Annotated in this window: 100 protein-coding genes, 2 tRNA genes and 2 pseudogenes (1 of these 104 running past the window's edge); 48 read left to right on the forward strand and 56 right to left on the reverse strand. The window is 55.3% G+C overall.

The window, feature by feature from the left end; genetic code table 11:
* From B142_RS14245 to B142_RS11380, 3 genes and pseudogenes are all read right to left on the reverse strand, one after another.
* Positions 1-1,148 (reverse strand): annotated as a pseudogene (locus B142_RS14245) (IS1249 family transposase); the annotation flags it as partial.
* 185 nt (positions 1,149-1,333) lie between these two features.
* The gene (locus tag B142_RS0100020; RefSeq protein ID WP_018119483.1) at positions 1,334-2,464 is read right to left on the reverse strand and encodes an aminotransferase class I/II-fold pyridoxal phosphate-dependent enzyme; all 1,131 of its coding nucleotides are present in this window, start codon (positions 2,462-2,464) and stop codon (positions 1,334-1,336) included.
* A gap of 80 nt (positions 2,465-2,544) precedes the next feature.
* The gene (locus tag B142_RS11380) at positions 2,545-3,048 is read right to left on the reverse strand and encodes a thermonuclease family protein (protein ID WP_018119484.1); all 504 of its coding nucleotides are present in this window, start codon (positions 3,046-3,048) and stop codon (positions 2,545-2,547) included.
* A 395-nt stretch (positions 3,049-3,443) separates the two neighbouring features.
* Here B142_RS11380 and B142_RS0100030 point away from each other — a divergent pair, with 395 nt between their 5' ends.
* The 16 genes from B142_RS0100030 to der all read left to right on the forward strand — a co-directional run bounded on the left by B142_RS0100030 (position 3,444) and on the right by der (position 19,834).
* Positions 3,444-4,277 (forward strand): tetratricopeptide repeat protein, encoded by an 834-nt coding sequence (locus B142_RS0100030; RefSeq protein WP_018119485.1) that lies wholly within the window; start codon positions 3,444-3,446, stop codon positions 4,275-4,277.
* Complete coding sequence (locus B142_RS0100035; RefSeq protein WP_018119486.1) at positions 4,274-5,326, forward strand: HAD-IIA family hydrolase; 1,053 nt, start codon at positions 4,274-4,276, stop codon at positions 5,324-5,326. The genes B142_RS0100030 and B142_RS0100035 overlap by 4 nt, the downstream gene beginning before the upstream one ends.
* A gap of 3 nt (positions 5,327-5,329) precedes the next feature.
* The gene (locus B142_RS13790; protein WP_018119487.1) at positions 5,330-5,497 is read left to right on the forward strand and encodes a hypothetical protein; all 168 of its coding nucleotides are present in this window, start codon (positions 5,330-5,332) and stop codon (positions 5,495-5,497) included.
* Positions 5,498-5,555: 58 nt separating this feature from the next.
* Positions 5,556-6,392: a TlyA family RNA methyltransferase gene (locus B142_RS0100045; protein WP_018119488.1), complete on the forward strand. Its 837-nt coding sequence runs from the start codon at positions 5,556-5,558 to the stop codon at positions 6,390-6,392.
* The gene (locus B142_RS0100050; RefSeq protein ID WP_018119489.1) at positions 6,389-7,411 is read left to right on the forward strand and encodes an NAD kinase; all 1,023 of its coding nucleotides are present in this window, start codon (positions 6,389-6,391) and stop codon (positions 7,409-7,411) included. Before B142_RS0100045 ends, B142_RS0100050 begins: the two co-directional genes overlap by 4 nt.
* 8 nt (positions 7,412-7,419) lie before the next feature.
* Positions 7,420-9,150 (forward strand): DNA repair protein RecN, encoded by a 1,731-nt coding sequence (gene recN / locus B142_RS0100055; RefSeq protein ID WP_018119490.1) that lies wholly within the window; start codon positions 7,420-7,422, stop codon positions 9,148-9,150.
* Between the two features lie 57 nt (positions 9,151-9,207).
* Complete coding sequence (gene steA, locus B142_RS0100060) at positions 9,208-10,392, forward strand: putative cytokinetic ring protein SteA (RefSeq protein ID WP_018119491.1); 1,185 nt, start codon at positions 9,208-9,210, stop codon at positions 10,390-10,392.
* Positions 10,392-11,408, forward strand: a complete 1,017-nt coding sequence (locus B142_RS0100065; RefSeq protein ID WP_018119492.1) for a copper transporter — start codon at positions 10,392-10,394, stop codon at positions 11,406-11,408. Before steA ends, B142_RS0100065 begins: the two co-directional genes overlap by 1 nt.
* Positions 11,401-12,165 (forward strand): NUDIX domain-containing protein, encoded by a 765-nt coding sequence (locus B142_RS11385; RefSeq protein ID WP_018119493.1) that lies wholly within the window; start codon positions 11,401-11,403, stop codon positions 12,163-12,165. Before B142_RS0100065 ends, B142_RS11385 begins: the two co-directional genes overlap by 8 nt.
* Complete coding sequence (xerD, locus tag B142_RS0100075) at positions 12,165-13,094, forward strand: site-specific tyrosine recombinase XerD (protein ID WP_018119494.1); 930 nt, start codon at positions 12,165-12,167, stop codon at positions 13,092-13,094. The genes B142_RS11385 and xerD overlap by 1 nt, the downstream gene beginning before the upstream one ends.
* Positions 13,095-13,608: 514 nt before the next feature.
* Positions 13,609-14,052, forward strand: coding sequence for a hypothetical protein (locus B142_RS0100085; RefSeq protein ID WP_144736379.1), 444 nt, complete (start codon positions 13,609-13,611; stop codon positions 14,050-14,052).
* Positions 14,053-14,260: 208 nt separating this feature from the next.
* Complete coding sequence (locus tag B142_RS0100090; protein ID WP_018119497.1) at positions 14,261-15,136, forward strand: ParA family protein; 876 nt, start codon at positions 14,261-14,263, stop codon at positions 15,134-15,136.
* On the forward strand, positions 15,133-15,987 hold the full coding sequence (locus B142_RS0100095; protein ID WP_018119498.1) for a segregation and condensation protein A: 855 nt from the start codon (positions 15,133-15,135) through the stop codon (positions 15,985-15,987). Before B142_RS0100090 ends, B142_RS0100095 begins: the two co-directional genes overlap by 4 nt.
* Positions 15,988-16,060: 73 nt before the next feature.
* A complete protein-coding gene (gene scpB, locus B142_RS0100100) occupies positions 16,061-16,660 on the forward strand; it encodes an SMC-Scp complex subunit ScpB (protein ID WP_018119499.1) in 600 nt (199 codons plus the stop codon).
* 29 nt (positions 16,661-16,689) lie between these two features.
* Positions 16,690-17,553: a pseudouridine synthase gene (locus B142_RS0100105; protein ID WP_018119500.1), complete on the forward strand. Its 864-nt coding sequence runs from the start codon at positions 16,690-16,692 to the stop codon at positions 17,551-17,553.
* A 70-nt stretch (positions 17,554-17,623) separates the two neighbouring features.
* The gene (gene der, locus B142_RS0100110) at positions 17,624-19,834 is read left to right on the forward strand and encodes a bifunctional cytidylate kinase/GTPase Der (RefSeq protein ID WP_018119501.1); all 2,211 of its coding nucleotides are present in this window, start codon (positions 17,624-17,626) and stop codon (positions 19,832-19,834) included.
* A gap of 32 nt (positions 19,835-19,866) precedes the next feature.
* Here the strand turns inward: der and B142_RS0100115 are convergent, their stop codons facing one another.
* Positions 19,867-20,649: a class I SAM-dependent methyltransferase gene (locus tag B142_RS0100115; RefSeq protein ID WP_026167684.1), complete on the reverse strand. Its 783-nt coding sequence runs from the start codon at positions 20,647-20,649 to the stop codon at positions 19,867-19,869.
* Here B142_RS0100115 and B142_RS0100120 point away from each other — a divergent pair.
* The 6 genes from B142_RS0100120 (at position 20,627) to ftsR (ending at position 28,894) form a co-directional block, all read left to right on the forward strand.
* Positions 20,627-22,228 carry an ABC transporter ATP-binding protein gene (locus tag B142_RS0100120; RefSeq protein ID WP_328706744.1) on the forward strand — a complete coding sequence of 534 codons (1,602 nt, stop codon included), beginning with the start codon at positions 20,627-20,629 and terminating at the stop codon, positions 22,226-22,228. The genes B142_RS0100115 and B142_RS0100120 overlap by 23 nt on opposite strands.
* Complete coding sequence (locus B142_RS0100125; protein ID WP_018119504.1) at positions 22,225-24,075, forward strand: ABC transporter ATP-binding protein; 1,851 nt, start codon at positions 22,225-22,227, stop codon at positions 24,073-24,075. Before B142_RS0100120 ends, B142_RS0100125 begins: the two co-directional genes overlap by 4 nt.
* 59 nt (positions 24,076-24,134) lie before the next feature.
* Positions 24,135-25,217 carry a CE1 family esterase gene (locus tag B142_RS0100130; protein WP_236658168.1) on the forward strand — a complete coding sequence of 361 codons (1,083 nt, stop codon included), beginning with the start codon at positions 24,135-24,137 and terminating at the stop codon, positions 25,215-25,217.
* A gap of 51 nt (positions 25,218-25,268) precedes the next feature.
* Positions 25,269-27,569, forward strand: coding sequence for an accessory Sec system translocase SecA2 (gene secA2, locus B142_RS0100135; RefSeq protein ID WP_018119506.1), 2,301 nt, complete (start codon positions 25,269-25,271; stop codon positions 27,567-27,569).
* A 134-nt stretch (positions 27,570-27,703) separates the two neighbouring features.
* Positions 27,704-28,135: an oxoglutarate dehydrogenase inhibitor Odhl gene (gene odhI, locus B142_RS0100140; protein ID WP_018119507.1), complete on the forward strand. Its 432-nt coding sequence runs from the start codon at positions 27,704-27,706 to the stop codon at positions 28,133-28,135.
* Positions 28,136-28,144: 9 nt separating this feature from the next.
* Positions 28,145-28,894, forward strand: coding sequence for a transcriptional regulator FtsR (gene ftsR / locus B142_RS0100145; RefSeq protein WP_026167687.1), 750 nt, complete (start codon positions 28,145-28,147; stop codon positions 28,892-28,894).
* Here the strand turns inward: ftsR and B142_RS14145 are convergent.
* Complete coding sequence (locus B142_RS14145) at positions 28,891-29,016, reverse strand: hypothetical protein (protein ID WP_268908753.1); 126 nt, start codon at positions 29,014-29,016, stop codon at positions 28,891-28,893. The genes ftsR and B142_RS14145 overlap by 4 nt on opposite strands.
* A 181-nt stretch (positions 29,017-29,197) precedes the next feature.
* Here B142_RS14145 and B142_RS0100150 point away from each other — a divergent pair, with 181 nt between their 5' ends.
* A complete protein-coding gene (locus tag B142_RS0100150; protein WP_018119509.1) occupies positions 29,198-29,788 on the forward strand; it encodes a MerR family transcriptional regulator in 591 nt (196 codons plus the stop codon).
* A gap of 29 nt (positions 29,789-29,817) precedes the next feature.
* On the opposite strand, the gene B142_RS0100155 is transcribed toward B142_RS0100150, so the two are convergent.
* The 3 genes and pseudogenes from B142_RS0100155 to B142_RS0100165 all read right to left on the reverse strand — a co-directional run bounded on the left by B142_RS0100155 (position 29,818) and on the right by B142_RS0100165 (position 33,627).
* On the reverse strand, positions 29,818-31,335 hold the full coding sequence (locus B142_RS0100155; protein ID WP_018119510.1) for a vWA domain-containing protein: 1,518 nt from the start codon (positions 31,333-31,335) through the stop codon (positions 29,818-29,820).
* Positions 31,313-32,184 (reverse strand): annotated as a pseudogene (locus tag B142_RS11390) (hypothetical protein). The gene B142_RS0100155 and the pseudogene B142_RS11390 overlap by 23 nt, the downstream one beginning before the upstream one ends.
* Positions 32,185-32,196: 12 nt before the next feature.
* A complete protein-coding gene (locus B142_RS0100165) occupies positions 32,197-33,627 on the reverse strand; it encodes a DEAD/DEAH box helicase (RefSeq protein ID WP_018119512.1) in 1,431 nt (476 codons plus the stop codon).
* A 186-nt stretch (positions 33,628-33,813) separates the two neighbouring features.
* Here B142_RS0100165 and B142_RS0100170 point away from each other — a divergent pair, with 186 nt between their 5' ends.
* A complete protein-coding gene (locus tag B142_RS0100170; RefSeq protein WP_081604880.1) occupies positions 33,814-35,373 on the forward strand; it encodes a DASS family sodium-coupled anion symporter in 1,560 nt (519 codons plus the stop codon).
* 61 nt (positions 35,374-35,434) lie between these two features.
* On the opposite strand, the gene gndA is transcribed toward B142_RS0100170, so the two are convergent.
* A complete protein-coding gene (gndA, locus tag B142_RS0100175; RefSeq protein ID WP_018119514.1) occupies positions 35,435-36,901 on the reverse strand; it encodes an NADP-dependent phosphogluconate dehydrogenase in 1,467 nt (488 codons plus the stop codon).
* A gap of 144 nt (positions 36,902-37,045) precedes the next feature.
* Between gndA and B142_RS0100180 the strand changes: the two genes are divergently transcribed.
* Positions 37,046-37,528 (forward strand): PaaI family thioesterase, encoded by a 483-nt coding sequence (locus tag B142_RS0100180; protein ID WP_018119515.1) that lies wholly within the window; start codon positions 37,046-37,048, stop codon positions 37,526-37,528.
* 43 nt (positions 37,529-37,571) lie between these two features.
* Here B142_RS0100180 and B142_RS0100185 read toward each other — a convergent pair whose 3' ends face one another.
* Both B142_RS0100185 and B142_RS0100190 read right to left on the reverse strand, forming a co-directional pair.
* Positions 37,572-39,152: a bifunctional hydroxymethylpyrimidine kinase/phosphomethylpyrimidine kinase gene (locus B142_RS0100185; RefSeq protein WP_018119516.1), complete on the reverse strand. Its 1,581-nt coding sequence runs from the start codon at positions 39,150-39,152 to the stop codon at positions 37,572-37,574.
* Positions 39,153-39,177: 25 nt separating this feature from the next.
* Positions 39,178-40,578, reverse strand: coding sequence for an NAD(P)/FAD-dependent oxidoreductase (locus B142_RS0100190; RefSeq protein WP_018119517.1), 1,401 nt, complete (start codon positions 40,576-40,578; stop codon positions 39,178-39,180).
* Between the two features lie 150 nt (positions 40,579-40,728).
* On the opposite strand from B142_RS0100190, the gene B142_RS0100195 reads away from it, so the two are divergent.
* Positions 40,729-42,042, forward strand: a complete 1,314-nt coding sequence (locus B142_RS0100195) for a class I SAM-dependent methyltransferase (protein WP_026167691.1) — start codon at positions 40,729-40,731, stop codon at positions 42,040-42,042.
* Between the two features lie 8 nt (positions 42,043-42,050).
* Here B142_RS0100195 and B142_RS0100200 read toward each other — a convergent pair whose 3' ends face one another.
* The 3 genes from B142_RS0100200 to B142_RS0100210 all read right to left on the reverse strand — a co-directional run bounded on the left by B142_RS0100200 (position 42,051) and on the right by B142_RS0100210 (position 45,281).
* Complete coding sequence (locus B142_RS0100200; RefSeq protein ID WP_018119519.1) at positions 42,051-43,703, reverse strand: DUF1266 domain-containing protein; 1,653 nt, start codon at positions 43,701-43,703, stop codon at positions 42,051-42,053.
* A gap of 58 nt (positions 43,704-43,761) precedes the next feature.
* Complete coding sequence (locus tag B142_RS0100205) at positions 43,762-44,475, reverse strand: LysE family translocator (protein WP_018119520.1); 714 nt, start codon at positions 44,473-44,475, stop codon at positions 43,762-43,764.
* 89 nt (positions 44,476-44,564) lie between these two features.
* Entirely contained in the window at positions 44,565-45,281 is a 717-nt protein-coding gene (locus B142_RS0100210) for a YceI family protein (RefSeq protein ID WP_018119521.1), read from the reverse strand.
* Between the two features lie 565 nt (positions 45,282-45,846).
* Here B142_RS0100210 and B142_RS0100220 point away from each other — a divergent pair.
* A complete protein-coding gene (locus B142_RS0100220) occupies positions 45,847-46,233 on the forward strand; it encodes an RNA polymerase-binding protein RbpA (protein WP_018119523.1) in 387 nt (128 codons plus the stop codon).
* 271 nt (positions 46,234-46,504) lie between these two features.
* Here the strand turns inward: B142_RS0100220 and B142_RS0100225 are convergent, their stop codons facing one another.
* The 14 genes from B142_RS0100225 to B142_RS0100290 all read right to left on the reverse strand — a co-directional run bounded on the left by B142_RS0100225 (position 46,505) and on the right by B142_RS0100290 (position 63,605).
* A complete protein-coding gene (locus B142_RS0100225; RefSeq protein ID WP_018119524.1) occupies positions 46,505-47,395 on the reverse strand; it encodes a polyprenol monophosphomannose synthase in 891 nt (296 codons plus the stop codon).
* A gap of 6 nt (positions 47,396-47,401) precedes the next feature.
* Complete coding sequence (gene lnt, locus B142_RS0100230) at positions 47,402-49,030, reverse strand: apolipoprotein N-acyltransferase (protein WP_018119525.1); 1,629 nt, start codon at positions 49,028-49,030, stop codon at positions 47,402-47,404.
* A 6-nt stretch (positions 49,031-49,036) separates the two neighbouring features.
* A complete protein-coding gene (locus B142_RS11395; protein ID WP_018119526.1) occupies positions 49,037-49,774 on the reverse strand; it encodes an FxsA family protein in 738 nt (245 codons plus the stop codon).
* 24 nt (positions 49,775-49,798) lie between these two features.
* Positions 49,799-52,609, reverse strand: a complete 2,811-nt coding sequence (locus B142_RS0100240) for a DEAD/DEAH box helicase (RefSeq protein ID WP_018119527.1) — start codon at positions 52,607-52,609, stop codon at positions 49,799-49,801.
* 11 nt (positions 52,610-52,620) lie between these two features.
* Positions 52,621-53,661 (reverse strand): twin-arginine translocase subunit TatC, encoded by a 1,041-nt coding sequence (tatC, locus tag B142_RS11400; RefSeq protein WP_018119528.1) that lies wholly within the window; start codon positions 53,659-53,661, stop codon positions 52,621-52,623.
* Positions 53,662-53,895: 234 nt separating this feature from the next.
* Positions 53,896-54,216, reverse strand: coding sequence for a Sec-independent protein translocase subunit TatA (tatA, locus tag B142_RS11405; RefSeq protein ID WP_018119529.1), 321 nt, complete (start codon positions 54,214-54,216; stop codon positions 53,896-53,898).
* Positions 54,217-54,279: 63 nt separating this feature from the next.
* Complete coding sequence (locus B142_RS0100255; RefSeq protein ID WP_018119530.1) at positions 54,280-55,278, reverse strand: helix-turn-helix transcriptional regulator; 999 nt, start codon at positions 55,276-55,278, stop codon at positions 54,280-54,282.
* The gene (locus B142_RS0100260; RefSeq protein WP_018119531.1) at positions 55,275-56,321 is read right to left on the reverse strand and encodes a helix-turn-helix transcriptional regulator; all 1,047 of its coding nucleotides are present in this window, start codon (positions 56,319-56,321) and stop codon (positions 55,275-55,277) included. The genes B142_RS0100255 and B142_RS0100260 overlap by 4 nt, the downstream gene beginning before the upstream one ends.
* A gap of 5 nt (positions 56,322-56,326) precedes the next feature.
* Positions 56,327-57,763 carry a Pup--protein ligase gene (pafA, locus tag B142_RS0100265; RefSeq protein ID WP_018119532.1) on the reverse strand — a complete coding sequence of 479 codons (1,437 nt, stop codon included), beginning with the start codon at positions 57,761-57,763 and terminating at the stop codon, positions 56,327-56,329.
* Positions 57,760-57,972 (reverse strand): ubiquitin-like protein Pup, encoded by a 213-nt coding sequence (locus tag B142_RS0100270; RefSeq protein WP_018119533.1) that lies wholly within the window; start codon positions 57,970-57,972, stop codon positions 57,760-57,762. Before B142_RS0100270 ends, pafA begins: the two co-directional genes overlap by 4 nt.
* Before the next feature lie 82 nt (positions 57,973-58,054).
* Positions 58,055-59,617 carry a depupylase/deamidase Dop gene (gene dop / locus B142_RS0100275; RefSeq protein ID WP_039733492.1) on the reverse strand — a complete coding sequence of 521 codons (1,563 nt, stop codon included), beginning with the start codon at positions 59,615-59,617 and terminating at the stop codon, positions 58,055-58,057.
* 94 nt (positions 59,618-59,711) lie between these two features.
* On the reverse strand, positions 59,712-61,244 hold the full coding sequence (arc, locus tag B142_RS0100280) for a proteasome ATPase (protein ID WP_018119535.1): 1,533 nt from the start codon (positions 61,242-61,244) through the stop codon (positions 59,712-59,714).
* Positions 61,245-61,451: 207 nt separating this feature from the next.
* Positions 61,452-62,288 carry a tRNA (adenine-N1)-methyltransferase gene (locus B142_RS0100285; RefSeq protein WP_018119536.1) on the reverse strand — a complete coding sequence of 279 codons (837 nt, stop codon included), beginning with the start codon at positions 62,286-62,288 and terminating at the stop codon, positions 61,452-61,454.
* Between the two features lie 30 nt (positions 62,289-62,318).
* A complete protein-coding gene (locus B142_RS0100290; RefSeq protein ID WP_018119537.1) occupies positions 62,319-63,605 on the reverse strand; it encodes a M18 family aminopeptidase in 1,287 nt (428 codons plus the stop codon).
* 94 nt (positions 63,606-63,699) lie between these two features.
* Here B142_RS0100290 and B142_RS0100295 point away from each other — a divergent pair, with 94 nt between their 5' ends.
* The gene (locus tag B142_RS0100295; protein ID WP_018119538.1) at positions 63,700-64,548 is read left to right on the forward strand and encodes a RecB family exonuclease; all 849 of its coding nucleotides are present in this window, start codon (positions 63,700-63,702) and stop codon (positions 64,546-64,548) included.
* 55 nt (positions 64,549-64,603) lie between these two features.
* Here B142_RS0100295 and B142_RS0100300 read toward each other — a convergent pair whose 3' ends face one another.
* The 6 genes from B142_RS0100300 to B142_RS0100325 form a co-directional block, all read right to left on the reverse strand.
* The gene (locus B142_RS0100300; RefSeq protein WP_026167694.1) at positions 64,604-66,268 is read right to left on the reverse strand and encodes a formate--tetrahydrofolate ligase; all 1,665 of its coding nucleotides are present in this window, start codon (positions 66,266-66,268) and stop codon (positions 64,604-64,606) included.
* A gap of 80 nt (positions 66,269-66,348) precedes the next feature.
* Positions 66,349-67,890, reverse strand: coding sequence for an aspartate ammonia-lyase (aspA, locus tag B142_RS0100305; RefSeq protein ID WP_018119540.1), 1,542 nt, complete (start codon positions 67,888-67,890; stop codon positions 66,349-66,351).
* Between the two features lie 115 nt (positions 67,891-68,005).
* A complete protein-coding gene (hisG, locus tag B142_RS0100310; protein WP_018119541.1) occupies positions 68,006-68,851 on the reverse strand; it encodes an ATP phosphoribosyltransferase in 846 nt (281 codons plus the stop codon).
* A gap of 37 nt (positions 68,852-68,888) precedes the next feature.
* Positions 68,889-69,161, reverse strand: a complete 273-nt coding sequence (locus B142_RS0100315; protein WP_018119542.1) for a phosphoribosyl-ATP diphosphatase — start codon at positions 69,159-69,161, stop codon at positions 68,889-68,891.
* A gap of 18 nt (positions 69,162-69,179) precedes the next feature.
* Positions 69,180-70,436, reverse strand: a complete 1,257-nt coding sequence (gene mshC / locus B142_RS0100320) for a cysteine--1-D-myo-inosityl 2-amino-2-deoxy-alpha-D-glucopyranoside ligase (RefSeq protein WP_018119543.1) — start codon at positions 70,434-70,436, stop codon at positions 69,180-69,182.
* Positions 70,437-70,457: 21 nt separating this feature from the next.
* Positions 70,458-71,285, reverse strand: a complete 828-nt coding sequence (locus B142_RS0100325) for an undecaprenyl-diphosphate phosphatase (protein ID WP_026167696.1) — start codon at positions 71,283-71,285, stop codon at positions 70,458-70,460.
* A 161-nt stretch (positions 71,286-71,446) separates the two neighbouring features.
* On the opposite strand from B142_RS0100325, the gene B142_RS11410 reads away from it, so the two are divergent.
* Positions 71,447-72,544 (forward strand): NHL repeat-containing protein, encoded by a 1,098-nt coding sequence (locus B142_RS11410; RefSeq protein WP_026167697.1) that lies wholly within the window; start codon positions 71,447-71,449, stop codon positions 72,542-72,544.
* Positions 72,544-73,719, forward strand: coding sequence for a quinone-dependent dihydroorotate dehydrogenase (locus B142_RS0100335; protein WP_018119546.1), 1,176 nt, complete (start codon positions 72,544-72,546; stop codon positions 73,717-73,719). The genes B142_RS11410 and B142_RS0100335 overlap by 1 nt, the downstream gene beginning before the upstream one ends.
* Here the strand turns inward: B142_RS0100335 and B142_RS0100340 are convergent.
* Both B142_RS0100340 and B142_RS0100345 read right to left on the reverse strand, forming a co-directional pair.
* A complete protein-coding gene (locus B142_RS0100340) occupies positions 73,716-74,132 on the reverse strand; it encodes a hypothetical protein (protein WP_018119547.1) in 417 nt (138 codons plus the stop codon). The two genes, B142_RS0100335 and B142_RS0100340, sit on opposite strands and share 4 nt — an antisense overlap.
* A 23-nt stretch (positions 74,133-74,155) precedes the next feature.
* The gene (locus tag B142_RS0100345; protein ID WP_018119548.1) at positions 74,156-74,695 is read right to left on the reverse strand and encodes a YbhB/YbcL family Raf kinase inhibitor-like protein; all 540 of its coding nucleotides are present in this window, start codon (positions 74,693-74,695) and stop codon (positions 74,156-74,158) included.
* Positions 74,696-74,924: 229 nt separating this feature from the next.
* Here B142_RS0100345 and B142_RS0100350 point away from each other — a divergent pair.
* Positions 74,925-75,010: transfer RNA gene (locus tag B142_RS0100350), tRNA-Leu, on the forward strand.
* 119 nt (positions 75,011-75,129) lie between these two features.
* Here the strand turns inward: B142_RS0100350 and B142_RS0100355 are convergent.
* The 3 genes from B142_RS0100355 to B142_RS0100365 are packed head-to-tail and all read right to left on the reverse strand — an operon-like array spanning position 75,130 to position 78,238.
* Entirely contained in the window at positions 75,130-75,942 is an 813-nt protein-coding gene (locus tag B142_RS0100355) for an ABC transporter ATP-binding protein (protein ID WP_018119549.1), read from the reverse strand.
* Positions 75,933-77,033: a FecCD family ABC transporter permease gene (locus B142_RS0100360; protein ID WP_144736413.1), complete on the reverse strand. Its 1,101-nt coding sequence runs from the start codon at positions 77,031-77,033 to the stop codon at positions 75,933-75,935. Before B142_RS0100360 ends, B142_RS0100355 begins: the two co-directional genes overlap by 10 nt.
* Positions 77,034-77,035: 2 nt before the next feature.
* Complete coding sequence (locus B142_RS0100365; protein ID WP_018119551.1) at positions 77,036-78,238, reverse strand: ABC transporter substrate-binding protein; 1,203 nt, start codon at positions 78,236-78,238, stop codon at positions 77,036-77,038.
* Positions 78,239-78,512: 274 nt separating this feature from the next.
* Here B142_RS0100365 and B142_RS11415 point away from each other — a divergent pair, with 274 nt between their 5' ends.
* Complete coding sequence (locus B142_RS11415) at positions 78,513-79,220, forward strand: TVP38/TMEM64 family protein (protein ID WP_018119552.1); 708 nt, start codon at positions 78,513-78,515, stop codon at positions 79,218-79,220.
* Between the two features lie 37 nt (positions 79,221-79,257).
* Positions 79,258-79,830, forward strand: coding sequence for a hypothetical protein (locus B142_RS0100375; RefSeq protein WP_018119553.1), 573 nt, complete (start codon positions 79,258-79,260; stop codon positions 79,828-79,830).
* Here B142_RS0100375 and B142_RS0100380 read toward each other — a convergent pair.
* Positions 79,796-80,644: a DUF3097 domain-containing protein gene (locus B142_RS0100380; protein WP_018119554.1), complete on the reverse strand. Its 849-nt coding sequence runs from the start codon at positions 80,642-80,644 to the stop codon at positions 79,796-79,798. The two genes, B142_RS0100375 and B142_RS0100380, sit on opposite strands and share 35 nt — an antisense overlap.
* A gap of 33 nt (positions 80,645-80,677) precedes the next feature.
* On the opposite strand from B142_RS0100380, the gene B142_RS0100385 reads away from it, so the two are divergent.
* Entirely contained in the window at positions 80,678-81,442 is a 765-nt protein-coding gene (locus B142_RS0100385; RefSeq protein ID WP_018119555.1) for a hypothetical protein, read from the forward strand.
* A gap of 1 nt (position 81,443) precedes the next feature.
* On the opposite strand, the gene B142_RS0100390 is transcribed toward B142_RS0100385, so the two are convergent.
* The 3 genes from B142_RS0100390 to B142_RS11420 all read right to left on the reverse strand — a co-directional run bounded on the left by B142_RS0100390 (position 81,444) and on the right by B142_RS11420 (position 85,317).
* The gene (locus B142_RS0100390; protein WP_018119556.1) at positions 81,444-82,514 is read right to left on the reverse strand and encodes a ferrochelatase; all 1,071 of its coding nucleotides are present in this window, start codon (positions 82,512-82,514) and stop codon (positions 81,444-81,446) included.
* Between the two features lie 47 nt (positions 82,515-82,561).
* Positions 82,562-84,340 (reverse strand): DIP1281 family NlpC/P60 protein, encoded by a 1,779-nt coding sequence (locus B142_RS0100395; RefSeq protein ID WP_018119557.1) that lies wholly within the window; start codon positions 84,338-84,340, stop codon positions 82,562-82,564.
* 476 nt (positions 84,341-84,816) lie between these two features.
* Complete coding sequence (locus B142_RS11420) at positions 84,817-85,317, reverse strand: Rv1476 family membrane protein (RefSeq protein ID WP_018119558.1); 501 nt, start codon at positions 85,315-85,317, stop codon at positions 84,817-84,819.
* Between the two features lie 246 nt (positions 85,318-85,563).
* Here B142_RS11420 and can point away from each other — a divergent pair, with 246 nt between their 5' ends.
* The 3 genes from can (at position 85,564) to B142_RS0100415 (ending at position 89,845) form a co-directional block, all read left to right on the forward strand.
* The gene (gene can / locus B142_RS0100405; protein WP_018119559.1) at positions 85,564-88,383 is read left to right on the forward strand and encodes an aconitate hydratase; all 2,820 of its coding nucleotides are present in this window, start codon (positions 85,564-85,566) and stop codon (positions 88,381-88,383) included.
* A gap of 123 nt (positions 88,384-88,506) precedes the next feature.
* On the forward strand, positions 88,507-89,076 hold the full coding sequence (locus B142_RS0100410) for a TetR/AcrR family transcriptional regulator (RefSeq protein WP_018119560.1): 570 nt from the start codon (positions 88,507-88,509) through the stop codon (positions 89,074-89,076).
* A 25-nt stretch (positions 89,077-89,101) separates the two neighbouring features.
* A complete protein-coding gene (locus tag B142_RS0100415) occupies positions 89,102-89,845 on the forward strand; it encodes a glutamine amidotransferase-related protein (RefSeq protein WP_018119561.1) in 744 nt (247 codons plus the stop codon).
* On the opposite strand, the gene B142_RS0100420 is transcribed toward B142_RS0100415, so the two are convergent.
* Positions 89,842-90,546, reverse strand: coding sequence for an NAD(P)-dependent oxidoreductase (locus B142_RS0100420; protein WP_018119562.1), 705 nt, complete (start codon positions 90,544-90,546; stop codon positions 89,842-89,844). The genes B142_RS0100415 and B142_RS0100420 overlap by 4 nt on opposite strands.
* A gap of 78 nt (positions 90,547-90,624) precedes the next feature.
* Between B142_RS0100420 and B142_RS0100425 the strand changes: the two genes are divergently transcribed.
* Entirely contained in the window at positions 90,625-90,894 is a 270-nt protein-coding gene (locus B142_RS0100425; RefSeq protein WP_018119563.1) for an ACT domain-containing protein, read from the forward strand.
* Positions 90,895-90,922: 28 nt separating this feature from the next.
* Positions 90,923-92,287 (forward strand): PFL family protein, encoded by a 1,365-nt coding sequence (locus tag B142_RS0100430; RefSeq protein WP_018119564.1) that lies wholly within the window; start codon positions 90,923-90,925, stop codon positions 92,285-92,287.
* 60 nt (positions 92,288-92,347) lie between these two features.
* Here B142_RS0100430 and B142_RS0100435 read toward each other — a convergent pair whose 3' ends face one another.
* A complete protein-coding gene (locus B142_RS0100435; RefSeq protein WP_018119565.1) occupies positions 92,348-93,082 on the reverse strand; it encodes a DUF7168 domain-containing protein in 735 nt (244 codons plus the stop codon).
* Positions 93,083-93,183: 101 nt separating this feature from the next.
* Positions 93,184-94,815, reverse strand: a complete 1,632-nt coding sequence (locus B142_RS0100440) for an ABC-F family ATP-binding cassette domain-containing protein (RefSeq protein ID WP_018119566.1) — start codon at positions 94,813-94,815, stop codon at positions 93,184-93,186.
* A 130-nt stretch (positions 94,816-94,945) separates the two neighbouring features.
* On the opposite strand from B142_RS0100440, the gene B142_RS0100445 reads away from it, so the two are divergent.
* Together B142_RS0100445 and B142_RS0100450 are read left to right on the forward strand one after the other, a co-directional pair.
* Positions 94,946-95,019 (forward strand) — tRNA-Pro (locus tag B142_RS0100445).
* Between the two features lie 184 nt (positions 95,020-95,203).
* Positions 95,204-96,343: a tyrosine-type recombinase/integrase gene (locus B142_RS0100450; RefSeq protein WP_162138193.1), complete on the forward strand. Its 1,140-nt coding sequence runs from the start codon at positions 95,204-95,206 to the stop codon at positions 96,341-96,343.
* A 900-nt stretch (positions 96,344-97,243) separates the two neighbouring features.
* Here B142_RS0100450 and B142_RS0100455 read toward each other — a convergent pair.
* Both B142_RS0100455 and B142_RS11425 read right to left on the reverse strand, forming a co-directional pair.
* The gene (locus B142_RS0100455) at positions 97,244-98,311 is read right to left on the reverse strand and encodes an AAA family ATPase (RefSeq protein ID WP_018119568.1); all 1,068 of its coding nucleotides are present in this window, start codon (positions 98,309-98,311) and stop codon (positions 97,244-97,246) included.
* Positions 98,312-98,447: 136 nt separating this feature from the next.
* A complete protein-coding gene (locus tag B142_RS11425; protein ID WP_018119569.1) occupies positions 98,448-99,104 on the reverse strand; it encodes an HNH endonuclease signature motif containing protein in 657 nt (218 codons plus the stop codon).
* A 951-nt stretch (positions 99,105-100,055) separates the two neighbouring features.
* Here B142_RS11425 and B142_RS0100465 point away from each other — a divergent pair.
* Positions 100,056-100,607: a recombinase family protein gene (locus B142_RS0100465; protein ID WP_018119570.1), complete on the forward strand. Its 552-nt coding sequence runs from the start codon at positions 100,056-100,058 to the stop codon at positions 100,605-100,607.
* 744 nt (positions 100,608-101,351) lie between these two features.
* Here B142_RS0100465 and B142_RS12775 read toward each other — a convergent pair.
* Entirely contained in the window at positions 101,352-101,750 is a 399-nt protein-coding gene (locus tag B142_RS12775) for an antA/AntB antirepressor family protein (RefSeq protein ID WP_236658169.1), read from the reverse strand.
* A gap of 1,148 nt (positions 101,751-102,898) precedes the next feature.
* On the opposite strand from B142_RS12775, the gene B142_RS0100485 reads away from it, so the two are divergent.
* From B142_RS0100485 to B142_RS0100500, 4 genes are read left to right on the forward strand one after another with little or no spacing between them, the layout of a single operon-like run.
* On the forward strand, positions 102,899-103,816 hold the full coding sequence (locus tag B142_RS0100485; protein WP_026167702.1) for an ABC transporter ATP-binding protein: 918 nt from the start codon (positions 102,899-102,901) through the stop codon (positions 103,814-103,816).
* Between the two features lie 4 nt (positions 103,817-103,820).
* Complete coding sequence (locus B142_RS0100490) at positions 103,821-104,582, forward strand: hypothetical protein (protein ID WP_018119575.1); 762 nt, start codon at positions 103,821-103,823, stop codon at positions 104,580-104,582.
* Positions 104,583-105,710 (forward strand): sensor histidine kinase, encoded by a 1,128-nt coding sequence (locus tag B142_RS0100495; RefSeq protein WP_018119576.1) that lies wholly within the window; start codon positions 104,583-104,585, stop codon positions 105,708-105,710. It abuts the gene before it with no gap.
* The gene (locus B142_RS0100500; protein WP_018119577.1) at positions 105,707-106,315 is read left to right on the forward strand and encodes a response regulator transcription factor; all 609 of its coding nucleotides are present in this window, start codon (positions 105,707-105,709) and stop codon (positions 106,313-106,315) included. The genes B142_RS0100495 and B142_RS0100500 overlap by 4 nt, the downstream gene beginning before the upstream one ends.
* 120 nt (positions 106,316-106,435) lie before the next feature.
* Here the strand turns inward: B142_RS0100500 and B142_RS0100505 are convergent, their stop codons facing one another.
* The 7 genes from B142_RS0100505 to B142_RS0100535 form a co-directional block, all read right to left on the reverse strand.
* Positions 106,436-106,870, reverse strand: coding sequence for a metal-sulfur cluster assembly factor (locus B142_RS0100505; RefSeq protein ID WP_018119578.1), 435 nt, complete (start codon positions 106,868-106,870; stop codon positions 106,436-106,438).
* Entirely contained in the window at positions 106,870-107,322 is a 453-nt protein-coding gene (gene sufU / locus B142_RS0100510; RefSeq protein ID WP_018119579.1) for a Fe-S cluster assembly sulfur transfer protein SufU, read from the reverse strand. The genes B142_RS0100505 and sufU overlap by 1 nt, the downstream gene beginning before the upstream one ends.
* 5 nt (positions 107,323-107,327) lie before the next feature.
* Positions 107,328-108,569 carry a cysteine desulfurase gene (locus tag B142_RS0100515; RefSeq protein ID WP_018119580.1) on the reverse strand — a complete coding sequence of 414 codons (1,242 nt, stop codon included), beginning with the start codon at positions 108,567-108,569 and terminating at the stop codon, positions 107,328-107,330.
* A 71-nt stretch (positions 108,570-108,640) separates the two neighbouring features.
* Positions 108,641-109,396, reverse strand: a complete 756-nt coding sequence (sufC, locus tag B142_RS0100520) for a Fe-S cluster assembly ATPase SufC (protein WP_018119581.1) — start codon at positions 109,394-109,396, stop codon at positions 108,641-108,643.
* 77 nt (positions 109,397-109,473) lie between these two features.
* A complete protein-coding gene (gene sufD / locus B142_RS0100525; RefSeq protein ID WP_018119582.1) occupies positions 109,474-110,640 on the reverse strand; it encodes a Fe-S cluster assembly protein SufD in 1,167 nt (388 codons plus the stop codon).
* A 1-nt stretch (position 110,641) separates the two neighbouring features.
* The gene (gene sufB, locus B142_RS0100530) at positions 110,642-112,084 is read right to left on the reverse strand and encodes a Fe-S cluster assembly protein SufB (RefSeq protein WP_018119583.1); all 1,443 of its coding nucleotides are present in this window, start codon (positions 112,082-112,084) and stop codon (positions 110,642-110,644) included.
* Positions 112,065-112,850, reverse strand: coding sequence for a helix-turn-helix transcriptional regulator (locus B142_RS0100535; RefSeq protein WP_081604885.1), 786 nt, complete (start codon positions 112,848-112,850; stop codon positions 112,065-112,067). The genes sufB and B142_RS0100535 overlap by 20 nt, the downstream gene beginning before the upstream one ends.
* A 193-nt stretch (positions 112,851-113,043) precedes the next feature.
* Here B142_RS0100535 and mptB point away from each other — a divergent pair, with 193 nt between their 5' ends.
* Together mptB and B142_RS0100545 are read left to right on the forward strand one after the other, a co-directional pair.
* A complete protein-coding gene (gene mptB / locus B142_RS0100540; RefSeq protein WP_018119585.1) occupies positions 113,044-114,705 on the forward strand; it encodes a polyprenol phosphomannose-dependent alpha 1,6 mannosyltransferase MptB in 1,662 nt (553 codons plus the stop codon).
* Positions 114,702-115,343, forward strand: the 5' portion of a protein-coding gene (locus B142_RS0100545) for an ABC transporter ATP-binding protein (RefSeq protein WP_018119586.1). The gene runs 321 nt beyond the window's last position; the window shows 642 of its 963 coding nt (coding positions 1-642); it begins with the start codon at positions 114,702-114,704; its stop codon lies beyond the right edge, outside the window. The genes mptB and B142_RS0100545 overlap by 4 nt, the downstream gene beginning before the upstream one ends.

A 115,343-nucleotide genomic window follows, 5' to 3' on the forward strand; every position in this document is an offset into this window, starting at 1 on the left:
TGGCGCTGTCGTAGGTTGCTGGTCGGCCGTCCTCATGGCCGCTGGTAGCTTGTGTTTCCTGGCTGGCTAAGGTTTGTGCTTTGGTGAGTGCGTTCTGGCCCCAGTTTTGCTGCCTGGCGATCTCTACAGGGTCGTCAGGCAGCTGCGTGTGTAGGTACAGCCACCAGTCGCAGGCGATGCGTTGGTGCTCGTCGCGCAGTCCGCGGTGGGCGTGCATTAATTGCTTGATCTGCGAGTTCACCCCGCCTTCCAGGCTGTTGGTTGTGCGTTCTAAACGTTGGCCTTCTTTAGCTTGGGTGAGGTAGGCAAAGAGGTGTCCTTGTTAGCTCATTTTCTTTAGTTGTAGGTAGATTCCGCGGTGAACATCGTGGGTGTACCACCATTTTTTGTTGCCGCGTTTGGATTTCGGAATCTGCTCGAAGGGCACGTCTTTGACGTAAGTCCTGGCTTTGAGCTGGGAGCTAAATACGGTGCCGAATTGGTGTAGCTTGACTGTCCATTTAGCTGCTTTATCCAGATTGTCAGCGGCGAGCAGTTCAAAGGAAAGCCGTTGTAGTGCTTTGCCCATCGGCAAGGTGGGGTGAAGGCCTGTGGCGCGTTGGATATTGCGTTTTACGTGGACAATGCAACGTTGAACCGGGGTATTAGGCCATAAGCGGTGTAGTGCTTTAAGCCCTCCGGAATCCCCATCACAGGTCACCAGTTGTGGTGGGGCTAGTTCGTCCAGCAGGCGCATGTAGGACCAGGAAGATTCCTTCGTGCACCAGAACCAATTGATGACATGGCTGGAGTCAGCAGCCACGACAAGGCACTTGGTGTTGAAATAGGTGCCGTCGATGAAGATTTGATCGTAGATTCGCTGCTTATCAACATTTCGGGGAGGTTGGATAAACCAGAACGTTTTAAAGCGGCGTTGCAGAGTTCGTGGTGAAACTCCACAACTTTTAGCTGTCTGTGCCAGGCTGCGGCCAGAGATAAGCCACAAGATGAAAAAGGCGAAACCATTTAGCTTGTACTGCGTCGTCATTAGCGCGGGTGAAGGTGGCCTTGCAGGTGCGGCATCGCCATCGTTGGCGACCGGTACTCGTTGTTCCGTATTTGGTACACGCCCCGCTACAGACGGGACATCGAGGATGATTCTTACTCATCCTCCCATCGTGAATCTAGGCAACTAGCACACCAGCACGCCCCTGGCGGTATTTCCGGCCCGAGGCCGGTTTATCCCTCCAGATAAGTGAAATAATCCTAATAACAACCCGCCAGAGCGGTTAACCATACAACCTCACCAACACATCCTGTCGTTTAGGCCCATTCTGTGTGGGGCGCTCGTGACCTATTTTTCGCTAGTTAACCTTCGCACGGCTTCACGAATAATTTGTGGTTGTTTACAAAAAGCGAAGCGTACTTTATATTTCCAGGGCTCCGGGTTATCGGTAAACGCTGACAACGGAATAGCGGCAACGCCCTTGTCGATAGGCAAACGCTTACAGAATTCTTCTCCGTTCATTCCAGATGAAGCAATATCCGCTACTACGTAATACGTCCCCCGTGTGCCATGGACCGTAAAACCTGCTGCCTTCAACCCATCTACGAGAATTTCTCGACACTCATTGAGTACATCGACCATGCCGTCCAGCCAAGCATCTTCGTGCAAGAGTGCATGCGCTACCGCTGGTTGAAATGGTGTCGTCGAGACGAAGGTCGTAAACTGCTTCGCCTTAATTACTCCATCCAATCGGTGTGGTTGCGCGATTGCCCACCCCGTTTTCCAACCAGTGCAGTTATAAGACTTAGCCGCAGACGAGACCGTCACTGTGCGTTCTGCCATTCCGGGCAAGGATGCAATAGACACGTGTTCTGCGTCGTCATATACCAGATTTTCATAAACTTCATCAGCCAAAACCAGCAGGTCGTTCTTCGTGCATAATTCAGCGATGCCGACTAATGCTTCCCTGCTAAATACAGCGCCGGTCGGGTTGTGCGGGGTATTAAGCACAATCATCGCGGTCTTGTCGGTGATCGCTTCGGCCACCGCGTCTATATCAATATCCCATGTGTTTTCTGAGGCCTTGAGCGGGACCGCCACCCGGGTGGCGTCGGCAAGAGCAATTGCGGCAACATAAGCGTCGTAATACGGCTCCAGGACAATGACTTCTTGCCCCGGTTCCACTAATCCCAGCACGGTGGCACTGATTGCCTCGGTCGCACCCGCTGTGACCACGACGTGGTCGGTAGGAACGTCATATTTCGTTGCGATGGCGTCGACAAGGACAGGTAGTCCACGCAGCGGTGCGTACTGATTATTCCCAGCTGCGATATTTTGCTGGGCTATTTCTAGCATTCGCTGTGGTCCGTCAGAATCTGGAAATCCCTGCCCAAGATTGATCGCATCGTGCTCATTCGCCAGCTGCGTCATGGTGGCGAAGATCGTCTCGCCGAATTGCTGGAGCCGTCGTACAGTCATCGTTTCCTCCAATATGGCCGTGGGGTGGTGGCTGCGGGTCGTTTTGTCTTCTACTTTTTCATGGATCGTTGGTTAATTCGCTAGTTTCTGGTCTTATAATCGGCAAAACTGCAACCGCTATCCGGTGCGTACACTCCGCGCTGCTCTCGTTTCGCAGAAGCAACCGCTTCCTGGATTTCGCGATAAAAGCGGTCATTCGGTTCCACAACGATGGGTACGGCAAGGCCTGCTGCGGCGACCTCTTTATTCACTAACGTGTCGTCGACATAGACACCGGCTAATTCGCGGCCATAATGGTCGGTTGGTTCTTGGTCATACTCGAGCCGTACCCGCGTGCCCTCAGGGATGAGTTCTTCAAGGAAGTGCTGTGCCTGTTCGGCATAGCACTCTTTTCCTATTTCCGGGGTATCGATATTCAAAAGGCGAACACGGGTGGTTTCTTGTTCGCCTGGTTTCGAAACCCGAATGGTATCGCCATCGATGACATGATCGACGGTTGCCATTTGGGTATCATCGCTGGTGTGGTTTGCGTCTTGGGCGTCATCGTCCAACAGTTGGTAGCCGCCGTAAACGAGACTCGCCACAATAATGAGGCCGATGCTCGATGTAGATTTCCTGCGAGCGGATTTTCCGAGTGACACTATTTGCTTTCGTGTGTTCGTTAATGCTGACAGTTCGAAGCCTCCGACTTACGTCGTCTCAGCGCTATGCCAATGGTTTTTGCGCACGTCGCAACCAGGCGGGGCAACGATCCGCAGTATGTGGGCTTGGTCTAATCTTCCTGTTCTAGAGTATATGCAGTTATCTTCGCTGGGTTTCGTTCGCTAAACTGGCGTCAAACGGGCACAATTTTCGCATAGTGAAACGGCGTACAGAAGAAAGCCGTACAGATGTCAGCGCAGAATATTCGGTGCGGTGAAACGTTCGCAGACACTAACGCCGCAGGACTAGCGCAGAATAATTAGAAAGAGGATCGTGTATGAATCAACCCCCGCGCGGGCAACGGCGAACAGGCAACAAAGGCAAAAAGCGCACTCACAATCAGAACCGCGGCGACAAGAATTTTGGCTCTCAGCGCTCGTCGAAACCGAATCGGGGTCCGAACAAGCCTGGTTTCCGTGAAGACCGTCTGAATAAGCGCTCTGTCGATCCTGATTTGCCGGACGATATTGATCCAAACGACTTAGATCCGACCGTCTTGCAGGACTTGAAAGTCTTGTCGAAAGACAACGCCGATGCCGTCGCCAAGCATATGATCATGTCGGCGACGTTGATGGAAGAAGATCCTCAGCTGGCACTCCGGCACGCGCGGGCGGCGAAAGATCGCGCTGGCCGGGTGTCCGTGGCACGCGAGGTCAACGGCATTGCGGCCTATCATGCTGGTGAATGGAAAGAAGCTTTGTCCGAATTGCGCGCTTCTCGCCGCATGCACGGAGGGCCGGGACTATTAGCCGTGATGGCCGATTGCGAACGCGGATTGGGACGCCCAGAAAAAGCCATCGAGCTTTCTCGTTCACCGGAAGCCCGGCAACTTCCCGCCGACGAAGTCATCGAGCTTGCCATCGTGGCTGCTGGCGCGCGCTTAGACCAAAACCAGGCGGACAGCGCGGTGATCACTCTGCAGCGTGCGAACCCAGACAAAACAGACCGCGGTATGGCAGCAGTGCGTTTGAGCTATGCCTACGCCAATGCGTTGCTCGAAGCAGGGCGTCGCGACGAAGCACTCGAATGGTTCCAGCACGCCGCTGCCATCGACGAAGAGGAATGGACCGACGCGGAAATTCGCCTGGAGGAGTTGCAGAAAAACTCATGAGCTTACTAGATAATCATGACGGCCTACTAGTTGATCTCGATGGCACGGTCTGGAACGGTGATACTGCTATTGAGGCCGCGATTTCGGTGCTCAACGACGTTGACGTGCCGGTGGCGTTTGTGACGAATAATGCCTCGAAACCGCACTCTGCTGTCGTGGAAAAATTGCAGAAATTAGGCATCGCGGACGAGAAGCCCACGGTGTTTAACTCTGTGGATGCGGTGCTCGAGGTGCTGGCGGAGGAAGCTAGTCCTGGCTCGACCGTGCTGGTCGTGGGGGCAGAGTGGTTGCACGAAGTCGTGCGCAATGCAGGCTATGAAGTCGTGACTTCAGCCGGGCAGGACCCATCGAATTCCGGTATCGCAGCTGTTGTGCAAGGCCACAACCCAGAGAACGGCTGGGCGCAGCTTTCAGAGATAGCGCTTGCCGTGCGGGCCGGGGCACGCTACTTGGTTACGAATGCGGATACTTCTTTGCCCACAGAACGCGGTTTTTGCCTGGGAAATGGCGCGCTTGCTGCTGCGGTCACGGCGTCGACGGATGTTTATCCGCGTGCAGCAGGAAAACCTGAGCCAGAGTTGTTTAAGTTGGCTGCGCAGAAAATCGGTGCGAAAAACCCGTTGTGTATTGGCGATCGTCTGAACACCGATATCGCTGGTGCGAATAGTGCTGGTTTCGACTCTTTGCATGTTTTGACTGGGGTTTCTGGCGCCATCGAATTACTTGAAGCCCCGCCTGAGCACCGCCCAACCTATATCGGTGCTGATATTTCCGACGTCTTGTCCCCGGCGCAACAGCTGGTTCCCGGGCCGCAGGGTGATTTTACTGCCCGCGGTGACGGCCACGATGTGTTGCTGGAGCGCGGAATTGAGCACGTGGATAACACTCAGGCCAATACCAGTCAGCACAATACGGCTGCCGCGTCCCTGGCTGTATCCCTGGCCGCGCTGCGTACTGTGCTGGAAGTTGCGTGGGCTATGCCGAAGCCCCCGCGTTATATTCACCCACGTTCGGTCGCTGCTGAACACGCAGTTGCAGACTGGAGATAGTCCATGCCAGTCCCCAAACCGCGCGATCCGAATGCACCGGCCATGACACCGGCAGAGCTTGCCGACGAGCTAGCCGAGGTTTTCGCACACCCGGCGACGGACCTCGAAGGCGAGGCTGAGCAGTTAGAACGTGCGCACCAGGTATTGCAACGTGGGCTGCAGGAACAATAGCGGGGGACTAACCCAGCCAGGTAATCGTCTGTAACCGTCTGAGGAGAAACGAGTAACGATGCAGCATGTCCACAACCCACCCCGGAAGCGTCTGGACGCGTTTCTGGTGGGGAAGATGCTTGCTCGGTCTCGGGAGCACGCGGTCACACTGATTAAAGACGGTGTGGTTACTGTTGATGGTTCGGTGGCACGCAAGCCATCGTTGCCGGTCACCGACGACGCACACGTGCTCGTGAATGCTAGCAGCGAACGGGAATGGGCTTCACGTGGCGCGTATAAATTGCTGGGCGCGCTTGAGCAATTCGAACCAGAAGGGATGAACCTTGCTGGAAAGAGGGTCCTCGATGCTGGAGCGTCCACCGGCGGTTTTACTGATGTGTGCCTGCACCGTGGCGCCAGTGAAGTCGTTGCTGTCGACGTCGGGCGCCAGCAGTTGATTCCACGGCTGCGGCACCACTCTCAGGTACTGGTGCGCGAGCGGACCAATCTGCGCCATGTCACCACTGAGGACACGAATGGTTATTGTGATGCAATGGTGGGCGATTTGTCGTTTATTTCCTGGCGCTTGGTGTTACCGGCTATCAACGGTGTACTGGCCGACGGCGCCGACCTGCTACCAATGGTCAAACCACAATTTGAGGTGGGGAAACAACGCCTAGGTAACCGCGGGGTGGTGCGTAGTGCTGCGTTGCGGGAAGAAGTGACCCGCGAGATCGCGGAGTTTGCTGCGCAATTGGGCTTGTCGACGCTCGGTGCGGGGGCCTCGCGCCTGCCTGGTCCAAGTGGAAACGTAGAATACTTTTTATGGCTGAAGAAAGACGGTGGCGCACAGATGCCGTCTTCGCACACGCTGCACGAGCTTATCCACAAAGCGGTTGAGGAAGGACCACAGTGACGAGGTTGAATACGGTTGCTGGTAGCAACCAACGCGTCAGCGATGAACGCGTCGTCTTGTTGGTTCCGCATACCGGCAGTATGGGTAATGTTGCTACCACCGAACGTGTCGTGCGTTTGTTGGCAGCAGCAGGGATTTCTGTGCGCATCGTGGTGGATGATCGCACCGATGGTATTACCGAGCACGACTATCTTTCTCAGTACCCCCTGGTCGAGGCCGAGCCCGAGGCTGCACGGGGCTGCGAGCTAGTACTCGTGCTTGGTGGGGATGGTACATTTTTGCGCGCTGCTGATCTCGCCCATGCGGTGGATGTCCCGGTACTCGGCGTGAATATGGGGCATGTCGGGTTCCTTGCTGAGTGGGAAGAAGAATCGCTGGAAACCGCGATCGAGCGCGTCGTCAAGCGTGATTACCGCATTGAAGACCGCATGACCATCGATACGGTCGTGGTAGACGCCACGGGGATGGAAGTAGGCCGCTCCTGGGCACTGAATGAAGTCAGTATGCATAGCCAAAACCGGCGAGGTGTGCTTGATGCCATCCTGGAAGTTGATGGGCGCCCGGTGAGTTCCTTTGGTTGCGATGGGGTGCTGATTTCCACCCCGACTGGTTCGACGGCTTATTCGTTCTCTGCTGGTGGTCCCGTGTTATGGCCGGAACTTGATGCAATTTTGGTTGTGCCGAATAACGCACATGCCTTGTTCGCCAAACCGTTGGTGGTCTCGCCCGCGTCGACGGTGGCAGTCGAATCAGCCTCGCAAACTGAGGAAGCAATCGTGATCATGGATGGCCACCGTCAGATCACTATGCCTCCGGGGTCGAGGGTAGAAGTTGTCCGCGGCGCGCATCCGATCCGTTGGGTACGCTTGGATGATAAACCGTTTACTGATCGTCTGGTGAACAAGTTTTGGTTGCCGGTGGAAGGATGGCGGGGCCCGCGCGGTTTGCGCCAGAGGCACAGCGGGAACAGTGCTAATAATGGCAGCGACAAAGAACAAGCACGAGGGGGAGGCGAGTAGCCAAGGTTATGCTCGCGGATATCACCATTGAAGATTTGGGCGTGATTCATCATGCCTCTGCGGAATTATCGTCTGGGTTGACTGTGCTCACCGGTGAAACTGGTGCCGGTAAAACCATGGTGGTTACCGGTCTTCGCTTGCTCGCAGGTAGCCGCGCTGATGCGTCGCGCGTGCGTACGGGGGCGAAAAAGGCCGTCGTGGAAGGCAGTTTTCTTGCCGACGAACTGAGCACTGTCGCACAAGACGCCATCGCTGAAATCGTCGAAGCGGGAGGGGGATCCGCAGATGAAAACGGCGAATATATCGTCGCGCGCACCGTTAGCGCCCAGGGCCGGTCGAAAGCTCATTTGGGCGGGCGTTCCGTACCCGCGGCGAAGCTTGCTGAATTTTCTTCCTATGTGCTGGCTATTCATGGCCAAAATGACCAGCTACGCCTGTTGGCTCCCGATGAGCAACGCGCGGCGCTGGACCGGTTTGCACCCGAGAACGCTGCATTGCTGCGCGATTATCAACTGCTTTATCGGGAATGGAAAAAACTCCAGCGTGATCTGAAAATCCGTACGGAATCACGTCGTGAGCTGGCCCAAGAAGTAGACCGTCTGCAGTTCGCCATCGACGAGATTGATGAGGTATCTCCGGAAGCGGGTGAAGATGAACAATTAATCACTCGTATTCGTCGGTTACAAGACGTGGATTCATTGCGTGAGCAAGCTATGGCGGCGCTTTCTGCCATTGATGGTCCGGAAGCAGCAGGCGGAGATGGCGGCTTTAGCGAAACTGATCCGGCCTCGACTTTGCTGGGACAGGCGGAATCTGCCGTGCGCGGTTCTGATGACCCACAACTGGCTGCTTTAGCCGACAAACTCGGTGATATCACGACCCAGCTTGGCGAAATTTCTGCAGAGCTTGGCGGTTTTTTGGGGGAGCTACCTGCAGATCCCGATCAACTCGAAGCTGCGCTGCAGCGCCAGCATGCATTGAAGTCTTTGACTCGCAAGTATGCTCCGACGATCAGTGAGGTTGTCACCTGGCGCAATGAGGCTGAGCAGCGGCTAGCGAGCATCGATACCTCTGCGCAAGCGTTGGATGAGTTACAGAAAAAAGTTCGAGCTGCAGAAAAATCTATGCTCGCGGCAGCGAAGAAACTGTCCACGGCTAGGCGGAAAGCCGCTGGTGAATTGCAGGAAGCAGTGACTGCCGAAATCCGCGGTTTGGCGATGCCCAAAGCCCGTTTGGAGGTTGCAGTCCGAGACATCGCGCCTGGCGAATACGGTGCTGATGAAATTGAGCTGCTGCTTGCACCTAATGATGCGGCACAGGCACAACCGCTATCGACGGCCGCCTCTGGTGGTGAATTATCCCGCGTCATGCTGGCGCTGGAGGTTATCATTTCTGCAGAAACTACAGGTGCGACGATGGTCTTCGACGAGGTTGACGCCGGGGTTGGTGGCCGTGCGGCGGTAGAAATTGGCCGTCGCCTGGCCAGGCTTGCGGTGCATAACCAGGTCATCGTCGTCACGCACTTACCGCAAGTGGCTGCCTATGCAGATACGCATTTGCACGTCGCGAAGGAAGTCACCGATGACAGTGTCACCTCCGGCGTTGTGACGCTCGACCACGAGCAGCGGGTCGAAGAACTCGCGCGCATGCTCGCTGGGCTTGATGACACGGAGACCGGGCGCGCCCATGCTGCAGAACTCTTGGAAAAAGCCAGTAAAGACAAAAGGAAGAAAGCCTGAGTGCTCTAAGGCGCGCCTTGGCCACTACCGGCCTGAACGCGTGTTAAATATCCTGGCATGGGGTTGTTTAACAAAGATGCCGATCTGCCTGGAATCCAGGCCACTGTGCGCGATTGCACTCCTGGTGGAAAGGGAATGCGTAAATTCCACCGTGGCGATATCGCGGTGATCAACGCTGCCGATATCACCCGGCGGGAGGCGCAAACCCTCGTGGACGCTGGCCCGTCGGTAGTCATTAACGTTGCTCGGTTTACCGAAGGCGGCGTGCCGAATTACGGCCCACACATGTTGCTTGACGACGACGTCGTGCTGCTAGAAAACGCTGGGGAAGGCTTCGCTTCTGCGATGCGCGAAGGCAAGAAGGCGCGTGTGACCGAAGACGGCGAGATTTACCTCGGCGAACGCTTCATCGGCAAAGGCGAGTTGGTCAACCGGGAGGCTGCAGAAAAATCTTTTGCGGAAGCCCAGCAGTCCCTGATTGATCACATGGAAGCCTATTTTGGCAACACCATTCAGTTCATTCATTCCGAAGGCCCGCTGCTGATCGATGGTTTGGGCATTCCGGATATTCCGGCAGGGCTGGCTGGTCGGAAGGTGCTCGTCGTCAGCCCCGGCGTGCAGCATCGTGCGCAGATCAAAAATCTGCGAAATTTTATTCGCGAATACCGTCCGGCAATCATCGGCGTGGAACAAGCCGCCGATACTTTGCTGGAGATGGGGTATACCCCGGAGATTATCGTTGGCAACCCCACCGCGGTAGAAGCCGACACGCTGCGCTGCGGTGCACAGGTTGTTTTGCCTGCCGACCCGGACGGTCATGCCCCGGGGCTGGAGCGGATTCAGGACCTTGGCGTGGGGGCTATGACCTTCCCGGCAGCGATCGAGAATGCCACGGATTTGGCGCTCTTGTTGGCGGATTATCATGGTGCTAGTTCTATCGTGAACGTCGGCAGCACGCTGGATCTGCACGATATTTTCCAGCAGGAAGAACATGCTAGCCCGGCAGCGTTGTTAACCCGCACCAAGGTTGGTTCCAAACTGGTGGATGCTGACACGGTTATTAGTCTGTATCAGACGAGCCGGGGAGTTGCTGCTGGGTGGTTGTGGGCAGCGCTGGGAATCCTGGTGGCTCTCGCGGCATTGGTGGTAATCGTCGGTGTTGCTGGAAACGGTAATTTTGCCGAAAATATCACCGATACCTGGGACAATATTTTCTCGACGGTGCAAGGTTGGTTTAGCTAATGGCTGGTGCCTCACGGACAGGAGTTGGAATCGCGGGAGCCGGAATCGGTCTCGCTTTAGGTGCGGGCCTGGGAGTGTTCTTGTTGAGCCCGAATATTCCGGGTGCCACCAGTGCCGATACGTCCGCAGCTACCGTGGCTAGTTCTGAACACGAAGCGTTGGAAGCCAAAGAGCAACGCGCGCAGCGTAAGGCCGCAGCAGCAGACGAGGTGGTGGCAGCGAGTGGCCAAGACATCATCGACGGCGTGCTCGATGAGCAACCAGTCCTCGTGCTCGCAACTGCCGACGCTGACGAGGACGACGTGGAAAAACTTCGCGCATCTTTGCAGCGTGCTGGAGCGATCGACTCTGGTGTGATCAACTTGGCGGAGAAGTTTTTCTCGCAAGATGGTGCGGATGAGTTGAAGACGATCGTCGCAAATACCTTGCCTGCTGGCACAGAGCTTTCGGCTGAGAATCGGGATCCGGGCACACATGCAGGACAGGCCCTTGGTGCGGCCCTGACTTTTGCTGCGGGTACGGATTCGCCGAATTCCACCACGGAGGATCGCGGCTTGTTGCTTGAGACTCTCGCGGATGCCGAGTACCTCGATTATGAATCTGGCACTATTTTGCCAGGTCAAGCCGTTGTCCTGGTGACAGGTGCTGGTGCTAACGGCGGGGCTGCCGACAGTTCGGCTGAATTCGTCGCGAAAAACCAGGCAGCCTTTGCCCAGGCCTTGGACGAGGCCGGCGGAGCTACCGTGGCTGCCGGACGTGCGGGAGATGCCGATGCCACCAACGCGGTGGAGCAATTGCGTGCCAACGATGCCGCCACGGCAGCCGTCAGCACTATCGATGCCGTCGATCAAACCTGGGGGCGTTTGGCGACCGTACTAGCAGTTGCCGAACAACTGCAGGGTGCTAGCGGCGCCTATGGATTTGGTGACAGCGCCGATGCGGTCTTGCCTGACCATGATGGCGACGAATCCGCTGCTGAATCACAAAATTCACACGGGCGTTCCGAGAATGAATAACCGGCAGGCACTAGAACCTCAACAGTCGCGTCAGCGAGGTCAGCACGTTTTTTCCACGCTGAATTCTGAACTGCTCGCGCAAGGGCCCATCGTTGGGCTGCGCCGGGATACTGTTTCGATGCCGGGCGGGGGCGAGGCCACGCGGGAAATCCTGGAACATTTTGGTTCTGCAGCAATAGTGGCATTGGATGCTGACAACCGTATTGCGCTGCTACACCAGTATCGCCATGCTTTTGGCCAGCGGCTGTGGGAGATTCCCGCTGGCTTGCTGGATCATGCGGGTGAGACGGCATTCGAATGCGCCCAGCGTGAGTTGTTGGAAGAAACCGGGGCTCAGGCAGCACGGTGGGCAGTTCTCGGCGATATTGCTCCTAGCCCGGGGATATCGGATGAGGCCACCCGGATTTTTCTCGCCCGAGATATCAGCACAGCAGACCAGGATCCGGCTACGGCGGGTGCAACTGGTTTAGCCGACCAGGTCGGTGATTCTGGGGATGAAGAAGCCGATATGGAGTTGGCCTGGATAACTCTTGCCGACGCCGTCGCCAAAGTCTGTGCCGGTGAGATCACTAACGCTTCGGCCGTGGCGGGCATCTTGTTTGCGCACCACCATGTGGTAGCAGGCACGCAGCTGCGCAGTGTGGAAGCTCCATTTGCATTGCGTCCCACCGCGTTGGCACAGCGTCGGCAAGCATCCGGAACGGTGCAACCGGGTGCAGCGTTGACCCAGGTAACCGAGACAGACAACCACGAATAATGGCTGCTGCAGCGCAAGAGATTGCCGATACCTGGCTCGACCACCTAGCGGTGGAAAAGGGGCATTCCGATAACACGTTGCAGAGTTATCGACGTGATATCCGGCGCTACCTTACCTGGTTAGAACAACTTGGATATTCGCACCTAGACCAGGTAACCGCGGCGGATCTGGAAGGATATTTGCGCGATCTGCAGACTGGATTTGCAGGCTATAAACCGTTGGTAGTGGCGTCGACGAGCCGGGCGTTCATAGTGGTGCGGGGATTACACAAGTTTGCGTTGAGTGAAGGAGAATTGGCAGAAGATGTGGCCGCGGGGATTGCTCCGCCGAGTGCTGCACAAAATTTGCCGGATGCCTTGTCCATTGCCGACGTTGAACGCTTGTTAGACGCAATCCCGAATGGTGAAGCGGCAACCCCGGTGAATATCCGGGACCGGGCTTTATTGGAATTGTTGTATTCCACGGGCACTCGTATTTCGGAGGCTTTGAATCTGAGCCTGGACGAATTTCGTCATGCTGCCGACGGCGAACGGATCCTTCGCGTGACCGGTAAAGGCTCGAAACAACGTATCGTTCCTATCGGTCAAGCTGCGATCGATGCGTGTAACGAGTACGTTGTACGGGCCCGGCCGATGCTGGCGAAAGGAATTAGCCACGCTTTGTTTTTGAATACACGTGGTGCACAGTTGAAGCGACAGTCAGCGTGGAAGGTGCTACAAGAAGCTGCGCAACAGGCGGGGATTAGCACCAAGATTTCACCGCACACGCTGCGGCATTCCTTCGCCACGCATTTGCTTTCCGGCGGAGCCGATGTGCGTACCGTACAGGAATTATTAGGTCATTCTTCAGTAACTACTACGCAAATTTATACTCACGTGAGTGCGGACGATATGCGGGAAGTTTGGGCGCAGTCGCACCCCCGGGCGTAGGGCCGAAGGGATGTAAGTATGTAATGTTAGTGACTAACATCATAGCAGTGGTGTACTATGGTGACTATCATTAAAAATGATGTTCGCAATTTTTACGTTGATGGATCACTGCCGCACAACAAGAGGTAGTGGGTCAAGAATCTACTAGTCGAGCCCCGTAAGAATGTGAGATCGAATCAAGAGAAACATTCGAATACGTCCGGGGCACCGATTGATGGAGTCATCCTATGCTAAATAGTTTCAGGTTTTATTGGAGACAAGCCCCGATACGAGTGATCTTCACTGTCCTTGTGGCGCTAGTGCTGCTTGTTGGAGCGGCATTCGCTGCCTCAACAAGGCAAGACTCGCATGGAGTCGACACTACGACAGACGTAGCGTCTATAGACTCCGGAAAAATTTTGCGTTCGTATCGCTCTGAGGATGAATGTAATACAAAGGCCAATTATTACAACGACCAAGGGTGGTACCACATGAAAGTCTATTGTTTATACAACTACGAAAAGGATAATGGCATATGGTTTCTGATGGAGCAATGACCTTGCAAGAAGAGCTAACTCAGCCTAACCCGTTACAGGAAGCGCTGCAGTATAGCCAGAAAACCATTACCGAACGCGCATTTGCACTGGAAGACGAGTGGAAACGCACGCCACCTGTGGAGGGCTTTTCCGAAGACAATTTCTATTCGCGTGCAAATCTATTACTCGTGCGCGATGCTGGAATTTCTGAGCATGATCTTTTTCTCTATATCGCAGCGGGTGGATTCCGCGCGCACAGTGATGCCTTCTGGTATTTCGTGCCTCATTTGGAAAAAGACCATCGTGTTGTAGTCGATTCTTTGCTGTGTTCACCGAGCCTAGAATCGATGCTTAATGTCCACGTCGCCGTAAGATACTTGGACAAAGAGTTTATGCTGAATTTCATCGAGGCTATGTGGAACGGCGAACACTTCGGTATGTAGAATTTTCGGCTCCACGTCGCCGCCGGGGCGAGCGGTTATTGGTTCAAGGCTATAGCCTTTCCTATTGCGTGCGTTTGTCAAGCAGGTGGACTTTTTTAATAACAGCGTTGTAAGTTTGGTGTATCGACGCAGAGGTGTTGTGCTGACCGGCGCCGGTTGGTGCAGACGAGCATCTCTAGATTTAGTCTTGATGCAGGAAGGCGAGGACATGAGTGACGACGGGCTTTTTGAGGCGGAAACAACCGGCCTCACCGGCCGTGCAAAACGTGAATTCTCGCAACCGAAGCCACTAGACAAACACGGCCCGGCCACGATTATCTCCATGTGCAACCAAAAAGGTGGCGTCGGCAAGACCACCACGACCATCAATTTGGGTGCCTGTATCGCAGAGCATGGCCGTAAAGTCCTGTTGGTTGACTTGGATCCGCAGGGTGCATTGTCTGCGGGCTTGGGCATTTCGCATGACCGTTTAGAAGACACCATCTACGACGTCATGCTGGATAACCACACCAGCATTCATTCCGCAATTTTGCATACCGATACCGCAAACCTCGATGTCGTTCCTGCGAATATTGACCTTTCTGCTGCTGAAATCCAGATGGTCAACGAAGTTGGTCGTGAGCACACTCTGGCTCGTGCGCTGCGTCCGGTAATGCGGGATTACGACTTCATCATCATCGACTGCCAGCCGTCCTTGGGCTTGCTGACGGTAAACGCGCTTGCCTGCTCACACGGTGTGATCATTCCGATGGAATGCGAATATTTCTCCTTGCGTGGGCTGGCGCTGTTGACCGATACCGTCGAAAAAGTCTCTGAGCGCATCAACTTTGACCTGGAAGTTCTGGGCATTTTGGTCACGATGTTTGACCGACGCACCAAACACGCCAGGGAAGTGATGGATCGTGTCGTCGAGGTTTTTGACGAGAAAGTCTTCGATACTGTGATTACACGCACCGTCCGCTTCCCGGAGACCTCCGTGGCTGGAGAGCCCATAACTAGCTGGGCACCAAGTTCACAAGCCACCCAGCAATATCGAACCTTGGCGCTTGAGGTTATGGAGCGCACTGCTAACGCCCAGGCATGACGCATAGTCACACTGTACAGAAAAAGCAGAAAGAGCAGAGCCAGACCGAAACCCCAGAACAACCAGAGATCACTGGTTTTCGCCTGGCCTTGGCGAATTTCGAGGGGCCCTTTGACCTGCTTCTGCAGCTCATCCATTCCAAAAAGATGGATATTACAGACATCGCTCTGCACGAGGTCACCGACGAGTTTTTGGCCTATACCCGTTTTCTTGACGCCAGCGCCGGCTTGGACGAACGCACAGAATTCCTTGTTGTTGCAGCAACCTTGCTGGACCTGAAAGCAGCACGTTTGCTCCCTCGTGGAGAAGTCGATGATGAAGAAGATCTCGCGCTGCTGGAATCGCGGGACCTTTTATTTGCGCGGTTGCTGCAATACCGCGCATACAAACAAGTTGCCGAGTTATTCGCAGATTGGCAGCGCAACGCACAGCAACGATACCCGCGGGCCGTGGCCATCGAAGAACGCTTTGCTGAGCTACTACCGCCGCTGCACTTGGGGCATAGCCCGGAATCGTTCGCAGAATTAGCCGCGGGCGTATTTCGCCCGAAACCTCCCGAGGAAGTCGGCACCGATCACGTACACCGGGTGGCTGTTTCAGTGCCCGAACAAGCAGGTGTGATGCTGAACTCGCTGAAACTGCTCGGGGCCAGTGAATGGACGACTTTCGCAACCCTGACCCGTGATTGCCCAGATACCATGCACATCGTGGGCCGATTTTTGGCGCTGTTGGAGCTGTACAAGGCGCGTGCGGTGGATACAGAACAACCCGAGGCCCTGGAAAAACTATCTGTCGCATGGACTGGCTTGGACGTGGACCCGGCCGTCGTTGGTGCGGCAAATTGGGAATAAAGCGGGAATAGCTACAGTAACTGTCAGCGATAACGGCTGTGAGCGCGAATGGGCGAAAAGGAACACGATGAGAATGGACGATAACTCGGCACAATCTACGGATCTGCCACTGATTTCGCAGCGGCGCAGCCAGCTGGAATCCATCTTGCTCGTCATCGATGCTCCGGCGAGTGCTGCTCATCTGGCTCGGGCACTCGGCGTCGAAAAGTACGAGGCCGTTGCGCTGTTGGAAGAAATTCGTGATGAATTCGACAGTCGTGGCTCGGGGATGCAGCTGCGGGAGAACGCAGAAGGCTGGCGTTTGTATACCCGCACTGCAAACGCTGCACCTGTCGAAGAATTCCTGCTTGATGGAAGCCAGACCAAACTCTCGCGTGCCGCCCTAGAAACCCTGGCAGTTATCGCATATCGGCAGCCGGTTACCAGGGCTCAAGTTTCCGCTGTCCGTGGGGTCAACGTCGATGGTGTTATGCGCACGCTGGCAATTCGCGGTATGATTCGCGAGGTTGAGGCAAGTCAGCATCCTGAGCTCACGGAGGAGACGTCCAGCACAGCCCGTTTCTATGTCACCACCGAGCTGTTTTTGGAACAATTGGGCATAGATTCTCTCGCTGCACTGCCTGATCTTGCGCCATTGCTGCCGGAACTCGACAGCATTGACGACGAATTTTAACCCGGCAGACGACTACAGCTTAAAGGACCGTGATCACCGTGACCGAAAACCACAGTAAAGCAACCGCAGAATCTATCGCGCAAGAGTTAGGCGCGGATTGGATTTTTGCCGATGAGCCGACCAACGACCGCGACCACGACCACGACAACGATGCAGACTACGAAACCGTGCGGCTACAGAAAGTATTGTCCCAGGCAGGCGTTGCCTCACGTCGACACTCGGAAATTTTGATTCGTGACGGGCGTGTGCAAGTCAACGGCAAGACCATTACGAAACAAGGCGTGAAGGTTGACCCATCGCGCGATATCATCCACGTCGACGGTGCCCGAATCAACGTGGATGAGGATAAAGCCTATTACGTGCTGAACAAGCCACGCGGCGTGCAATCGACCATGTCGGACGAGATGGGTCGGCGTTGCGTCGGCGATCTGGTCGTCGGCAAGCTTGATGCTGGCGAAAGGCTGTTCCATGTCGGACGCTTGGATGCAGACACCGAAGGTTTGCTGATTCTGACTAACGACGGCGAGTTGGCGAATCGCCTGATGCACCCGAAATACGAGGTATCCAAGACTTACCTGGCGGAAGTACTCGGTGAGGCCGGTCCGAAACTGATTTCTACACTGCGCGAAGGCGTGGAGCTCGAAGACGGCATGGCGAAAGCGGACTTCGTGCGCGTCATTGACAAGAACCAAGGTTATTCGCTGGTGCAGGTGGAACTCCACGAAGGCCGCAAGCACATCGTGCGCCGCATGCTAAAAGAAGCTGGCTACCCGGTCCAGCGCCTGGTGCGTACCAAGGTGCACACCGTGCAGCTCGGTGAACAAAAACCCGGCGTCCTGCGGGCGTTGAATTCCTCTGAGCTGACTTCGCTGTACAAAGCAGTGGGCATGTAGAAAACGCCAGCAGTTAATGCACAGTTAATACACACAGAACAGAACAGATAGAAACGATAGAAACGAATTTATGATTACGAATATGCCTGACGACGGCCTACTTGTTGCCGTCGACGGACCTTCCGGAACCGGAAAATCGTCCACCTGCCGCGCGCTCGCGAAACGACTGGACGCTAAATACCTGGATACCGGCGCGATGTATCGAGTAGCCACGCTCGCCGTGCTGCGCGCTCAGGTAGATCCGCTCGATAGCTATGCCGTCATTGAGGCGACACGAGATCTGCCGATTGAGATTAGCGATGACCCGGAATCCAGCGCGGTGCTTCTCGACGGTGAGGACGTCTCGGAACCGATCCGTGGACAAGCCGTGACGACGCATGTCTCGTCCGTCTCGGCTATTCCGGAGGTTCGGGAAAACTTGGTGCAATTGCAGCGTGAGCTCGCTTTTGCCGCCCATCGCGTGATTGTCGAAGGCCGTGATATTGGCACCGTCGTGCTGGGGGATGCGCCGACGAAGATTTTTCTCACTGCTTCTGCGGAAATCCGCGCGCAGCGTCGGCACGACCAGAACCTGGCGGCAGGCCGGGAATCGTCGTTTTCTGCGGTGCTTGCCGACGTCCAACGCCGCGATGCGGCCGATTCCGCGCGTGCTGCCTCGCCACTGCGTCCAGCTGATGATGCGGTGCTGGTTGATACCTCGGAACTGTCGCTGGAGGAGGTCCAACAGCGGATTATTGATATTATCCAGGGACTAGACTTGACAGATTCCGGTGATCCGGAGGACCCGAATGACTTTGCGACGCAATACCGCGAATACACCGGTGTGGATTTTGACGATGCGGAATTTTCCGAAGCCGTGTCCGATGCGCAGGAAACCAGCGCTTCGAGTGCTGCCGGCGAGCCGGACTGGGGCGCATTGGAAGAAGAATTCCTGTCTGCGCTAGGCGGCACCCAAGTAGAAGAAGCCCTGTGTACCGTAGCGATCGTGGGGCGACCCAACGTCGGCAAGTCTTCGCTGACGAACCGCTTCTTGGGCCGTCGTGAAGCGGTTGTGGAAGACGTGCCAGGTGTCACCCGCGACCGAAACTCGTACTTAGCCGAGTGGGCAAACCAGCGTTTTTGGGTACAAGATACTGGCGGTTGGGATTCCAACGTGAAAGGCCTCAACGCGCATATCGCACGCCAGGCCGAAGTCGCGATGGACACCGCAGACGTCATCATTTTTGTTGTCGATACTCGCGTCGGTGCCACCGAGACCGATGTGATGATGGCGCGCAAGCTGCAGCGCTCGAAAGTGCCGGTGCTGCTGGTGGCTAATAAATTTGACTCGCCGCAGCAATACGCTGATCTCTCGCTGTTCTACAGCCTAGGTTTGGGCGATCCTTGGCCTGTCTCGGCCCTGCACGGCAACGGTTCCGCTGACGTTCTTGATGAGATGCTCAAACTGTTCCCAGAAACCCCACGCCAGACCTCAATTACCTCAGGTCCACGTAAAGTTGCTTTGGTGGGAAAGCCGAACGTCGGCAAGTCCTCATTGCTCAACAAGTTTGCGAACGAAGAGCGCTCCGTGGTCGATAACGTTGCCGGCACCACAGTGGACCCGGTGGACTCCCTCGTGCAGCTCGACGAGCAAATGTGGCGTTTTATCGACACCGCAGGTCTGCGTAAAAAGGTGAAAAATGCGCAAGGCCATGAGTACTACGCGTCCCTGCGTACCCGCGGAGTGATCGATGCCGCGGAAGTATGCGTGCTGTTGGTTGACGCTTCCGAACCAATCAGTGAGCAAGACCAGCGCGTGCTGGCGATGATCCTAGAATCCGGAAAAGCACTGGTACTTGCGCTGAACAAGTGGGACCTGATGGAAGAAGAACGCCGCTTCCTACTGGAGCGCGAGCTCGACGAGCAACTGCGGCACATTCCATGGGCCACGCGAGTGAATATCTCCGCCAAGACCGGCCGCGCGTTAAATAGGCTAGAACCAGCGATGATCGCAGCGCTGGAAAGCTGGGATAAGCGCGTGACTACCGGCCAGTTGAACAACTGGATCCGCGAAGCCATCGCAGCGAACCCGCCGCCGATGAAAAACAACCGCTTGCCCAAGGTGCTGTTTGCCACTCAGGCTGGCACGCAACCACCGACAATCGTGCTGTTTACTACCGGATTCTTGGATGCCGGTTACCGGCGCTATCTAGAGCGGAAATTCCGCGAGCGCTTCGGATTCCACGGCACACCAGTGCGCATCGCCGTTCGCGTGCGTGAGCGTAAAACGAAGCGGAAGTAACGAGCCCACTTTCAGAGGTTGCGTTCGTAGGTTTAGGAGCGCTCGTAGACAAAGGCGTCGGTGCGATACGGCAGCGTGATGGTATCTGTACGTGATTTTTCCCAAAAATCCAGCAGGTACCAATTCAGGTTTCCGGTCAGCCGGTTACGCATACGTTGGTTAGCGCGCTGCCAATAACTGCGCGAATGCATCAGCTCGTGCACGCCGTCGACGGTAAGTTTTTGCACCATCGTGGTCCGCAGCGTATCGGCAAGCTGCCAGGGCGCACCCACAGTAGGGAAGAAACCAGCTGGCTGGATATCCCCGGAATGCATAATCCGGGCCAATCGTAAGATTTCTGGTCGCGAGACATCCAAAGTATTCCACACCAATAACAGCCTGCCACCCGGCGCGAGTACGCGATCAGCTTCTCTGCTGGCAGCAGCGATATCGAACCAATGCCAGGCTTGTGCGTAGCTGAGACAATCCACGGATTGATCGGCCAACCCCGTCGCTTCTGCACTGGCTTGCCACGTCGGCACGCCTAATTTTTGGTGCAGAAATTGGGCCATGCCTGCCGACGGATCAAAGGCGTAAACTTGGTGGCCAGCAGCAGCCAGCACAGCGCTGAGCTGGCCGGTTCCCGCACCGCCGTCGGCCACTGTGGCCGGTGCGTGCTCGCGCGTCACTAAGCTGGCGATGTCAGTCGGGTATCCAGGCCGGATTGCATCGTAGTCAGCAGCAGAAAACGCTGCACCAGCTTCCCGTCGCAGTTGCGGGTTCGCAAACGAGGGGCTGGTTTTGGCAGATGCCTTGAAAAACACAGGAGAAGTCATCGGTACACAAAGTAATACACACCATGACGGTGTGCAGCAGCCAGCGCCCGTAGAGGTCACCCCGGCCGCCGAATTGCCGGGCAGTCTCGAGCCGCCGCTGGCCCAACCTGATGATCGTTTCTGGTTGCTGAAGACTATCTTTTTGTATCACCGGCTGACGGTTCCTGCTGCTGTGACGACGGTGATTATGTTTCTCTGTACTGGGCTTACCCCAGTCATTGTTGGCTATGCGATTGATGATGCCATTGCCAGTGGCGATTTTTCTGCGCTGGTTCGCTGGCTGATAATCATGGCAGTGGTCTTCGTGGTGCATGCCACTTGCGGATGGTTTGGTCGGAAATATTTAATGCTGGCGACGCTACGTACCGGGCATTCTTTGCGCATGGCGGTGACGGATCGTATTTCGCATCCTCGTGGGCTCGGCGGTCAGCGCCGGACTGCGGGGGAATTGCTCTCGATTGCTTCGAGCGATACGCAGCGGATTGCTGATGCTGTCATGATGGCGGTGTTTCCGTTCGCTGAGTTTGCCTCCATTCTTTACGTCGGCGTGATGGTCACCATGATTAACGTGCCGCTTGGTATCGCTGTGTTAGTCGGTGGCCCCGTGATGGTATGGATTTCCCTGTCAGCCTCGGGGCCGCTGCGGCGTCGTTCCGGCAAACGCCAGTACTGGCTTGCGGAGGCCGCCGCGACGGCGACAGATGTGGTGCATGGTTTGCGCATCCTGAAAGGCATCGGCGCGGTCGATACTGTGTATGAGCGCTATCAGAAAGTTTCTGACGACGCCTATGGCGCGACCGTGCGTGCGCATGGTGCCCGCTCCGTATTGGACGCCATCACAGAAACTGTGGGGTCGGTTTACATCATCATTGTCGGCATCGCAGCCGGCGGCTTGGCGCTCGCCGATACCATCAGCGTTGGTGAACTCATCACCGTCATTGGGCTTACACAATTCATCATCACTCCCATGACAATGCTGGGGAAAAATATTTCTTCGAAGTGGGCGACTGCGCAAGGTTCTGCCGATCGGATTCGTTCGGTGCTTGCCGCACCGTATGCGTTGCCGGAGGCTGATTCCGTGGTCAACTGGGAGGTGTTTCCGGAACACGCCCGCCCGGAGCCGGGGCAGCTGACGGTGATTGCCGATGACATTCCCGAGGGCCTGGAGTTACTACCGCGTGAGCGCGTGCTCGTCGCCCCGCATGATGCGCAATTGTTTAGCGGCACCATTGCGGACAATATTGTGCATGAGCACACTGACTCCGAGATCGTTGACGCAGCACTTACCGCCGCAGCAGCCGATGATATTCCCGGTGGTGCCAGCCGTCGCGTTGGTGAGGCGGATGGCGATCTTTCCGGAGGACAACGCCAACGCGTGGCACTGGCGCGCGCATTGGCGCGCGACGCGGAGGTGCTTGTATTGGATAACCCCACGACAGCGGTGGATTCGGTGACAGAACACACCATCGCTCGTCGCGTCGCCGATGCCCGGCGCGGGAAGACGACGGTGGTATATAGTTCTTCGCCAGCCTGGCGCGAGGTGGCCGATCACGTGAAGGCAGGTGCATCACAGCGATGAGTTCAGCGAGCGAGTCAAATGTTTCTGCGTCTTTATCCGCATCGCCATCCGGGCAGTCTTCTCCAGCCTCCGCAACGCGGCCGAACCCCGCAGCGCTTCCCACCGCAGCGTTTCCTACCGCATCGTTTGCAACGGTGCGCCGCGTCGTCACCCAACAAATCCGGCGCATCCCGGGTGCGCGCCGCCAATTCTGGTGGGCAATCTTCTTACTCAGCACTGGCGCGTTGGCCAACGTGTTGGTCCCACGGCAACTGGGCAAGATCGTCGATGAGGTGGTGGCTGATGACGGCAGTATTACGGTGATTGCGATCTGGTTGGTGGCGCTTGCGCTGGCATCTGCTGTGCTTTCGGCAGGTGGCTTGTATGTCATTGGAAAACTGATTGAGCGGGTCATTTCCAATTTGCGCGAGACCATGGTGGGCACTGCGCTACGCCTGCCAGCCCACGAGGTGGAAGAAGCCGGGTCGGGTGATTTGGTCTCGCGGGCAACAGACGATGTCGCCGAGCTTTCTGCTGCCGTGACTGAGACCGTGCCGGTGTTGTCGAAATCGGTGTTCATGGTGGTGGCCACCGCGATTGCGTTGCTGGCCATCGATTGGCAATTCATTGCTGTTATCGCCATCGTGGTCCCGATTTATTGGTTGTCCGTGCGGCATTACCTGCGGGTAGCGCCGCCTCGTTATATCGCCCAGCGCGAGGCCATGGCGCAGCGTGCCCGGCGCGTTTTGGAGACCATCCACGGTGGATCGACGGTGCGTGCCTATGGCTGGGAGCGTGCGATGCATAACCGGGTGCAGGAATCCTCGCTGGATGTGGTTAGTTATGGTTTTGCTGCTCGGCGCACGATGATGACGCTTGGTTTGTGGGTCTGGCTCGCGGAGTTTTTGCTGCTTTTCGTTGGCTTGCTGGTCGGCTTTTTCGTTGTCGATAACGGATATTTGACCGTCGGCGCGGTCACTGCGGCTCTGTTGATGCTGATTCGTTTGCGTGGCCCGATCATGGCGTTGATGCGCGTGCTGGATACGTTGCAGGCTGGCTATGCCTCGTTGAGCCGGATCGCCGGGGTGATCGCGCGGCCACCACAGCCGGTTCCTGATTCAGGTGCTGGGCAACCGCGGGGCGAGCTCGTCGTCAAGAATGTCAGTTTTGCTTATTCCTCGGATTCGCCTGGCGCTGTCGATGGCGTCAGTCTGGAGGTTCCAGCAGGTTCCACGGTGGCGATTGTTGGTGCATCTGGGGCAGGTAAAACGACCTTGGCGGCGTTGGCGGCGGGTTTGCGGGTTCCGGATTCCGGCGAGATTCTTGTCGACGCCACCGAGGTCGCACGGCTTTCTGATCGCGAACGTGCGGGACGTTTGGCGATGATCTCACAGGATGTGTACGTGTTTTCTGGCACCTTGCGAGACGACCTTACCTTGGCGCGCCCGGACGCCAGCGACGAAGAACTGCTGGCTGCGTTGCGCACCGTCCAGGCGGATTGGATGGATTCGCTTGCCGACGGCTTGGATACGGTGGTGGGCGCTCGTGGTCAGCAATTGGACCCGGTGCAAGCCCAGCAATTGGCGTTGGCGCGGGTGTTGTTGGCAGATCCTGCCTTGGTGATCATGGATGAGGCCACTGCAGAAGCTGGTTCGGTCGGTGCAGAGCAGTTGGAAGCTGGTGCTGCTGCGGTTACGGCTGGCCGTACTGCGGTGATTGTGGCGCACAGGTTGGATCAGGCTGTCTCCGCGGAGCAAGTGGTGGTGATGGACCAGGGGCGGGTCATTGAGCAGGGCACCCACGCTGAGTTGGTGGCTCGGGATGGTCGCTATACTGAGCTGTGGAACGCATGGAGTTCAGGTCGCTAAGGCACCATTTAGTTTAGGTGGTAAAATTATCTACGGTCGAAGTTCGAAGGTCGAAGTGGGTGACATTGATACGGGTTGGGCAGCTCATGGGGTATTTCAGGCAACGTGGCAACAGGCCGCAGGATAGGCCGGACAGCGGCACTACGGCCACCCCTCGTATCCGGGCAACCCAGGCAACCGGGGTGTTGTGCGCACTCGCGGTGTGTCTCGGCAGCTGCAGCGTCGTAGATAACCGCGCCGCAGACGATGGGTATGATCCTCAAGCCTCGGAGTATGCCCAGGCATTAGACCGTGAGATGTCTGCTTTCCCACACCCAACCGGAGCGCCTGTGGAAGGGGCATTCCCCGGAGAAACCACGCGCATTAATCTGCCGAGTGGTCGTAGCTACCTCGTGCATTTACCTGCCGATTACGACCCAGCCGAACAGTGGCCGCTGATTCTGACTTTCCACGGGTGGGGACAAGACGCCGAGATCATGGCGCGCTCTACACACTTTGATGCTGCACGGGCTATTTCCATTTACCCGGATGGTGCTCCCAGCAAGCCCCCGCACGAGGGCTCGAAAGCGTGGGCACCGGCTCCGTATGCTGCGGCAAGTGGGCATGACGACCTGGAATTTATCGATGAAATCATCAATTCAGCACGCCGCACGTGGTCGATTGCTGATGATCAACTATTTGCCGTGGGTTTTTCGAACGGCGGTGGATTCGCGCAATATTTGGCATGCCAGCGACCAGAACAATTTCACGCAATTGCCACAGTCTCAGCAGCGTATTACACCGCAGTGGTAGAAAACTGTGCGCCAGGTACCGTCGGCCATCTGGATATTCACGGTACAGCGGACCAAATCGTCAGTTATGACGGTGGAACCCGACACAACACTAAATTTCTCTCTGTGCCAGAGATCATGGACGTTGCCGCACGCAGAAACCACTGCGACGACAATGCAGAAGCACAGGAACTTGTCGGCGATGCACAGCGCACCAGTTTCACCCACTGTGCTGCGCCTGTTGATCACATTCGTATCGACGGTGGTAAGCACTGGTGGCCTGGCTATAGCGGCAATCGCAATGATGCGATGCCGGAGAATTTTGCGACAGATAAGATTTTGGATTTCTTCCGCATTCCCGGGCGCCCCTAAGCAGTAGACTGGGGAGCTGTCATTTCACGACCGAAAGGATGTTGAGCGAGCGTGGGAAAATTCGACTGGTTCTGGAACGCCATGGGAGCCAAATCGGCGAAGCATGAAAAGCAATCGCGCAAAATCGTCGACCAAGCTCAGCGCCAGGCCGCGGATTTTGCCTCGCTGAGTGATGCCGAACTTCGGGAACGCGCCAGCGCAGCGATCACCTCAGGTGCCGAGATCACCGATAAATCGACGTTTTTGGCCGCGCTGGCAACGGCCAGTTCTCGCAAGCTTGGGCTAGCTCCATTTGATGTTCAGGCGCAGGCTGTACTCAGGCTTATCAGCGGCGACGTGATCCACATGGCTACTGGTGAAGGCAAAACTCTCGTGGGGGCCATGGCAGCTACCGGCTTAGCGTTGAGTGGAAAACGCGTGCACGTCGTCACGGTCAACGATTACCTGGCGCGCCGTGATGCCGATTGGATGCGCCCGCTCGTAGAAAGTTTCGGCCTGCAGGTGGCTGCGGTCACCGAATCCATGGATACTCAGCAACGTCGGCAGGCATACGAGGCCGACGTGGTGTATGCGCCGGTGAAAGAGCTGGGATTTGATGTGCTGCGGGATAATCAGATTACTGAGCGGGCCCAGGCCGTATTCCGGCAAGCAGAGGTTGCGTTGGTCGACGAAGCTGATTCGGTGCTTGTCGACGAAGCCTTGGTGCCGCTGGTACTGGCAGGTTCCCGACCAGATCAGGCTGCCGACGCTCGAGTGACCTCCGTGGTCGCGACGTTGCGAGAAGAGCGCCACTACACGATTGATTCTGATGGGCGCAACGTCTTTCTCACTGACGATGGCGCTGCGTCGGTGGAAAAACAATTAGGAATCGATTCTCTCTATAGCGACGAGCATATTGGCACCACCTTGGTTCGGGTTAACTTGGCGCTGCATGCCAAAGCGTTGTTGATTCGCGATATCCACTATGTCATCGTCGATGGCGAACTGAAGTTAATTGATACGTCGAAAGGCCGCATCGCGGATTTGCAGCGCTGGCCTGATGGCTTGCAGGCGGCAGTAGAAGAAAAAGAAGGCCTGAAAGTTACCGAGGGTGGGCGCATCCTGGACACACTGACCATCCAAGAATTGATGCGTCGTTATCCTCAGCTGTGCGGCATGACTGGTACCGCGGTGGAAGCTACCGATCAACTGCGCGAGTTCTATGGCCTGTACGTCTCTGAGATTGCACCGAATAAACCGGTACAGCGTTTCGACGAAGCCGACCGCGTCTACGCCACGATTACGGAGAAAAACCACGCCTTGGTTGAGGAAATCGTGTTACTGCATACACAGGGCCAGCCAGTTTTGATTGGTACCCAGGATGTTGCCGAATCGGAACAGTTGGCAGAGACTCTCGCTAGCCGTGGGATTAGCGCGCAGGTGTTAAACGCGAAAAACGATGCGGAAGAAGCTGCTATCGTCGCCGAAGCTGGATTGCCCGGCCGAGTGACGGTTTCGACTCAAATGGCTGGCCGTGGTACCGACATCAAATTGGGTGGCACCGATGGCGCGCACTATGAGGACGTTAAAGAAGCTGGCGGCTTAGCAGTGTTGGGAACCACGCGGCACCGAAGTTCCCGTCTGGACAATCAGCTGCGCGGACGGGCCGGGCGCCAAGGTGATCCCGGTTTGAGCCTGTTTTTTGTGTCCTTGGAAGATGACGTGGTGGTCTCCGGCGGGGCAGGAGAATCAGTGGAGGCGCAACCTGATGAGCACGGGCGGATTGATTCCGGACGCATCGTCGATTTCATTGCGCATTGCCAGCGGGTGACCGAAGCGCAGCTGCTAGAAATCCATAGCCAGACGTGGAAGTACAACAAGTTGCTGGCAGATCAGCGAGAGATTATCGATGAGCGGCGCGCAAGCTTGCTTGACACAGACAAAGCGTGGGCGGAGTTATCCGAGTATGAACCGCAGCGCGCCGACGAGTTGCATGCAGCAGGATTTTCTGAAGATATTTTGGTGGCAGCGAGCCGGGAAATCATGCTTTACCACCTGGATTTGGCGTGGGCTGATCACCTCGAGCACATGGACGATGTTCGGGAATCGATTCACCTGCGTGCTATTGCCCGGGAAACTCCGATCGATGAATATCACCGGATTGCCGTGCGGGAGTTTAAAGAAATCGTGCGCCGTGGGGTAGAAGCTGCCCGGAAGAGTTTCCGAGAGGTCACTATTGATGCTTCTGGTGCTCATCTTGCCGACGAGGGCCTGGCGCGACCATCTGCAACGTGGACATATATGGTTTCCGATAATCCGCTGGCTGGTTCGGGGAATTCTGCCCTGTCAGGTATCGGTAATCTGTTCCGTTAATCGTGAGTAATTACATTCATGGGATTTACCGTGTTTTTCGGGGCACAGAAAATAACTATGGCTCTCGCGGCAGGCGTTTAGGCGCTATGATGGATTACTAACGACAATATTTCCGACAATGCGGAGGATAGATCATGAGCGAAAACACCGGTACGCCGGAGCAACAAGCGGAGACTACCTCGGTCTTCCGTGCGGATCTCATTAAAGAAATGGAATCCGGCGCTGGTGCAACCACCGCAGCCGAAAGCACGGAAAATCTCGCAGAGGGCGTAGCGCTGTTAGTGGTTAAGCGTGGCCCGAACGCCGGCGCGCGTTTCTTGTTGGATCAAGAAACCACCACCGCAGGTCGGCACCCAGAGGCTGATATTTTCTTGGACGATGTCACCGTGTCCCGTCGTCACGCAGAATTCCGCGTGAATAATGGTGAATTCGAAGTTGTGGACGTCGGATCGCTCAACGGCACTTATGTCAACCGGGAACCACGCAATGCGCAGGTGCTTTCCGTTGGCGATGAGATCCAAATTGGTAAGTTCCGGTTGGTCTTTTTGGCTGATACCAAGAAATAATAGGTAGTTGTGAGTCCAGCATCTCAAGCAGCATCCCAGTCGGCGTCACAAGCAAGTAGCGCGAGCAAGACCCGCAAGGCGAAGTCCATTGGCGTGGTCTTGGAATCTTTGCGCGCCGAATTCCCGGATATCACGGTCTCGAAGATCCGCTTTTTGGAATCCGAGGGCTTGATTTCGCCGCAGAGGACCAAATCTGGGTACCGACGGTTTACTGAGGAAGATATCGCGCGCTTGCGGTATATCCTGGTCACCCAACGGGATCATTATTTACCGTTGAAGGTAATCCGCGAGCAACTAGAGGCGATGGATTCCGGTCAGGTTACCGCATTGCTGGGGGCTAATACCGCCCAGCAGTTGGTGTCCGCGGATTCCTTCCGCGCCAGTGGGCCGCGCAGCTTTACTGACACAGATATTGCTCACCAGGCCGGTGTGGAATTGCAATTCGTGACTGAGCTGGTTGGTGCGGGGCTGATCCGCCCGGATGTTGCTGGATTTTTCGCTGCAGATGATATCAGTGTGGTGACAACCGCCCATTCCTTGCAGCAGCTCGGATTCGATATTCGCTTGCTGAAATCCTTGCGTAACGGTGCGCGTCGCCAAGCTGATCTGATTACCCAAGTAGCAGGCCCTTTAGCGCACGGAAAATCAGACAACGCGCAGCAGCAGGCTGAGGAATTATCTCAACAAATTTCTGCACTGGTGGTCTCGCTGCACACCAGTCTGTTGAAAAACACGTTGCGCGACGAGTTTGACGCTTAATCATCAGCCACGCCTTGCAGTACCGGTACCGCACACGCGGTGCCGGTCTTTGTGCGTTTATCGCGCACGCTGGGTATCCGTTGGGTATCACCGCAGCGGGTGAGGGAAGTGCTAATAATCATCGTACGTGGCTGTTGTGGTTACTGGTGTGTGGCTAGTGTGAATATCTGGGGTATGAGAGATAGAAAAACCCTAAAGTCTTAAGTGAGACTTTAGGGCGTGTCGCACCGATTCTTCTTGACGGACCAATAGGATTGACCTTAAATAACTTTCAGGATTCCAAACTTCCATCGGAGTAATTACGTGACTATCAACTCATCTCGTTCCCACCGCACCGAGTATTCGGACGCACCGTACGTCCAGGAGTCCCTGTTTGACCTCGGCCCCGATGAGCAACTTGGCTACCGTGTGCCAATCGCATGCCAGGTCGCTGGTATCACCTACCGGCAGCTTGACTACTGGGCGCGTACCAACTTGGTCAAGCCATCGATCCGCAACGCCCGTGGTTCCGGTTCGCAGCGTCTGTATTCTTTCAAAGACGTGCTTGTGTTGAAGATCGTCAAACGGCTGCTGGATACCGGGATTTCCCTGCAGAATATCCGCTTGGCCGTGGACTCTTTGCGGGAACGTGGCATCAATGACATCGCAGAAATCACGTTGGTTTCCGATGGCATGAGCGTGTACGAATGCCACAGTAATGAACAAGTCATTGACCTGCTTTCTGGTGGCCAGGGCGTTTTTGGCGTTGCGATTCCAGGAATCATGAAAGAACTCAGCGGAACCATCAGTTCGTTCCCGGCAGAGCGCGTCGATCCAGAACTCAACAAGTCTGAGACTGTCGCCGGTATCGATGAGCTGGCAGCCCGCCGCGAACGCAAATCCAATTCAGCTTAAGGCCCACTAATTAAGGCCCATGAGGGCCTTTATAGCCCGACTACCCGCCGTAGCGAATCCTCGAGTTCTGCGGCGGTTTTTATTATCTGCATGTGCTGCGCGACCTCACGCAAAGCCGCATCAGGCTCATCCGCTCCAATGAACAACACAGCCAGTTCTACGCCAGTGCCAGCCGCGTCACGGAATTGCTGTGCAAACTCCGGGTAACTATCCGCAGTACCGGAGGTAATCAACACGATGCGGGCAGGCTTGCTACCAGACTGCTCACTTGCGGAATACTCCCGCACGGCATGCGCGGCGGCAAGCAGAGCTTCATTAGTTTGTGGCACACCACCGGTGCCTAATAGCTGCACAGAATGTGCAGTTTCTACGCCATCGGAAAATCCAATATTACGGCGAAAGCCCTGCTGCACACCAGGGTTCAATGGTGACGAATAATTCCACAACGCCACCGAATGTCCAGCTGCGCTAATATCCGGTGCGCTGGCAGCAATAGCATCCGCGGCTGCGCGGTAGCGGCTAGGGCCGTGAGGCCCTTGGTCAGTATCAGCAAAACCAGCAGCCATGGCATCTGACGTATCCAGCAAGAATAGGGTATCGGTGCTTGCCAATAATTGCTCGTCAGTATCGGGGTGAGTGCCAGCGGTTCCCGCGGCGCTGAAATCACGCGTGGTGCGTGCCAAATAGGCATCCCAGACTGCGGTCGCATCCAGCCGAGCGGTATCCGTTTCGGCTTCTACCTGCCCTTCGGCCTCTGGGCTCGATTCAAAACCGTGGTATTGCTCTGCCAAATCATCCACAAAGACTTGAGCCGCGCGGGTTTGTTCTTCGTCAATGTCATCGGATTGGTTCAGTACCACCGCTGCGTATTCCACGTATGCGCCCTCGAGGGCACGGAAAGCTCCTGCACCCTGCGCACTCATGGCCTGGACTGCAGCAGCGGGCCCGTCGGCGTCGGCAAGCACCGTATCTTCATCACGGAGAAGAAGCTCCGCCCCAGCTTCCGGATCGTCGGTAAGCGCTGTCGCGACCACCGCAGACGCCGCTGAATCACCGGGGTAGGCGACGGCGTCGGCAGGCAAGTCAATACTTACCTCAGCATCGGTGGCAGCATTCGGATCATAAATTCCAGCAGCCTGACCTGCGACTTTTGGGGCCTTGCCGGTAGCTGCGGGCTTGCGGTCTGCGGCGGTAATGGCGTGATGCAGCCGCGGTGAATCAGCGTCAATATAGACCGCGGCCTGCGCGATGTCGTCAGCAACCACGGCTTGGACACAATGATCACGAACCACCGGATTACTTGCATTCCATGAGGCCAACAGCGACTCCGTGAGCGTTGCATCACCGCTGGCGACCGGCAGCTGCAGATCACCCTCAATGCATTCCTGCCCGTTATCGCCCGAAGCAGTGGAATTGGTGTCCTCGGAACCGCTCCTGAGCACCAACCACGCAAGCAACGCGATAATCGCAACCAAAACCGCGATGACGGTGGCGATGAATCCGCCGGAAAACTGTGTCTTTTGCTCAGGTGTGTAGTGACGCCCCATAGCCACCTAGTCTAGCCCGCTGCGCATTATCGACAATGTTTATGAGCTTGTGTCGGATTGGCTCTGCACGGGCGGCAAGTTCGCGTTGGCGTGCGACATATTCATTTTTCCCGGCGGTGGTTTCTATAGCGACCACTCCCAGACCCCAGGCGCGGCAATCATAGGGTGAGGCCTCCATATCCAATTCCCGTGCTGCAATTGCCAGGTCAAAGCATTCGTGTAAGAGTTCACCGGGCACTAACGGCCCAAGTTTCCACGCCCATTTGTACAGATCCATGGTCACATGCACGCAACCGCCCTGATCACATTCTGGCTGATCTTCTCGGCCCAGCACCGTGATATTCAGCGGACGAGCCGGGGGAGTGAAAAACCGGAACGCATCATAGTGTGTACAGCGCAGATCGTGCTTGTCGACGAGGTCGTTCGTGCCTTCCGCGCCAAGCCGCAGCGGTAAATCATGGCGTGGGTTTTTCGTGCGATAAACCATCGCCCATTCGTGCAGACCAAAACAATCAAAACGAGCCGGTCGGGCAGCGGTTCGCGTTAAAAGGTCTCCTATATAGTCGATCGCACAACCGCGGCGCTGCCAGAACGCTTCCAGGTCCAGCTCGACTCCGCGTTCGCTTCGGCGGTAATCCCGCCAGTCTGCGTGCGGCGGGTTGCCTTCTAACACAGTGCCAAACCCCGGGTGCCACGTCCTCAAATGCGTTGGGCGGACCGGATAATACTCAAACAAGAAATCATAAATCGGGTGCTTTTCCCAGGATTACGGTAGCGTGCTAACCGGTCTTCGGCGCGCTGGCGATGCTTGGCGGCGTGGCTAGTCCATTCTTGTTCGGTATAAATCATGGTGCTTGTAGCCTAACGACCGCGTCGTACCTCGGGACTACCGCCCCACGCCCGTGATTTCTTAGCGCTAGCGCCACCGCGGCCGCGTCGGCCGGATTTCTGGGCTCCCGAATTGCGCGTGCCGTGCTTTTTACCGCCCTGTTTCGGCTCGCCTGGCTTCTTGGAGCCGGACTTGGGCGAGCCCGATTTTTTCGTCCCAGCTTTCCCCGCGCGCTGATTATTCGCCGCTTGTGGTTTCTGTTCCAGCGCATTGCCGGATGGCTCGCGTGCACCGGTTAGCTCCCACAATTCTTGTGGCATTGTCGGCCCTGGTGCGGCGACGGTACGGGCGGTCACACCAGCCTTTTTCACCAAGGCTGTGACGGCTTTTTCCTGATCTGCAAGAACCAGCGTGAGTACCGTACCGCTGGCACCGGCGCGCGCGGTACGCCCGGCGCGGTGTAGATATGCCTTGTGTTCCGCGGGAGGATCAATGTGTACCACCAGGCTGACATCCGAAATGTCAATCCCGCGGGCGGCGATATCTGTGGCTACGAGGACCGGCAAACTACCATCGGCAAAACCAGTGATGGCTAGCGTGCGCGCACCCTGTGATTTATCGCCATGCAAACCCAGTGCGTTGATACCGACGCGGCGTAGTTTCTTCACCTGCCGGTCAACACCATGTTTGGTGCGCATGAACATGATGGTTTTTCCGCTGCGCGCTGCGACTTTTTCCACCATCTCGTTGCGGTTTTCCCGCGAACCAACGTGCGCGATGACATGGTCCATCGTGTCCACAGAACTGTGCGCTGGGGCCGTTTCATGCGTGCGCGGCTCATGCAAAAACTTGTCGACGACCGCCTGGACTTGTTTGTCCAAGGTCGCCGAAAACAACAGGTGCTGGCAGCGCGAAGGCAGCTTGTTCCACAATTTCGTCACCTGCGGCAAAAATCCCATATCTGCCATCTGATCGGCTTCATCCAGCGTGGCTATCAGCACCTGATCTAGTTGCAGCTTTTTCTGATCCAGCAGATCTTGCAGCCGACCCGGGGTTGCCACCAAGAGATCAACCGGTGCGGCAAGACGCCGGATTTGTGGGTTGATGTTGACCCCGCCGACCACACTGAAAACACGAAGACCGAGTGAGGCAGCCGGTGCTTCCAAACGCTCAGAGATTTGTGCTGCCAGTTCGCGGGTAGGCGCCAGAATGAGCGCTCGTGGATGGCCAGGGCGTGAGACCCCAGACGTCGACAAGCGATGCAACATGGGCAAGCCGAAGCTGAAGGTCTTTCCAGAGCCCGTGGGGCCTTTGCCCAATACGTCGTGGCCCGATAGAACGTCGGGAATGGTCAGAGCTTGGATAGGAAACGGGGTGGTGATTCCTTCGCGGCGCAAAAAGTGCACGATAGGCCTGGCCAAACCCAGGTCTGCGAAGGTGGTTTCTGTTTGTTGAATTGTCATTAGTGGTTAGTCTATCGCGTCGGCATGCATTGTCCTGTCACCGAGCCACGCCTAGATGCGTATAGATAAAAGCGCATGTGAACCGCATGGAATGTGCCAGAACTTACAGCGAATTCCGCTTCCATGCCGCCGGGGGAGTTGTAGCGTAACAGGTGTAGGGCAGTTGATTCCCACAATGCGCAAAGGATGTTTACTGTGGCCGAGCATTTTCTCCCCAGAACGAAGGTCAAAACCCCGGAAGGCGATATAGTTCCTGATGTCGCCACGCCCGAGCAGTCCCAGAAAAAGCGCGATGTGCGCTTCGTGTTACAGCCAGTGTGGTTTTTGCTCGCGGTGGCTGCGCTGGTGGGCGTATTGCTGTTGCCAATCGACACGCTGGCATGGGAAGGCCAGGTGGCGTTGGCGATTTTGGCTTTCGCCATCGTGCTATGGGTAACAGAGGCAGTCTCGTACCCGGTCAGTGCATTTTTGATCATCAGTATGATTGCCCTGTTGTTGGGCTTATCGACGGATCCCGACACCGGCGAACTTGTCGGAACCTCAGCAGCATTGGGCACGGCATTGCAAGGCTTTTCCACCTCAGCGCTCGCATTGGTGGCTGCCGCGCTGCTGTTAGCTGGTGCGATGCAGGCTACCGGTTTGCACGAGCGATTGGCGCTCTGGGTGATGAAACTCGCCGGAGATAAAACGTCGAATATTCTCATCGGTGCGATTGCCATCGCGACACTGCTGGCGTTTTTCGTCCCATCGGCAACCGCCCGCGCTGGCGCCGTCGTACCGATCCTTTTGGGTATGGTGGCGGCCTTTGGCTTGTCGACGAACTCGAAGATGGCTTCCCTGCTGGTCATCACTGCCGTGCAGGCGGTGTCCATTTGGAATGTTGGCATTCAAACCGCCGCTGCGCAGAACTTCGTGGCACTCAACTTCATTCAAGATGAGTTCGGTGAAACCATCTCCTGGGGCCAGTGGTTCATCTGGGCCGCCCCATGGTCGGTACTGATGTCGATTGCCCTGTTTTTCATTATGCGCGCGACCATCAAACCGGAGGCCGATTCCATTTCCGGTGGCCGGGAATTGATCGAGCAGAAGCTCGCGGAACTCGGTCCGATGTCCAGCCACGAAAAACGCCTGGTGGCAGTAGCTGTCTTGTTGCTGTTTGTCTGGGCCACCGGCGATATCCTGCACCCGGTCTCCGCGCCCGTGGCCACCGTCGTCGCGGTCAGCTATATGCTGTTGCCCAAGGTCGGTGTATTCGACTGGAAGACCGCCCAGGACTTGGTGTCGTGGGGCACGCTCATTGTCTTTGCCGTGGGAATTTCGCTGGGTACATTTTTGCTGAACACCGGCGCGGCCAGCTGGCTATCCGAGCAGACTTTTGGCGCCATGGGGCTGGATTCTATGCCTCTATTAGCCACCATCGCGTTGGTGTCATTGTTTAATATCCTGATCCACTTAGGTTTTGCCTCGGCAACATCGCTGGCATCGGCATTGATTCCGGTCTTTATCGCCTTGTCGACGACCGTGGCTTCCGGCGATGCCAGCATCGGATTTGTGGTTATCCAACAGTTCGTTATTTGCTTCGGCTTCCTGCTGCCGGTTTCTGCACCACAGAATATGTTGGCATATGGCACCGGGGCGTTTACCCGTGGCGATTTCCTGAAAACGGGTATTCCGCTCACCATTGTTGCCTATTTGTTGGTATTGCTGTTTTCCGCCACCTACTGGAACTGGATGGGGCTGGTATAAGCAACTGGTGCGCTGGCTGCTTATACCCCTGCCAGACTGGAATCCGGCGTCGCCTTGCCCACTAACGGCGCTGTTGTTGTGACTTGTCGCCGGTCCAATCCAAATGGAACACGCCTTCGGTATCAACTCTGTGGTAGGTATGCGCTCCGAAATAGTCACGCTGCGCTTGCACCATGGCCGCCGGAAGCCGCTGCGAACACAGCGAATCGTAGTAGGAAAGCGATGAACTAAATACCGGAGCGGCTAGGCCCAACTGGATCGCAGAGGCTGCAACGGTGCGCCAGGAATCAAGCAACCCGGAAAGCTCTTCGGTGAAATAGGAATCCAACAGTAGTGATGGCAGTTCCGGAAGCTTTTCGTAGGCATTATCAATGCGATCCAAAAATGCTGCTTGGATGATGCAACCACCGCGCCAGACAGCCGCGAGATCACGAGGATTGATCTTCCAGTCGTATTCCGCAGAACCAGCAGCGATAAGATCAAAGCCCTGCGCATAAGCAATCAGCTTCGATGCATAAAGCGCGCGCCGAACGTGCTCGATGAATTCTTCGACGCTGATGCCCAGGGATGCGAAATCAGCAAGGTATCCGGTAGGGAAGTGTGTGAGCGCTGCCGCACGAAGTTCCGTCGACGACGACAATGCGCGCGCAAAGACAGCTTCCCCGATCGCGGTAGCCGGGATGCCCAGATCCAGTGCTTCTTTAGCGGTCCAACGGCCAGTGCCTTTTTGGCCGGCTGCATCCTGGATAACGTCTATCATCGGTGCGCCGGTATCGGGGTCGGCGGTCTCCAGAATATCCGCGGTAATGCCGATGAGATAAGAATCTAAGTCACCAGCGTTCCATTCGCGGAAGATTTCAGCGATGCGTCCCGGCTCCAGGCCAGCGCCATGGCGCAGCAGGTGGTAGGCTTCGCCGATTAGCTGCATATCAGCGTATTCGATGCCGTTGTGCACCATCTTCACGAAGTGCCCGGCGCCATTCGCGCCGATGTAGCGCACGCACGGGGTGCCATCGACCTTGGCGGCGATCGATTCCAGCAACGGGCGGATGAATTCCCATGATTCTCGGGGGCCACCAGGCATGATGGATGGACCGTGCAATGCGCCTTCTTCTCCGCCGGAAATTCCAGCGCCCACAAACAAGCGTCCAGTGACGGCGACGGCGCGCTCACGCCGCACCGTATCGGTATACAACGAGTTGCCGCCGTCGATAAGAATATCGCCCTCATCGAAAGCCTCCACGAGATCATCGATGGCGGCGTCGGTAGCCGTACCAGCTGGCACCATGAGTAAGGCGCGACGTGGGGTGGACAGATTAGCGGCAAGTTCGTCTAAATTCCGGGTGGGGACGAATTCTCCCTCGTCGCCATGCTCGGAAATCAGAGTATCCACATTTTCTGGGCGCTGATCATACAGCGCGACGCGGTAGCCATGGCGTGCGAAATTCCGGGCCAAGTTCGAGCCCATCACGCCGACGCCGACCACCGCGATATCTGCTAACTGCTGGGAAGACTGCTGCTCATTCATGACTGCTTAGTCTACCTTCTGCCAGTGCGGGTGCCCGGCGGGTGCTCGGCGTAGTCTGCCGGTATTTGATGATACTTCTGCGACCAGCCGGTGGAATGTGTCGGGTTTAACACTGATTGTGTGAAGTTCGGATAGAGTAAATCCATGGGTTATTTAGAAGCAGTCACGACAGCCAAGACCAGGCAATTGCGCCCGGAAGAACTCGATGAGCTCAACAAATCAGAGCTTGGGCTCGACAGCCACCTTGGAGTGGTGTATTCCCAAGCCGGTCCCACCGAAGTGCGCGCGTATCTTGACGTCAACAGCACGCACCTGCAATATGCGGGCAGTGTGAATGGTGGAGTTTTCTGTTCGCTTGCGGAATCTCTGGCCTCAGTAGCATCCATGATTAGCGCGCAAAGCCCGTGCGTTGGAGTGAATAACAGCACAGATTTTATTCGGGGAGTCAAAGATGGCCGCATCGAAGCGATCGCAACCCCAATTCAGACTGGCAAACGCACCCAGCTATGGAACGTGGAAATGTATAACCACGAAGCATTAGTAGCCCGCACCACCTTGCGCACCATGGTAGTGGGGCCGTCGCTGAAGGAGCTGCGCGAACAATTCGCGGCCCAGACAAACAACTAGGGACAGCGCAATCTGGGGTAACCCGAAATCTGCGGATCGTACTTTAGCGTTGCCTGCGTGCAGCCTGGTCGAAAAACTCTCGTTCGTGCGCCGAAGCCATCAGATATGCGCGGGTTGCGCGTTTGCGGGTGGATTCGCTGGCATTGGCAAAAGCCTGCTCGACGACGCGAATCGCTGTGCGTGCATCCTCGGCGAAATCCGGGTCACTATAGGTCTCCAACCAAGAATGATAGGGATGCTGCGCGTGATTGTGCTGGGCAATCGCCTCGCCAATCTCTGCATACAACCAGAAGCACGGCAGCACTGCGGCTACACCGACGGCGTAATCATCGGTAAACGTGCGGGCGACCAAAAAATCGGTGTAGGCTGCGGTAATCGGGGAGGGGTCTACCTTCGGGACATCGAACGAGCGGTGCAACTCAGCTTCGACGGTCAGGCATTCCTGCGCCGCCTTCGCCCACCAGACTTGCTCGTCTGCGGTCGGCGCGATCGTCGACAAGCGAGCTAACGCGCGGGAATACAATTCCAAGTACAACGCGTCTTGTGCCAGGTAGAACAAGAAATCGTCTTCAGAAAGCTCGCCGCTGGTCAACGCACTAATGAATGGCAACTCCATGATCTGGCGCCAGAGTGTGCCGGTCTGTTCCCACAGCTGGCTGGTGTGTGGGCCTTGTGCAGCAATGGCTGGAGCCGGTGCATCGTCGTTGACCGGGAAAGTCCACGGCGTGGTATCCGCGTAAGCGGCGAAACGACGTAGCTGATGGAAATGGTCCACCGGACCGTTTCCCTTGCCGACGCCGAGCGCATCGGCAGTGGCAATGGCCTCGTGCAACCAGTGGGTGGACCATTCGAGTGCGCTGTGTAGAGTCTCTCCACCACCTAAGCGGGTAGCCAGGGCAGAAGATAAGGAACATCCGGTGCCATGCGTGTTTTTGGTGTCGACCCGGACTGCAGGAACGCGATGTACCGAGCCATCGGCGCTGACGGCCGCGTTATCAGCGATCGAGCCATCCAGATGGCCGCCTTTCACAATGACGTTGACATCATGGGTTTTCGCGAACCTCTGGGCTTGTTCCACAGCAGCGTCGAAATCGGTAGCTTCGTCGTCTTCGACGAGCACGGCGAGTTCTTTCAGATTCGGCGTGATGACATCAACATGTTTGCAGAGCTCGCGCACTTTGGCTTCGGCTTCCGACTGCAACAACCGGTCACCGGAACTAGCAACCATGACCGGGTCTAAGACCACTGTGGTGTTACTCCGGCCGCGTAACCATTCAGAGACAGTATCGACGGTAGCGCTGTCGCCGAGCATGCCGATTTTCACGGCATCAAGCTCGACATCATCAGCCACGCTGGCGAGTTGTTCGCGCAGAAAATTCTGCGGTGGGGTGTGAATACTGCGTACACCCTGGGTATTTTGTGCTACCAGCGCGGTAACTACAGACATGCCGAAGCCACCGGCGGCGGCGATAGATTTGAGATCAGCTTGAACGCCGGCACCACCTGTGGGATCGGTGCCGGCGATGGACAAGATACGAGCATTCGTCTTCATGTCCTCTAGGCTAGCGAAATTCGCGGCGAATACTAGCCCGAAATCGTAGACCGATTTTCGGTCCACGATCACTAGCTCGAGTTGCTAACAGAAATGACTAGCCTTGCACGCGCTTGGTGTCTTTGACCTCGACTGGCTGTTCGTCATCGTCGGCGGTGGCCTTGCCCAGTTTCAGCAAAGCGTTACGGCCGTGGCGCTGCTGTTCGGTGATCTCCAAGTTGCCGCGGTTGCGGGAGACGACGTTACTGGTCCAGTTCAACACCGTGAACAAGCGGTTGCGCACACCGGTCAAGAACTGGGCGTGGACAACCAGCCACATGAGCCAGCCGATGAATCCGGTGATCTCGCTATTTTCCATCTTCACCACGGCGTTGCCGCGGTTGATGATAGCCATCGAACCTTTGTCGAAGTAGTCGAAGGCTTCCTTCGGATCCTGCTCAGAGTTCTCACTGGTCTTAGCATCGATGAGCTTGGCGACGTGCTTGCCGGTCTGGATCGCAACCTGGGCGACGCCTGGCAGTCGGTTCAACGACATCATGTCACCGATGAGGTAAACATTGTCGTAGTCACCAACGGTGAGATCTTCGTTGACGGATACGCGGCCACCGCGGTCGAATTCGACGTCAGCCTGCTGTGCAACCATCTTGCCCAGTGGGGAAGCCTCGACACCGGCGGACCAGACCTTGGTTGGCGATTCAATGGTGTGCACGGAATCGTCAGTCATGTTTTTGTAGACAACCTTGTCGTCATCTACCTCGGACACCATGGCGTTTAGGCGCACCTCGATGCCCTGCTTTTCCAAGGTGCGCTGCGCCTTTTTGCCCAGCTTCTTGCCGAATGGCGGCAACACCTGCGGCGCGCCGTCGAGAAGAATGATCTTCGCGGATTCTGGCGAAATATTCTTGAAGGTGCCTTTCAGGCCACGCTTCGACAATTCTGCCAACTGACCAGCCAATTCAACACCGGTTGGGCCGGCGCCGATGATGACGAAAGTCAGTAAACGAGCACGCTCTTCTGGATCATCGGTCAACTCAGCGCGCTCGAATGCGCCCAACAGGCGCGAACGAATCTCGAGGGCATCGTCAATGCTCTTCATTCCCGGTGCGTACTGCGCAAAGTGGTTGTTGCCAAAGTAGCCTTGGTTGGAACCGGCGGCGACCACCAGGGAATCGTAAGCAAAATCCTTTACGATATCGCCCTGAGAGGCAGTCACGGTCTGCTTCTCGATATCGATGGCAGTGACCTCGCCCCGCACCACATCAACGTTGTTCTGCTTGCGCAGCAGCTGACGGGTGGAAGGAGCGATCTCACCGGCAGAGACCAGGCCAGTCGCTACCTGGTAGAGCATTGGCTGGAATAGGTGGCTGTTGGTGCGGTCGATCAGGGTGATATCGACATCGGAATGAGCCAACCCCTGGACCGTGTTCAGGCCACCGAAGCCGGAGCCAATGACGACGACATGGTGACGATCACCTGCGGGACGGTGCGCTTGCGACATAGATACCTCTTCGTAGAAGTTGAGCAGTGTATTTGAATAAGTACACAGTTAAATATACGCCTACACAGTCTAGTGGCCAGAAACACTTTGCTAAAATCAATGGGACTTATTAATTCCGCCGTCGCCCGGAAGCGTTTGCAAGGAGAGTGTGTGCACGAGCAACAACTGGCTCATCTTGCAGCGATCGATGCGAAAGCATGGCCGTCCATTGCCACAGTGCCGGGCGGATCACTTCAGCCATTGCGTGCGCGAATCGCGGAGGCACATTTTGCGAAAGCGTGCCGCAACGCTGGGCTGGAATTGGACCCGGGCGCTCAACCCGACTTGATCATTGATCAGGAATCCCTGTTTGCACGCATCGCGCAAGCGGGCTGGCTTGGATTCGTCGAATCATATTTGGCAGGAGAGTGGCGCACACCGGATTCTGCAGCACTAGTCAAAGTACTGACTCGGTTGCTTGCAACCGGCTATGCGCCACGCGGTAAGGTGCAGGTGCCGGTTGCACCGTATGACGGCGGACAGATCCCCGCGGACTTGGTGCGACTGTATTCCGATGAAAAAACCAGTAGTTTTGCCGGAATCTTTTCGACGGGCGTGGCGACGACGGTGAGGGATTCGATGACGAGTTATGTCCCAGGGCAGCACGGTAATCACGAACCCAAACACCATTTCATCGATGTCACAACGATCTCGGAACCACAAGATGTCGAACGCGATGATTTTCATGATTCCCAAGCACGCGCCGCACAATTTTTGCTCGATGACCTCGGAGTAACAGCGTCAAGCCACCTGTTAGAGTTTCCCGCCAACGGCTCGGTGCTCGCGGAAGTTGCTGGTCGACGTCGCGCGGTCGTCGATACGCTCAGTAATGATGCAGAGCATCTGGCAGCACTTCGCGACGATCTCGTGCTCGCCGGGGTAGAAGATTTCGTGCACACCCAGCACATTTCGAACCCGTTGCCAACACCGAGTGACTGGCAGGGCCGCTACGACGCCATCGCGTGCATGGAGGCATTTGAATACCTGTCGCGGACGGACCGCGTGTATTTCTTGCGGCACGCGGGGCGATTACTTGCACCAGGTGGCAAACTGGGACTGCAAACCCTGGTTGCTACTGACGGCATGACAGCGTCTGCGCGCAATGCATTATTAGCATTACGCGCGTATATCTGGCCTGGCTTGGATTATCTTGATACCACCAGCCACCACAAGTTATTCGACCAAAAATCGGGATTGCGGATTATTAAACAGACCCATTTTGGTTCGCATTACCGCAAATCGCTGCAGCTGCAGCGCAGTTTTTTCGAAGGCCACATGCGGGAAGCGGCGGCGAGCGGCTTCGATGCGGTCTACCGGCGACTATGGGTCTTCCAGCTGGCACTCCGCGAGACCCTGTTGGATCTGGGAATGCTCGATGCCGTGCAATTTACGGCGACCCACCGGCACCGCCGCGGCCGCCGTTAACCAGCAGGTTAGCGCAGCGCTAATTCACTCCACGGAGACTGCTTGGAGGCGAGGGCGCCGGCAGTCGATGCCATCATCCGTTGCTGCAGACCATCGACCTGCCCACTTTCACATAGACGGCCGACGAGGAAACCATCACCGAAATCACGCCAATCGGTGTGGTTGCTTTTCGCTTTGTCAGCGCCAACCGCCGCGAATTCATTGGCCTCGTCCTCAGTCAATAGCTTGGTGGCAAAGCCCATGGCTGCCAGACGTACTCCTTGCGCGATGCGCCAACCCGCTAATGAGCTGGGCAAAGTTTTCGGCAAAAACAGGTCAATGTCTTCCACCAACAGCAATTTCGCTAATTGCGCAGCGGTAGATGACACTGCTTTGTCGATATCTTCGCTGGTGTGCTCGGGCGCAGCTGCCTTGGCATATTTGCTTCGTAGGGCAGTGGTGATTTTCTCGAGTCCATCAGTCCTGCGCTTTTCCACATCCCAATTGCGGACCTCTTGCAGCTCATCGCGGATCACCCGGTAGGCTTCGTGATCAGGTTCGTCGAGGTATTTCCCGATTGCAGTGCGCAAACTAGCCGCATCAGAAACCTGGTGCTGGTTTTCCAAGTGCTGCCAAATTTCTTGCACACGCTGCTCGTCGTAGGTAGCCGGTGCATCTAGTGGGATCTTGCTGCCTACCAGATACGGCGCCTGCAGCGACCATCCGAGGCGCAGATCGTCGGCAAGCTTACCCGTTACCGCGACGGGAAGCTGCTGTGCATTGGCTTGCATCGACGAGAAGATCTCTTCGTAGCTATTGGACTTAATCGGCGGGAAAGTCTCGGTGCGCAAGGGAAGTTCCACCCACGGTGAGTCAGTGGCAGTGAGCAGGGCAGCAGCATTATGGAAGATAAACCGGAAATGGTCACCAATCTTGCTGGCCAGCATGGCTTCGCCGTAGATCAGCGCCGCGACGTATTCTTCCCAGGTGTCGTACGCGCGCGCAATACCGAGCACACATTTGACGATGATCGGGCGGACTTCGCTAGGTTTAATGAACCCGGCACCTGCACCCAAGTTGAGCTGGCGCACCGCAGCAGCAAAATAGAATCCTGCCAGGCTGTCAGGCAGTCGTTGCGGGATCAACAGTTCCGCATCCGGGTTGAGTAGTGGTTTCAATAACCGCTGCGCCTCTTTTTCCAAGGTGGCGAAAGGGACTTCCGGCAGTGCGCCCGATAATTCATTAACCAGCACGCTGGTGTGCCCAGCGCGTTGGTCTAGCGGTAATTCGCGGATCTCCTGCAAGATCTCCCGACCAGCCTCATAGGCTTTGTCATGGGTGCGTTGCGAGGCCTGCTGCGCAGATTTCAGCAGGTCTTCACGGCTGTTGATGTTCCAGGCCCTGGACAAAAATTGCGCGAGCTGCGGATTTGCGGTGGCTTTGACGATCTTGCCTTCGTCGTCACGCTCGATTTTTGGCATGGCTGGCAGCGGTCCATCCGGAGCGATATTCGGACGCAAAAAATACGGTGCGACGACCGACCAGCCGCGGCGCAGCATTTCATCTTGCACACCGGATTTCTTGAGCTCGAAATCGAAACCGCGCGCCTGGGCTTTCGCGAGGTAATCCTCGTAGCTGGAGGCTTCGGACAGGGCGAGTGCGTCAATCTTTCGTTCAGCCATGCCTGTCATCATACCTGCGGTAATGGCATCCGTTTGAGATTCCGTTTGAGGTATTGCCTTAGCTTATGGTTTCAATCAAGTAGTAGGTACCGATAATGAGGAAGACCACTCCGGGCAGAAATTTCAGAGCAGGATGGTGCGCAGCTGGGACATGAGAAGCTGCTTTCATAACTACGGACATAGCTGAAAAGATCATGAGGCTGACCAGGAGCAAGATCCCCAGCATACTTGCCTTGCCGCTCACGCCGGAGTAGTGGTTCATCAGTGGCGTGAAAAAAGAGCTGAAAAACACCAAGGCTTTTGGGTTCGAGAGATTCGTGATCAAACCCAAGCGGAACGCACGGAACCAGACCGGGGCTTGCTGGGCTGCTGTGGTTGATTGTGTCGTTGGTGTTGCGGGTGCAACAGGTGTGGAGCCTGCTGAAACAGGCAAGTCGGCAACACTAGATCCCGGCGAAGAACTGTTGACCGTGGTGGCTCGTGTAGCTGCACGCTGGGCAGAAAGAGCACCTTTGATTGCGAGTAGTCCGAGCACGATCAGGACAGAGGATCCGAGCACAGGCAAAATGACCGATAACGCGGGAACGGCCGTCAACAACGCCGTGATGCCAGCCAGCGACAATATCGACCAGGTAGCAACGCCAACGGTGGCGCCTGTAGCAGTAGCAAAACCGGCTCGATGGCCGTGCCGGGAAACCTGTGTACCGATCGCGACGATATCAGGGCCGGGAAGTGCCATGACCGCAGCCCAGCTGAGAATATCTGTGAGCAAGGAAGACCGCCAATCCTTAAAGTGACATAATGTCAATTATCGGACAATTATAGAAGTGGCGGCACAGTGGTTAATGACCGATGCGCCGATTATTGCTTGTCCGTTTTGGCAAAGCTCAGCCGGATATCCACCGTTCCGGTTTCAGCAATCTTGGCGGCAATCAGATCCGGCGAATGCACTCCGAAGTCTTCGCGGTTGATCTCCACTTCACCGGAAACGATCAGCAGATCGCCATCACGCAGTGCCTGGAACTTCGCCTCGACAGGCTCCGTGTGCTCCTTGATCGTGAGCTCGCCAGCCACAGTGACCTCTCCCGCGGTGCCATCTTCCGGCACCTTAGAGACATCCACCGGCTCGGTCAGTGTGAACGTGGACGTCGGGAACTTCCTGGTTTCAAACAGCTTGTCTTTCATGTTGACGTCCCGGACGTCCCGATCGGTTGTCAACTGGTCCATATCAACGTCCACGGTGGCTGATTCCAGCGTGGAGTTGCTAATTTTTGCGTGCCCAGTGACATAACCTGTGGAGCCAGAAGTCACCCGTTCATCGCCCGGCAGGATCTCCGAGAAGGTAAATCCCACCGAGGTAATATTCGGGTTCTTTCCTTCAACGATTTCCCAGTTGCCATCCACCGGTGTCGATGCGGCTGCTGCACCCGAATCACTTAAGGGTTCGGTCTTGACCCCGGGGCCGGTGATGAGCCGGTACATCAGCGGGACCACGCTGAGAAGCGCCAAAAGGACAATGAGTACGACGAAAATCACGATGATAGATTTACGGCGTTTCACAGGAGACTTTTTCATCATTACCTCAACTTCTCAATCGAACGCGCCAAATCAATTAACTCCGTGCATAGCTGCCCGAGCTCGTCTGCAGAAGCATCCTCTGTCGCAGCCCACGCTATATCTTCGGCCGCACAGCGCAATTGAAACAGCGAATCATGCAGCATATCAGCTTTAGCTTTGCTCAATATTACGGCATCGGGAGCAATTTCCGTGCCGGATAAATTTTGCCGTTGCTCGTAGGCCCGCTGTTTGCAAGAACTACTACAGTACTTACGCGGACGCCCACGGCCTTGTGATGCAACCTCTCCGCCGCACCACTGGCACGGTTTAGGGCGAGTTTGTTGGTAGGCAGACACCCTGTCGATTTTAGTCTATTGACGAAAAGAGACGAAAAGAACCGCCAAAAACCGAAAAGCTCAGAAAAATACAGAAAGAATTGGCAGCCAAGCAGTTTCCACAGAGTGGGAACAAAACAGGGCGTTTGTGCGTTATAGTGGTAGATCGTTATCCTGACGAATCTTTGGCACTGTGTGGTGCCACAAGTTTTGTTGATGCCCCCGGAATAATATAAGGATGTGTCCCACATATGGCAGATCGCGTATTGCGCGGCAGCCGCATGGGTGCCGTCAGCTACGAAACTGACCGCGACCATGACCTGGCACCACGCCAAATGGTGAAATACCGCACCGAAGACGGCGAAATTTACGAGGTACCTTTTGCCGACGATGCGGAAATCCCCGAAGAGTGGCTGTGCAAAAACGGTAAATGGGGAACGCTAGTAGAAGGCGAAGGTGTCGAATCCAAGCCGGTAAAACCACCTCGTACCCACTGGGACATGCTGTGTGAACGCCGCAGCATCGAAGAACTCGACAAATTGCTCGAAGAACGCATCGAGCACCTGCGTAAGCGTCGCCGTACCGCAGCGAAATTGCTGAAAGAGCAAAAAGAACAGCAGGAAGCCGAAGGAAAGTAACCGTCTGCCTGTAAGAGCTTATCGTTGAGAGCTTGCTACACAGCAAAGGCGCCAGCCACCCACCTATCAGTTCGTGGGGCTGGCGCCTTTGTACGCTCTTGTGCAATCTGGTGCGTTTTTTGCAAATAGTCCACCGTATTTAAGCTATTTCACGGCACTATTTGTAAAAAGAACACAGTAAAAGGCAAAAGGCGCGCAGTAAATTGCGCACAACCTCGGGTGAGCGCAATTTCGGTGAGGTTAGCGATCGGTGAAATTAACGCAGTACCCTCTAACGCAGTTGCTGTTTTAACTGCGCAGAAAAGTCCTTGAACACCGCGGAAAATTTTCGTGCCGACGACGACACACGTGCCGGTGCCTGCGCCAACGAAGATTCATGCAACTCGTGTGTAGCCAACGAAGCCATCGCGGAGCCCAGTTCCCGCACTTGTTTACTACGGTGCGCAACTCCCCACTTGGTCACCTCTGCTAGCGAATCCGTCACAAACGAACCGTCAAGCTTGGATTCGCCATATTCCCGCTCGGTGAACGTGATAGGAACTTCGGTAATGACGTACCCCGCCTGAATGGCGCGGCGAGCCAGATCCACTTGGAAAATATATCCGGCATTCGACAGCTCCTCGAGATCCAGTGCCTCGAGTACTTCCCTACGATATGCCCGGTATCCGGCAGTCATATCGGACAGTCCAGCACCGAGAGCCAGGGAAATATACATATTGCCGCCGCGCGAGAGCCACTCACGATTTTTCGGCCAGTTGACTACTTCCCCGCCAGGCACATAGCGGGAACCGATCACGGCGTCTTCCCCATTATCGATAGCATCGAGTAGCAGGTAGAGCTGTTCTGGTGCATGCGAGCCATCGGCATCCATTTCACACAAGACCTGATAGCCGCGCTCCAGACCCCAGCGAAAACCAGCGACATAAGCACCACATAATCCGCCTTTACCAGCGCGGTGTAGCACATACACGTGGTCGCCGGTGTTGGCGAGTTCGTCGGCAAGCTCACCCGTGCCATCCGGCGAATTATCGTCGACGATCAACACATCAACCTCAGGCTGTGCCGTGCGCAGGCGACCTACAATACGAGGTAAGTTTTCTTTTTCGTTATAGGTCGGAATGATCACGAGAGTTTTCGCAGACGGTGCAGCGGACTCAGCCATGTCGGGTTACTCCTTCATGCGACGACGTATCACAGCAAGACTACCCAATACTACTCCAACTAAAACGAATGCCAGCTCAAGGACCTGGCCAAATCGCACGGCTGGGGTAATTCCGGAGCGCAGCGGCAAAGTATCGACGAGATGATTCGCCTCGAAAATCTCGGTATCAGCCAGGACTTTTCCTGCTGGATCAATCAGGGCAGATACTCCACTGGTGGCGGGCACGACCATTGCACGGTCGGTCTCAATGGCGCGCATCCGCGACATCGCCAGTTGCTGATAGGTCATGTCCGTAAAACCGAAGGTCGCGTTGTTGGTCGGGGAAGTTAGAATACTCGCGCCATTGTCAATCGAGCGCCGGAATGCCTCATCGAACGCGACCTCATAGCAGGTGGCCACACCCACGGCGATGTCACGCTGACCTGCGGTCAGATCGACGGGTTCATCCGAGTTCCGCGAATTGGCCATATCAGCAGCGTGACGGGTGGGAATGTGCAGCACACCGTTGCCATTACCGGGTACGAAATTACCGGCCATCTCCGCATATTCAGAAAGTTTTTCGAAGAAACTACGCATCGGTAAAGTCTCGCCAAATGGTTGCAGGTAGACCTTGTCGTGGAACTCCCCCGGCGTCATCGTCGGTTGGCCACTCTGGGCATCTCTGTCAGGCAAAAACGTCTGCATGGTGTTATACGGATCGCCATCCCGGCGGGTGATTGTGCCGACGACAACAGGAGTATCAACAGCATCGACCGCACTGGCGATGGCATCGTAGGCGTCGCGATCACTAAACGGATTCACATCAGAGGAATTTTCCGGCCAAATTACTAGGTCGACGTCTTGCCCTTTGGCAGCAAGTTTCTTGGTTTCGCGAACGTGATTATGCAGTACCGCACTGCGTTGCGCGGCAAAATCCAGGCCCAGACGTGGAACATTGCCCTGAATTGCCGCCACGGTGATCGTGTCGAAGGTGTTGTCCGGCCGATTAAGCTGAAAAGTCGCGACTGCCCCGCCGAGCAGCGGCAGAAGGACGACCACGACGCTTGTTACCCGCACACTGACCAACCGAGCGTTGGCACGAGCACTCGTTAATATCTGTGTGGCGCACAATTGTGCAATACCAACCCCAATCAGCACCGCTGCAACCGTGACCAGGGCCGGACCACCCCACTGTGCAAGACCCGCGAGCGGCCCATCAACCTGGCCCCATGCCAGACGAACCCACGCGAAGCCACCAAACGGAAACGAGCTGCGTGCAAACTCGATCGCCAAATACCAGAACGGGAACGCCAGAAAGCCCCATGGGGAGCGTGCCACGGCGATGCCACCCAGACCAGTCAGGATCGCATAGAGCGAACATGCCACGGCCAAAGCAATATAGGGTGGATTGCCGACGAACTCACCGATCCAGGGAAGCAATAGCAAGTAGCACGCCATGCCATGGACGAATCCCAGCAATGCCCCCTGTGCCATGGTGGGACGCGTCTTAGTCGCCTGCGGCCATGGAAGCAGAGCAAAATAGAATAAACCAGCTGCGAAAATGCCAGCTGGCCACCAGCCGAGTGGTTCATAAGAAGTAAAAGCTGCAGCGCCCGAGAGTGCAGCCAGAATTAAGCGAAGGATGAAAGCAAGCATCTCGTTCTAGTCATCCGAGTTCTTGTTGCCAGACTCGTCGCTGGCCCCGGTGTTCTTATCGTGTTCGTGGTGCTTGTTGTTGTCATCGCTGCCTGAGTTGTTGCTGCCGGTAGCAAAATCTTCTGGACTCATTGACTCTGCCCATTGACGCAATTCTTCTTCGTCGAGCACGTCATCGCTTGCCGACGCCGTCTTGTCTGAGGAGTTGCCAGAGGTCTTACCAAAGTCAGCACTATTCGACGAACCGTGAGTACGGCCGTCGGCGAAACCAAAGCTGCCATAACTAGCATGCTTGCGCCCGGTCGGGGAAGCTTCGAAGAAACGAACACCAAACTTTTCGACGCTGCGCTGCATCCGGCCCAGCAAAAAGCCCCGAATAATCGGTCGGGTTAGCGGGAATACCAGCAACAGGCCAACGGACGCAGTGGCAAAACCTGGCACCGCGAGCAAGAAAGCACCAGCTAAGGTTAAACCAATATCACCAGCGGATTTCCCTACTTGGCGTAAATTCGGGGCAGCGTGTGAGTCGTCGGCAAGCGAACCATTGCGCTGCGCCCGCAAACGTTGCAGCAACGACGCCTGGGTCGCTGCAATGCGGCGAACCTCGATACGCGTGATTAAGATTCCCAACACTACTGTGGCCAACAACGCCAACATCGCCCAACCGAAACCAATGAGGCTAGCGACCGCCCAAAAAGCCAAGATTTCGGAGAGCATGTAGAAAAAGAACATCACGACAGGCATGTGCACTACCTTACCGGGAAGCCCCTAGCTGCCAATAGCCACCACGCCGCGGTTAATGGCACCAATTGCCTGTCCGGCCATGCGCTTAATATCACCGCTATAGCCAGTCTTTGCCACCTGCTGCAACAGGTCGATGACTTGGCGGCACCAGCGCACAAAGTCACCGGGAGTCAGCTCAGCGCCGGATTCAGCGGCTGCGGCCAGACAATACCCGAGCGGAGCACCAGCACACCATTGGTGGATCGCGATGCTAAAACCAGGCTCTGGTTCCCGAGTATTCGGGAGCCCGTGTCGGGCCTCGTCGGCAATGAGCTCCTCCCACAAACGCATGGTGTGCTCCATCGCCGTGGTCATCTCATCAGTTACGCCTTCAAATACCTGCCCACCAGTGGCACGACGGTTTTCAAAGGTGCACATCGAGACCACCCCGGCGAGTTCTGCCGGATCGAGATTCTGCCAAATCCCGCGCTTTAGACACTGCGCGACTAACAAATCCGAAGCATTATGCACTTGCGCAAGCTTCTCACCCTCCGCACTCACGGTGGGTTCACCATCGATAACGTCCACGTAGTCAAGTTCAGTGAGCAGATCGACGATGCGCCGCAGCATATCACCGAGGGTTTCTGTGGCTTTATCAACGGTGTCCTGCAGCCGCGCAAGTTCCCCTTTCCGGCGCACATATTTTTGCGCCAGCTGGGTGAGTTGTTCGCGCTCCAGAGCCGGCCAAGCATGTGCCGGGTGTTCTTTCATCGCTGTGCGAATCTTTGTGATGCGTTGCGTATCGCGCACCCGCGCCCGTAGTTTCATCTTCTTGGGCCGGGGGTATTTTTCTTTCGCGAACTTGTCGACGACAACGTGGTTGTGTCGCCGGGGATTTTTCACAGCTTTTGGCGGTAACTTCATGCGGCCAATGATCGCTGGCGGATTCTCAAAGCCACTGGAATCAATGCGCGCCGACCAGCCTTTTTCGGTGGTGATCCACGGACGTGGGTCAGCAGTCTGATTAGCAGGCGTATTGACAACTGCCAGGACCGGCCGTTTCTTGCTTGGTAACGCAATCACGTCACCGATCTGCAGCTTCGCCAAAATAGCGCGGGTTTCGTCATTGCGTTCTTCCTTGGCCCGGGTTTTCGCAGACTTCTCTTCCACGCTGAGGCGTTTCCGCAGTTCGACGTATTCGGATAGCAATTGCGCGGGATCTTCGTCGTCAGTTGAAGGCGGTGCGAAGGCCGCGATCGCGTCGTTGAGCTGTTCTCGTAGCTTGTCGACGCGATGGACTGCGCGTTCGATCTCGCGTGTTTCTTCCACCACCGAACCGTCAGCTTGATACTGGGCAAACGACTTTTCCAACAGGCGTAATGCATCATCCATGCCCAAGTTATTGAGCAGGTTGATCGCCATGTTGTAGCCGGGCTCAAACGTGGAAATCAGCGGATAGGTGCGGGTTGAGGCAAGCCCCGCGACGCGTTGCGGATCCATCGCTGGTGCCCATTGCACGATCGCATTACCAATCGTGTCGATACCGCGTCGCCCCGCACGGCCAGTGAGCTGAGTGTACTGTCCGGGGGTGAGATCTACGTGAGCTTCACCGTTAAATTTCACGAGTTTTTCTAGTACGACACTGCGAGCCGGCATATTGATGCCGAGTGCCAGCGTTTCAGTAGCAAAGACCGCACGTACTAGACCGCGGACGAACAATTCTTCCACGATATGCCGGAAGGCAGGAAGCATACCCGCGTGGTGAGCAGCGAAACCCCGAATCAGCGCTTTGCGCCACTGTGAGAACCGAAGAATCTCCAGATCTTCTTGTGGGATTCCTTCCACGCCGGCATCGATGATTTCCGCTATAGTGCGCTGTTCATCGTTGTCGGTAAGCACCATTTTTGAGCGCAAGCACTGGTGCAGCGCACCGTCACAGCCCGCCCGGGAGAAGATGAAAATAATTGCTGGCAACATGTTTTGCCCCTGCAAAATACGCAGGACCTCTGGCCGGCCTAGCGGACGGTACTTATCCTGTGGGCGGACAACACCGCTGCGAGACGAATTCGTGCCTTTTACCGAGCGGGAACGAAATCCTTGTCCAGCCTGGAAATCGGCCCTGCCATCATCGGCATCTCCTGCTTCCAAACGTGCAACACGGCGCTGCAACTCTGGATTGACCTTTGTAGCGCGCTCTGCAACATCATCGCCTGCAATGTCCGTTCCAGGTGCAAACAGTGGGTAGACCTTCTGCCCGAGCAACATCCATTGTTCAAGAGGCACAGGCCGGGTATCTGAAACGATTACTTCGGTATCTCCGCGGACAGCAGAAAGCCAGCGGCCAAATTCCTCTGAATTCGATACCGTGGCCGATAGACCAATGATCGAGATATGCTCTTCGAGGTTCAGGATGACTTCTTCCCATACCGCGCCGCGGGCTTGATCAGCCAGGAAGTGGATCTCATCCATCACGACGTGTGTGAGTCGATCAAGAGCTGGAGACTTCGCATAAATCATGTTGCGCAAGACTTCGGTGGTCATCACGACGATCTCAGCATCGGGCCGAATCGATACGTCACCAGTGAGTAGCCCTACAGCATCTGGACCGTGGACGTCGATGAGATCATGGAATTTCTGGTTGCTAAGTGCCTTGATTGGCGTCGTGTAGAAGCACTTTGTCCCGCGGGATAGCGCCAACGACACCGCAAATTCACCAACAACGGTTTTTCCTGCCCCAGTTGGAGCACAAACGAGAACGCCCTGGCCGTTTTCGACGGCCACGCACCCTTGAATCTGGAAAGGATCGAGCTCGTAATCCAATTGACTGCGGAAGGTCTCAAAATGGGTGCTCATCATAGTTCCCCAGGCTACAAAATATCGTCGAAGCTAGAACCGTGACCCCGGGATTTGTGCGTGCTGTGTTGCCGCTGGTGCGCATATTGCTGTGTTGGGCGGCTTTGCCCTGAAGCCTGTGCGGGCGTGTGCCCTGGACCATGCTGCGTGGAATGCGGTGAATACACTTGAGCCGAAGTTCTGCTGTCGGAAGAGACAGATTTTGGCTGCGCAACAGGGCCTGACACGCTAGCCCGTTCGGGATGATAGTCCAGCGGAGAAGCTTCCTCATCGGACAGTCCGGACCAGTCTGGTTCGTTTTTTGCACGGCGTTTGTCGTTGATGCGACAGAACTGGAAGGCCAACTCAACCAGCAAAATAATTGCTATGGCCAAAATCGTTAGCGAATAGGGGTCTTGTGCTGGAGTGATAAGCGCAGAAAAAATGAAGATTATGACGATGGTGTGCCGACGCTTCGTGCGCACTGACTCATAGCGCAATACCCCCACTAGATTGAGCATGACGATGACCAGCGGGATTTCAAAGCTGACGCCGAAAATGATCATGATCGCGACCACAAAGCTGAAATATTCTTGCCCGGTCAGCGCTGCGGTTTGGAAATCGGAACCGATTGTCAGCAGGTAGTTCAGCCCGATCGACAGCGAGAAGTATGCCAACACGGTTCCAGATAGAAACAGCACCACCGCGATGGTGACAAAACTGATAGTCCAACGGCGCTCATTACGCAATAACCCGGGGGTGATGAACTTCCAGATTTGGTACAGCCACACCGGAGCCGCCAAAACTGCGCCTGCTAGCGCGCCGATTTTCAGGCGCAGCATAAACATTTCCATCGCACTCGTCGCCAATAGACGACACTCCCCCGACGAAGTGAAATCCGCCCGAAGCTCCGGGTCGACGCCACAGTAGGGGCCACGCAAAATTTCGCCCAACGGCGGGATCGGGCCCGGGGCATTTTGATACCAAATAAACCCTACGACTGCACCAGCGATCACGGCCAACGTGGAAATGATGACCCTGCGGCGAAGCTCTTTCAGATGTTCCACCAACGACATATCGCCGGTTGGGGATTTTTTCTTCCTTTTGGAGCTATTCCGCAGGGAACGCAGCCGTGATACTAGTGTGGTATCGCCGCGTACGGCACGCACAGAACGCCCGGTCTGGGGCGCATCCGTGCGTGATGATCCGGCAGCAGCCGGTTGTGAATGGGAATGCGGTGACGTCATAAGCTAAACCAGTTGAACGAAGCGCGGTATCAGTGCAACCATAAGGCAGCTACCGGGGCCTAGTTAGTTTTGCGACCGTGGCTGGTTTTCTGGTTTATTCCAGAAATCTTCAGCATCCATCTGCGGCTGTTGTTGCTGCTGCGATGGCTGCTGAGGTTGGGAGCCCTGTTGGCTGATCGCCTGCTGTGCCTGTTGTGGCTGCTGAGTCTGCTGATTCCGACCATTCTGGTACTCGGCATCGTCGTTGCTCATTTCGCGCATTTCCGATTTCAAAATACGCGTAGAACGGCCTACCGAACGCGCCAAATCTGGTAGCTTTTTAGCGCCGAATAGCAACAGGATGATGACCAAGATCAACAAAATTTGGGTGGGGCTGATACTCATCAATCGCGCCTTTCTCAACGTCACAGCCATCGCGTTTATTGATTGCAATAGCCGGGCGAGTCATTAAGATTTATCGGTATCAACCATACTATAACGCTGCAACGCCGCCTGGGCTTGTGCACGCACCGCGTCGGCAAGATCATCTGGGGCTAGCACACGAAGATGATCAGCGTGGCTCAACGCGAAACGCGCAAACCATCCAGTACTGCCTACCGGCATGGTGGCGCGTACCCAATCGTTGGTATCACCGTCTACTTCGTCATCTCGTCGCATGTCATATTCGTCCAGCATCCATAATGCATCAGGGGCGATGGCAACTGTAGCCCTGGTGGAATCACGGAATCCGAACGGATCATCGCTCGAAAAATCCAATTGTGTTGCGCGTGGCCGCGCCGTTTCTGCCAAAATTTCCACGTTGCGCATGCGATCAACCCGGAAATTGCGGTGCTCGCCATAATCTTCCACATAAGCGGTTAAATAGGCGGCATCACCGCGGATAAAAATCCGAGCCGGATCAACCGTGCGGGAACTCGTGCTGTTCGACGAGGCTGACCAATAGTCAAAACGCACGCGCTTTTTCGTGCTCAACGCCTGCGATAGCTGAGATTGGGCGTCTTCGGTAGCAGAAGAATGCTCGACAATGCTGTCGTAGATGGCACGCGAACGATCATCCATGATCGAGCGTAGCTTTTCAGCTGCTGACACTACCGCGGAACGATCCACCAGCCCTGGCATTGTTTCCAGCACTTCGACTGTGAGCAGCAGTGCCCCGGCTTCGGTCGGTGTCAACCGCAGTGAGGAATCCATTCCTTGATCATCGTGAATAACGACGCCGGTGGTCAGTTCGTAGCTCAAATCGATGAGATCCTGCGTCTGCGAGCTGATTCCGCTGCAGTGCAAACGTCCCAGTGCCCGAACCAATTCATCCGGAGTCAATCCTAAGTCTTTAGCTGCCTCAAAGATGCTGCGGTCTGGGTGGGCCTTAAAATAAGGCACTAAATTCAACGATTGCACTAATGCCGCGAGTTTTTCCGGTGAATCTGTGTGCTTCGTCTTTTTCATCCCTGACTCGCTTTCTGCAATAACTGGTAGACCTGCTCGCGAAGATCCACAGGGGTTTCCACGACCGCTTCTGCGGCATACGCAGCACACGTGCGCAACAACCAGTCCCGATCTGCTCCGGTGATGGTCAAAACTACATCCCCATCGTTGTCTGCAGCGTTGTGTTCTGCAGCATGGTGTTCTGCAGCATTGTGCACCGAGGATGCCGCTTGTTCTAGCGGCGGAGCAGCGTGGCGACGGGTGCGAATCGTCGCATTCACGGTATCTCGTGCAGCAAGTGTTTTCTCTACGATATCGCGCAGCGAACCGCTGGGTTCGGTGTGTGTAGCAGCCTGGCGAGAACGGCGAATATCACTAATGCGGGTGGACCGAAACGAACGTTCTGCTTGTCGGTCCACGTCCCATCCAACGACATAAAGACGGTTCCGACGCGGCACCAGGCCCCACAAATCCATGGTGCGGCGCTGTGGCTGCGCACCAGAATGATGCTGATAATAAAAAGTTACCCGTAATTTATGCGCCACCCCGGTTAAAATCGCCCGTAGTACTTCCGGGTCCAAACGCGTGATGTCGTTGTCAGCGATGAAGCCTGCACCCGGCCTAATATCGCGGTGTGCACCTGATGCCGCGAGCTTCGTCCAACCAGCGGTGCTGAGCGCCCCCAAGCCGCCCTCGCGTCCGACCTCGCTCGCAATTCCCAGCACGGTGGCCTCTTGGGGGCTAAAAGATACCTCCGGTAACCGGTAAGACTCCGGATTCAGCCGGTATGTTGGACCATCCGCGCCGTCACCGGCAGAACTATCGATGTAGACCCCGGCGCGTGCCAGTGTTGCAACATCGCGCTGCAATTGCACACGGAAGCTATGCTTATTTTCGTGGTAGCCGGCGACGTTGGCGTGAATCCAGTCTGCACTACGGTCTGGGTTGCCACCGGATTGTGCGGCACCCTGCAGCGCAAAAGTAAGGTTCGTCAGCCGCTCTACAGCCGCATCGTAGCGCGGACCGGTCTCTTTGCGCGGGGCGGGCGTTGCAGCTGCTGCCATGGTGATTACTCCGTATCGTTGGCGCCCCTGTTCATCAAAGCAAGCAATTCCTCGAGTTCGGGGCTGTCAGTAGCGAATGGATCACCAAAAGTATATTCCAGCCGGGCCGGTTCTGTGATCTTCATCCGAGACCAATCCACAGCAAACTCCGTCTCGGTTTCCCGTGCCCGGGCCAAAAATTTCCCACGCTGGTGCGCGCGAGTGGTGTCCGGCGGGGTATCCATGGCCGCAGTAATCGCCTCATCCGTTGTCCATCGCTCTACCCTGCCTTTATCCTGCAAGACCTGGAAAATTCCCCGACCAGGGCGGATATCGTGCATGGCGAGGTCAATTTGCGCGAGTTTCGGATGCGACCAATCATCACCGAGCCGGGCCCGGTAGTGGTCAAATAATTCTTTCTTGATTACCCAGTCGAGCTCACGATTGACTTGAGAGAAATCTTGCGACTCCAGGGCGTCAAGTGCCCGGCGCCATAGATCAACGACGCGGCGCATTTCACTGGTCGTTGAGCCGCCATGTCCAGCATCGTCGAGATAATCGTCGCGGACTTCCAACCAGTCAGCCGCGTGGCCGCACAACGCTTGTTGGATTTCCAGAGCGGTTACAGTCCCGCCGTTTTTTAAGCGGAGTTGCGTGCGACCACTCAGGTCACGGGAAATCTCGCGGATTTGCCCGATCGGATCTGCAAGCTCGAAGTCCGGAAGCTCGCGTTCAGCTTCGATCATTTCCAGCACTAGCAGCGCGGAGCCTACTTTTAGGGCAAACGTCGGTTCGGAGAGGTTGGTATCGCCGCCAATAACGTGCAAACGCCGGTAGCGTTGCGAGTCCGCATGAGCCTCGTCCCGGGAATTAATCATTGGACGCGCCCGGGTGGTCGCCGACGATACGCCTTCCCACACTTGATCCGCGCGTTGTGAAAGTACGAAGCGTGCTGGGTGTTCGTCGGTTTCTGGCTCAATCAGACCAGCCCCACAGATCAATTGCCTGGTCACCATCAACGGCTCCAGTGCTCGGCCGATCGCGCGGAGCACCATGGAACGAGAGATCAGATAATTCTCGTGGCATCCGTAGGAGTTTCCGTGAGAGTCCAGGTTATTTTTGAACAAATAGACATGCTTGCCGACGCCGTCGCGCACCAGTTTCTGCTCTGCACGCTGAGCAAGCTCATCGAGAATGCGGTCGCCGGCGCGCTCATAGTTCAATAACTGGGTAATGCTGTCGCATTCTGCAGTGGCGATTTCCGGGTGGGCGCCCATGTCCAAATACAACCGAGAACCATTCGCGCTGAAGATGTTCGAACTGCCGTGCTCATCCACGATGGGTTCAAAAAGGTAACGCGCAACCTCAGCTGCCCCCAGCGTATGGGTGCCATTGGCTGCAGTCGCGGTAATCCCGTATTCGGTTTCCACCCCCATGATGCGACGGGTAAATACGGAACTCACTGTCCACCCTTTTGCACGTAGGAACGGACGAATTCTTCTGCGTTTGATTCCAGCAAGCCATCGATTTCATCGAGAAGATCATCGGTGCCTGAGGTAGAAATTTGTGCTTGGCCGCCGACGAAATCATCGTTGTCGGTACTATCATCGCCTGCGGAATAAGCAGTGTGTGAAGTTTGTGCACTGGAATTGTGTTGTGGGTTCGTGGCCATAATAATCCTCTTTCGTCGTTGTGGTTGTGGCGATTGCCGCAGATTTGCGCCGGTGCTTGCAGCTCGGTGTTTCCAACAATCGTTAGCCAGTTTTTTGCACGTGGTTGAGCCTTCGCGCTGCTTCTGGCGCATTCGCTGAACTGCTGATGATGTCTTCGGCTGCTGCCTTATTCAATCCGGTGAGATCCGTCAGGTCCACAAAGATCTCACCACCGGGGCTTTCTGCATCAGCGAAATGCAGTTCCTGCCAGTTTGCGGCAACCAACTCATCGGCGAAGCGTTCGATCATGCGTCCGCGGGTCCAGGCTCGTGACTCTGCAGGCGGCATTGCCATCGCAGCATTGATGTCGTCTTCGCTGGCTAACGTTCGCATCCGGCCTTTTCGCACCAGAGCGTGGTAGAGAGACTTCGCGGGGTCGACATCGGTGTACTGCAAGTCAATGAGCGCGATTTTCGGATCGTTTACCGCGACACCACGGTCGAGGTAGCCCTTGATCAACGCGTATTTCGCAGTCCAATCCAGCAGGTGGGAAGTTGACAGCGGGTCGTCGGCAAGCAAGTCTAGGACTTCTTCCCACAACTCCAGCACTTTCGTTTCGACCGCGGACGGACCGGTAGCGCTGTCCTTTGTGGCGATGTCCCGCACACGCTTGAGGTATTCACGCTGGATCTCAATTGCTGTGGCCTGGGAACCGTCGGCTAGCGTGATTTTATGGGTCAGACTCACATCATGGCTTACCGCAGAAATCTCAGCTACCGGATCCGCTGGACGCAAATCAGTAAAGCTCACGCCCGCGTCAATAGCATCCAAGACCAAGGCTGTGGTCCCTAGTTTCAGAAGCGTTGCGGTCTGCGACATATTCGCATCTCCGGTGATCACATGCAGGCGGCCGTGAGTCTCGGCATCGGTATGCGGCTCGTCGCGAGTATTGATCAAACCGCGGTTCAGCGTGGTCTCTAAAGAGATTTCCTGCTCGATATAATCCGCGCGCTGCGAAATCTGGAATCCCGGGGTTTCGCCACGCTGCCCCAGCCCAACGCGGCCGGCACCGATCATGATGATGCGGGTGACAAAAAACGGGATGAGACCGTCTGCAATGGCGGCAAAATCCGTGGTGCGCGGGTACAAGTAGTTTTCGTGTGAACCATACGACGCGCCCTTGCCATCCACATTATTCTTGTAGATTTTCAACGGCGGACACGCGCCGTGATTGGCTAGGGCCGACGTGCCGCTTTCGGCAAAAGTTGCCACGTCATTGATGGCTTGCAACGCGATGCGGTCGCCAGCTTGGTCGTAGATCATGGCCTGCCAAGCATCACTGCATTCTGGCGACGAGTACTCAGGGTGGGCATGATCGACGTAAAAGCGCGCACCGCTGTGCGTCACGACGTTCGCCACGCCTAAGGTCTCTGGATCCACCATGGAGCCGGTACGGTACCGCTGCCGATCACCACCGCGGGTATCACGGGTGGGATGCTCCGCGGCGAAGTCCCAGCGAGAACGGGTGCCAATATTCCGGAGAGCGTAGCTCACCACAGCATGCGTAGAGGTCACAATCGGGCTGAGCGTTGGCTGTGTTGGCGTGGAAATACCGTATTCGGTTTCGGTACCCATGAACCGATGAAAATTCTGGTTGCTGTTCATTTTCCTTATTCCGGCCTATCAGTTTCTGACATAACAGTGGCTCCAACGAGTACTCCGCGTGCAGCGCCCCGATCGGATCGATCGGCTCGATCGGCTATGCCAGGCTCCGCGCGGAGACCACGGATTGTGATAGCTTCACGATGCGGTTCCATTCTTCCGGGTTCGCCGTATTCGGCAGATCCTCGCTCTCATCTTGTTCTGTGCGCACCGCTGCTTGAATATGCCGTAAAGAAATACCGTGCTCTCCAGTGGATCCGGAAGCGATATAATCCTTGATCGCGAGTTTTTTCGCGCGATCGACCACGTTGGCAATCAAGGCACCGGAGACGAAATCACCGTAGTGCAATACCGCGGTGCTGCCGTCGCGAAGAGTAAGTTCCACGAACGGGCGTGGAGCGTACAACGCATCCACTGCCCCGTCGATAAGCACACTGAGCGGATCGGTGTGCGGGACGCCTTCATGCAGGTAGCGGCTGATAATATCCGGCGCTTCTTGCTTGCTAGGGCGCGAGATGCGCACCTTGATGTCCAAACGGCCTGGCCGCAGCAACGCGGGGTCGATAAGCTCTTCCCGGTTGGTAGCACCGACCACGATGACGTTATCGAGGCCTTCGACCCCGTCGATTTCGGTAAGCAGCTGCGGCACCGCTGTGGTTTCAATATCCGAAGACACGCCAGTACCACGGGTACGGAAAATCGATTCCATTTCGTCGAAGAAGACAATCACCGGCGCCCCGTCAGAGGCCAACTCGCGGGCACGTTCAAAAATTAATCGGATAACACGTTCGGTTTCTCCGACGTATTTGTTGAGAAGCTCCGGGCCCTTGACATTTAAGAAATACGATGCCGAGCCATCCCCGACGCGTGATGCCAGCGAATGCGCCACTGCCTTAGCGATCAAGGTTTTACCGCAGCCCGGCGGGCCATACAGCAGCACGCCTTTTGGCGGGTGCAATTGATAATCGCGGTAGAGCTCCGGATGATCAAATGGCATCTCGACGGCATCACGGACCTGCTCAATCTGCGCATCCAAACCACCGATATCGTCGTAGGTGACATCTGGGATTTCTTCTAGAGCAAGTTGGGTTACTTCGGCCTGAGAAATGCGTTCAAAAGCAAACCCAGACTTGACATCGGCCAGCACATTGTCGCCGACACGAACGTTTCCAACCAACGGCGTTGCCAAATGAATCACGTGTGTATCGCCCTGCGGCGTCGACGCTAAAACGCGGACGTCTCCATCGGCATCGCCCCCGCCGTCGACGAACTCACTAATACGCATCACAACGCCATCGGAAGTAAAACCGCAATCTTCAACGATGACACTTGCCTCACCCAGCCGGACTTGCGCGCCGGCGGGGATTTCGTGTTCCAGCAATGGCGAGACGTTGACGCGCAAACGACGCGTTGAGGTAAACACGTCAGCTTCCCGACGGTTACCCGGGGCGTAGCGCAAAAACACCCCATACGTGGACACCGGTTCTTGCAAAGCGTTGAGCTCAGTGGTCAGCTGGGCCAATTTATCGCGTGAAGACTTCAGCAGAGTCGCTAGTTTTTCGTTGCGCTTGCGCAACTCGCGCACATCGCGGCGAAGCTGTAGCTGTGGGTCCGGGGTTGTCTTCGTCATACGACTGACCGAACCTCCCTTCTGCAGATATGGTGCATAAAGTTGTGCACGTAACGGGTGTGTCGCGCTAATCCGATTCCTGACCACTGTGAATTTCTAGAAGTAAGTTTCTAGGAATTTTTGGGCCGCAACCATGCGTTTCTTTAAGCAAAGCCTAACAAACCGGGCTAGGAATGGCTACGTTAAGGCGAGCTAGTACCCGAATAGTTAGCGTCGCGCCTTGCGTTTGGGCCGTGGCGGCACGACGCCGTCGGCAAGCCGCCTGGTCATGATCAAAAACGCAGTGTGCGCATTCATACGATGTTCTGGCCGTGTCGCTAGCCCTTCGACCTTCCAGTCACGCACCAGTGATTCCCATGCGCGTGGTTCGGTGAAGCATTGTTGCTCGCGAATGCCTTCCATGACCTTCATCAACTGCGGGACTGTGGCGACATACGTAATGAATACTCCGCCCGGTACCAGCATGTTTTTTACTGTGGTGAGCATCTCCCAAGGCTCCAACATATCCAGCACGATGCGATCTACTGGGCCGTCGGTATCTTCTGGCGTCAGCTCTTGGAAGTCGCCTAACCGTGGGCTCCACCATTGTGGCTGTTCACCGAAATATTCCTTGACGTTGTCAATGGCATAGCCAATATGATCTTCGCGCAACTCATAGGAGTACACGTGGCCTTCCGGGCCCACCGCACGGAGTAACGCCATCGAGAGCGCACCAGAGCCTGCACCGGCTTCCAAAACCTTTGCCCCACGGAAAATATCGCCCTCGATGAGAATCTGAGCAGCATCTTTCGGGTAAATTACCTGGGCGCCGCGCGGCATCGACAGCACATGGTCCACCATCAAATGACGGAACATCAAAAACTGGCCACCCATCGTCGAGGTGATCACCGAGCCTTCATCCATGCCGACGATATCGTCGTGCTCGACGATGCCTTGGTGCGAGTGAAACTTATTGCCCTCTTTGAGATACAGGGTGAAGTGTCGACGTTTCGCATCGGTGAGCTGCACGCGATCACCGTATTTAAACGGACCAGAATATGCCATTAAGCAGCCTTTCTTTTAGATTGTTCAGCGCTAGTTAATCAGGTAGGCCTCGAGTGCTTGTGACAGCCACAATTGATCTTGCACGCCAATCATCTCCCGCGCCGAGTGCATCGACAACATGGGCACCCCCACATCGACGGTATCGATACCCAACGCAGTCGCCGTAGCTGGGCCAATCGTAGAACCACACGGTACGGCGTTGTTGCTGACATAATTTTGGATCGGGACCATCGCAGCCCGGCACGCATTTTCCCACAATGCAATCGTGCGAGCGTTTGAAGCATAGCGCTGCTTCGAGTTGATTTTGGTGACCGGACCGCCACCTATAATCGGTGGATTATGTGGATCATGCTTGTCGGCATAATTCGGGTGGATCGAATGCGCTGCATCTGCAGACACGCACGACGAACGACGTAGCATTTGTAAATAGCTTTCACGGTCTGCTCCCAATGCCGTCGCGGTGCGCTCTAGGACCTCCGACAAAATGGGGCCTTGTGCACCCGTCGTCGAGGCAGAACCGACTTCTTCATGGTCGAAAGCTGCCAAGACTGCAATATCCGAGCCGAAATCACCAGAAGCAACGGCACGTTGCAGCGCAGTCAAGCTAGCAAACACGCTGGAAAGATTATCCATGCGGGAAGAAGCCAGCAGATCCGCCTGCGCCCCAAATAATCCGGCCGGCTGCGATGGGGCTGTGATCAGGCTCCAGGACGCAATATCTGATTCGGCAATCCCCAATTGATCCGCCAACACTTCCGCGATACCAGTGCGGCCGGCTTGGTCCTGGATAGCGCCACTGGCGGCGTCGGCAAGCCCCATAATGGGGTGCAGGTGTTTTTGCTTGTCGACACTAAACTCCTTCGAGCCATCGAGGTGAATCGCCAAATGCGGAATCCGCAACAGCGGTCCGGTATTCACCAACCGCTCGGAACCGTCGGTCAGAATTACCTGGCCTGCCAGGGTGAGCTCCCGGTCAAACCAGGAAGAAATAATCGGCCCACCGTAGACTTCTACACCCAGCTGGTGCCAGCCATGCTGCGTACTATCAGGCTGTGGTTTCAGGGTGAATCCTGGAGAATCAGTATGCGAACCGATAATTCGGAAACCGGAGTTCGTTCCCGCATCCTCCGGTACATACCAGGCCATGACCGCGCCATCACGCACGATTACATGCCCTCCCGGGCTAGCATCCCACGGCTGATCTTCCTCATGTTTGTGGAATCCAGATGCTACTAGCTGCTCAGCCACCCGATGTGCCGCATGAAACGAACTCGGCGCAGCATCCAGAAACTCCATGAACTGGTTAATCTCATTCATTATTACTCACACACTTTCGGTTCAAACGCGCTCATCTTTCCGTCTCACCCAGCTTAGTGGTAACCCAGGTGCACCGTTTAAGCTGGATTACATTATGAGCACCACGAGCACACCGAAAAATTCCCAGAGTTCTCGAAAACCGAAACCACTAGCGTTGTCACCATCGCGGGCTGGCGACTATCAACAGTGCCCGTTGTTGTACCGTTTGCGCGCGATTGATAGATTGCCGGAACCCAAAACTTTGGCCCAGGTCAAAGGTACTTTGGTGCACGCAGTTTTAGAGGATATGCACAAGCTGCCCGCTCATGAGCGCACTTACCCCTCCGCGGTGAAAATGCTCAAACCGAATTGGGACAAGATGTGTTCTGCCGACGATGAGCTTATAGATTTAGTACCAGACGCAGAAACCTATGATTTCTTGGTGGAATGCCGCAGCCTGGTAAAAGGCTATTTTCAGATGGAAAACCCGCAAGGTTTCGATGCGGAATCGGTGGAGATGTATGTCGATACCGTGCTGCCTAATGGTGTTCCGGTGCGTGGGTTCATTGACCGCGTGGATAAAGCGCCAACGGGTGAAGTTCGCGTGGTCGACTACAAAACCGGCAAGAAGCCAATCCCCCGGTTTTCCCACAACGCGCGATTTCAAATGCTGTTTTACGCGCTGGTGTACTGGCGCCTGCGAGAGACCATCCCGCACCAATTACGGCTGATGTATATCAAGGTTATCGACGATATGGTGCTTGCGCCTTCCCAAGAAGAACTCGAATTTTTCGAGCGGGACTTGGGAGAATTATGGGCCAAGATTGAAAGAGATGGCCGTAGCGGACACTTCCGCACCAAGACCTCAAAGCTATGCGGATGGTGCCCGCACCAAAAACTTTGCCCGGAGTTCGGGGGAACTCCTCCCCCGTATCCCGGCTGGCCTGGATCAACCGCCGATTAATCCACGGGCTGCTGACTTACCCCCGGCGCATCCGCAGGCCGTGAATTTGTTGAGGTTACGACAAACCGCTGATGACGCCGTCGTCACTGATATCGATGGCTTCTGCCGCCGGGCGCTTCGGCAGTCCAGGCATGGTCATCACCTCACCAGTCAGAGCCAGGACAAATCCGGCACCGGTACGCGGCAATAACTTGCGCACGTGCAGCGTATGCCCTTTCGGTGCACCAAGCTGGGAAGGATCATCGCTGAAGGAATACTGCGTTTTCGAGATACAGACCGGCAATTGATCCCAGCCGCATTCACGCAAATAGTTTAAGTCTTTGCGCGCATTAACTGAATACTCGACGTTGCTTGCTCCGTAGACTTGTTGTGCGATGGTTGCGATTGATTCCTCCACACCCTTCGCAGGGTCATACAGCGTAGTGCTCTGACCAGTGAGGTTTGCCAACACCTTTTCTGCAAGGTCCTTCGCACCGGCACCGCCATGAGCGAATACGGTGGATTCAGCCAGATCCACATCGAACTTCTGCGCCCAGTCATGCATAAACGCAATTTCTTCAGCGGAGTCCGAACCAAAGATATTCAGCGCCACTACCGGGCTTACGCCGAATTGACGCACGTTATTGACATGTTGTTCTAGGTTGGCCACGCCTTTTGCCAGAGCGTCCACATTAGACTCTTCGAGGTCAGCTTTCGCTACGCCACCGTTGAATTTCAGTGAGCGAATCGTAGCGACGACAACGGCAGCATCGACATTCAAATCAGCGTGGCGGGCCTTGATATCGAAGAATTTTTCGGCGCCCAAGTCAGATCCGAACCCGGCCTCTGTCAGCACGATGTCGGCTTGGTTCAGCGCGACTTTTGTCGCGAGAACGCTATTACAGCCGTGGGCAATATTACCGAACGGGCCGGTGTGCACCAGTGCTGGGACTCCTCCGAGCGTCTGTACCAAGTTAGGTTGCAGTGCGTCTTTCAGCAGCACCGTCAGTGCACCATCTGCGCCGAGTTCCCGCGCAGTCACCGGTTTTTTGTCATAGCTGTAGCCGACGGTGATATCGCCGAGACGCTTACGCAAATCGGCCAAGTCAGTGGACAGACCAACGATGGCCATGATCTCTGAGGCCGCGGTAATGGTGAATCCAGATTCCCGCGGGGATCCATTGCCTGGGCCACCCAGCCCGGTGACGACGGAACGCAGCGAGCGGTCATTGACGTCTTCACAGCGCTGCCACGTGACGCGGCGTGGATCAATGCCTAGCTCATTTCCTTGGTGAATATGGTTATCGATCAAGGCAGCCAGCGTGTTGTTGGCGGAGGTGATCGCGTGAAAGTCACCGTTGAAGTGCAGGTTGATCTCGTCCATGGGCACGATCTGGGAATAACCACCCCCGGCAGCCCCGCCTTTAATACCCATGACAGGCCCCAGCGACGGTTCGCGGATGGCTACCATGGCATTCTTACCGGCTTGGGACAGCGCGTCGGTGAGACCGATCAGCGTGGTCGATTTCCCTTCGCCGGCTGGTGTAGGCGAGACACCGGTGACCAGCACAAGCTTGCCGTTTTCCCGGCTCCAATCGAGCTTGCTGGTATCGATCTTGGCTTTCTTTTCGCCATACGGAACTAGGGCCTCAGCAGGAATGCCTGCCTTGTGTGCAATGTCCGTGATTGGCTCTAACTGATGATTATTCGCGATTTCAACATCGGTTGGGATAGAACTCATGCCCACCACTGTAGCCGCTGTGGGCCTCAGTGATGGGCATTCTATTCGTGGTACGACTCGCTGGTCTCAGCCTGGTGTTTTTAGTCGTCCAAATAGAGTTTGCCGCGGAATTCTGGGTGCATCAGATTTTCCTTGGACAAAACGCGGTCGACGGTTTCTTCGTCCAACAGCCCTTTCTCCAGCACCAATTCGCGGACGGACTTGCCGGTCTTCGCTGCTTCTTTACCGATGAGATCACCCTGGTGGTGGCCGATCAGCGGGTTCAGGTACGTGACGATACCGATGGAGTTTTCTACGTACTCACGGCACACATCCGCATTTGCGGTGATACCCTCGACACATTTTTCGCGCAAAGCATCCACGGCGTTGCCCAAGATACGTACGGACTGGAACAGTGCCTCACCCATGACTGGTTCCATGACGTTGAGCTGCAACTGACCTGCTTCAGAAGCCATCGATACAGTGAGATCGTTACCGAATACCTTGAAGACGGTTTGGTTGACAACTTCCGGAATCACCGGGTTGACCTTCGCAGGCATAATTGATGAACCAGCCTGACGTTCCGGCAAATTGATCTCATTCAAGCCAGTACGAGGACCCGAGGACAGCAAGCGCAAGTCATTACTAATCTTTCCCAGCTTGGAGGCCGCACGCTTGACTGCTGAATGCGCCAGCACGTAGGCGCCGGTGTCCGAGGTTGCTTCGATGAGGTCACGGGCCGTCTTCAATTCCAGGCCAGAAACCTCCGACAGTGCGGCGGTGACTTGGTGCCGGTATCCCGCAGGAGTGTTGACCCCAGTTCCGATTGCCGTGGCGCCCAAGTTGATTTCCAACAGGCGCTCCTGAGCCTCGCGTAATACCGATTGCTCTTCTGCCAAGTTGGCACCGAAAGCGCGGAACTCGTCGCCAAGGGTCATAGGAACGGCATCCTGCAGCTGGGTACGGCCCATCTTCAGAATGTCAGAAAATTCATGCGCCTTCTTGGTAAACGACTGTTCCAATTTACCAATCTGGTCGATCAAGCGATCCAGAACCGCAATCAGGCCCAAACGGAAACCGGTTGGGTATGCGTCGTTAGTGGACTGTGACATGTTGACGTCGTCGTTGGGGTTGATGACATCGTAGGCACCTTTGTCTTCGCCCAGGTACTCCAGAGCCAAGTTGGTAACAACCTCGTTGGTGTTCATATTGAGCGAGGTTCCGGCGCCGCCTTGGAAAACATCGAGCGGGAATTGGTCCATACACCGGCCTTCTTCCAAGATCTGGTCACAGGCCCAGATGATGGCTTCTGCTTTTTTCTTCGGCAGCGTATGCAGACGACGGTTGGCCATAGCCGCGGCTTTTTTCACCATGACCATGCCGCGAATGAACTCGGGAACATTGTTGATGGTTACCCATGAGATCTGGAAGTTATCGATTGCGCGCATTGTGTGCACGCCATAATAAACATCGTTGGGAACTTCCATCTCGCCTAGCAGATCGTGTTCAATACGAGTTTTCTTCTTCGAGGTCGCTGATTGTGAACCCGACGAACTAGTTGATTTCGTATCCGCTTTGTTAGCTGCGTTAGCGTCGTTTTTCGTCTTGCTGCTTTCTGTGCTTTCGTCCGACTTCTTCGCCATCTGAGAGTCACTCCTTTTGCGCGTGTTTACGCCATAATTCGTGCTGTAATTAGTGAGGACAACAATTACTAAGGGCGGCTTTGTGCCCGTTGCCTCCCCCAGAGTACCTGCGGAACTACATACGCGCGATGCGTAAATCGGAAGCCAGAATAGCTTCGGCGCCCACCGCAGAAATTTGATCCATAAGGTTATTTGCTTGCTTGCGTGGAACCAGCGCGCGCACCGCTACCCAGTTCTCGCGTGCCAGCGGAGATACCGTTGGGCCAGTCAAACCCGGGGTATATTTCGCAGCTTCGTCCAGGTTGTCACGCGAGATGTTGTAATCAATCATCACGTAATTCTGTGCATGCAAAATTCCCTGAATCCGGGAGAGCAAAATCTGCTGTTCGGCGGTTATCTCTGCCCCGCGGCGTGCAATGACCACTGCCTCGGATTCGATAATCGGCTCCCCGAATGCCTGCAGGCCCTGCTGGCGCAAGGTATTACCCGTCGAAACCACATCGGCGATGGCATCGGCAACGCCCAATTTAATCGAAATTTCTACCGCACCATCCAAGCGGATAACTTCCGCGTCGATACCGCGCTGCGCCAGGTAATCGCGCACCAAGTTCGGATAAGACGTCGCAATGCGCTTTCCAGCGAGCTGCTCAACCTTCCAGTCTTCGTTATTTGGCGCAGCGAAGAAAAAACGAGAATCACCGAACCCCAGCGGCAATACCTCGTCGACTGCTGCCCGTGAATCCGCAGCTAGGTCACGTCCGGTAATTCCTAGATCCAGCTGGCCGTTAGCGACATAGATGGCGATGTCTTTCGGGCGCAGAAAGAAAAATTCGATGTCGTGCTCGGTATCGGCGACCGCCAATGCCTTGCTATAACCGCGGGTTTTGTACCCTGCTTCTTTCAAAATGGATTGTGCAGCGTCGGAAAGCGATCCTTTATTGGGAACAGCGATTTTGATCATGAGAGTTTATTAGCCTCGGAGTTGTGCAAAATGTTGACTAGAGATAGCGGTAAATATCGTTTGGATTAAGACCGCGGGCGACCATCATGACCTGTGTCCAGTAGAGCAACTGGGAAATTTCTTCCGACAGTTCCTCATCTGATTGGTATTCCGCGGCAATCCAGACTTCGCCGGCTTCTTCAATGACTTTTTTGCCGATGTGATGCACGCCAGCATCAAGGGCTTGGACAGTCCCCGATCCTTCGGGGCGCTGCTGTGCTTTCTGGGCAAGTTCTGCATGCAACTCGTCAAAATTCTTCACGACGGCCATTCTAGGGCATAACCTGTGTTACCGGAGTGAAATACCAAACAGTGCATCGAGCGCGGAGACAACAAGTTCGGCGGCCTGCGGATCATTGTCACCGCCGCGGGTATTTTCTGCCCAGGCGTCAACAGCCCGCAATGCGCCAGGTGAATCGAGATCATCCGCGATGCGCTCACGAATTGTGCGCACCAGGCCTTCTGCGTGCTTCAAATCGCCAGGCTGTTGCACAGCGTCCCGCCAAGAAGCAAGACGCTGCTCGCTTTCTGCCAACACCTCATCGGACCAATCCCGGTCACTCCGGTAATGCTGGGAATACACGCCCACGCGGATCGCAGATGGCTCGTGTCCATTGGCAGTGAGTTTGTGAATAAAGACTAAGTTGCCCAACGACTTCGACATCTTGGTGCCATCCAACCCGATCATTCCGGCGTGGACATAATGGCCTGCCATACGATCGACGTCGTATGCTGCTTCGATGTGGGCTGCGGAAAATTCATGGTGTGGGAAAACCAGGTCCGAACCGCCTCCCTGGATATCGAAGCGCGCCCCCAAACGGTTCGCAGCGATAGCCGCACATTCGATATGCCAACCCGGGCGGCCGCGACCAAATGGCGCCTCCCAGGACGGTTCGCCCTCCCGCTCGGCCTTCCAAATCAGGGCATCGAGTTCATCACGTTTACCGGGGCGTTCCGGATCCCCACCGCGCTCTGCAAAGACTTCCATCATGTCCTCGCGGTTAAAGTTCGATTCATAGCCGAATTGCTCAGTAGCGGTGATCGGAGCATAAATATCCGGGTATTCACCATCGATGACATAAGCCTTGCCCTGGTCAAGCAGGCGTCCGACGATATCGATAATCTCATTGACGGTTTCCGAGACTGACATGAAATCGTGCGGTGGGATAATTCCTAGCTGTTCCATGTCCGAGCGGAACAAATTAGTTTGCTCTTCGCCCAGTTCGCGCCAGTCCTGGTTGTCACGTTCGGCACGCTCGAAGAGAGGATCGTCGACATCCGTGACGTTTTGTACAAAATGTACTGAACGCCCGTTGTCTAATAGCGCGCGATACACCAGGTCGAAAGTCAGATAGGTTGCTGCGTGCCCTAAATGCGTTGAATCATAAGGGGTAATACCGCAGACATACATTCCGGCAGGCCCCTCGGGGTTGTGGAAGCTGACCTCGCGGATGCGTTGATCCGCGGTGTCATAAAGCTTGAGCGGCACAGGGTTGCCGTGACGTGCTGGAATGGTCGGGACAGTCGGAAAAGGCCAAGATTTCATAAGCCTCTACTGTAATGCTGTTTAGACTGGTTGCAGAACTCCCAACCCCAATAACAGCATGACCAGCAATCCCAGTGGAATACGATAGGCGGCAAACCATGCAAACGAGTGGTTGGCGACGAACTTCAGCAGCCAAGCAATCGCGGCATAACCAACCAAGCCAGCCACTAATGTGCCGACGGCTAGCTGCACGCCACTCGCGGCTTGCCCGGAGGACGGGCCGAAGGCGTCGGGAAGCGAAAATAGCCCGGATGCCATGACAGCGGGAATCGCCAGCAGGAAGCTAAAGCGAGTGGCTACTTCCCGGTCCAGGTTCAAAAACAGACCGGCGGAAATCGTGCCGCCGGAACGCGAAACCCCGGGGATCAGCGCGAGACATTGCGCCACACCCATGATGATGGCATCACGGAAGTTTAGCTCACCACTGCCACGAGTCTTTTTACCCCAACGCTCCGCCGCGATAAACACAAACGAGAACAGAATCAGCACGGCTGCGGTAATCCACAAGTTGCGCAGGGAATCGCGAATGAAATCTTTCGCAAGGTAGCCGATGACGCCAATCGGAATGGAGCCGACGATGATCATCCACCCCATTTTCCAGTCCGCAGCACGGGAGCTCTTGTCGACGAGCCCGCGCAACCAACCGCGCACAATCTGGACAATTTCGCGCCAGAAAAAGATCACGACGGCGATCTCCGTGCCCAATTGAATGACGGCAGTAAAAGACGCACCTGCGTCGGCGCCCCAGAAGAACTCGGAGAAGATCCGCAGATGGCCGGACGATGATACGGGGAGAAATTCAGTTAAGCCTTGGACGATGGCTAAGACAATGACCTGGATCCACGTCATATCTACCGCGTCGGCTGCTGCTGTGGCCTCAGCCGCGTGGCTGGCAGTACCGGTGGCTAAATCGCTCGTAATCACGGCTACCAGACTATACCCGTCGGCAACCCCTCCCCTCGTGCCGTAGCGTTCGGTGGCACTAGCCTGCGCTGATAGACTAAGCAGCTGTGAATATTCGATTTCGGTCGGCGCATTTTCGTCCCTATGCATTTTCTGCTTGTGCCGTAGTAACCAGCGCAATTCTGGTTGCTTGTGTGGATAATCCGGCGTTACCGGGTGCAGACGTCCCAGACATGGGAAAGGCCACCCCGGTGCCAAGCTCGGATCAGGCGGATGCCACAGAACTCGCTGGTGAGGCCATTACGCGGCCCGAGTTCGCTGCGGTTTCGGATATGGCAGTCGTCGGCAAGAATCTGGCCCTGCGCACGGATGATTCGCTGTGGCTGGGAACGGTTGATGAGCTTGCCGACGCCGGCACCACCGTCGATATTGCCGCAGAATGTGGTGAGCTTACAGCTACTGAACAACACTTCATTCTGGCTTGTGGTGATTCTGTGCACGTTTTCTCCGCCGGTGAGCCAGACGGCGAGGAGATTACGCCCGAGGTTGAATTTCCAGTTACTGCCGCAACGCGGATGAACAATGGCGATCTCGTGGTTGCTTCCGACGAATCAGCAGAGGTAGCAATCGTTTCACCGCGTGGTGAGGTCATGTCTACATTTACCGCGGCTGCCCCTACTGATGAACTGGTGCATGTGGAGTCAGCATCACACGGCGAACAGTTGGTACGTACGTGGCGTGAGGACACCACAATCCAAAACCTGGACTGGCGTAATGAGCGCGGCGGCGGCACCCTCCGCGTGGGGCTTGGAGTCGGCGACATCGCAGTCGGTGATGAGGGGCTTGTTTTGGCAGCAGATACCCGGGGTGATCAACTGGCAGTGTATACCGCGCTAGATGTCATCCGTTTGCACCAGACCACGCCTGTACCAGCAGGCCCGTGGTCTGTTGCCTGGGATAGCGAACGGGATCTGGCGTGGGCGGCATCCACTAAGCACAACCTGTTGACTGCCTTCCGTATTTCTAGCGGTATCCCGCAGCAAGCCGCCCAACTGAAAACTCTTGCCGACGCGCAGTCGCTGGTGGTCACCGATGATGGGACGCTCGTGCTGGCCTCAGCGACCGGGCACGGTATCCAAGTCATCACCCAGCCTGAGGTGGCACAACCAGAGTTATCCGAACAACCTGAGGAGAACGCACAGTAATGGCTCCACAATTTGGGCAAGCACGTACAACGATGCGCTCGGCGGCCACCAGCCTTCGCTCGGCGACTTACAACGTGGCTTATAGCGCAGCGTTGCGTGCGATGTTCCGCATAGATCCGGAACGTATACATCACGGTGCCAACACCGTGATGGCCGTGGTGAATTCTTCCCGATTGCTCCGGAAAGGGCTGGCGACGGTATTCAGCACTACTGACCCCCGCCTTGCTCAAGAGGTATTCGGCGTGCACTTCCCCCGCCCCCTCGGATTAGCTGCAGGGTTTGATAAACACGCGCGTGCCGCCAAAGCGTGGTCGGCTATCGGTTTTGGCTATGCGGAATTAGGCACTGTCACTGCTGCCGCGCAGCCGGGAAACCCACAGCCGCGTTTGTTCCGTTTGAAAAAGGATCGCGCGATCCTCAACCGCATGGGTTTTAATAACGAAGGCGCAGCCCAAGCAGCGCAGAATCTGCGTGGACATGTTACTAGTGGCGAGACTGCACAGCGCGGTGTCATTGGTATCAATATCGGGAAAACGAAAAAGACTCCGGTGGAAAACGCCGCCGATGATTACCGACGCTCCGCTTCTGTCCTGGGATCGGCTGCGGACTATTTGGTGGTTAACGTGTCCTCGCCGAACACGCCTGGGCTGCGTGATTTGCAGGCAGTAGAATCATTGCGACCGATTTTACAAGCCGTAAAAGAAGTGTGCACCAGCCCAGTGCTGTTGAAGATTGCCCCTGATCTTTCCGACGCTGATGTCGATGCGTGTGCAGACCTCGCGGTGGAATTAGGTCTGGCGGGCATTATCGCGACAAATACTACGATTTCGCGTGACGGCCTACACACTTCCGCTGCTGAGGTTGCGGCCGCGGGTAACGGTGGAATCTCTGGCCCGCCCGTCGCGAAGCGTTCCCTCGAAATCTTGCATAGGCTGCATAATCGCGTTGGCGACAAGCTCGTCCTGATTTCGGTTGGTGGCATCACCACGCCACAACAAGCCTGGGAGCGCATCACGGCAGGCGCGAGTCTCCTACAAGGGTATACCGGTCTGATTTATGGTGGTCCGGGCTGGATCTCCAATATCCACCGTGGGCTGCTACGCCAACTTGATGTGCATGGCCTGGACAATATCTCTGCGGCTGTCGGATCTGGGCTGGAATGGCGTGATAATTAAGCCTTCGGCATGATCGAACGGCGCAAAACCAGTGCGCACACGAGGGCCAACACTGCGTACATGAATAACCAATGCTGCCCCATAAAACCCAGTGCCGTATTTGCTAAGAACTGGCTAGCGATGATGAGTGCTACTGCGACAGAAAGTGCGACGACCTGAGCCACACTGGGTTTTTGCGCGCGATTGACGGTGGCAAAAGCTCCGAATAATACGGCTGCCGCACAAATTCCTAAAAAGGCTGGGGTGACAGCAAACGGAACCGCCCAGCCATCGGAAAGCCACGCGATGACACCAAAAATCGCGAGCGTCACCGCAAGCGCAAGAAAAGCGCCGCCAGCCCGCAAAGCCAGCGGCACAGTAACTTCGCGTTCAGCGGGTTGAGGGTTTTTCGAAGAAGAGTTTTTCGCTGCCATAATCCAACAGCATAGTGGTCTTCTTACTTGGTTTCGGCCCAACCCCACAGGATTGCGCGGCCAATTGCATGGAAATGCAGGTTGAAGCCCAACACGGTAGGTGTTGCATCGGCAGGAATATCCAATTCTTCAGTGTCTACCGCATGCACCGCGTACAAATAACGGTGTGGGCCGTGACCTTCTGGTGGTTGCGCTCCGAAGTGGGTGCGCTCGCCGGAATCGTTGGTCAGCGACTTGACGCCGTCGATACCCAAGTTTTCTGCGGCACCAGCATTAGTGGGCAACTCGGCGACGTCAGCCGGAATGTTGAAGGCGGCCCAGTGCCAGAAACCGGACGCCGTGGGTGCATCTGGGTCAAAGCAGGTAACTGCCAAAGACTTGGTGCCCTCCGGCAGATTGGACCACGCAAGTTGCGGTGATTCGCTGCTCGGTGCACGAAACTTCTCGGGAATCTCGTCGCCGTCGACAAGATCGGTAGACGTCAGCGTGAATGAAGGAAGATCATTCAGTGGCGCGTATGGATCGGGTCCAGGGAAACGGGAATCGTTTGCATAATCGCTCATAACTCCATTTGTACCTGAATGCAGCAGAATTCTCTGGTTTATAACACCAGAAACTAAACCAACCCGGTTCCGTTGGGCGAGGATAATAAACGAGATTTAGCTTATCGACCTGCAGGTTTGCGATTATTTATCCTCGCCTATTATAGTAAGTCAGCGTTGCCAAGTTAAAAGTTAAGCAGACGGGCCTTCTTTGGAAGTTAAGTCTTGCGGATACTTTTTATTGCACCCTGCCCGGGTGGCGGAATGGCAGACGCGCTGGCTTGAGGTGTCAGTGTCCTATTAACGGACGTGCGGGTTCAAGTCCCGCTCCGGGCACACTGTGTTGTCTCGAGACATCGTTCTAATCTTTAGATGATGTCTCGAGATTTTTCTTTTTGCTCAGTGCGATAGCTGCCCAGCTTGGGCATTAGTTCGCGATCTTTCGATCGTAATCGCTATCTGCGCACAGCATGTAATGGCGCTACCAGCGGAACATCATTGTGCAGCACAATATCTGCCTCCACGTGGTATACAGCTTCAACTAACTCGCGGTTGAGAACATCTTTCGGATGCCCCTGGGCACGAATACAGCCGTCTTTGAGCACCACCAGGGTGTCGCACATTCGTGCAGCCAGGTTAATGTCGTGAATGGCGATGAGACCCAAGCTACCCTCCTGCCGCGATTTCGCACGTACTTGAGACAGCACAAACAGTTGATGGTGCAGATCCAAAGCAGAAGTCGGCTCATCCAATAGCATCAAACCGGGCCGACCAACCAGCATTTGTGCCAGAGCTACCAGTTGGCGTTGCCCTCCCGACAACTCGTTGAGATACCGAGACGCGATGCCATCAAGACCGAGTTCGTGCATCACCTCACCGGTCCGGAGCACCGGGTCTTCGCAGGTTTCACGTCGTGCAGCGATAAGTACGGCTTCAAACGCGCGTAAAGCCGCAGTACTTGGCAGATCTTGTGGCACATAGCCGGTCAGCTGCCGCTTTTTCTTTCCCCGAGGCGTGACCCCATCGACCTGAAAGTCAACGTGCCCGGTATAGCCGCGGTGGACGTCGGCAAGCGTTTTGATCAGCGTCGTCTTGCCAGAGGCATTCGGGCCGAGAAGTCCAACGATTTGCCCTCCGGTCAAGCGTGCAACATTGACATTATGCAGTACTCGATGCGAGCCATATGAGGCGCTCAATCCGGAAATTTCTAGCGATACTTCCTGAGGAACGGGTTCAGTAGCGGCTGGTTGTGCAGTTGTTAGCTCCACAGTGCCCTCCTTCTAGCCATGACGATCGCGATAAAGAATGGCACACCAAGCAGCGAGGTTACGATCCCGATCGGAATAGCCAGCCCTGGCTTCACGATCAGGCTCAACGCGTGCGCAGTACACATCACCGCTGCTCCAGCAGCCATAGATGCAGGCAGAAAATACCGTTGATCTTCCCCCACCAGCATGCGTGCGATATGGGGCCCCACTAGACCAATAAAGCCGATGATGCCGGCAAAGGCGACCGTGGTTGCTGCCACTAGGGAGACGACGACCAACACAATCACGCGCAAGGCAGAGGTGTTCACGCCCATTGCCGCTGCACGGGCATCCCCCAATCGGAGCGCCGTCAATTGCCAGGACAACACCCAAAGAATGGGAAGCGCGACCACCAATACCCCGGCTAACACAGCATTTCCAGTCCAACTTGCGCGAGTCAATGATCCCATCGACCAAAACACGATCTGTTGTAAAGCTTCTGCTGATGAGCGGTATTGAATCAACGCCAACATAGCTTGGAAGAAGAACACCAAGCCGATCCCGAGCAGCACCATTGTTTCTGCACGCACACCCCGCACAACTGCGGCTATGACGATGATGCCGGTAGCGATCACAGACGACAACCATGCAACCAGCGCGAGATTTAGCTGCGGCTGCGCGATAATCTGCCACTGCAACACGATCGCGCTAGCACCACCGAACGCGGCGGCAGCGGAAATACCTAGCGTAAATGGCTCTGCGAGTGGGTTGTTAAGAATCGTCTGCATTTCAGCGCCCGCCAAAGACAGACTCACCCCGATCAACAACGCCATGACTGCCATCGGCAGTCGTAACCGCCACAGGACGGTATGCGTTTGCTCATCTAAACTCGACGGGTTGATGATCCCCGTGATCACTTCGCCGGGGCTGATATTGATCGCGCCAACAAAATTGCTCGTCACAAAGGCCGCGAGCGCGATGAAGCACAAACCAGACACAATACCGATGCGTTGCCAGGTCAGTTTTTTATGTTGCCTGCCCAGCTCTACAACCGCACGGTCTGATGTTGCTGAAGTATCGTTCTCCGCGGCTGGATTTTTCGCGTTTATCATCATTAATTAGTGATAAACAGGGTGCCTTCGCCAGAAATTGGCGAGTATTTCTTTTGCGATTCCAGCCATTCCTGCTCAACATCGATGTCTTCGTAGGCGTCTGGATTGATCCACTGTGCGATCTGCAATAGTGCCAGATAGTTGAACGGAGAGTTATAGAACTGGTGCCACAAAGCGTGCAATTGATTGTCTTGGACGGCGCGCAGGTTGTCAAAGCCAGGCTGTACTTCCGGCAATTTTGCGATGCTGGCCTGTGCCTCAGATTCCTCGATACCGTAGCCGACGGCCGCATAGCCTACGGGATTGCCTTCATCATCTTTCTTTTCGGACCAGTCACCGCCGGTAGCGATAATCATGTCTGGATCGGATTCCAGGACTTTTTCCGGTGTCAGTGCACCGGATTCACCCTCGATGACGTGATCTCCAACGTTGTCTCCGCCAGCGGTATTAACCAGTTGTGAGATATTCGAATCATTCCACGAGCCACAGCAATCCAGCACGCCGGCTGCGCGCCATACAAAGGTCTTTGGCTTTTCTTCAACTTTTTCCGCGCGTTCCTGTACCAAATCGACGGTTTCTTGCCAGTCCTTATTGAATTCAGCCGCGCGCTCTTCTTGGTTAAAGATTTGGCCGAACAATTCCATCGATTTCGTGGTGTTCTGCAATGGTTTTGCACGGAAGTCTGTGACGACGTACTCGATTCCCGCTTCATCCATTTTTGTGGTCAAACCGGCTTTTTCGGAGGCCTCATACGTGTCCATTGATAAAATGACCAAATCTGGTGCCATGCTCAACAGGTTTTCTACGGTGACATCTCCCTTGGCCAATCCACCGATTTCTGGGATCTCACTGACTTCTGGAAGCTTTTCTTCTAGGCGCTCATAGTAGTCTGGAACATTTTGCTTCAGGTCGGTGCCAATGCCGACAATCTTGTCCAATGGATTTTCGGTGTTCACAATGCCGGTTGCAAACAGCGAGCGACCTTCACCCAGGATGATGCGCTCTGGTTCTTCTTCCAGGGTCACTTCACGGCCGGCGATATCTGTCAGCGTCAGAGCACCTTTGTTGGCGTCATCGTTGCCATTACCGTTGGCGGAATCGCCATTTGCTTGGCTAGCTTGCTCGGTACTGCAGGCTACAAGAACGGTTGCGGAAACAACACCAGCCGCCAGCGTCGTCAAGATTCTTTTCGTTTTCAGGGACATAATTCTCCTTGGGAATGGCTCATCAACCAGAAGTTATATAAGGACAGGCAAATATTAACCATTTAGGCAAGGTTGAACAATTCTTTGAAGCTTGTTTTTACACACATGAGCTAAGTCACGCGACCGGTATTGCTTCGACGATCACGGACAGCAACTAGACTGAATACCCATGGATTCAGAACGAACCCACTCAGAACAAACCCACTCAGCACAGCAGCCGCGAACAAATAAAGCCACAGGCTCTCGACGGCGCACCCCATGGCTCAGAAGTTTTGTGCATTTCTGCGCCACCATTCGTCGTGATGCCTGGGATTCAATTCGCCGCTGGTCGCTCGCGCGCATGCTTACCGTCGGTGTGGTTGCCATCGGGTTGGTTGTGTTGTTCGTCGTCATTGACTTTCCCACGTTGAGCTCCTTGCGTGAATCAGCCGAATCCGCAGGTAGCGGCTTCATGATTCTGTTCTGGCTGGGTTATGTCTTTTTCACACAATTCCCCTTACCTCGGACGGTATGGACGGTAGCGTCAGGAATTTTGTATGGTCCGTGGGTTGGACTCATCATTGCGCTTACCGCGTTGACTGCTTCGGCGGCAATTTCACTGCTGCTCGTCCGTTGGCTGCTCGGCGACTGGATGGCTCCCCGACTCAAACACCCCGCTGTTGCCGGGATCAATTATCGGTTGCGCAAACGTGGCTGGCTGGCGGTCGCTTCCTTACGTCTTATTGCAGGCGTACCTTTTTCGCTAGTCAATTACACTGCAGCACTAACGTCGATCCCCTTTTTCCCCTTTGTGGTGGCCACACTCGTTGGGTCCGCACCAGGAACCGTCGTCGGAGTGTTGTTCGGGGACACCTTGATTGCCGGAACCAACCCACTCGTCATCGTTCTATTGGCTGCTATCGCGGTGGTTGGCATTGGCGGTTTGATTCTCGATGCTCGTATGCCCGTACAGACTCGCACAGTAATCAAGTCTGAGGTATAGACTGGCCCCGGGATTCATTGATTTTTCAGGAGGATTCATGCTTGCCGTCCATGCCCGTTACCGCGGCAGCGCACCCCGACGCGCTGATTTAGTCCAGCGCTCTGCCGCAGCATTATCGAGCCTGGACGGGGTCGACGGATTCGAGGTCATTCGCGTAGAAGACATCGCTTCCACCATGGCAGAGCCTTCCACCGTGTGTGATATCACGATGGCTTTGCTTGCCGACGGCGAATGGGCCGTAGGAATTGGGATTGCGCGCAGTGGCGATGAGGCACTGTCTGCTGCACGGCGCGCACTGCCGAGAAATACTCGCGCCGGAATCGTGCGCGCTGACGTTGTTTCGGCACCACCTGCGACCGCCGAAGACATCGCGGCCTGCTTCGCCTTACTGGGACAAGTGTTGAACAAGCGCACGTACGAAGGTAGAGAAGCCACCGCATTGGTCCGGAGCGGATTGAGCCAGAATGAGGCCGCTGAACAACTCGGAATTTCCAAGCAGGCCATTTCGCAGCGCCTGCAAGCAGCCGGCTGGGCTGCGGAATCCGCCGGTTGGCGCTTGGCGGTCAACTTATTATCTACAGCAAATCAGATTTCTGCAGATCAGGGTTAGTCACGAAGTCCACCAATCGTTCAACGGCACCGATCAGCGAGATGTCGATATCGCGAAACGAATGTACAGAGTTATAGATCCGGTGCCACGCTTCTTTCGGGTCAGACCAACCCACGGCCTTGCACACGCCGGTTTTCCAGTCTTGCCCTCGGGGAACCTGCGGCCACTTCTGCAATCCCACGCGCTCAGGCTTGACCGCTTCCCAAATATCGACATAGGGGTGGCCGGTAACCAAAACGTGCGGACCGACGTCCTCTGTTAACCGCGCCTCCTTCGTGCCGGCGATTAAGTGGTCGGCTAGCACGCCGATACGGCGCTGCGCGGACGGTTGAAATTCCGCAAGCCGTTCTGCAAGGTTATCGAGCCCTTCTAGGTATTCCACCACGACGCCTTCGACGCGTAAATCATGCCCCCAAATCTTTTCGACGAGCGCTGCGTCGTGGACGCCCTCTACCCAGATACGAGATGGAGCTGCGATTTTTGCACTGACATTCTGTACCCGGCGAGACCCAGAATTCGAATGAGTTGGTGTCTGGACGGCAGGTTGATGCATGGCTTTCGATAGGTTTACCCGCCGACCGTCAAACATGAATCCCCCTGGAATAATGGGAAACACTCGTCGGTTTCCGTGGCGATCTTCGAGTCGCGCGAGGTGCCCGGAAAATGTTTTGTCGATATCAATAAGCGCGCCCACAAAATCTTCTCCAACAACCTCAAGAACCATCCCCTGTTGTGCTGGCAGGTCCGGAAAAGTGGGTGTCTGCCTGCGCTTGTGACCTTGCAAGATATCGCCGCTATAACGCTTACTGCTCATAGTTTGCCAGTGTATCTATTACTATGGCCGACGATGTCTATCCGCGCCGAAGTCTATTCCCCCGTACAAAACGCTGCAGTGTGGCTCGCAGCCTGGTTATATGGCTACGAATCAAGCGATGCAACCATTGATGCATTGCAGGAACTTGGCGGCAAGAACACTGTAGAAGGTACCGCCATTATCGAGTTATTGTCCGGGCTGCGTGCAGCAACCACGGACATACTGACAAACCCCGAACCTGTACTCAAGCTCGTGCTAGCAGGCCCTGGTGAACCACCGGCACTCCCCATCGCTGGAGAATCGGCCCAGAATTTCACGCAAGATCCTGCCCCCGGAGCGATTGTGGTCAAAGACAATGACCCAGCGTTGCACCATGTACTTATTCCACGGTATGTCAACGGGCGCACTGACTGGACCTGGGTTCGAGAAACCCAACCGCTTCCGGCCAGTTCAGGGTTACTTGCTGGTGATGCGGATTATTATCTCAGCCAGGCAACCAATGCAGCGGCTGAATTGATTGAGCAATCGGGACATATCCCGGCAGACCTGCCGAATGCCCGCATGACCGTGGGAACTCTTGCAGATTTCTACGATATCCCGGGTTTACCCGGGTCTGTACCGCCCCGGGTCGCGAAGTTATTTGCGCGTGCCGATACGGTTGCCGCAACTATCGAAATGCTGACAGACAAACTAGGCGATCACAGCCTCGATCCCTACCTCTTCGGGCTTTTCCGCCATCTACGGCAAGCCCGCATGGCTGGGGTGGAACGTGCATGCGCGGAATTCGCGCGCGGCTAGCTTATTTGCTCCAAATATCGCAACAACCAGGAGCGCATGGCGCGCCATTATTCGTGTTGCCCTGTACCGTGACGTTGCCGAGCTTTTCGACGATTTCTCCAGCTGCAGACTCTGCAGCAATGTCGACAACCATTTCGGCAAATTGCTGCGTCAGTCCTGCGGTGCGTGCACGCTCAACGTGCACGTCTTTGTCTCGCGCCGCTTCGACAAGCTCGGTATCGAGATCCCACATGACCTCCATGTGGTCGGTAATAAAGCCAATCGCGCACACCACGACAGCTTTGATGCCCCGGTTATCTGCCAGATACTCGGTGTGGTCGACAATATCTGGTTCTAGCCATGGCACGCGCGGATCACCAGAGCGCGATTGCCACACCAGATCGTAATCCGCAATACCGGCTTCGGCAGCCGCCAACCGAGCAGCTTCTGCTACTTGTCGTGAGTACAGGTTTTTATCGCCGTCAGCACCACCAACGTCGTCATGACGGTTGGGAACTGAGTGCGCAGTAAACAGCATGCGGGTGTGTTCACGGCGCTCGGCTGGGATATTGGCATAGGCTTCTGTGATCGCAGCTGCGGTTTCAGAAATGAAGGCTGGGTGGGAGAAGAATTGACGAATCTTAGTGAAGTGAACCGCAGGTAGATTCTGTTCCGCTAAGTGTTCGCGAATACGTTTAATATCTTCGTTGTATTGTCGACAGGCAGAGTACCCGCCCCATGCGGAGGTGGCTAACACCAACACTTTTCGGTGACCGTCACGAGCGATCTGCTCAGCGGTGTCCTCGCCAAATGGGTGCCAGTTACGGTTGCCGAAGTATACCGGCAAGTTAATTTCGCGCCGGGAAAGAACGTTTTCGAGGTTTGCGATGAGCTCACGATTTTGCGCATTGATGGGACTAATTCCATCGAAATTAAAGTAGTGTTCGCCGACTTCTTCTAGACGCTCACGTGGAATTCCGCGTCCCCGAGTCACGTTCTCTAGAAATGGCACAACCTCGTCGTTTCCTTCAGGGCCGCCAAAGGAAAGGACGAGGAGTGCATCATAGTCAGTCAAAGGGTGCAAATCAGTCATACCTTTAGACTAGCAAGGCAGATTTTGGTGGTGGTCGTCTTGCACGACTAGCCCAACAACCGCACCGCGTTTTCGGTCATACCGGTGTGGCGCACCGGAACTTCGCGAACGTGTGAGCCGGAATGTGGAGCCTCGATCATCATGCCGTTGCCGGAATAAATCGCGACATGCTGTGAACCGCCTGGTCCATAGAAGATCAGGTCACCTGGTTGCAGATTCGATGTAGATACGTGAGTACCGTGGCGGTACTGACCACCGCTATAGTGCGGCAGCGAAATACCCGCACCTGCGAAGGCGTACTGCACCAATCCGGAACAATCGAAGCCTACTTTGCCGTAATCACCATTGACGTCTGCATGTCCGCCATCGCGGATACCTGCAGTTGGTCCTTGCGCATTGCCACCGCCCCAGGCGTAATCTACTCCCAGCTGGGAGCGTGCGCGGGACAATATCGCTTGTGCCTGCTGTGATGGAGCTACCTCCGCAAAACCTGCAGAAGCATCCTCTGTCACGGACTCATTGGTGCTGAGTTCTTCTAGTACGCCACTGAGTTCTTCAGCGACATCGGTACCGCTATCTGCTGAGTGTGTTGTGGTACCGGTCGCAGAATCAGCGGTGTGCTGCGAGCTTTGTTCCCCAGCGGCTTGCTGTTCTGGGCTCTCAGCTGAAACGGCTTCCCCTTCCGTTTCAGCGTCAGCGCCGGTGGTCGTCTCCGCTGTTGATGTCTCTTGAGTTGTTGGTGGTGATTGTCTCTCGGAGCCACCTACCGTTTGCAATGCAGGTATCGGCGACGGTGGATCCTGTATGTTGTCTGCAATTCTGGTGTTGTCCTGCGGGACTGAATCTAAAGCTGTGTGCTCCGGTAGATATTCACTGACAGTCTCGGCAGCTTGGTTGATTAGTTCATGCAATTCAGCTGAAACGTCATCATTCTGCTCTGATTGTCCGGCTTGCCGTGTTTCAGCAGGTGATTCGTCGTTACCGTTGTCGCTTGCGTCTACGGTGAGATCAAGTGCACTGTCCGCAGCAGAACGAGAAGCTGTGCTAGCAGAAGCATCCTCTGAAGATGCGTCTACTGCACCCGTGTTCCCACGTGCGTGGCTGTTGCTGGCACCTCGCGCTGATGCGAGTTCTTCCCGGGCTTGCTCTCGTTCTTGCGCGACCTGTTCGCGCTCTTGTTGCGCTTGCTCGATTTTGGCCCTGGTTTGCTCCAACAGTTCTCGCGCTTGTGATTCTGCAGTAGTAGCTTGTTCTGCACGGGCTTCGGCTAGCTCATGCGTTTTCCGCAGCTGGGATTCCTTATTGGCTTTCTCAGTACGTACCCGGTCAAGCTCATCGATAGTCGTAAGCTTTTCTTCGCTCTGTGCGCGTAGCATCGATTTGCGGTAAAGCTCATTATCGCGACGATCGCTCCCGCTGATCTCGTGCAACCCGGCAGAACCAGCCGCGCGCCGATATTTGGCGCGTGAAAGCTCATCTAAATCTTCCTGTGCACTTGCAATCTCAGACTGGGCGTCGGCAAGCTCTTCTTGCGCAGCTGAGACCCCCCGCTGTGCTTGAGCGGCTTCGGATCGAGAATCTTGCAAAATAGCGAGTGCTTCATTGACGGATTCGCCCAAAGCACCAATTCTAAGATCCAAGTTGTTGAGGTCTGCTTCGGCCTCAGTGATTGTGGAAATCAGTTCAGAGACCGCAGGCTGCAACTGATCTTTCGGCGTTGCCTGAGCAAAAGCTGAGGACCCGAACAAGGAAAGCGATGCGGTGCATGCGATAGCTGCACTAAAACTGCGTACGCGAAAGGCACGCCGGTGAGACGATGAAGGCACGACACACTCCTGACAGGCATAGTCAAGTTTTGAAACCTGACTCTGCGTGGAAATCTACGACAGTGGGTACCGACACACGGACATAGCGAAGCGAGAATCCGGCAGAAACTCACCGCTGGCAAAAACTCACCGTTGCAAACAACGGTGCATGAAAGACTGAATCAGCCCCATCCCTCTGGCCATCGTTGCTCCTGGCGTGCTTCCCCACATGCCCGTGCTGACGATCAGTAAAGGATCAAGACTGTATTCAGAATTTCCGGTGTGTCTCCACCATGAGTTCAAAGCTTGATGCTATGGCTCGTGAGCCAATAGCCAAACCATATGCCACACGACGCAACAGGGGCACATGTATTCACAATTCTCCCGCGCGTTACGTCAAGTTTTGAGGCCGGATTAACCTCATAGCCTGCAGAAAGGCACAGCAATTTTTTTCATGTGTCTTTCATCACAATATCAGCGACACGCACGAAATGAACTCAATTGCGTAACGATTTGGTTACTAACAACCACGATGTAGTCAAGGCTGTAGCTATGACTACCGCGAGCACAATTGCGATGATGCCCCATGGGATTGGAGTGCCCGAAAGCTCATCGACAAAGTTTTGGAACCCAGTACTGGTCTGCACATGAGCAAAAGCTGATTCCGCTGCTTCCAATTCAGCACGCGAATGAAGATCGCTCACTGCTGCACCAACGGTCGGAGTGCGCACCACTATCGTCTCAATTTCAGTATTTAACTGCAGTTCCTGAGCTACGTCGCGCAAGTCCGCAGCCTTGCCAACCGGAACGTCGATAAGAGCAAGCCCAAAATCCGCTCCACCATAAACACCTGAGCCGCTTTCTTGATTACTCACGCTCAGGACATCCAGTAATTCCGATTCCTGCATCCGCCCAAATTCAGCATTCGGACCAATAGCTAACTGATCTTCGCGCAACTGTGCAGAGAGGTCAGCTATGTCAACACCGGCAGGGATCATGATGAATACTTTCTACTTAATCTTTCTGGGGGTAATAAGGGGTGCTTCGGGCAGGCAGTGATGACGAATTTTCCCTCACTAACTGTCATATTGCCATGGCGCAGTACAACAGACTAAAAACAGAACAGCTGTACTGTTATACTTTTGGCAGGACGAGGGATCGTCAACCTACACTGGGTCAATGAACCCTGAGTTCTGGACCTTTGAGGTCTGACAGATTTGCACAACAAGGAAATGGAGCTCCCCGTGACTGAAAGCTTGAACTCCTTCGACGCTAAGAAGAAGCTCGAGGTCGGAGATAAGTCTTATGACTATTTCTCACTCGACGCAGTAGACGGACTGAAAAAGTTGCCATACGCACTCAAGGTGCTGGCAGAAAACCTTCTTCGTACCGAAGACGGTAAGAACGTCAATAAAGATCACATCAAGGCTATCGCCAACTGGGATCCAAAGTCGGAACCAGACACAGAAATCCAGTTCACCCCTGCTCGCGTGCTGATGCAGGACTTTACTGGTGTTCCGTGTGTCGTTGACTTGGCTACCATGCGTGAGGCCGTATCGAACTTGGGCGGCAGCGCAGACCAAGTTAACCCACTGAACCCAGCTGAAATGGTTATTGACCACTCCGTTATTACCGAAGCATTCGGTGATGCGGATGCACTGACCAAAAACGTTGCCATCGAGTATGAGCGCAACGAAGAGCGCTACCAGTTCCTACGCTGGGGTGCAGAGAACTTCTCGAACTTCCGCGTTGTTCCTCCAGGAACCGGTATTGTCCACCAGGTCAACATCGAGTACCTGGGTCGCGTAGTCTTCGACAATGACGGACTGGCATACCCAGATACCTGTATCGGTACTGACTCCCACACCACCATGGAAAACGGCCTGGGCATCTTGGGTTGGGGCGTAGGCGGTATCGAGGCCGAGGCTGCAATGCTGGGACAGCCAGTATCGATGCTGATTCCAAAGGTCGTTGGTTTCAAGCTGACCGGCGAAATTCCAGTCGGCGTTACCGCTACCGACGTTGTTCTTACCATCACTGACATGTTGCGTGAGCACGGCGTCGTCCAGAAGATCGTCGAATTCTACGGCAATGGCGTGAAATCCATCCCACTGGCTAACCGCGCAACCATCGGTAACATGTCGCCAGAATTCGGCTCCACCGCTGCGATCTTCCCGATCGACGAAGAGACCACCAAGTACATGGAGCTGACCGGTCGCCCGCAGGAGCAGATCGACCGCGTTGAAGCTTATGCCAAGGCCCAGGGCATGTGGTTGGAAGAAGACGACGAAGAAGCCGAGTACTCCGAGTACATCGAGCTGGATCTGTCTACTGTTAAGCCTTCCATTGCCGGGCCGAAGCGTCCACAGGATCGCATCGAGTTGGACAAGGCAAAAGAGCAGTTCCGCAAGGATCTGGTCAACTACACTGACGACGAAGTCTTGGAAGAAGGCAAGAAGCCTGAGGTTCGTCGCATGGTCGCCGAAGGCGGCGTGCAAAGCTATGTCGATGCCGACATCACCGACGGTCACAATGTTTCCCGTAAGGGTCAGGGTGAAGACGCATCTGCTGGAGGCGAAGGCCGTCCGTCCCACCCAACGGTTGTCACCTCGCCAGCTGGCGGTGAATACACCCTGGACCACGGTATGGTCGCCATCGCTTCCATTACCTCGTGTACCAACACTTCCAACCCATCGGTCATGATCGGTGCTGGTTTGATCGCCCGCAAGGCCAACGAACTGGGTCTGACCTCCAAGCCATGGGTGAAGACCATTTGTGCTCCTGGTTCCCAGGTTGTTGATGGCTATTACAAGCGCGCAGACCTCTGGAAGGACTTGGAAGCTCTCGGTTTCTACCTGTCTGGATTCGGTTGCACCTCGTGTATTGGTAACTCCGGCCCATTGCCAGAAGAAATCTCCGATGCCATTAACTCCGAAGACCTGGCTGCCACCGCAGTCCTGTCCGGTAACCGCAACTTCGAAGGCCGTATCTCGCCAGACGTCAAGATGAACTACCTGGCTTCGCCAATGATGGTCATCGCATACGCCATCGCCGGCACCATGGACTTCGACTTCGACGAGCAGCCACTGGGCCAAGATAAAGAAGGCAACGATGTCTTCCTGAAGGACATCTGGCCTTCTCCAGAAGAAATCGAAGAGACCATCGAGGCCTCCATCTCTCGCGAAATGTACGAGGCTGACTACGCTGACGTCTTCAAGGGCGACGAACAGTGGCAGAACCTGGACATCCCGAAGGGCGAGACCTTCGAGTGGGATGATGCTTCGACTTATATCCGCAAGGCTCCATACTTCGACGATATGCCGACCGAGCCTGCCGATGTCGAAGACATTAAGGGCGCCCGCGTGTTGGTCAAGCTCGGCGATTCGGTCACCACTGACCACATCTCCCCTGCTTCTGCCATCAAGCCAGGCACCCCTGCCGCGCAATACCTGGAAGAAAATGGTGTTGCGCGCCAGGACTTTAACTCGCTCGGTTCCCGTCGTGGTAACCACGAGGTTATGGTTCGCGGTACCTTCGCAAATATCCGTATGCGCAACCAGCTGGTTGAAGAATCCGGTGGCTACACCTTGGACTTCACCAAGGAAGACAAGCCACAAGCCTTCATCTACGATGCAGCTCAGAACTATAAGGAAGAGGACACCCCTCTGGTCGTTCTGGGTGGTAAGGAATACGGCACCGGTTCTTCCCGTGACTGGGCAGCGAAGGGTACCTTGCTGCTGGGCGTGCGCGCCGTCATTACCGAATCCTTCGAGCGTATCCACCGCTCGAACCTGATCGGTATGGGTGTTGCGCCACTGCAGTTCCCAGATGGTGAATCCCACGAGTCGCTGGGTCTAACCGGTCACGAGACCTTCGACATCGAAGGCTTGACCGAGTTCAACAGCGGCTCGATTCCGAAGACCGTCAAGGTTACCGCTCACAAGGAAGACGGTGAGACCGTCGAGTTCGATGCCAATGTACGCATCGACACCCCAGGTGAGGCCGAGTACTACCGCCACGGAGGAATCCTGCAGTACGTACTCCGTCAGATGGTTAAATCCTAATCATCACGCTTCGCGGGGCTGCATGAAGTCTCGCTGCGAGTAGTACATCCCTTTTCGGAGGCACTCGCAGCCAGGCCCTGCAGCCCCGTTTTTGCATTCCCGGTCAGAAAGGTTGCTTCCTCTATGCCAGTCATGAGTGAAAATGAGCTTAATCGTCGTCGCCAAGAAATCCTCGTGGGTGCGCGTAAGTGTTTTGCCGAATACGGCTACGAGGGAGCAACTGTGCGCCGTCTAGAACAAGCGACCGGGAAATCCCGGGGCGCAATCTTCCACCACTTTTCTGATAAAGAAAATTTGTTTCTTGCCCTAGCCAGAGAAGACGCTGCACGACAAGCCGAAGTCGTTGCCCGGGAAGGACTCGTGGAAGTTATGCGCGATATCGTGCGGCACCCAGAAAAATATGACTGGCTGGCTACGCGTCTAGAGATTTCTAAGATGCTGCGGACCGATGCATCGTTTCGCACGCGCTGGCAAGAACATCAGGCAGTCCTCGACCAAGCCGTGCATGATCGTTTGGCGAAAAATGCAGCTGAGGGACGTATGCGTATCGACGTCCCCATTGATACGTTGAAATATTTTCTAGAAATGGTCATGGACGGGTTGATCACCCGCAACGCGATGGGAATGTCCACCGATGAAGCTGTTTTAGACATCGCAGAACAGGCTATCCGACGCGATGCTAACGAGCATTAAGCCATAAGGTATAACAGTAGCCACTATGGTTAATCTTCTCTTGGTCTCATTACGTTATGGAGAGACCGCCCCGGCGGTTGCCGCTGCTGAATATCGTGACATCTGTGAATCCACTGGGCTTAGTCAAGAACAAACCTCGCACCTGGTTATTGATTCCACAAACGTGGAACTCCCCGACTTAGCTAATTTCGATGGAGTTATCGTTGGTGGCAGTTCGCTCAATATCACCAACGAAACCTGGGACGAGTGGCAACTGCATATTCACCGACAACTAGAGATTCTTACAGAAGCAGACATTCCGGTCTTTTTGATTTGCTTTGGTGCTTCCTGGCTAGCGCACCACGTCGGCGGAACCGTGGGACATTCGCACGCTGAAACGTCTGGAAAGACCGTCGTGCAGCTTACACATGACGCTGCCAGAGACGTTCTCGCACGACACCTACCGCAGAGTTTTACCTCTCTGACCGGTCATACCGAAGCCGTCGAAAACCTGCCTGCGGCGGATAATATTACGATTCTTGCTGACGGCCCGACGTGCCCGGTGCAGTTAATTCGCGTCGGTGATTCGACCTGGGCAAGCCAATTCCACGCTGAAATGGATGCGGTAGCCATGAAAAACCGAATGGATTTTTTCTACGACTACGGCTATTTCTCCCCCGAAGATTACCTGGATATTGTCAACAGCTTGCCGTCAATTGACACGAAATGGAGCAATGAGTTGCTCGCTATCTTCGTGCGGTACTGCGCAACACGCGCAGCTACCAGTTAAATAGAGCTCACTGGATCGTTGCCATCGTGGAAGGCAATGAAATCCTGATTTGGTAGCTCGGCCCGCCCAGCCAGCTCGAAGATGACCTGACCGACCAGCTCACGGGACGTTTTTTCCCCGGCTTTTTCTGGTGTGTTTTCGGTGACGGTAATGCCCTGCGCCGGATCCAGGGTCAGCAACGTCGGCGCCAGGATGATGTAGTTTAAATCAGAATCTAACAGGCGTTTGTCGACGGTCTTTTTCGATTCCACGTATGCCAGCCATGCGCCTTGATCGTCGGTTTCGTTGTCCAGCGACCCCATGTAGGACACCATGATGAGCCGAGGCGCGCGATCTTTACCAACCTCATTCTGGAGTTGCTCCAAGCCTTTAATGCATTCCAAGGCAGCATCGCGGTCTACGGCATAGGTGACGTCGGCACCGGCACGCCCGCCGTTACCTGCGGTCCACACCACAACATCAAAATCACGGACCAACGCTGCCCACTGATCCGCAGACAGAGTAGTCACGTCTTGGACCAACGGCGTTGCGCCGTTATCCCGCGCTTCTTCTGCTTTTTCTTCCCGACGCAGCATCGCGGTGATCTCGTAATCGTTCGAGTATTGGGGAATGGCAATGCTGGCAACTTTGCCAGATCCTCCGATGACCAATACTCGTGTGTTTGTGGTAGTTACGTTCTCTTGCGACTGATTTGCTGTCATGTACACAATCCTACGCTTCGTCGTGAGCTTTGTGCCCCGGCTAAAGAGAATGCTGGATAGGCAGTTAAGATGAGTAGCATGTATGCCATCATGACCGTGACCGGCGCGGACAACACCGGAATTATCGCCTCTGTCAGTACTGCTCTCGCGGAGTTAAACGTTAATATTGTCGACGTTTCACAAACCCTTATGTCTGGTTATTTCACGATGATTCTGCGCGTGGAATTCGATGATGAAGCCCTATCAATCCCTGAAATTCAACAGCGCATGGAAGCCGTCGAAAAAGAGACCCACCAGGTTATTCGCATCCAGGCCGAGTCGCTGTTTACCGCAATCAACGAAATTTAGCACCACCTAGCGCAGGGAAAATTCCACTATGCCTTTTTCTTTTAAGAACGCCCAGATCGTCGACACGATCGAGATGATCGAAAAATATCGTCTCGATATTCGTACCGTGACCATGGGCATTTCCCTACTCGGTTGCACTCGCCCGTCGATGTCCGCCACCTGTGATGCTGTGTATGACCGAATCGTTACTCGCGCATCACGCTTGGTCGAAGTGTGCGAAGGTATCGAAGCCGAGCTGGGAATTCCGATCGTCAATAAGCGCATTTCGGTTACTCCGATTTCGTTGATAGCCGCCGGTGTTGAAGGCAATCCCGCCGATATAGCCCACGCACTCAACAAAGCTGCCAATGAAGTCGGCGTGAACTTTATCGGTGGTTACTCCGCGCTTGTCGAAAAAGGAACCACCGAAGCTGACCGCCGACTCATCGAGTCCATTCCGGAAGCTCTGTCGCAATCGGAAGTGGTATGCGGCTCAGTGAACATCGCATCCTCCCGCGCCGGCATCAATATGGATGCTGCCCGACACATGGGTCAGGTCATTAAATCCGCCGCCGAATTAAGCAAGGACGATTCTGCGATTGCCTGCGCCAAATTGGTGGTGTTCGCCAACGCGGTCGGCGATAACCCGTTTATGGCCGGTGCTTTTCACGGTGTCGAAGAACCAGATTGTGTGGTCTCTGTTGGCGTTTCCGGACCAGGTGTCGTCGATCGTGCTCTGGGCAACCTTGAAGGCGCCAGCTTGGACCAGGTAGCAGAAGAAATCAAAAAAGCTGCCTTCAAAATTACCCGCGCCGGCCAACTAGTCGGCAATTTGGCTTCGCAACGTTTAGGCGTTCCGTTTGGCATCGTTGACCTGTCATTGGCGCCGACGGCTGAGCTTGGTGACAGCGTCGCTCACATTCTGGAACACATGGGCCTGGAACAAGTTGGGACCCACGGCACAACCGCTGCTCTGGCATTGCTGAACGACGCGGTGAAGAAAGGCGGCATGATGGCGTGCTCGCGTGTCGGCGGCTTGTCAGGTTCGTTCATTCCTGTCTCTGAGGACAAAGGAATGATTGATGCTGTGCGTGCTGGCAGCATCAGCATGGACAAATTGGAAGCAATGACTGCAATTTGTTCGGTCGGTTTCGACATGATTGCACTTCCTGGTGCCACATCTGCAGAAACTATCGCAGGCATGATCGCAGATGAGGCCGCAATTGGCGTGATGAATCATAAGACCACGGCGGTGCGTGTTATTCCTGTGCCTGGTGCCGCGGTAGGCGACGAAGTCGATTTTGGTGGTCTACTCGGCTACGCACCGATCATTCCGGTCAACACCGTCGGCAATCGTGAATTCATCCACCGCGGTGGGTTCATCCCGGCCCCGGTACACGGATTCCGCAACTAGAAGCTGGTTTATCGGGCCTGTCAGATTGGCAGGCCCTTGCGTCACCGCAGAACTAGCCAACTATGCAGACAGTTCCTTGCGTTGTGGAAGCCGGGAGTTGCCGAGGTCGACGCGGCGACCTTCTTCACTACCGGCGTGCATTGCTTCTGGGTCTATTGTCCGCGAATTCTGTCGGCCGTTTCGCAGTACCAAACCCGCCTCGTGGACATAGTCTTGCATGAGTTTTTCTGCAGCGCTGGCGTCATCAAGCAAGGCGACCTCTGCTCCCTGGCCGACTTGGGACGCGGTGTCCTGGTCAGCCTGCTCAAGCAAATCAAAGACGCTGCTTGAAAACCCCATCATCCAGGACGTTTTCAAGCGTTTCGTATGCGCGGCATCGCGCGCACCGTGATGCGCAGCGTATTTTGTTGACCCCGCAGCCATATGCAAGTTAAGCATTGGAAAGAGCATTTTTACCCTCTCGAGATGCCGGGGCACACCAAAAACTAACCCGAAAGAGTTGTGCCGCCCGGTGCCGCTACGCTCATAAAGGACCCGGCAATGCAGGGCACTAGCGATATGTGCAAGCAGTTCTCGCTGCTGCGGCTTATAGCTACCGGTTAATTCCCATTCCCACGCGGTCTGTCCTGCCGAGTCCGCATCTGCTTGCTTGCGCACATCATCGGGATCTAAGGCGTATTTTGCCGCCAGCTCAAAAGCTTTCACCCGGCACAAATCGCCTTCCGGTGTGCCTTCGCAGGCAGCAGCACGGTCGAGCAAGTTCTTAATGCGGTTCCGATATTTATCGAGGCTCAATGGATAGTCCTTTCTCGTGTCCTATCCCAATAGACTGTGCGCAGCAGGCTGTGGTTCCATGACCACAAAATCACGCACATATCCCGCGCGGTTGTGCAAGCTTAAGCCAATTCCACGATCTCCATATACTCATCACTCCACATATCTTCATCACCGTCTGGCATGATGATGACCCGCTCCGGTTCCAGTGCTTTCACCGCGCCAGGGTCGTGGGTAACCAAGACGACGGCACCAGTATAAGTCGCCAAAGCATCCAATACCTGTTCCCGCGATATCGGATCTAGGTTGTTGGTGGGCTCATCCAACAACAAAACATTCGCCCGGGAAGAAACTAAGGTAGCAAGCGATAAACGCGTTTTCTCACCGCCGGAAAGTGTACCTGCGGGTTGTTCCAGTTTGTCACCCGAGAACATGAACGCACCAAGCAGACTGCGAAGCTCCTGTTCATGGGCGTCAGGGCAGGCAGAAATTGTGTTTTCCCAGACTGTCCGATCAGGATCGATGGTGTCATGTTCTTGGGCGAAATAGCCAATGCGCAAGCCATGGCCGGTGACGATTCCGCCTTCGCCGTCGGTGCGTTCCTCGCCAGCAAGCAATTTCAATAATGTAGTTTTACCGGCGCCGTTGTACCCAAGAACGACGACGCGGGAGCCTTTATCGATAGCCAGATCGACACCAGCGAAAACTTCCAACGAACCATACATTTTGGTCAGTCCCGTCGCATGCATTGGGGTCTTGCCGCACGGAGCCGGCTCCGGGAACTTAATGGATGCGACCTTATCATCTTGACGGACCTCATCCAGATTGCCCATCATTCGCTCTGCACGAGCAAGCATTTGTTTCGCAGCAGCCGCTTTCGTGGCTTTGGCACCCAATTTCGCCGCCTGCTTTTGCAGCGCCGACGCTTTCTTTTCGGCATTCGCCCGCTCGCGTCGACGACGTGCTTCATCGGTGGCACGCGCGTCGAGGTATTTCTCATAGCCCATGTTGTACACATCGGCTTCCGCGCGCACGGCATCCAAAAACCACACTTTGTTGCAGACGTCGCGAAGCAGCTCAACGTCGTGACTAATCATAACCAAGCCGCCTTCGTGCTTCGCCAAAAACGAACGCAACCAGGAAATGGAGTCAGCATCCAAGTGGTTGGTTGGCTCATCGAGCAACAACGTGGTTTGTGACTTTCCTGCCCCGCTGGTGGCAGCAAACAAAATCTGTGCCAGCTCTACACGACGACGCTGACCACCCGACAAAGTCTTGAGTGGCTGATCCAAAATTCGTTGTTCGAGCCCTAAGTTGTCGCAGATCGTGGCTGCTTCCGAATCCGCTTCATAACCACCAAGGCTGTGGTATCGCTCCTCCAATTTGGAGAACTTGGTGATGGCTTTGTCTCGCTTGTCATCATCCAAGGTGGTTTCCATGATCTGCTGTTGCTTATCCAAGGACTTACGCAGCTCATCGAGACCACGCGCTGACAGGACGCGGTCGCGAGCAGTTTGTTCTATGTTTCCCTCACGAGAATCCTGCGGAAGGTAGCCGATATCACCGGAAATGCGTACTTCACCAGCATAGGGTTGGGTTTCGCCAGAAAGAATGCGCATAGTGGTGGTTTTTCCCGCACCATTGCGGCCGATCAATCCGATGCGATCCCCCGGCTGCACCCGAAGATGCTGGCCAGGAGCATGCAATAAGGTACGGGCACCGGCGCGGACTTCGAGGTCTTGGCTAACAATCACGACCAGCCAGTTTAGCAGTCGCCACGGTTTATTAATAACCGTAGTGAGCTGGAAGTTTGGCGCGATATATCGAGTAAACGCTATAGTGAAAACGTTACTGCAGAGCCCTGATTGAATTCCTGGGCAGCAACGGGCTGTAGCGCAGTTTGGTAGCGCACCACACTGGGGGTGTGGGGGTCGCAGGTTCAAATCCTGTCAGCCCGACAAAAGCCCTGCTCAGAGCAGGTTTTTAGGGTAGACTAACACCCTGTTTTTCAGTTGTTTAACCCGGTGGCAAGGCGAAAACACCTTACGGGAAAAATTTACCACACCACCAAGCGCCGGGTGTGGTTTGAACCCGTTTCTGCACCGGATTGGGCACAAATTGGGCACAAAAAACACGGGAAACGTGAGACAACTATCCTCCGGCAACTGGCAAGCCAGATACACCGGACCGGATGGGCTGCGCTACACAGCCCCAAACACTTTTGCGAGCAAAGCGCTAGCCCTGGACTACGTGGAAACCCAACAGGCCAAAATCAGGTTGGGCCTGTGGGAACCACCGGCACCTGTCAAACAGCCAACCGACGACCTCAGCGTTGCGCAATGGTGCCAACAGTGGCTAGACAGTCACAGGCCACAGCTACGGGATTCATCGCACACCACGTACCAAACGGTTATGAAAACCCGAATAGCGGGGTATCCCCCGTTCCACAAGCTCAGGATCAGCAAACTATCCAAAGACCACGTACGCACGTGGTGGCAGGCGATGGTGGCACTCACCCCGGAAACAGGCAACCGAAACAACAAGGCCTACAAGCTGCTCAGAACAGCCGTAGACGCGGCTGTGGAAGCCGGGGTATTGGAAACCAACCCGGTGGTTATCAAAGCCTCACACAGGCGTACAGCGCCGCTAAAACACAAGCAGCTGCCCACCGATCAGGAACTGTTGGCGATACTCAACAACACCCCGGCGCGCTACCGGCTTGCCGTGGCTTTGTGCCTGTTCCACGGGTTGCGCGTGGGTGAATGTTTGGCGTTGCAGCGTCGCCACGTGGTGCGGGTGGCACACGGTTGGGTTGTCAGGGTTGAAGCAACCCTGGTTCGTGTTCCCGATCACACCGGGCGCATGGTGATGAAACGGCAACCACCCAAAACACGGGCAGGCTACCGTGATGTTCCGATACTCAAAGAACACCGGAGCCTGGTTGTCAAGCACCTGGCAGAATACGTTGAACCCCGCCCTGAGGCTCTGGTAACCACCACAGCCACCGGTGGCACCGTGATGGACACAAGTTTCAGGTCAGTGTTTCACCGTGCCAAAAGCAAAGCCGGGGTTAGCAGCGAAATCACCCCGCACTACGGACGCAATTGGCTTATCGCCCGGTTGGCAGAACAACAGGCAACACCCACCGAAATAGGCAGAATCCTTGGTCAATCGGATCTGTCCACCATTTTGCACACGTACATGCGTGTGCGAGAACACAGGCCCGGTGAGCTTATGGCTGCTGTGAGCATAGAATCCACAGACCACCACCGCGCCGGGTAGCTAGCGTACCCGTCGAAAACCTAAAGCTAAGCCCCGTGGCTTGTGCACGGGGCAACCATCAACAACCCCGGTGGTGTTATCCACCGGGCTGTTAGTCAGGAACCTTCTCAAAAATGAGAAGGTAGTCCGTCAGTGATACAAAACACACGGGGCTACGGTGGCAGCCGTAGCACACGGTTGGTGTTGGACACTGTTGGCTTCGGCAACGGTGGACAACCAATGTTGTGTAACGCGGGCCTGTTTGGCCCGCTGTTAACCTTTAGACACAGGGGTTTAGATCCCCTGTGGACCAAAACAACCGTAAGCCCTACGCTCTTGTGGCTTCGGGCTAACCATAAACAACCACAGGCCGTGTTGGTCCACGGCCGTAGAAAAACTGTTTACACAGCGAACCACAGGGTTCGCTTGTTGGTTACCCCATCGGCAACCCCTCCGGTTGCCTCCAACATGGTTCAACCCCTTTGTTGGGGTTTCACCTAAACCAATCCACCTACCGGCCGTTGCTACGGCCTTACGGTGGTCGTATCACCACAGCCCAACGGCTGTGATGCTACTCACTTTAGAAATGGTTTAGGCGGCCTCCGAAGGCCGCCATAACAACAGTTGGTTGTTCACCTGCGAACACGCCTGTTGGTTCAGGCGTATTCTTCGGTTCAACAGCTCAGACGTTTAGCAGCCCGCCGGGGCTGCCAAAGTCTTTCGCTTGGTATCGTTCACCCCTCCGGAGAATCGGCGCGAAGCCGCCGTAGGGGTTCACTCAGTGGGGGATACATAAGGGGGGTGCAGGTTGCAGGTGCATCGCTGTGACCTGCATAAACGCTGGAGAGTGCAACCGCGCCGGGTTGCACCCAAAAGCCTGTGACCTGCACGTTTACAAAACAGTGCACATTATGAGGTGCATCACATTCTAAGCTTGTCGCCTGCCTCGTAGCAGCCGTTAGCCCGTGGGTTACTGGACTTAACCAACAGGCCAGACTTAACCAGTTCAGGCAACCTTTTGCCACTCAACGTTTTAGCACTTAGCCCTGCGTCTGTAGCAATATCCTTAGCCACCCCGGCAACGGTGGTTGCTTTGGAATCTACGGCCAGCCGCGCTATTGCAGCATTCTTGTCAAGGGTTTGGATATCCCTTTGCCTGCCAGCCTCCGGCTTATCGTCGCTGTCATCAACCAGCGTCAACCCCTCCGGGGCAAGCATCGCCTGCAACCGTTCGTCTTCACCGTAGTTGCCCAACACCACAATCTCACGCAACGGGTTGGACCGGTTGCGCTCATCCGGCCTGTGCACCTCAACACGGGTACGTGCGAACTGTGTGGCAGCACTGTTTCCGGCGGGCCGGTGGATGGGTTTCCCCTCGAATTTGGAATCCGACGAGTGACCAACCAGCACCACCGGAACACCCAACGAATCCAAAAGTTCCCACAAGTTACCCCACGGCTCACGCGTGTTTATGTTCTGATCCGTGGGTATAAGCCCGGTGGCGTGGTCGAACACTGCGAACCCGTAGTCACCGTTAGCGAAAAAGTTTGCAACCTGTGCAAGCCGTTCCGGCTTTGGGTTAATGCCAACCGGAACCAGCAACACCCGGTCATCATCGGCAACACCCAAATTTTTCAGGCGGTCAGCGTACGCGTAGCCGTCACCCGCATCGGTTGTGACGATAACCACACCCTCGACTGTTGCTAGCGGCTTGCGCCCCAAAAACGGCTTGCCGTCCAACACGCTGGCCACAATATTGGCCACAACAAACGATTTACCCACTTTTGACTGTCCGTACAGGTACGTCAACGAACTGGACACAAGCCCGGGGATCAGAAAAAACCGCGCCGGGTCATCCGGTTCATCAGCCAATTCTGCCAATGTTTTAGCGCTAAACTCATGTTTAGTCAGTGAGACTAGACCGGCGTTGGTGAGTTCGCCGGTGGAATCGTCAAAGTAGACACAAGACTGCTTTTCAGTGGTTAACACAAAAATCCTTTCACACAACAACAACGGACACAGCACCCCGAAGCAGCCTCACTGGTCAGAGTCTTTCGCTCAAAATTGAGCGTAAATCCTAACCTGCAACAAGCCACCCCGGGGGTTGGGTACAGCTCAGACGGGCCTAACCGACTGCCTCAAACTCTGGTTCACGCATGAACGTGTGCATGTACTCACAAAACAGCATCTCAACCGGTTCACCCACCGGTGCAGACTGTTTGACTGGTTGTGCCCAGCACGCTTTTGTGAGCTGTTCCACCGTCACCGGGTCAGCCGGGTGTTCACGGCTGGCCAGGAATTGAACAAGGTGTTTGCTGTGTTTTTGCTTGTTGCAGCTGGCACAGCACGGGATCAGGTTTGCTTTGGCGTGGCCTTTGGACCCTTTCAGACACAACGGTTCCAAATGGTCAATGTTGAAAAACTCAGGTGCTTCTTTGTCCATGCTCAGGACAACGTCACAGTATGCGCAACGGTTCGGATCCAAGCCCCGGCGCGTCCACTCTTTCAACACCTGTTCCTGTGTCACCCGGTAGGCGCGACGGCCACACTGTTTAGCCTGTTTTGCACCGTTGTACAGGCGGCTTTGCAGCGGGGTTCGGTCTTTGCCACCTGAACGGTTGGCTGCCAGCTTGCAATCGCGGCAACGGTTTTCGTAGCCGCGGTAGTTGGACTTGTTGGGTGCCATCTGTGTTTCGGGTTTGACCTCGTTGCACGTTCTGCACCGGCGTTTACCCTGTTGTGCGAGCTGTTCGCGTTCGGTGTTGTAGTCAAGCTTGTGCAAGTGTTAACCTCTTCCTTGGTTGTGGAGCGGTTTTGTTTTTCCACGGGCTTGCACCCCGTGAACACCGCTGTTGTTTGAACAATCGTCACAGCCTGTTGGCTGTTGTTTGCTGCCCTGGTCCATCTGATCCGTTTGCTGCGTTGCACGACCGTGGACAAGGCTAGCCCTTCCAAGTTACTCTTAGCCGAAGGCTAAAGCAACATAAACGTTTGTGGTGTTTGTCACCTTAGAAACCTGTACAAGACCGGACACCCGCATTACCTGGCGGTCTGGAACCCGGGGCGAGGGTATACCCCGTGGGGTACACCAACAGCACCCGCTACAAGCCCGTCTGAGGCGTTAAACCACCGTGGCAAGGCATTCACCCCAACCGCTTGCCTAAAATCGCTTAAACGAGCGTACAGCCAAAACGGCTTTGTAAAACACCTGGTCACAGCCTCGCAAAAACAGCTAAAAACGGCTGGCCCAACCGATACACCCACCAACCGGTAACCCTGTACCTGTACCCGGTAGCCGGGGCTGCACCCCGGCGGTAGCGCCTGCCTACCCAACCGGACCACGCCGGTGCCCTGCACCCGGCAACCCCGAAGCCTGTGCACGCCACAGCCCAACCGAGGCCACCGGAGCGTGTACCCTGCCTAATACCCCAGCACCGGCTAGCACCCGGTGCACCGGAGGCCACAGCACCCCGCGTGTATCCGGCAACCGGTAGCCGCGCAACAAACGAGGCCTCTAGCCTTGCAACCCCGGCGCGCCGGGGAACCAGCCGAACCACGGTTGTCCAGTGTCTAGCCGTGTGTCAATTCAGGGTATACCCAGAATGCACACGCACCGGCTAAACAAAACACCGTAAAAACAGGGTGGTTAACAACCCGTTTTGACACCTGTATACCCGGGTCTTAGACTTTGTTTATACACACAGCGTCGGAACAAGCAAAGGAACCCACCGCTATGGCCATCGTTGGATACAAACGAGTTTCAACGGTTGAACAAAACACCAACCGACAGTTGGACGGTGAGCACCTTGACAAGGTGTTCGTGGACAAGGCCAGTGGCAAAAACAGCCACAGGCCACAGCTGCAAGCGGCTTTGGACTACGTGCGAGACGGTGACACGCTGGTTGTGCACAGCATGGACCGGTTGGCCAGAAACCTTGACGATTTGCGCAGCATCGTAAAACAGCTCACCACCGGCGGGGTTCGTGTCCGTTTCGTCAAAGAATCACTAACGTTCACGGGCGAAGACTCACCCATGAACACCATGCTGTTGTCTATGCTTGGTGCGGTTGCAGAGTTTGAACGGTCCATGATCCTGGAACGTCAACGTGAGGGCATAAAAATTGCCCAACAACAGGGCAAATACAAAGGGGGTAAACCGAAACTCAGTGACCAACAGGTCACAGAGCTTAGGGTACGCAAAACCGGAGGGGAAACGGTGACAGCGCTAGCCAAAGAATACGGCGTGACACGCGCCACCGTCTACAATTATTTGGGCAACCGGTAACCAAACATGCAGGCCAGGACTTCACTAACATTTTTGTTAGTGAACAAGACAACCCGGACAAAAATGTCCGTGAACAGGTCAGGACTTTTTCCGAGAAAACGGAAAAACCTCCGGCAAGGCTTTAGTCCAAAAACCAGCGGAACCAACGAACAGGACTTTACGCCAAAATTGGTGAAAACCTCAGGCAAGACTTTTTCGGAAAAATCCGAGAAACTCCGGCGATACTGTGGGGCTTGTCGCTCTCAGCTGTGAAACCCAACAAGGTACAGACCAGGTGCTCAAAATTGAGCACCTACTCAGGGGTTAACAACTGAACCCACCACAGCCCCGGCGCGCCGGGGCATCAACACACCCTTTCGGATTTCAAATCCGAGTGGGCCGAAGTCGAACACTGTGCAAACACCGTTGGTGCGTTCGTCTCAACGGGTGCAACGATCGTGAACCCACCACAGCTGCCACCAACGGAACGCCACGGTCTAAGCGACGGGTATCCTCACCCGTGGTTGTTTGCCCTCTGCACAAGGCTGTTAGACGGGTTTAAACCCCGTTGGGATACCTCTGACACCTGTGACCGGTTCTAAGCCGTCTACGGGGCTTGTGGCAGCCCCAAACCGTTGGAGCAACCGACTTAGACCATGAATAACCCCTGGTCGTACCAGCTCGCCAAATTTGGCGAGCACTCGTCATAACCACATTGTGTCCCTGGACACTGCTTGGAACCGGGCCAAAAACTTTAGCTCATTCTTAAGCAAAACCCCGGGGCCGTCTGGAACGGCTCCGGGGATCGATGCATTGCCCGAGCTTGTCTCGGGTGGAGAGTGCTTGGTTCAAGTCTTTGTAGAAGGACACCACCATAATAACTGGTTTTAGCCGTATGGTCAAATAAGGCTTTGAGCAGGGTAAAGCTTTAGCCATTAACTGCTCGGGGGTTAGCTCCGGCTGGAGCTGTTTCATGCGGCGCTCGCACTCGATGAAATACTGACGAGCCTGTTTGCCGCGCTCGGTGCGCTGGATCATACTGATCTCTTTAGCCATGTCCAACGAAATGATGTGGTCCTGTTGTGGTCGGCCACGGCCATTAATTTCTTCCTTTTTGGGAAGAAAATCCTGACCTGCGGAAAAGCCGTATTCAGCCATGCTCATAAACCAGGTTGTGTAAGCTTTCTTCACTTCCAGGAACTCGTGTAGGTCACGGCCCATGACGACGTTACCCCCCGTGACTTCCCTCCAATCTTGCTCGCGTTTGAAACGCGAACAAGCCAAACTCCTCAAAGTCAGTGGCATTTTTCCGAACCAGCTTGATAGCGCTGGACACGGTCGTCCGAAGCAAAACTACACGCCGAAAAATCGGCGGGTACAAGGCAACCTCACCAAAAATAGCGTGGTTACGGTGGCAACCACACCCCCGAAGCCTGTTCTACGGCAACAACAAAACCCGGCGCGATAGCCACGCGCCGGGCCTGTACAGTCACAGCCACCGGAGACTGTCAGACGCTGTGAACCTCAGACATAGGCAAATACCTACCAACCAAGACAACGGACCCAACAAACTCTGCACAGGACATAAAAAACTTTGACGCATCAACCCGTTCACCGAACCTGGTGCTGCCAGCCTTAAACCCGTCTCTGTCCTCTGCAACCAACGTGAACCCTCCTTCGGGGTCCGATAGCAGCAAAAACTTGTCACCCTTGTCAACGATCATGTGACCTAAACCTCTTTCCTTGTTGCGACAGCGTTTACAGCAACCAACACCGGGGTCACCAAAGCCGTGTTCGATCGGTCTTGTTGCTGTGCACAGCGCCGGGAAAACCGGCGACCGTAAAACACAGCCGCAAAACCAACCGAAAACAGCCGCAACCGTGCCACGATTTTGGGCACGAATTGGGCACGCGCCGGGTGTAAGCTGGTTTTACCGGGAAAATTCAACGCAAAAACAGGGTTTAACCAGCGGTTTTAAAAACCGTTGCGGGTCGCAGGTTCAAATCCTGTCAGTCCGACAAAAGCCCTGGCAGGGCAATGTTTCAGGTTAGCCTTAATCGCTTCTTCCCTGTTCTGGGCGAGACATACTCACTATTCGAATCCCGGCAATCCTTCCGGAATCCGCTAAAGCTCTCTGCCGATAGGTGTGATTCTGGTTTGATAAGGCACGCTAGTGTCCAGCTGCTCATTGGTTCGTAATAAATAGAGACTTGGAAGTGCGGACGTTTTGTACCCCCATGACAAATATCATGGGTGATTTCATGACGATTTCCATACGGTCACGAATCCCCAGTTCATTAGCGTTGTCCGTATGAAAGCAATGCAGCAAACACAAGCCATTGAAGTTTCGGGAGTGAGTAAAACCTTCAACGCACACTCTCGTTCACCGGTGCACGCATTAAAGAACGTGGACCTTTCCGTCCAACGTGGTGAGATCATCGCGTTGCTCGGAACTAACGGAGCAGGCAAGACTACCTTAGTGGACCTCATCTTAGGGCTTAGCAGACCGACGGCCGGAACCGTCGAAGTCCTGAACAACTCCCCCAAACTCGCAATTTATAGGCAGAACATCGGTGCGCTAATGCAAACCGGTGGGTTACTGCACGAAATGACGGTGCAGGACACTGTAAAGATGATCGCCGCTACCTTCCCCCGTCACCTACCGCTGGACGACGTTGTCAAGCAAGCCAACCTGGAGCCAATCTACACCCGCCGCGTCGGCAAATGCTCCGGCGGTGAGCAACAACGCATACGCTTCGCATTGGCCATTCTGGGTAACCCGGACATCCTCATCCTGGACGAGCCCACCGCGGGAATGGACGCAGGCGCGCGCAGCCAGTTTTGGCAATCGATGAGGCGCCAGTCTGAACAGGGCCGCACGATCATCTTCGCCACCCATTACCTGAAAGAAGCTGAGGAGTTCGCCGAGCGCATCGTACTGATGCACGAAGGCGAAATCATCGCCGACGGCACCACCTATGAGCTGCAGAATATGAGCTCTGAGCGCATCGTCACCGCTGAGTTCCCAGGCGAAATCCCGGAACTCGCGGACATACCGGGCGTGACTGCTAATGAAATTCATGGCCATCATCTGCGTCTGGTGAGTCAGGACTCTGATGCTCTGGCCCGCTACCTGTTATCGGAAACTGATGCCCGCAATCTCAGCATCACCAATCCCAGCCTAGAAAACATGTTCCTTGAGCTGACAAACCAAAACCAGGAAATCTAACCCCATGAGCACTACACTAAAATTCACCGGCCAGGAATTGCTGCGACTGCGCCGGGACATGACCACCTTGTTTTTCAGCGTTGTTTTGCCGGTCTTCTTTTATCTCGTTTTTGGCGCATCTCAGTCCTACGGCGCTCAGGAAATGAATGGCGGAAACGTCTCCGCCTTTGTCATGCTGGCCATGGCTTTGTACGCGGGCGTCGTTGGAGCGGTCGGTGCGGCTGGTTCGGCGCTCACTGATGATCGCAGTGGCTGGGGGCGGCAATTGGCTCTTACTCCACTGCGTAGTTGGCAACTCGCTTTCGCTAATACACTCAGCATCACGGTGCGTGCGGTGCTTCCTATCGCAGCGGTATTCATCGCCGGCGCTTTCACCAACGCACACTTGCAAGCAATTCAGTGGGCAATAAGTTTCTTCGCTTGTGTTATCTGTGCCATTCCCTTCGGATTTTACGGCTTAGCTTGGGTCTTGGTGGTTCCGAAAGAAAACACAGTGGCGATCGCCACGGCCTCCATCGTGATCCTTGCCTTCGCGGGAAACGTGTTCATCGGCCTCAGCGGCACCCTGCTGCAAATCGCTCGATTTACCCCAATGTACGGTGCAGTCACACTGGTGCGCTGGCCTCTGGCCGAAGGTGCACAGCTACAGGCAACGGGCGTGATCTTTGATCCTATGTGGTACTCCTGGGCTAACATCACGATATGGACGGCCGTATTCGTGACTTTCTGCCTGTTGATGCGCAACCGCGACAAGGAGCGCAACTAAATGAACCGTAGTGACAGTTTTCGACGAACTGACTTCATCTCTGCTTCGGTATCGCTCCTATTTTTGGCACCACTCATGGTGTGGGTGTATACCGCTCCACAGCTCAGTACCGGGGACAAGGCATGGGTCACCGTCTGCGTGGGGTCTTTTGCTGCCTTCTATAGCTTCGCCTTTGGCTCGCTGGATTATTTTCCGCGAGGTTGGGATCGGCAGCCGCGAGTGCTTCTCCGATGGAGCGTTCTGCTTGCAATTGCCCTGACCACCGCACCGGTGATCAGCATAGGAGTAGCGAATTTCGCCCCATTTCTGGCCGCGATGTTGGGTTTCACCTTGCCGCTGAAGAAATCCCTGCCCATCGTAGTCGCGACCGGAGTAATCGGTGCCTCGGCAGTGTGGCTCTGGGCACCGCAAAACCCGATCTGGCCCGCCGTATTCCTTTTCGGCATACCGTTGGTGCTGGTGGTGTTGGGCGCATTTATCCAATACGAAGAATCTCGCGACGAACTTCGACACAAGCTAGATCTAGCGCAGCAACGCGAAGATATCGCCACCGACGTCCACGACCTGTTAGGGCACTCCCTGACGGTTATCAACTTGAAATCCGAGGTCGCACGACGAGCTATCGATTCTAATCCTGAGCAGGCACGGCAGGAACTGAACGAGATCAGCGAGCTATCGCGCACGGGGCTAGCCGAAGTTCGCTCCACCGTGACCCGCATGCGCACCCCCACCTTCGCTGGCGAACTGCAAGCAGCACGCCGGGCTTTGGAAACTAAAGAAATTACTGCGCACCTACCCGAGCCGTTAACGACACCGAGCGCTCACGATTCGGTGTTTTCCTGGGCTCTACGAGAGCTCACGACGAACGTGCTACGACATTCGGGAGCGACTGAGTGCTGGATAAGTATCACAAACACTAAGCTGCAGGTAAAAGATAACGGCTGTGGTTTTCAATGCCAGTGGACGCATACGAAGGGCGGGCTGTCAGGCTTACGCGACAGAATTGAAGCCGCCGGCGGACGGCTGATCATACAACGCAAAGAGGGACTTAGCACCGTGCTAGTTTCCATGAGCGATGACAACACACTGATCGATAACGGCGCTGTGACAGAGGAATCTACCCCATGACCCCACCGATCCGAGTACTAATCGCCGAAGACCAATCGCTGGTACGCGGCGCGCTGGTCGCGCTGGTAAACGCGGAATCAGATATCGAGGTTGTGGCCGAATGCTCCACTGGCACAGAGGCTGTGCGCCTCGTGCGGGAAAAATCGATTGATGTAGCCCTGTTAGATATCGAAATGCCTGGGCTCAACGGGTTGGATGCAGCAGCGGAGCTTTCTGGCGAGTCCTGCCGTTGCATAATCGTCACAACTTTCGGCAGAGCCGGGTACGTCAAACGTGCAATGGAAGTCGGGGTGGGTGGGTTCGTCGTCAAGGACACCCCACCAGAACAGCTTGCCGACGCTATCCGCCGGGTCCAGGCCGGCATGCGCGTGATAGACCCAACGCTTGCACAAGAAAGTTTATTGACGCCCGATAATCCCCTGAGCAAGCGCGAAATTGAGGTATGCCAACAGCTATTCGAGGGCAAAAGTTCGGCCGCTATAGGTAAAAAACTGTTCCTCTCACCGGGAACCGTGCGTAACCATATTTCCAGCATCATGGCGAAAACGGGAGCGGGTAACCGTTACGAAGCGGCATACCTGGCGAAGAAGAACGGCTGGATCTAAAAATTGGATTGATCAGTGCCCGACATAATGGGGTATACAGTTCGACACCCCGCCACTAGTAGAACTAGCAACGGGGCGTCGAATGCTTCTGCTGATCAGACCAGTAGCTGAGCGCGGCGGCTATACTGCGAAGCCAAGAGCACGCAATTGTTCACGACCTTCGTCTGTGATCATCTGTGGGCCCCATGGCGGCATCCATACCCAGTTAAGCTCGAGCTCATCACACTTGGTGTTAGCTACTACGGCTTGCTCAGCCTGTTCAGCGATGACATCGGTCAATGGGCAGGCTGGCGACGTCAGCGTCATGTTAATGACGCAACGTGTCTTTTCGTCCTTTTCTTCAATCCAAAGGTCATATACCAAGCCCAGATCAACAACGTTGATGCCCAGCTCCGGGTCAATGACGTCGCGAAGAAATTCTTCGCAGTCATACGCCAAGCTCAGTTGTTCTTCTGTCTGTTCTGGTTTTTCGCGTGCACCATCAAATGAGGAATTCTCATTCTGGTACGGATCAACCGGCTGATCAGAAGATTGTGTTTGAGTATTCTCAGACATTATTTCTCCAATTCATTCAGCGCATCCGCGGTCGCGGATTGGAACGCTTTCCAACCCAACAGAGCGCACTTCACGCGGGCTGGGTACTTCGAGACACCAGAAAACGCGACTCCATCTCCGATGATGTCTTCGTCTCCTTCGGCTTTGCCTCGCGAGGTGATCATCCGCTCAAACTCAGCGAGCTTTTCCATCGCGCGATCACGAGACATACCGATGATCTCTTCCGCCATCACGGAGGTCGACGCTTGCGAGATTGAGCATCCGACAGCGTCGTACGACACGTCCTCGACGGTCTGCCCGTCATCGGACAACTGCACCCGCAGCGTGAGTTCATCGCCGCACGATGGGTTCACGTGGTGTACTTCTGCCTGGTACGGCTCACGTAATCCACGGTGTTGCGGGTTTTTATAGTGATCTAGAATCACTTCTTGATACATCGATTCGAGATTCATCTAGATCAGACTCCAAAAAATTCTTGAGCATGCACGATGCCGTCGGCAAGCGCATCGATTTCTTCGGTGGTGTTATACAAGTAAAAACTTGCACGCGCAGTGGACTGCATTCCCAAGCTGCGGTGCGCCGGCCACGCGCAATGATGACCTACTCGCACGCACACCCCGCGATCATCCAGTACCTGACCTAAATCATGCGGGTGTACGCCGTCCACCACAAACGATACTGCCCCGCCCCGGTTTTCTGTATCCAGCGGGCCTGCAATGTGAACTCCGGGAATGGCAGAGAGTTTTTCCAAGCAGTATTTAGTCAGTTCTTGCTCGTGCGCGTGGATTTCGTCCATCCCGATTTCTTGTAAGAACTTGACGGCTGCCCCTAAACCAACGACTTGGCTGGTCATCTGGGTTCCGGCCTCAAACCGCTGTGGTGGCTCCGCGAATGTGGTCTTTTCCATCTTGACCACTTCAATCATGGAACCACCGGTCAAAAATGGGGGTAACTTTGCCAACAGGTCTGGTTTACCGTACAAGACGCCAACCCCAGAAGGGCCGCACATTTTGTGGCCCGAGAACGCGGCAAAATCTACATCCAAAGCACGGAAATCCACGGGCATGTGCGGCACTGACTGGCAGGCGTCCAAGACCACCAATGCTCCGACCGCACGGGCGCGCCGGACAACTTCGTGAACGTCGACAACCGCACCAGTGACGTTGGACTGGTGGGTGACCGCAACGACTTTCACGGATTCATCGAGCTCAAGAGAATCCAAGTCAATACGGCCGTCGTCCGTGGTCCGATACCACTTGAGAGTGGCACCAGTTTTCTCACACAACTCCTGCCACGGAACCAAGTTAGCGTGGTGTTCCAGCTCGCTGATTACCACGGTATCGCCTTCGCCGACGTACAGGTCCTCGGAGCGGGGATCAGCCAATGTGAATGCAACCAGGTTCAATGCCTCTGTCGCGTTCTTCGTGAACGCGATGTCAGCACCGTCTACACCGACGAAATTGGCGATGGCCTCACGAGCATCCTCGTAGGCATCGGTGGCTTCCTCCGCCAATTGGTACGCTCCCCGGTGCACCGGCGCAAAAGAATTCAGCACGAATTCCTTTTCTGCTTCCCACACCGATTCAGGGCGCTGGGAGGTGGCCCCAGAGTCCAAGTAAATCAGTGGGTTATCGCCACGAACCGTGCGCGACAAAATGGGAAATTGTGCGCGGATAGCGGTGGTATCCAGAGTAGACATCGTGTGTTAAAACCTAGTTTCTTCGTATCAGCTCGTAGGTGGCCAGCCGTAGATTACGTGCAGCGTGTGCTTTACATGAACTGGTCGTAGCCGCTGGCCTCGAGCGTGTCAGCCAAGTCAGCACCGCCAGTTTCGACGATCCGTCCCTTGGCAAACACGTGGACGTAGTCAGGGTTGACGTAGTTCAAAATGCGCTTGTAGTGGGTGATCATCATGATGCCACCGTTGGTCTCTTCCTGGTAACGGTTGATGCCGTCAGAGACAATGCGCAGGGCGTCGACGTCCAGGCCAGAGTCGGTCTCGTCCATGATGGCAAACTTTGGTTTCAGCAGCCCCAACTGCAAAACCTCGTGGCGCTTTTTCTCACCGCCGGAGAATCCCTCGTTGACGGAACGCTCACCGAAAGACTTGTCGATGGACAAAGCTTCACGCGCCTCGTTAACTTCCTTAACCCATTCACGCAGCTTTGGAGCCTCGCCACGAACAGCAGACACAGCCGAACGCATGAAGTTGGAGGAAGAAACGCCAGGAACCTCAGTTGGGTACTGCATGGCCAGGAACAAACCGGCCTGAGCGCGCTCGTCTACTTCCATTTCTAGAATGTTCTCACCATCGAGCAAAACCTCACCCTCGGTGATTTCGTAGCGTGGGTGGCCAGACAATGCATAAGCCAACGTGGACTTACCCGAGCCGTTTGGGCCCATGATGGCGTGGGTCTCACCAGACTTAATGGTCAGATTCACACCTTTGAGGATTGGTTTTGGTTCTGCGGTCTCGTCTGAAGGCAATACCTGAGCGTGCAGGTTCTTAATTTCCAAGGTAGACATAGCTCACTCTTTCCGTGGTTGTGGTCGTGCGTAGCTAGCGCGTGGTCTGCCCACACCTAGCAATGTCGATTCGTCTGTTATGCCGAAATGGTCGCGAGTTCGTCGTCGACTCGCTTCGCCAAATCTTCACGCAGGCTCTGCACAGGGATGCGGTTGATGATCTCCAGGAAGAAGCCACGGATGATCAAACGGCGGGCTTCGCCTTCTGGGATACCGCGCGACATCAAGTAGTACACCTGCTCGTCATCAAAACGGCCCACAGTAGCAGCGTGGCCAGCCCCGGCGATTTCACCAGTTTCGATTTCCAAGTTAGGAATTGCGTCAGCACGAGCACCGTCGGTCAACAGCAGGTTGCGGTTGACTTCGTAGGTGTCGGTGTTCTCGGCGTTGGATCGGATCAGAATATCGCCAACCCAGCAAGAGCGGGCATCCGGCTTGGAAGAGCCCGGTGCGCCTTGGATAGCGCCCTTGTACATGACGTTGGAACGGCAGGACGGCTGCGAGTGATCCATCAACAAACGGTTTTCGAAGTACTGCCCTTCCGACGCGTAATAGACACCCAGCAGCTCAGCGTCGCCTCCTGGCGCAGTGAAGCTTACGCGAGGAACCATGCGGACAATTTCTCCACCAAAAATAGCTGCATTGTGGCGCAGTGTGGCATCGCGGCCGAGCGAAGCAATCTGGTGCGACAGATGTACAGCGTCGTCTTCCCAGTCGGCATCCACAACAACGTTGACGTTGGCCCCATCGCCGATGACGAACTCGACGTTGTCAGCGTGGGTGCCGGAGCCCTGGTAGTTCAGCACAATGGTGACTTCTGCGTGCTTACCTACTTCGACGGACGTGGCACCGAATGAGGTGACGTCTTCGCCGGCACCGGTAATGGTGATGACTACCGCGTCCTCATACTGTTTATCACCGTCAATGGTGACAACTTGACCGGAAGGCATCGATGTCCAAGCCTGCGCAGCGACACGGTCGGCAGGTGCGCCAGCGCGCCCCAGGCGGGAATCGTCTGGGTTTACCTTTTCGCTGGAAACACCCGGCTGCTCACTAACAGAAATCTTCTGTTCCACCACATCCGAGAAAGTGCCATCATGCAGGCCACGGAGGCTACGCAACGAAATATAACGCCATACCTCATCGCGCCCGCTAGGCACCTGGAAGTCATCCACGTTGAACGACGTGAACTGGTCGCCCTTCGTTGCTGCTTTCGTGGTGTTGAATTCGTTGGAATTAACCAATTTAGCCCACGGATCCTTCCATTTGTAGTTCGATCAGACGGTTCAATTCGAGTGCGTATTCCATCGGCAGTTCCTTGGCAATCGGCTCAACGAAGCCACGCACGATCATTGCCATCGCTTCTTCTTCCGCGATACCGCGCGACATCAGGTAGAACAACTGCTCTTCAGAAACCTGCGACACCGTAGCTTCATGGCCGAGAGTCACGTACTCGTTTCGAATGTCGTTGTACGGGTAAGTGTCCGTGCGCGAGATCGAATCAACCAGCAACGCGTCGCACTCAATATTCGACGTCGAGTGCTTGGCATTCTTGTTGACCTGCACCAAACCGCGGTACGAAGCACGACCGCCAGCACGGGCAACGGACTTCGAAACGACATTGGACGAGGTACGTGGTGCCATGTGCACCATCTTGGCGCCGGTGTCCTGGAACTGGTTCTCGCCAGCGAATGCTACGGACAGCACTTCGCCCTTGGCGCCTTCACCGGTCATCCACACTGCGGGGTATTTCATGGTGACCTTGGATCCGATATTGCCATCGACCCATTCCATGGTGGCGCCTTCTTCGGCCTTCGCACGCTTGGTCACCAGGTTGTAGACGTTTTGCGACCAGTTCTGGATGGTCGTGTAACGGCAACGGGCGTTCTTCTTCACGACGATTTCGACGACAGCCGAGTGCAGCGAATCCGACTTGTAAATCGGTGCGGTGCAACCTTCGACATAGTGGACGTACGCGCCTTCGTCAACGATGATCAGGGTGCGCTCAAACTGGCCCATGTTTTCCGTGTTGATACGAAAATATGCCTGCAGCGGAATATCGACGTGGACACCCTTTGGTACGTAAATAAAGGAGCCACCTGACCACACGGAAGTGTTCAACGCAGAGAACTTATTGTCACCGGCTGGGATAACCGAGCCAAAGTACTCTTTAAAGATATCTTCGTACTCACGCAGGCCAGTATCAGTGTCCACGAAGATAACGCCCTTTTCCTCCAGGTCCTCACGGATCTGGTGGTAGACAACCTCAGATTCGTACTGGGCTGCGACGCCAGCAACAAGGCGCTGTTTCTCTGCCTCTGGAATGCCCAACTTGTCATAGGTGGACTTAATATCTTCCGGCAAGTCCTCCCAGGAAGCAGCCTGGCCTTCAGTGGAAGAAACGTAGTACTTAATCTGATCGAAGTCGATGTCAGAGAGGTCAGCACCCCAAGTTGGCATCGGCTTCTTATCGAAAATGCGATAAGCCTTCAAACGAGCTTCGAGCATCCACTCTGGCTCGTTTTTCCGGCGGGAGATATCGCGGACAACGTCTTCGCTAATTCCGCGTTGCGCAGAGGCGCCCGCGGTGTCAGAGTCATGCCAGCCGTATTCATAAGCACCGATCGAATCGATAATCTCATCATCGGTCATCTGCGGTGTCTCTGGCTTAGATTGTGCCTGAGTCATGACCAGCTCCTTTCGTGATGGTATGTGCTTGCGTCAAGGGAATATTTGTGGTGCAGATCCCGTGGCCTTCCGCGATGGTAGCCAAAGGTTGCACATGTTGGCTGAGAAGCGAGGTAATGACCTCATGCTCGGCTTCGCATAATTCGGGATGCTCTGCTGCCACGTGTGCGATCGGGCAATGGTGTTGGCACACCTGAATGCCGGATTCTGACGGGCGCACCGTCGACACGTAGCCGTGTGCATTCAACACGTCTGCCAGTTGCTGGGCAGTGTGTTCAACTGCTTGTTCATCAACCTCCTCGTCGGCGTCGGCAAGAGATGACGCCGGTGTTATTGTATCGAGAAGTTTTCGAACACGCTGTCGCGCGAACGCACGAACGGCATCGGAGCCCCCTGCTTCACGCAGTGCATCGAGAGCATCGGATGCCAGACAATCGTAGGAGTGTCCGAAATACGCACGTCCCCGATCTGTCAGGCGGAAATGCTTCGCTGGTCGACCGCGCGATTGTCCCTGCGGACGACGCTGCACGGTTTCAGTCAGCCCATCTTCTACCAAAATGTCCAGGTGCCTGCGCACACCCGCGGCCGAGAGGCCGAGATGATCACCGAGCGTACTGGCCGTCACAGGCCCAAGCGTGAGTAACAAGTGCATTACTTGGCGACGAGTCTCGCCTTCAGTGGTTCGTGTTTCTTTTCCGGAAACCCCAGCAGCCGTGCTGGAGCCACTTCCACCTTCGGTGTGTTTATTGGACTGAGTCACCCTCATGCACCTCCTTTACCCTTCATCGGCGGTAAATCATTTGACAACACTAGTGTTCCTTAAATGACGTGCAGTGTCCAGCTGGGGCCACAGTGGGCCATCCGAACATCAAAAACGCACACACAACGAGTGAGATGTATTCATTCGGTCCCACCGGTGCTCACCAGAAGGCACACCAGTATGACTAAAATGAATCTTCGTGAATTTGCGCACGCTCAACCCATGGCCTTCTATTCGCGCGGTTGCCCCGCGGGTAGGCACTGCTGGTTCACGCTCTGCGCAATTGCACGATGACAACGTAGCGCCACCCGAACGCGATACGCCGACCATCCGCGAATCCCGCATTTTTCATTCCTGGCAGTGGCTAGGCACCGTTGCCACGCTGCTTATTGGCCTCGGCGGCTTGGGGGCAGGAGCGCTACCAGTCGTCAATAACCCATATTCGGATTTCCCCTTGGGGTCGATCATGGCCCGTATGCTGCAAACCTCCTCGGCATTAGTCATGCTCGGCATCGGCATACTCGTCGTTGCCTGGCTCGGCATGGCGCGGTTCGTTGGAATCAGCCTCAGGTTTGGTCACCAGCAGCGGCTGACCATCACGACTCGCGAATTAAAACTCACGCTCGTTGCGTGGTCGTTGCCGTTGCTGTTTACTGCACCGCTATTTACGCAAGATATCTACTCTTATCTGGCAAATGGCTCGATTGTTGCGCAAGGCATGAGTCCGTACGAGGCTGGGCCGGTCGAACTTCTTGGCACAGAACACCCTTTGGCTCGCTCGGTTCCTTTCATCTGGGCACAATCACCGTCGCCATATGGCCCAGTCGCATTGGGTATTGCCGGTGCTATTAGTCAGCTCACCGGAGACGGCATTGTATTCGGCGTGCTGGCGCACCGCATCATCTCACTTCTTGGAATTACCGCAATGGCCTGGGGATTAGCCAAACTTTCGCGACGCTGCGGACTCGCGCCGGAAAGCGCACTGTGGCTTGGCGTGCTCAACCCAGTGGTGATGCTGCATCTTTTGGGCGGCATCCACAATGAAGCAATTTTATTAGGGTTTTTGCTTGTCGGAATTGAATTAGCGTTACGTGGAATGGACCATCCGCACGCGTTTCAACGCTGGGGATTACTGTGCGCCAGCGGATTTTTCATCTCATGCGCCGGGATGGTCAAGGTTACTGGCTTTATTGCCTTAGGTTTTGTGGGTATGGCTCTAGCACGGTGGCTGGTCGGTTTCGGAATGCGGCGCGGATTGGCTGTCGTGGTTGCAGCTTCTTTCTACTTTCTTATTCTTACCGCCAGCATCATCGTCGTCACGCTTCTTACTGGCATCGATCTTGGTTGGATCAGTGCACAAGGCGGTGCGGCCACAATCCGCAGTTGGCTGTCTCTGACAACGGCATTAGGGGTCATTAGCGGTTTCGTCGGCACGCTTTTGGGCCTAGGAGATCACACAGAATCCATCCTGGTACTCACTCGAACTTTAGGTGTGGTGGTTTCTGGAGTATTCCTGCTCCGCATGCTGTTTGCCACATTTCGCGGTGCTATCCACCCAGTAGGTGGTCTGGGCATGGCGACGTTAGTGTTGGTGATCTTTTTCCCGGTGGTACACCCCTGGTACCTACTGTGGGCGATCGTGCCACTGGCTGCATGGGCAAATCGTGCCGTATTCCACCTGTTGGTCACCATCTACTGTGTGATCGTCAGTTTTCTGACTCTACCCCGAGGAATGGCGTTGCCACCGGAGGTTGTCACCGGCATTTACCTCCAAGCATTGCTTACTGCCCTGGTGCTTTGTGCTGTTTTCTGGGTTATTCATTACCTGCTTCGGCATCGCAAAGCATCTGCCCTAGAATGAAGACCGTGCATACAACTTTCGATGGCTCCGATGGATCCGACGCGAACAACGCGCCCGCCGTGGTAATCGACAACGTCAGCAAGAAATTCGGTGACACAATCGCAGTCGATGAACTAAGTCTGACAGTTCCACGCGGGTGCATTGTTTCTTTGCTTGGCCCCAATGGAGCGGGAAAAACCACCACCATCGAAATGTGCGAAGGCTTCACGCAACCCACTTCCGGCCAGATCTCCGTGTTGGGAATGGATCCCGCAACGCAACCGGATAAGGTGCGCCAACGCATCGGCATGATGCTGCAAGGCGGCGGCGGATATTCTGGCGCCACCGTGGCCGAACAACTCACCCTTGCCGCTAAATACTATAAAAACCCACATGATCCGGAATGGCTCATCGATATCGTCGGACTTTCCCAGCACCGCTCTACGACGTATCGGCGTTTATCCGGCGGCCAACAGCAGCGTCTTTCGCTTGCCCTGGCGCTGCTACCCCGACCAGAATTAATCTTTCTCGATGAACCAACTGCTGGAATGGATGCCCAAGCGCGTAGGTTAACCTGGGAGCTCATCGAGGCCCTGCGTCGTGACGGCGTGACCGTGGTACTCACCACCCATTTGCTTGATGAAGCCGAAAAATTGTCC

This window comes from Corynebacterium propinquum DSM 44285, assembly GCF_000375525.1.
Classification (GTDB): Bacteria; Actinomycetota; Actinomycetes; order Mycobacteriales; family Mycobacteriaceae; genus Corynebacterium; species Corynebacterium propinquum.

Bases quoted from the DNA above. Each gene is read 5' to 3' on its own strand.
- B142_RS0100020 (WP_018119483.1), bottom strand. From the start codon at position 2,464: ATGACTGTACGACGGCTCCAGCAATTCGGCGAGACGATCTTCGCCACC.
- B142_RS0100030 (WP_018119485.1), top strand. From the start codon at position 3,444: ATGAATCAACCCCCGCGCGGGCAACGGCGAACAGGCAACAAAGGCAAA.
- B142_RS0100035 (WP_018119486.1), top strand. From the start codon at position 4,274: ATGAGCTTACTAGATAATCATGACGGCCTACTAGTTGATCTCGATGGC.
- B142_RS13790 (WP_018119487.1), top strand. From the start codon at position 5,330: ATGCCAGTCCCCAAACCGCGCGATCCGAATGCACCGGCCATGACACCG.
- B142_RS0100045 (WP_018119488.1), top strand. From the start codon at position 5,556: ATGCAGCATGTCCACAACCCACCCCGGAAGCGTCTGGACGCGTTTCTG.
- recN (WP_018119490.1), top strand. From the start codon at position 7,420: ATGCTCGCGGATATCACCATTGAAGATTTGGGCGTGATTCATCATGCC.
- steA (WP_018119491.1), top strand. From the start codon at position 9,208: ATGGGGTTGTTTAACAAAGATGCCGATCTGCCTGGAATCCAGGCCACT.
- B142_RS0100065 (WP_018119492.1), top strand. From the start codon at position 10,392: ATGGCTGGTGCCTCACGGACAGGAGTTGGAATCGCGGGAGCCGGAATC.
- B142_RS11385 (WP_018119493.1), top strand. From the start codon at position 11,401: ATGAATAACCGGCAGGCACTAGAACCTCAACAGTCGCGTCAGCGAGGT.
- xerD (WP_018119494.1), top strand. From the start codon at position 12,165: ATGGCTGCTGCAGCGCAAGAGATTGCCGATACCTGGCTCGACCACCTA.
- B142_RS0100085 (WP_144736379.1), top strand. From the start codon at position 13,609: ATGGTTTCTGATGGAGCAATGACCTTGCAAGAAGAGCTAACTCAGCCT.
- B142_RS0100090 (WP_018119497.1), top strand. From the start codon at position 14,261: ATGAGTGACGACGGGCTTTTTGAGGCGGAAACAACCGGCCTCACCGGC.
- B142_RS0100095 (WP_018119498.1), top strand. From the start codon at position 15,133: ATGACGCATAGTCACACTGTACAGAAAAAGCAGAAAGAGCAGAGCCAG.
- scpB (WP_018119499.1), top strand. From the start codon at position 16,061: ATGGACGATAACTCGGCACAATCTACGGATCTGCCACTGATTTCGCAG.
- der (WP_018119501.1), top strand. From the start codon at position 17,624: ATGATTACGAATATGCCTGACGACGGCCTACTTGTTGCCGTCGACGGA.
- B142_RS0100115 (WP_026167684.1), bottom strand. From the start codon at position 20,649: ATGACTTCTCCTGTGTTTTTCAAGGCATCTGCCAAAACCAGCCCCTCG.
- B142_RS0100125 (WP_018119504.1), top strand. From the start codon at position 22,225: ATGAGTTCAGCGAGCGAGTCAAATGTTTCTGCGTCTTTATCCGCATCG.
- odhI (WP_018119507.1), top strand. From the start codon at position 27,704: ATGAGCGAAAACACCGGTACGCCGGAGCAACAAGCGGAGACTACCTCG.
- B142_RS14145 (WP_268908753.1), bottom strand. From the start codon at position 29,016: ATGATTATTAGCACTTCCCTCACCCGCTGCGGTGATACCCAACGGATA.
- B142_RS0100155 (WP_018119510.1), bottom strand. From the start codon at position 31,335: ATGGGGCGTCACTACACACCTGAGCAAAAGACACAGTTTTCCGGCGGA.
- B142_RS0100165 (WP_018119512.1), bottom strand. From the start codon at position 33,627: ATGACAATTCAACAAACAGAAACCACCTTCGCAGACCTGGGTTTGGCC.
- B142_RS0100170 (WP_081604880.1), top strand. From the start codon at position 33,814: ATGTTTACTGTGGCCGAGCATTTTCTCCCCAGAACGAAGGTCAAAACC.
- gndA (WP_018119514.1), bottom strand. From the start codon at position 36,901: ATGAATGAGCAGCAGTCTTCCCAGCAGTTAGCAGATATCGCGGTGGTC.
- B142_RS0100180 (WP_018119515.1), top strand. From the start codon at position 37,046: ATGGGTTATTTAGAAGCAGTCACGACAGCCAAGACCAGGCAATTGCGC.
- B142_RS0100190 (WP_018119517.1), bottom strand. From the start codon at position 40,578: ATGTCGCAAGCGCACCGTCCCGCAGGTGATCGTCACCATGTCGTCGTC.
- B142_RS0100200 (WP_018119519.1), bottom strand. From the start codon at position 43,703: ATGGCTGAACGAAAGATTGACGCACTCGCCCTGTCCGAAGCCTCCAGC.
- B142_RS0100210 (WP_018119521.1), bottom strand. From the start codon at position 45,281: ATGATGAAAAAGTCTCCTGTGAAACGCCGTAAATCTATCATCGTGATT.
- B142_RS0100220 (WP_018119523.1), top strand. From the start codon at position 45,847: ATGGCAGATCGCGTATTGCGCGGCAGCCGCATGGGTGCCGTCAGCTAC.
- B142_RS0100225 (WP_018119524.1), bottom strand. From the start codon at position 47,395: ATGGCTGAGTCCGCTGCACCGTCTGCGAAAACTCTCGTGATCATTCCG.
- lnt (WP_018119525.1), bottom strand. From the start codon at position 49,030: ATGCTTGCTTTCATCCTTCGCTTAATTCTGGCTGCACTCTCGGGCGCT.
- B142_RS11395 (WP_018119526.1), bottom strand. From the start codon at position 49,774: ATGCCTGTCGTGATGTTCTTTTTCTACATGCTCTCCGAAATCTTGGCT.
- B142_RS0100240 (WP_018119527.1), bottom strand. From the start codon at position 52,609: ATGATGAGCACCCATTTTGAGACCTTCCGCAGTCAATTGGATTACGAG.
- tatC (WP_018119528.1), bottom strand. From the start codon at position 53,661: ATGTCGTTGGTGGAACATCTGAAAGAGCTTCGCCGCAGGGTCATCATT.
- tatA (WP_018119529.1), bottom strand. From the start codon at position 54,216: ATGAGTATCAGCCCCACCCAAATTTTGTTGATCTTGGTCATCATCCTG.
- B142_RS0100255 (WP_018119530.1), bottom strand. From the start codon at position 55,278: ATGAAAAAGACGAAGCACACAGATTCACCGGAAAAACTCGCGGCATTA.
- B142_RS0100260 (WP_018119531.1), bottom strand. From the start codon at position 56,321: ATGGCAGCAGCTGCAACGCCCGCCCCGCGCAAAGAGACCGGTCCGCGC.
- B142_RS0100270 (WP_018119533.1), bottom strand. From the start codon at position 57,972: ATGGCCACGAACCCACAACACAATTCCAGTGCACAAACTTCACACACT.
- dop (WP_039733492.1), bottom strand. From the start codon at position 59,617: ATGAACAGCAACCAGAATTTTCATCGGTTCATGGGTACCGAAACCGAA.
- arc (WP_018119535.1), bottom strand. From the start codon at position 61,244: ATGACGAAGACAACCCCGGACCCACAGCTACAGCTTCGCCGCGATGTG.
- B142_RS0100285 (WP_018119536.1), bottom strand. From the start codon at position 62,288: ATGGCATATTCTGGTCCGTTTAAATACGGTGATCGCGTGCAGCTCACC.
- B142_RS0100290 (WP_018119537.1), bottom strand. From the start codon at position 63,605: ATGAATGAGATTAACCAGTTCATGGAGTTTCTGGATGCTGCGCCGAGT.
- B142_RS0100295 (WP_018119538.1), top strand. From the start codon at position 63,700: ATGAGCACCACGAGCACACCGAAAAATTCCCAGAGTTCTCGAAAACCG.
- B142_RS0100300 (WP_026167694.1), bottom strand. From the start codon at position 66,268: ATGAGTTCTATCCCAACCGATGTTGAAATCGCGAATAATCATCAGTTA.
- aspA (WP_018119540.1), bottom strand. From the start codon at position 67,890: ATGGCGAAGAAGTCGGACGAAAGCACAGAAAGCAGCAAGACGAAAAAC.
- hisG (WP_018119541.1), bottom strand. From the start codon at position 68,851: ATGATCAAAATCGCTGTTCCCAATAAAGGATCGCTTTCCGACGCTGCA.
- B142_RS0100315 (WP_018119542.1), bottom strand. From the start codon at position 69,161: ATGGCCGTCGTGAAGAATTTTGACGAGTTGCATGCAGAACTTGCCCAG.
- mshC (WP_018119543.1), bottom strand. From the start codon at position 70,436: ATGAAATCTTGGCCTTTTCCGACTGTCCCGACCATTCCAGCACGTCAC.
- B142_RS0100325 (WP_026167696.1), bottom strand. From the start codon at position 71,285: ATGACGTGGATCCAGGTCATTGTCTTAGCCATCGTCCAAGGCTTAACT.
- B142_RS0100335 (WP_018119546.1), top strand. From the start codon at position 72,544: ATGGCTCCACAATTTGGGCAAGCACGTACAACGATGCGCTCGGCGGCC.
- B142_RS0100340 (WP_018119547.1), bottom strand. From the start codon at position 74,132: ATGGCAGCGAAAAACTCTTCTTCGAAAAACCCTCAACCCGCTGAACGC.
- B142_RS0100345 (WP_018119548.1), bottom strand. From the start codon at position 74,695: ATGAGCGATTATGCAAACGATTCCCGTTTCCCTGGACCCGATCCATAC.
- B142_RS0100360 (WP_144736413.1), bottom strand. From the start codon at position 77,033: ATGATAAACGCGAAAAATCCAGCCGCGGAGAACGATACTTCAGCAACA.
- B142_RS0100365 (WP_018119551.1), bottom strand. From the start codon at position 78,238: ATGTCCCTGAAAACGAAAAGAATCTTGACGACGCTGGCGGCTGGTGTT.
- B142_RS0100375 (WP_018119553.1), top strand. From the start codon at position 79,258: ATGCTTGCCGTCCATGCCCGTTACCGCGGCAGCGCACCCCGACGCGCT.
- B142_RS0100380 (WP_018119554.1), bottom strand. From the start codon at position 80,644: ATGAGCAGTAAGCGTTATAGCGGCGATATCTTGCAAGGTCACAAGCGC.
- B142_RS0100385 (WP_018119555.1), top strand. From the start codon at position 80,678: ATGTCTATCCGCGCCGAAGTCTATTCCCCCGTACAAAACGCTGCAGTG.
- B142_RS0100390 (WP_018119556.1), bottom strand. From the start codon at position 82,514: ATGACTGATTTGCACCCTTTGACTGACTATGATGCACTCCTCGTCCTT.
- B142_RS11420 (WP_018119558.1), bottom strand. From the start codon at position 85,317: ATGATCCCTGCCGGTGTTGACATAGCTGACCTCTCTGCACAGTTGCGC.
- B142_RS0100410 (WP_018119560.1), top strand. From the start codon at position 88,507: ATGCCAGTCATGAGTGAAAATGAGCTTAATCGTCGTCGCCAAGAAATC.
- B142_RS0100415 (WP_018119561.1), top strand. From the start codon at position 89,102: ATGGTTAATCTTCTCTTGGTCTCATTACGTTATGGAGAGACCGCCCCG.
- B142_RS0100420 (WP_018119562.1), bottom strand. From the start codon at position 90,546: ATGACAGCAAATCAGTCGCAAGAGAACGTAACTACCACAAACACACGA.
- B142_RS0100425 (WP_018119563.1), top strand. From the start codon at position 90,625: ATGTATGCCATCATGACCGTGACCGGCGCGGACAACACCGGAATTATC.
- B142_RS0100430 (WP_018119564.1), top strand. From the start codon at position 90,923: ATGCCTTTTTCTTTTAAGAACGCCCAGATCGTCGACACGATCGAGATG.
- B142_RS0100465 (WP_018119570.1), top strand. From the start codon at position 100,056: ATGGCCATCGTTGGATACAAACGAGTTTCAACGGTTGAACAAAACACC.
- B142_RS12775 (WP_236658169.1), bottom strand. From the start codon at position 101,750: ATGAGCATGGCTGAATACGGCTTTTCCGCAGGTCAGGATTTTCTTCCC.
- B142_RS0100485 (WP_026167702.1), top strand. From the start codon at position 102,899: ATGAAAGCAATGCAGCAAACACAAGCCATTGAAGTTTCGGGAGTGAGT.
- B142_RS0100490 (WP_018119575.1), top strand. From the start codon at position 103,821: ATGAGCACTACACTAAAATTCACCGGCCAGGAATTGCTGCGACTGCGC.
- B142_RS0100495 (WP_018119576.1), top strand. From the start codon at position 104,583: ATGAACCGTAGTGACAGTTTTCGACGAACTGACTTCATCTCTGCTTCG.
- B142_RS0100500 (WP_018119577.1), top strand. From the start codon at position 105,707: ATGACCCCACCGATCCGAGTACTAATCGCCGAAGACCAATCGCTGGTA.
- B142_RS0100505 (WP_018119578.1), bottom strand. From the start codon at position 106,870: ATGTCTGAGAATACTCAAACACAATCTTCTGATCAGCCGGTTGATCCG.
- sufU (WP_018119579.1), bottom strand. From the start codon at position 107,322: ATGAATCTCGAATCGATGTATCAAGAAGTGATTCTAGATCACTATAAA.
- B142_RS0100515 (WP_018119580.1), bottom strand. From the start codon at position 108,569: ATGTCTACTCTGGATACCACCGCTATCCGCGCACAATTTCCCATTTTG.
- sufC (WP_018119581.1), bottom strand. From the start codon at position 109,396: ATGTCTACCTTGGAAATTAAGAACCTGCACGCTCAGGTATTGCCTTCA.
- sufB (WP_018119583.1), bottom strand. From the start codon at position 112,084: ATGACTCAGGCACAATCTAAGCCAGAGACACCGCAGATGACCGATGAT.
- B142_RS0100535 (WP_081604885.1), bottom strand. From the start codon at position 112,850: ATGAGGGTGACTCAGTCCAATAAACACACCGAAGGTGGAAGTGGCTCC.